Annotated in this window: 94 protein-coding genes, 3 tRNA genes and 3 pseudogenes (1 of these 100 running past the window's edge); 47 read left to right on the top strand and 53 right to left on the bottom strand. The window is 57.3% G+C overall.

The genetic code is table 11. The features are described from left to right. Both CKW31_RS23985 and CKW31_RS23975 read left to right on the top strand, forming a co-directional pair. Window positions 1–485: the final stretch of an efflux RND transporter permease subunit gene (locus tag CKW31_RS23985; protein WP_095100749.1), read on the top strand. Its footprint begins 2,620 nt before the window's first position; only the last 485 of its 3,105 coding nucleotides appear in the window; its start codon lies beyond the left edge, outside the window; the stop codon is at window positions 483–485. 590 nt (window positions 486–1,075) lie between these two features. Beyond that, a complete protein-coding gene (locus CKW31_RS23975) occupies window positions 1,076–2,095 on the top strand; it encodes an SEL1-like repeat protein (protein WP_095100747.1) in 1,020 nt (339 codons plus the stop codon). On the opposite strand, the gene CKW31_RS23970 is transcribed toward CKW31_RS23975, so the two are convergent. Next, complete coding sequence (locus tag CKW31_RS23970; RefSeq protein WP_095100744.1) at window positions 2,076–2,480, bottom strand: hypothetical protein; 405 nt, start codon at window positions 2,478–2,480, stop codon at window positions 2,076–2,078. The genes CKW31_RS23975 and CKW31_RS23970 overlap by 20 nt on opposite strands. 271 nt (window positions 2,481–2,751) lie before the next feature. Here CKW31_RS23970 and CKW31_RS23965 point away from each other — a divergent pair, with 271 nt between their 5' ends. After that, window positions 2,752–3,180, top strand: coding sequence for a DUF2231 domain-containing protein (locus CKW31_RS23965; RefSeq protein ID WP_095100742.1), 429 nt, complete (start codon window positions 2,752–2,754; stop codon window positions 3,178–3,180). After that, the gene (locus tag CKW31_RS23960; protein WP_095100740.1) at window positions 3,177–4,469 is read left to right on the top strand and encodes a sorbosone dehydrogenase family protein; all 1,293 of its coding nucleotides are present in this window, start codon (window positions 3,177–3,179) and stop codon (window positions 4,467–4,469) included. The genes CKW31_RS23965 and CKW31_RS23960 overlap by 4 nt, the downstream gene beginning before the upstream one ends. A 175-nt stretch (window positions 4,470–4,644) precedes the next feature. Here CKW31_RS23960 and CKW31_RS23955 read toward each other — a convergent pair whose 3' ends face one another. The 6 genes from CKW31_RS23955 to CKW31_RS23930 all read right to left on the bottom strand — a co-directional run bounded on the left by CKW31_RS23955 (window position 4,645) and on the right by CKW31_RS23930 (window position 14,104). Continuing rightward, window positions 4,645–7,062, bottom strand: a complete 2,418-nt coding sequence (locus tag CKW31_RS23955; RefSeq protein WP_095100738.1) for a TonB-dependent receptor — start codon at window positions 7,060–7,062, stop codon at window positions 4,645–4,647. A 242-nt stretch (window positions 7,063–7,304) separates the two neighbouring features. Then, window positions 7,305–8,270 carry a FecR family protein gene (locus tag CKW31_RS23950; protein ID WP_095100736.1) on the bottom strand — a complete coding sequence of 322 codons (966 nt, stop codon included), beginning with the start codon at window positions 8,268–8,270 and terminating at the stop codon, window positions 7,305–7,307. A gap of 136 nt (window positions 8,271–8,406) precedes the next feature. Continuing rightward, window positions 8,407–8,904: an RNA polymerase sigma factor gene (locus CKW31_RS23945; protein WP_095100733.1), complete on the bottom strand. Its 498-nt coding sequence runs from the start codon at window positions 8,902–8,904 to the stop codon at window positions 8,407–8,409. Between the two features lie 180 nt (window positions 8,905–9,084). After that, complete coding sequence (locus CKW31_RS23940) at window positions 9,085–11,973, bottom strand: PAS domain-containing protein (RefSeq protein ID WP_095100936.1); 2,889 nt, start codon at window positions 11,971–11,973, stop codon at window positions 9,085–9,087. Window positions 11,974–12,423: 450 nt separating this feature from the next. Continuing rightward, window positions 12,424–12,759, bottom strand: a complete 336-nt coding sequence (locus CKW31_RS23935; RefSeq protein ID WP_095100731.1) for a hypothetical protein — start codon at window positions 12,757–12,759, stop codon at window positions 12,424–12,426. A gap of 166 nt (window positions 12,760–12,925) precedes the next feature. Next, window positions 12,926–14,104 carry a GGDEF domain-containing protein gene (locus tag CKW31_RS23930; RefSeq protein WP_095100729.1) on the bottom strand — a complete coding sequence of 393 codons (1,179 nt, stop codon included), beginning with the start codon at window positions 14,102–14,104 and terminating at the stop codon, window positions 12,926–12,928. A gap of 220 nt (window positions 14,105–14,324) precedes the next feature. On the opposite strand from CKW31_RS23930, the gene CKW31_RS23925 reads away from it, so the two are divergent. Continuing rightward, complete coding sequence (locus CKW31_RS23925) at window positions 14,325–14,534, top strand: DUF2945 domain-containing protein (RefSeq protein ID WP_095100727.1); 210 nt, start codon at window positions 14,325–14,327, stop codon at window positions 14,532–14,534. Window positions 14,535–14,574: 40 nt separating this feature from the next. Here the strand turns inward: CKW31_RS23925 and CKW31_RS23920 are convergent, their stop codons facing one another. Both CKW31_RS23920 and CKW31_RS23915 read right to left on the bottom strand, forming a co-directional pair. Next, window positions 14,575–15,792 (bottom strand): MFS transporter, encoded by a 1,218-nt coding sequence (locus CKW31_RS23920; RefSeq protein WP_343073031.1) that lies wholly within the window; start codon window positions 15,790–15,792, stop codon window positions 14,575–14,577. Window positions 15,793–16,074: 282 nt separating this feature from the next. Further along, window positions 16,075–16,971 (bottom strand): EthD domain-containing protein, encoded by an 897-nt coding sequence (locus CKW31_RS23915; protein WP_095100725.1) that lies wholly within the window; start codon window positions 16,969–16,971, stop codon window positions 16,075–16,077. Window positions 16,972–17,128: 157 nt separating this feature from the next. Here CKW31_RS23915 and CKW31_RS23910 point away from each other — a divergent pair, with 157 nt between their 5' ends. From CKW31_RS23910 to CKW31_RS23900, 3 genes are all read left to right on the top strand, one after another. Then, window positions 17,129–17,665 (top strand): DinB family protein, encoded by a 537-nt coding sequence (locus CKW31_RS23910; protein WP_095100723.1) that lies wholly within the window; start codon window positions 17,129–17,131, stop codon window positions 17,663–17,665. A gap of 124 nt (window positions 17,666–17,789) precedes the next feature. After that, complete coding sequence (locus CKW31_RS23905) at window positions 17,790–18,407, top strand: hypothetical protein (protein WP_095100721.1); 618 nt, start codon at window positions 17,790–17,792, stop codon at window positions 18,405–18,407. A 318-nt stretch (window positions 18,408–18,725) separates the two neighbouring features. Continuing rightward, window positions 18,726–19,772 (top strand): diguanylate cyclase, encoded by a 1,047-nt coding sequence (locus tag CKW31_RS23900; RefSeq protein ID WP_095100719.1) that lies wholly within the window; start codon window positions 18,726–18,728, stop codon window positions 19,770–19,772. A 143-nt stretch (window positions 19,773–19,915) separates the two neighbouring features. Here the strand turns inward: CKW31_RS23900 and acpA are convergent, their stop codons facing one another. Then, window positions 19,916–21,598, bottom strand: coding sequence for an acid phosphatase (gene acpA, locus CKW31_RS23895; protein WP_095100717.1), 1,683 nt, complete (start codon window positions 21,596–21,598; stop codon window positions 19,916–19,918). Between the two features lie 109 nt (window positions 21,599–21,707). Next, window positions 21,708–22,460 (bottom strand): ABC transporter substrate-binding protein, encoded by a 753-nt coding sequence (locus tag CKW31_RS23890; protein WP_095100715.1) that lies wholly within the window; start codon window positions 22,458–22,460, stop codon window positions 21,708–21,710. Window positions 22,461–22,634: 174 nt separating this feature from the next. On the opposite strand from CKW31_RS23890, the gene dnaX reads away from it, so the two are divergent. The 4 genes from dnaX (at window position 22,635) to recR (ending at window position 28,467) form a co-directional block, all read left to right on the top strand. Further along, window positions 22,635–24,791, top strand: a complete 2,157-nt coding sequence (gene dnaX, locus CKW31_RS23885) for a DNA polymerase III subunit gamma/tau (protein ID WP_095100713.1) — start codon at window positions 22,635–22,637, stop codon at window positions 24,789–24,791. Window positions 24,792–24,855: 64 nt separating this feature from the next. Next, window positions 24,856–25,182 carry a YbaB/EbfC family nucleoid-associated protein gene (locus CKW31_RS23880; RefSeq protein WP_027900954.1) on the top strand — a complete coding sequence of 109 codons (327 nt, stop codon included), beginning with the start codon at window positions 24,856–24,858 and terminating at the stop codon, window positions 25,180–25,182. Window positions 25,183–26,755: 1,573 nt separating this feature from the next. Then, window positions 26,756–27,790, top strand: coding sequence for an NADP-dependent oxidoreductase (locus tag CKW31_RS23875; RefSeq protein ID WP_095100711.1), 1,035 nt, complete (start codon window positions 26,756–26,758; stop codon window positions 27,788–27,790). Between the two features lie 74 nt (window positions 27,791–27,864). Beyond that, the gene (gene recR, locus CKW31_RS23870) at window positions 27,865–28,467 is read left to right on the top strand and encodes a recombination mediator RecR (RefSeq protein ID WP_027900956.1); all 603 of its coding nucleotides are present in this window, start codon (window positions 27,865–27,867) and stop codon (window positions 28,465–28,467) included. A 132-nt stretch (window positions 28,468–28,599) separates the two neighbouring features. Here recR and CKW31_RS23865 read toward each other — a convergent pair whose 3' ends face one another. Beyond that, window positions 28,600–29,145 carry an adenine phosphoribosyltransferase gene (locus CKW31_RS23865; RefSeq protein WP_027900957.1) on the bottom strand — a complete coding sequence of 182 codons (546 nt, stop codon included), beginning with the start codon at window positions 29,143–29,145 and terminating at the stop codon, window positions 28,600–28,602. 62 nt (window positions 29,146–29,207) lie between these two features. Continuing rightward, window positions 29,208–29,942, bottom strand: a complete 735-nt coding sequence (gene fnr / locus CKW31_RS23860) for a fumarate/nitrate reduction transcriptional regulator Fnr (protein WP_095100709.1) — start codon at window positions 29,940–29,942, stop codon at window positions 29,208–29,210. A gap of 152 nt (window positions 29,943–30,094) precedes the next feature. Here fnr and CKW31_RS23855 point away from each other — a divergent pair, with 152 nt between their 5' ends. Further along, a complete protein-coding gene (locus CKW31_RS23855; protein ID WP_095100707.1) occupies window positions 30,095–30,571 on the top strand; it encodes a chemotaxis protein in 477 nt (158 codons plus the stop codon). Window positions 30,572–30,703: 132 nt separating this feature from the next. Here CKW31_RS23855 and hemN read toward each other — a convergent pair whose 3' ends face one another. The 14 genes from hemN to ccoN (CKW31_RS23785) all read right to left on the bottom strand — a co-directional run bounded on the left by hemN (window position 30,704) and on the right by ccoN (CKW31_RS23785) (window position 44,886). Beyond that, window positions 30,704–32,086, bottom strand: a complete 1,383-nt coding sequence (gene hemN / locus CKW31_RS23850) for an oxygen-independent coproporphyrinogen III oxidase (protein WP_095100705.1) — start codon at window positions 32,084–32,086, stop codon at window positions 30,704–30,706. Between the two features lie 72 nt (window positions 32,087–32,158). After that, window positions 32,159–32,842 carry a sulfite exporter TauE/SafE family protein gene (locus CKW31_RS23845; RefSeq protein ID WP_095100703.1) on the bottom strand — a complete coding sequence of 228 codons (684 nt, stop codon included), beginning with the start codon at window positions 32,840–32,842 and terminating at the stop codon, window positions 32,159–32,161. A gap of 162 nt (window positions 32,843–33,004) precedes the next feature. Further along, on the bottom strand, window positions 33,005–33,202 hold the full coding sequence (gene ccoS / locus CKW31_RS23840; RefSeq protein ID WP_095100700.1) for a cbb3-type cytochrome oxidase assembly protein CcoS: 198 nt from the start codon (window positions 33,200–33,202) through the stop codon (window positions 33,005–33,007). Further along, the gene (locus CKW31_RS23835) at window positions 33,181–35,646 is read right to left on the bottom strand and encodes a heavy metal translocating P-type ATPase (RefSeq protein ID WP_095100698.1); all 2,466 of its coding nucleotides are present in this window, start codon (window positions 35,644–35,646) and stop codon (window positions 33,181–33,183) included. The genes ccoS and CKW31_RS23835 overlap by 22 nt, the downstream gene beginning before the upstream one ends. A 153-nt stretch (window positions 35,647–35,799) precedes the next feature. Beyond that, window positions 35,800–36,339, bottom strand: coding sequence for a FixH family protein (locus CKW31_RS23830; RefSeq protein ID WP_095100696.1), 540 nt, complete (start codon window positions 36,337–36,339; stop codon window positions 35,800–35,802). Between the two features lie 27 nt (window positions 36,340–36,366). Beyond that, on the bottom strand, window positions 36,367–37,776 hold the full coding sequence (gene ccoG, locus CKW31_RS23825; RefSeq protein ID WP_095100694.1) for a cytochrome c oxidase accessory protein CcoG: 1,410 nt from the start codon (window positions 37,774–37,776) through the stop codon (window positions 36,367–36,369). A gap of 283 nt (window positions 37,777–38,059) precedes the next feature. Next, complete coding sequence (ccoP, locus tag CKW31_RS23820; RefSeq protein ID WP_095100692.1) at window positions 38,060–39,034, bottom strand: cytochrome-c oxidase, cbb3-type subunit III; 975 nt, start codon at window positions 39,032–39,034, stop codon at window positions 38,060–38,062. Further along, window positions 39,031–39,219: a cbb3-type cytochrome c oxidase subunit 3 gene (locus tag CKW31_RS23815; RefSeq protein ID WP_095100690.1), complete on the bottom strand. Its 189-nt coding sequence runs from the start codon at window positions 39,217–39,219 to the stop codon at window positions 39,031–39,033. The genes ccoP (CKW31_RS23820) and CKW31_RS23815 overlap by 4 nt, the downstream gene beginning before the upstream one ends. Before the next feature lie 5 nt (window positions 39,220–39,224). Next, complete coding sequence (gene ccoO / locus CKW31_RS23810) at window positions 39,225–39,833, bottom strand: cytochrome-c oxidase, cbb3-type subunit II (RefSeq protein ID WP_095100688.1); 609 nt, start codon at window positions 39,831–39,833, stop codon at window positions 39,225–39,227. Next, complete coding sequence (ccoN, locus tag CKW31_RS23805; RefSeq protein WP_095100686.1) at window positions 39,830–41,275, bottom strand: cytochrome-c oxidase, cbb3-type subunit I; 1,446 nt, start codon at window positions 41,273–41,275, stop codon at window positions 39,830–39,832. The genes ccoO (CKW31_RS23810) and ccoN (CKW31_RS23805) overlap by 4 nt, the downstream gene beginning before the upstream one ends. A 413-nt stretch (window positions 41,276–41,688) precedes the next feature. Then, window positions 41,689–42,639, bottom strand: coding sequence for a cytochrome-c oxidase, cbb3-type subunit III (gene ccoP / locus CKW31_RS23800; protein WP_095100684.1), 951 nt, complete (start codon window positions 42,637–42,639; stop codon window positions 41,689–41,691). Continuing rightward, a complete protein-coding gene (locus CKW31_RS23795) occupies window positions 42,636–42,839 on the bottom strand; it encodes a cbb3-type cytochrome c oxidase subunit 3 (protein ID WP_095100682.1) in 204 nt (67 codons plus the stop codon). The genes ccoP (CKW31_RS23800) and CKW31_RS23795 overlap by 4 nt, the downstream gene beginning before the upstream one ends. Before the next feature lie 3 nt (window positions 42,840–42,842). Next, window positions 42,843–43,451: a cytochrome-c oxidase, cbb3-type subunit II gene (ccoO, locus tag CKW31_RS23790; RefSeq protein ID WP_095100680.1), complete on the bottom strand. Its 609-nt coding sequence runs from the start codon at window positions 43,449–43,451 to the stop codon at window positions 42,843–42,845. Window positions 43,452–43,461: 10 nt separating this feature from the next. Then, window positions 43,462–44,886 carry a cytochrome-c oxidase, cbb3-type subunit I gene (gene ccoN, locus CKW31_RS23785; RefSeq protein WP_095100678.1) on the bottom strand — a complete coding sequence of 475 codons (1,425 nt, stop codon included), beginning with the start codon at window positions 44,884–44,886 and terminating at the stop codon, window positions 43,462–43,464. Window positions 44,887–44,976: 90 nt separating this feature from the next. On the opposite strand from ccoN (CKW31_RS23785), the gene CKW31_RS23780 reads away from it, so the two are divergent. After that, window positions 44,977–45,666, top strand: a complete 690-nt coding sequence (locus CKW31_RS23780; RefSeq protein ID WP_095100676.1) for an alpha/beta family hydrolase — start codon at window positions 44,977–44,979, stop codon at window positions 45,664–45,666. Here the strand turns inward: CKW31_RS23780 and CKW31_RS23775 are convergent. The 3 genes from CKW31_RS23775 to CKW31_RS23765 form a co-directional block, all read right to left on the bottom strand. Then, window positions 45,663–46,127: a hypothetical protein gene (locus CKW31_RS23775; RefSeq protein ID WP_095100674.1), complete on the bottom strand. Its 465-nt coding sequence runs from the start codon at window positions 46,125–46,127 to the stop codon at window positions 45,663–45,665. The genes CKW31_RS23780 and CKW31_RS23775 overlap by 4 nt on opposite strands. 118 nt (window positions 46,128–46,245) lie before the next feature. After that, window positions 46,246–48,147, bottom strand: a complete 1,902-nt coding sequence (locus CKW31_RS23770) for a hypothetical protein (RefSeq protein ID WP_176469964.1) — start codon at window positions 48,145–48,147, stop codon at window positions 46,246–46,248. 58 nt (window positions 48,148–48,205) lie between these two features. Beyond that, entirely contained in the window at window positions 48,206–50,077 is a 1,872-nt protein-coding gene (locus CKW31_RS23765; protein WP_095100672.1) for a hypothetical protein, read from the bottom strand. A gap of 420 nt (window positions 50,078–50,497) precedes the next feature. Here CKW31_RS23765 and CKW31_RS23760 point away from each other — a divergent pair, with 420 nt between their 5' ends. Beyond that, window positions 50,498–52,699, top strand: a complete 2,202-nt coding sequence (locus CKW31_RS23760; RefSeq protein WP_095100913.1) for an autotransporter outer membrane beta-barrel domain-containing protein — start codon at window positions 50,498–50,500, stop codon at window positions 52,697–52,699. A gap of 106 nt (window positions 52,700–52,805) precedes the next feature. Here the strand turns inward: CKW31_RS23760 and CKW31_RS23755 are convergent, their stop codons facing one another. The 5 genes from CKW31_RS23755 to CKW31_RS23735 form a co-directional block, all read right to left on the bottom strand. Then, window positions 52,806–53,381 carry a hypothetical protein gene (locus tag CKW31_RS23755; RefSeq protein ID WP_256582710.1) on the bottom strand — a complete coding sequence of 192 codons (576 nt, stop codon included), beginning with the start codon at window positions 53,379–53,381 and terminating at the stop codon, window positions 52,806–52,808. 276 nt (window positions 53,382–53,657) lie between these two features. Beyond that, window positions 53,658–54,323, bottom strand: coding sequence for a hypothetical protein (locus tag CKW31_RS23750; RefSeq protein ID WP_218192162.1), 666 nt, complete (start codon window positions 54,321–54,323; stop codon window positions 53,658–53,660). 327 nt (window positions 54,324–54,650) lie between these two features. Beyond that, a complete protein-coding gene (locus CKW31_RS23745; protein WP_095100907.1) occupies window positions 54,651–56,216 on the bottom strand; it encodes a PAS domain-containing methyl-accepting chemotaxis protein in 1,566 nt (521 codons plus the stop codon). A gap of 104 nt (window positions 56,217–56,320) precedes the next feature. Further along, window positions 56,321–57,112: a CPBP family intramembrane glutamic endopeptidase gene (locus CKW31_RS23740; RefSeq protein WP_095100670.1), complete on the bottom strand. Its 792-nt coding sequence runs from the start codon at window positions 57,110–57,112 to the stop codon at window positions 56,321–56,323. A gap of 207 nt (window positions 57,113–57,319) precedes the next feature. Continuing rightward, on the bottom strand, window positions 57,320–58,657 hold the full coding sequence (locus CKW31_RS23735) for an MFS transporter (protein WP_095100668.1): 1,338 nt from the start codon (window positions 58,655–58,657) through the stop codon (window positions 57,320–57,322). A 593-nt stretch (window positions 58,658–59,250) separates the two neighbouring features. Between CKW31_RS23735 and quiC the strand changes: the two genes are divergently transcribed. Together quiC and CKW31_RS23725 are read left to right on the top strand one after the other, a co-directional pair. Then, window positions 59,251–61,158 (top strand): 3-dehydroshikimate dehydratase QuiC, encoded by a 1,908-nt coding sequence (gene quiC / locus CKW31_RS23730; protein ID WP_095100666.1) that lies wholly within the window; start codon window positions 59,251–59,253, stop codon window positions 61,156–61,158. 93 nt (window positions 61,159–61,251) lie between these two features. Continuing rightward, a complete protein-coding gene (locus CKW31_RS23725) occupies window positions 61,252–61,923 on the top strand; it encodes a TetR/AcrR family transcriptional regulator (protein WP_095100664.1) in 672 nt (223 codons plus the stop codon). A 137-nt stretch (window positions 61,924–62,060) separates the two neighbouring features. On the opposite strand, the gene CKW31_RS23720 is transcribed toward CKW31_RS23725, so the two are convergent. Both CKW31_RS23720 and acnA read right to left on the bottom strand, forming a co-directional pair. Beyond that, window positions 62,061–62,921, bottom strand: a complete 861-nt coding sequence (locus tag CKW31_RS23720; protein ID WP_095100662.1) for a shikimate dehydrogenase — start codon at window positions 62,919–62,921, stop codon at window positions 62,061–62,063. Between the two features lie 290 nt (window positions 62,922–63,211). After that, a complete protein-coding gene (acnA, locus tag CKW31_RS23715) occupies window positions 63,212–65,956 on the bottom strand; it encodes an aconitate hydratase AcnA (RefSeq protein ID WP_095100660.1) in 2,745 nt (914 codons plus the stop codon). 211 nt (window positions 65,957–66,167) lie between these two features. Here acnA and rlmM point away from each other — a divergent pair, with 211 nt between their 5' ends. From rlmM to CKW31_RS23685, 6 genes are all read left to right on the top strand, one after another. Beyond that, window positions 66,168–67,235, top strand: a complete 1,068-nt coding sequence (rlmM, locus tag CKW31_RS23710; RefSeq protein WP_095100658.1) for a 23S rRNA (cytidine(2498)-2'-O)-methyltransferase RlmM — start codon at window positions 66,168–66,170, stop codon at window positions 67,233–67,235. Window positions 67,236–67,522: 287 nt separating this feature from the next. Next, window positions 67,523–68,134, top strand: a complete 612-nt coding sequence (locus tag CKW31_RS23705) for a tRNA-(ms[2]io[6]A)-hydroxylase (protein ID WP_027902107.1) — start codon at window positions 67,523–67,525, stop codon at window positions 68,132–68,134. Window positions 68,135–68,569: 435 nt separating this feature from the next. After that, the gene (locus CKW31_RS23700; protein WP_095100656.1) at window positions 68,570–69,058 is read left to right on the top strand and encodes a MarR family winged helix-turn-helix transcriptional regulator; all 489 of its coding nucleotides are present in this window, start codon (window positions 68,570–68,572) and stop codon (window positions 69,056–69,058) included. After that, window positions 69,055–70,542: an efflux transporter outer membrane subunit gene (locus CKW31_RS23695; RefSeq protein ID WP_095100654.1), complete on the top strand. Its 1,488-nt coding sequence runs from the start codon at window positions 69,055–69,057 to the stop codon at window positions 70,540–70,542. The genes CKW31_RS23700 and CKW31_RS23695 overlap by 4 nt, the downstream gene beginning before the upstream one ends. A gap of 5 nt (window positions 70,543–70,547) precedes the next feature. Then, window positions 70,548–71,762 (top strand): HlyD family efflux transporter periplasmic adaptor subunit, encoded by a 1,215-nt coding sequence (locus CKW31_RS23690; RefSeq protein ID WP_095100653.1) that lies wholly within the window; start codon window positions 70,548–70,550, stop codon window positions 71,760–71,762. Window positions 71,763–71,827: 65 nt separating this feature from the next. Continuing rightward, the gene (locus CKW31_RS23685; protein WP_095100650.1) at window positions 71,828–73,366 is read left to right on the top strand and encodes a DHA2 family efflux MFS transporter permease subunit; all 1,539 of its coding nucleotides are present in this window, start codon (window positions 71,828–71,830) and stop codon (window positions 73,364–73,366) included. A 148-nt stretch (window positions 73,367–73,514) separates the two neighbouring features. Here the strand turns inward: CKW31_RS23685 and lpxH are convergent, their stop codons facing one another. Then, the gene (lpxH, locus tag CKW31_RS23680) at window positions 73,515–74,267 is read right to left on the bottom strand and encodes a UDP-2,3-diacylglucosamine diphosphatase (protein ID WP_095100648.1); all 753 of its coding nucleotides are present in this window, start codon (window positions 74,265–74,267) and stop codon (window positions 73,515–73,517) included. Then, complete coding sequence (locus CKW31_RS23675; RefSeq protein WP_027902101.1) at window positions 74,264–74,767, bottom strand: peptidylprolyl isomerase; 504 nt, start codon at window positions 74,765–74,767, stop codon at window positions 74,264–74,266. The genes lpxH and CKW31_RS23675 overlap by 4 nt, the downstream gene beginning before the upstream one ends. A 356-nt stretch (window positions 74,768–75,123) precedes the next feature. Here CKW31_RS23675 and CKW31_RS23670 point away from each other — a divergent pair, with 356 nt between their 5' ends. Together CKW31_RS23670 and cysS are read left to right on the top strand one after the other, a co-directional pair. Further along, window positions 75,124–76,818, top strand: coding sequence for a glutamine--tRNA ligase/YqeY domain fusion protein (locus tag CKW31_RS23670; protein ID WP_095100646.1), 1,695 nt, complete (start codon window positions 75,124–75,126; stop codon window positions 76,816–76,818). A gap of 9 nt (window positions 76,819–76,827) precedes the next feature. Further along, on the top strand, window positions 76,828–78,210 hold the full coding sequence (gene cysS / locus CKW31_RS23665; protein WP_095100644.1) for a cysteine--tRNA ligase: 1,383 nt from the start codon (window positions 76,828–76,830) through the stop codon (window positions 78,208–78,210). Window positions 78,211–78,359: 149 nt separating this feature from the next. On the opposite strand, the gene CKW31_RS23660 is transcribed toward cysS, so the two are convergent. Then, on the bottom strand, window positions 78,360–80,204 hold the full coding sequence (locus tag CKW31_RS23660; protein WP_095100642.1) for a sigma-54-dependent Fis family transcriptional regulator: 1,845 nt from the start codon (window positions 80,202–80,204) through the stop codon (window positions 78,360–78,362). 292 nt (window positions 80,205–80,496) lie between these two features. Between CKW31_RS23660 and CKW31_RS23655 the strand changes: the two genes are divergently transcribed. The 6 genes from CKW31_RS23655 to CKW31_RS23630 all read left to right on the top strand — a co-directional run bounded on the left by CKW31_RS23655 (window position 80,497) and on the right by CKW31_RS23630 (window position 86,501). Then, the gene (locus tag CKW31_RS23655; protein WP_087266302.1) at window positions 80,497–81,591 is read left to right on the top strand and encodes an ABC transporter ATP-binding protein; all 1,095 of its coding nucleotides are present in this window, start codon (window positions 80,497–80,499) and stop codon (window positions 81,589–81,591) included. Continuing rightward, window positions 81,591–82,691, top strand: a complete 1,101-nt coding sequence (locus tag CKW31_RS23650) for an ABC transporter ATP-binding protein (protein WP_095100640.1) — start codon at window positions 81,591–81,593, stop codon at window positions 82,689–82,691. Before CKW31_RS23655 ends, CKW31_RS23650 begins: the two co-directional genes overlap by 1 nt. Next, window positions 82,684–83,550, top strand: coding sequence for a carbohydrate ABC transporter permease (locus tag CKW31_RS23645; protein ID WP_095100638.1), 867 nt, complete (start codon window positions 82,684–82,686; stop codon window positions 83,548–83,550). The genes CKW31_RS23650 and CKW31_RS23645 overlap by 8 nt, the downstream gene beginning before the upstream one ends. A 10-nt stretch (window positions 83,551–83,560) precedes the next feature. After that, window positions 83,561–84,361 (top strand): carbohydrate ABC transporter permease, encoded by an 801-nt coding sequence (locus tag CKW31_RS23640; protein WP_027898462.1) that lies wholly within the window; start codon window positions 83,561–83,563, stop codon window positions 84,359–84,361. An 11-nt stretch (window positions 84,362–84,372) separates the two neighbouring features. Continuing rightward, the gene (locus tag CKW31_RS23635; protein ID WP_095100636.1) at window positions 84,373–84,645 is read left to right on the top strand and encodes a DUF2160 domain-containing protein; all 273 of its coding nucleotides are present in this window, start codon (window positions 84,373–84,375) and stop codon (window positions 84,643–84,645) included. Between the two features lie 83 nt (window positions 84,646–84,728). Beyond that, window positions 84,729–86,501 (top strand): ABC transporter substrate-binding protein, encoded by a 1,773-nt coding sequence (locus tag CKW31_RS23630; RefSeq protein ID WP_095100634.1) that lies wholly within the window; start codon window positions 84,729–84,731, stop codon window positions 86,499–86,501. Between the two features lie 66 nt (window positions 86,502–86,567). Here CKW31_RS23630 and folD read toward each other — a convergent pair whose 3' ends face one another. Continuing rightward, window positions 86,568–87,422: a bifunctional methylenetetrahydrofolate dehydrogenase/methenyltetrahydrofolate cyclohydrolase FolD gene (gene folD, locus CKW31_RS23625; protein WP_095100632.1), complete on the bottom strand. Its 855-nt coding sequence runs from the start codon at window positions 87,420–87,422 to the stop codon at window positions 86,568–86,570. Between the two features lie 326 nt (window positions 87,423–87,748). Here folD and CKW31_RS23620 point away from each other — a divergent pair. The 9 genes from CKW31_RS23620 (at window position 87,749) to CKW31_RS23580 (ending at window position 96,952) form a co-directional block, all read left to right on the top strand. Further along, window positions 87,749–87,825, top strand: a tRNA-Arg gene (locus CKW31_RS23620). A gap of 52 nt (window positions 87,826–87,877) precedes the next feature. Then, window positions 87,878–87,953, top strand: a tRNA-His gene (locus tag CKW31_RS23615). Window positions 87,954–88,008: 55 nt separating this feature from the next. After that, a tRNA-Leu gene (locus CKW31_RS23610) sits at window positions 88,009–88,093 on the top strand. Between the two features lie 376 nt (window positions 88,094–88,469). Continuing rightward, window positions 88,470–89,780 (top strand): trigger factor, encoded by a 1,311-nt coding sequence (tig, locus tag CKW31_RS23605; protein WP_095100630.1) that lies wholly within the window; start codon window positions 88,470–88,472, stop codon window positions 89,778–89,780. Between the two features lie 91 nt (window positions 89,781–89,871). Further along, window positions 89,872–90,507 carry an ATP-dependent Clp endopeptidase proteolytic subunit ClpP gene (gene clpP, locus CKW31_RS23600; protein ID WP_095100628.1) on the top strand — a complete coding sequence of 212 codons (636 nt, stop codon included), beginning with the start codon at window positions 89,872–89,874 and terminating at the stop codon, window positions 90,505–90,507. 110 nt (window positions 90,508–90,617) lie between these two features. After that, window positions 90,618–91,901, top strand: a complete 1,284-nt coding sequence (clpX, locus tag CKW31_RS23595) for an ATP-dependent Clp protease ATP-binding subunit ClpX (RefSeq protein ID WP_027897814.1) — start codon at window positions 90,618–90,620, stop codon at window positions 91,899–91,901. Between the two features lie 146 nt (window positions 91,902–92,047). Beyond that, window positions 92,048–94,444, top strand: coding sequence for an endopeptidase La (gene lon / locus CKW31_RS23590; protein ID WP_095100626.1), 2,397 nt, complete (start codon window positions 92,048–92,050; stop codon window positions 94,442–94,444). 142 nt (window positions 94,445–94,586) lie between these two features. Continuing rightward, window positions 94,587–94,859, top strand: a complete 273-nt coding sequence (locus CKW31_RS23585; RefSeq protein WP_002552737.1) for an HU family DNA-binding protein — start codon at window positions 94,587–94,589, stop codon at window positions 94,857–94,859. A gap of 221 nt (window positions 94,860–95,080) precedes the next feature. Beyond that, a complete protein-coding gene (locus CKW31_RS23580) occupies window positions 95,081–96,952 on the top strand; it encodes a SurA N-terminal domain-containing protein (protein ID WP_095100624.1) in 1,872 nt (623 codons plus the stop codon). Window positions 96,953–97,184: 232 nt separating this feature from the next. Here the strand turns inward: CKW31_RS23580 and CKW31_RS30515 are convergent. Then, window positions 97,185–97,619, bottom strand: a pseudogene (locus CKW31_RS30515) (methyl-accepting chemotaxis protein); the annotation flags it as partial. A gap of 108 nt (window positions 97,620–97,727) precedes the next feature. Continuing rightward, window positions 97,728–98,411, bottom strand: a pseudogene (locus tag CKW31_RS30510) (PAS domain-containing protein); the annotation flags it as partial. A 314-nt stretch (window positions 98,412–98,725) separates the two neighbouring features. Here CKW31_RS30510 and CKW31_RS23570 point away from each other — a divergent pair. From CKW31_RS23570 to CKW31_RS23555, 4 genes and pseudogenes are all read left to right on the top strand, one after another. Beyond that, window positions 98,726–99,745, top strand: coding sequence for a Gfo/Idh/MocA family oxidoreductase (locus CKW31_RS23570; RefSeq protein WP_095100620.1), 1,020 nt, complete (start codon window positions 98,726–98,728; stop codon window positions 99,743–99,745). Between the two features lie 390 nt (window positions 99,746–100,135). Then, window positions 100,136–100,540 carry a TraR/DksA C4-type zinc finger protein gene (locus CKW31_RS23565; protein ID WP_027897818.1) on the top strand — a complete coding sequence of 135 codons (405 nt, stop codon included), beginning with the start codon at window positions 100,136–100,138 and terminating at the stop codon, window positions 100,538–100,540. A gap of 858 nt (window positions 100,541–101,398) precedes the next feature. Beyond that, window positions 101,399–102,418, top strand: a pseudogene (locus CKW31_RS30505) (methyl-accepting chemotaxis protein); the annotation flags it as partial. 240 nt (window positions 102,419–102,658) lie between these two features. Further along, entirely contained in the window at window positions 102,659–104,131 is a 1,473-nt protein-coding gene (locus CKW31_RS23555) for a DUF2235 domain-containing protein (protein ID WP_095100616.1), read from the top strand. 70 nt (window positions 104,132–104,201) lie between these two features. On the opposite strand, the gene CKW31_RS23550 is transcribed toward CKW31_RS23555, so the two are convergent. Further along, a complete protein-coding gene (locus CKW31_RS23550; protein WP_095100614.1) occupies window positions 104,202–104,441 on the bottom strand; it encodes a DUF2789 family protein in 240 nt (79 codons plus the stop codon). Between the two features lie 102 nt (window positions 104,442–104,543). Next, a complete protein-coding gene (locus CKW31_RS23545; RefSeq protein ID WP_095100612.1) occupies window positions 104,544–104,774 on the bottom strand; it encodes a hypothetical protein in 231 nt (76 codons plus the stop codon). Between the two features lie 485 nt (window positions 104,775–105,259). Here CKW31_RS23545 and CKW31_RS23540 point away from each other — a divergent pair, with 485 nt between their 5' ends. Then, entirely contained in the window at window positions 105,260–105,727 is a 468-nt protein-coding gene (locus CKW31_RS23540; RefSeq protein WP_095100905.1) for a hypothetical protein, read from the top strand. Window positions 105,728–105,744: 17 nt separating this feature from the next. Here CKW31_RS23540 and CKW31_RS23535 read toward each other — a convergent pair whose 3' ends face one another. From CKW31_RS23535 to CKW31_RS23505, 7 genes are all read right to left on the bottom strand, one after another. Then, on the bottom strand, window positions 105,745–106,116 hold the full coding sequence (locus tag CKW31_RS23535) for a Na+/H+ antiporter subunit G (protein ID WP_095100610.1): 372 nt from the start codon (window positions 106,114–106,116) through the stop codon (window positions 105,745–105,747). Further along, on the bottom strand, window positions 106,113–106,391 hold the full coding sequence (locus CKW31_RS23530) for a K+/H+ antiporter subunit F (protein ID WP_095100608.1): 279 nt from the start codon (window positions 106,389–106,391) through the stop codon (window positions 106,113–106,115). Before CKW31_RS23530 ends, CKW31_RS23535 begins: the two co-directional genes overlap by 4 nt. Beyond that, a complete protein-coding gene (locus CKW31_RS23525; protein WP_095100606.1) occupies window positions 106,388–106,876 on the bottom strand; it encodes a Na+/H+ antiporter subunit E in 489 nt (162 codons plus the stop codon). Before CKW31_RS23525 ends, CKW31_RS23530 begins: the two co-directional genes overlap by 4 nt. After that, a complete protein-coding gene (locus tag CKW31_RS23520; protein WP_095100604.1) occupies window positions 106,873–108,558 on the bottom strand; it encodes a monovalent cation/H+ antiporter subunit D in 1,686 nt (561 codons plus the stop codon). Before CKW31_RS23520 ends, CKW31_RS23525 begins: the two co-directional genes overlap by 4 nt. Next, window positions 108,555–108,899 carry a Na+/H+ antiporter subunit C gene (locus CKW31_RS23515; RefSeq protein WP_027899368.1) on the bottom strand — a complete coding sequence of 115 codons (345 nt, stop codon included), beginning with the start codon at window positions 108,897–108,899 and terminating at the stop codon, window positions 108,555–108,557. Before CKW31_RS23515 ends, CKW31_RS23520 begins: the two co-directional genes overlap by 4 nt. Then, the gene (locus tag CKW31_RS23510) at window positions 108,899–111,844 is read right to left on the bottom strand and encodes a monovalent cation/H+ antiporter subunit A (RefSeq protein WP_095100602.1); all 2,946 of its coding nucleotides are present in this window, start codon (window positions 111,842–111,844) and stop codon (window positions 108,899–108,901) included. Before CKW31_RS23510 ends, CKW31_RS23515 begins: the two co-directional genes overlap by 1 nt. 139 nt (window positions 111,845–111,983) lie before the next feature. Continuing rightward, window positions 111,984–112,919, bottom strand: a complete 936-nt coding sequence (locus CKW31_RS23505) for a DMT family transporter (protein ID WP_095100600.1) — start codon at window positions 112,917–112,919, stop codon at window positions 111,984–111,986. Window positions 112,920–113,013: 94 nt separating this feature from the next. On the opposite strand from CKW31_RS23505, the gene CKW31_RS23500 reads away from it, so the two are divergent. Continuing rightward, window positions 113,014–113,577 (top strand): helix-turn-helix domain-containing protein, encoded by a 564-nt coding sequence (locus CKW31_RS23500; RefSeq protein ID WP_095100598.1) that lies wholly within the window; start codon window positions 113,014–113,016, stop codon window positions 113,575–113,577. A 175-nt stretch (window positions 113,578–113,752) separates the two neighbouring features. Further along, entirely contained in the window at window positions 113,753–115,171 is a 1,419-nt protein-coding gene (locus tag CKW31_RS23495; RefSeq protein ID WP_095100596.1) for an FAD/NAD(P)-binding protein, read from the top strand. A gap of 40 nt (window positions 115,172–115,211) precedes the next feature. Here the strand turns inward: CKW31_RS23495 and CKW31_RS23490 are convergent. Beyond that, window positions 115,212–115,343, bottom strand: a 132-nt coding sequence (locus tag CKW31_RS23490) for an IS3 family transposase (protein ID WP_141230179.1), incomplete at its 5' end; no start/stop codon positions are given.

The raw sequence follows: 115,343 nt of genomic DNA, 5'->3' as shown, positions 1-115,343 counted from the left end.
CGATGCTGGTGGTGTTTCTGTGTCTGGCCGCGCTCTATGAAAGCTGGGCGATTCCGGCTGCGGTGCTGTTGGTGGTGCCGCTGGGGATCATCGGTGCGGTGCTGGCGGTCACGTTGCGCGGCATGCCCAACGATGTGTTTTTCAAAGTGGGACTGATCACCATCATTGGTCTTTCAGCGAAGAACGCCATCCTGATCATCGAGTTTGCCAAGAGCCTGCATGACCAAGGCATGGGCCGGGTCGAGGCGAGCATTCAGGCTGCGCGCCTGCGGCTACGACCAATCATCATGACCTCGCTGGCCTTCATACTCGGCGTGGTGCCATTGGTCTTCGCTTCGGGTGCCAGTTCGGCCAGTCAGCAGGCCATCGGCACCGGCGTAATCGGCGGCATGCTGACCGCAACCCTGGCAGTGGTTTTTGTCCCGGTGTTCTTTGTGCTGGTGATGGGGCTGGTGGAGAGGGTCAAGCGAGTCAAGCCATCCTGATGAGAAGAGGCGGCGCATCCGTGCGCCGCCATGTATCAGAAGCTGTATTTGACAGCTTGATACGTAAATATTTATCAATAATAGTGGCTGACACATGGCCTGCTTAGGTGGACCTGTGACAAAGCTGGCCAACAATTTGGCGCAGGATGCCTCGACGTCTTCAAGGGCGGAGGCGTATTGAAGAAGCAGGGGCTCACGCCTTGTTTTGTAGCCACTCGGCGCGTGTCATTTCCCAAATCTCCTTAAGCATTGGGCCCGAGACGAAATGCCTTCCTGCGTCTCGACCAGCCGCATCCCCTCGTGCAGGGAAACTTTACGTGACGCCTGATTGCCCACCGCTTTGGGTATGAAGCCTTGCCCCTGCCATTGGGGGCTAGCTAGACGCCACGGTCTGAACACTCTCGCAGAATCGCAGCGCGCCTGTCGAATGTCAGATATAGAATCTCCCAAGTTGATAACCCCGACGCAAGAGAGGGGCACGGGGGCAAGATTCGCCTTTTGAGTCCAGTCAAAACCGCTGTATCGGTACCCGATCGCCATCGGCTACGTGTAGCATCATCGGTCTTTACATCAGGGTTACTGGACGAGTTATGTTTCCAGCTTTCAATCGCGGGCGAGTGTTAGGTGCGGCCTTCAGTGTTCTGTTACTGACCGGTCCGGCGTACGCCGCGTCTGACCTCAGCACCCTTGAGCGAGCTGCGCAGGCTGGCAATGCAGATGCTCAAGTTCTTCTTGGCGCGCGTTATGAGCGCGGCGATGGGGTTGAGCAGGATAAGGCGCAAGCGTTGGCGTGGTTTCTCAAAGCCGCCGGGCAGAACGATGCTGTTGCGCAATTTAACGTTGCTGTTCTCTACGAGCATGGCGAGGGTGTGACTCAGGATTGGCCAAAGGCACTGAGCTACTACCGTAAGTCTGCGGATCGGGGTTTCGTCAACGCTCAATTTCAACTGGGTGCCATCTATCAATATGGCCGGGGCGATACCAAAAACCTCAAGGAGGCTGCTCACTGGTACGCCTTGGCGGCCAAACAAGGCTTTGCTGGCGCTCAGAACAGGCTTGGTTTGCTTTATGAAGAGGGTGAAGCTGTTTCCCAAAGCTACGCAGAAGCCGCAGCGCTGTACCTGAAAGCGGCCGAACAGGGTGATCCGGCTGCGCAGTTCAATCTGGCCAGGCTGTATGCCGATGGTAAAGGTGTGGTCCAGGATCAGAGCAAGGCCGTGCATTGGTACCGAAAAGCTGCCGAGCAAGGTGAATCCTATGCTCAGCACAACATGGGCGTTTTTTACCAGCACGGCGCTGGCGTGGCCCGCGATCCGGCGGAAGCTGCCGTGTGGTATCGAAAAGCTGCTGAGCAGGGTCGGACATCAGCGCAGTTCAACCTCGGTATGTTGTATGTGAGGGGGGAAGGGGTCGCACAGGATTATTCAGCCGCTGCCAAATGGTTTCGTCTGGCTGCCGAGCAAGGGCATGCTGGTGGCCAATCAAGTCTGGGTAACCTCTACTTCATGGGCGAGGGAGTACCCAAGGACCATTCCCAGTCCATTTTTTGGTGGGAAAAGGCAGCAGCGCAGGGGGATTCCGTCGCGCGGGCTAACCTTGAGAGGTTTTGACGCGGGTCATGGCGGTAACCATGTTTGGCACTGCATAGCTTTTGTACCAGTGATTCATCCCCGCAATCGCTTTCTGAGCCGGAGCCGCGCCGGCCGCGCCAATCAATTCCGCGCAGGCCTGGGCCATCGCGACAAGAATGCGTGCGGCCTCCGGGACGTAGCGCAGATCGGCGTCGCGTTCATGACGTTCACGAACGATCTGGTAGCGAATGTTTTCTGGAAGCGTCCAGGCGCTGACTAAAAAATCTTGAACCAAATAATGAACGCCCTGGATTTCAACGGTGGCGCTGCGATGCTCCTCGCAGTATCCAGCCGCTTCGATCTGTTCACAGCTGTCGATGACGGTGTTCATCATCTCCCGGATTTGTTGCCAGTCGGTTTTCATTTGAAGTCCTTTTACGTTGTATTCAAAGGCTGTGGGATTGTTGCTTTCCTGACGCGTGCCCGATAACTCGCATCATTATTACGAACCCTCAGCCTATGGACGAATAAGAGATTTTATTTTTGAGACTCTTTTTCAAAACATTTCGACACGAACTGCACTGAACTAACGCGTCGGCACAACGATCCTTTTCTTTGCGCAGTCAGCGCGGCCCTGTCTGCCAGTGCATTTGCGCTGGTTATTGCTCAGGGTCGCTCAACGATAAGGAGCCGCCGTGACCGTTACTACTCACCCCCTTTACCGGATTACCCCGAGCCCGCTACACGCGATCTTGCTTGCCGGTACCGTTCCGCTGTTTCTCGGCGCTTTGCTGAGTGACATCGCTTACGCCCAGACCTACCAGATTCAGTGGGCCAACTTCGCCTCCTGGCTGATTGCCGGAGGGCTACTGTTCTGTGGTTTGGCGTTGTTGTTTGCACTGGTCAATCTGATCCGTGCGGACCACAAGGCTGGCCGTCCGGTAGCGTATTTCCTGCTCCTGCTGGTCACCTGGGCACTGGGTTTGATCAACGCGTTTGAGCATGCGAAAGACGCTTGGGCGATGATGCCCACAGGGCTGATTCTATCGGTAGTCGTGACGCTATTGTCCGTTGTTGCCGCGTGGACCGGGCTCACCAATCTGCGTTCGGGAGGTGCGGAATGAAGCATTCAGGCGCACTGACGCTTATCAGCGTGGCACTGTTGTTGAGTGCTTGTGGTGGCGATGGCGAAAGCACTCAGGCACGTGGCCCTGATCCGAAACTGCCGGAACCGCAGCGCACGCTGCTACCGAGCATGAAGATTGCTGAACCTGTGGCCTGGGGGGATCAGAAACCCACGGTTCCTGAGGGCTTTAGCATTACGGCGATCGCGACCAATTTGAGGATTCCGCGTCAGACTCTCGTTCTGCCCAACGGCGATATCCTCGTCGCAGAAGGGCGCGGCGGCAGTGCGGCCAAGCTCAAACCCAAGGACGTGATTGCCAGTGTGATCAAGGCCAAGGGCAATACGCAGGTCAAAGGCGGCAATCGTCTGACGTTGCTGCGTGACGCAGACGGCGACGGCAATTACGAGACGAAGACGATTTTCGCTGAAGATCTCAACGCGCCTTATGGCCTGGCGTTTGCTGATGGCAAGCTTTACGTCGCCAATCAGGACGCATTGGTGCGCTTCGATTACCAGGACGGACAGACCACAGCCAGCGGCGCTCCGACCAAAGTCACCGACTTGCCGTCGCAGATCAACCACCACTGGACCAAAGCGCTGACCATAAGCCCGGATGGCCGTTATCTGTATGTCGGTATTGGTTCGAACAGCAACATCACTGAGCGGGGCATGGAAGTCGAGATTGATCGCGCCATGGTGTGGCAGATTGATGCCGAGACTGGGGCGCACAAGCCTTATGCGACTGGCCTGCGTAACCCGACGGCGCTGACCATTCAGCCTGAAACCGGGAAGTTGTGGACGGTGGTCAATGAGCGTGACGAGCTGGGGCCTGATCTGGTGCCGGATTATCTGACGTCAGTGAAGGAGGGTGGTTTCTACGGCTGGCCTTACAGTTATTGGGGCCAGAACGTCGACCCGCGTGCGCAGCCGCAAAACTCTGACAAGGTCGCTTCCGCGATCAAGCCGGATTACAGCCTCGGCTCGCACGTTGCGGCGCTCGGCGTAGACTTTTCCATTCCGGCCATGGGCGACAAGTTCGCCAACGGCGTATTTGTCGGCGAGCACGGCAGCTGGAACCGTCCGAATCCGGTGGGCTACAAGGTGATCTTCGTGCCGTTCAACAACGGTAGCCCTGCGGGTGAACCGGTTGATTTTGCGACCGGTTTCCGCGGTGCTGACGGGAAAACCCGCGGTCGTCCGGTGGGTGTGACCGTTGACCCGAAAGGTGCGCTGATCATTGCTGACGATCTTGCCAACACCGTCTGGAGAGTGACGCGTAATCGTTGAGTCCAGTGTCCCGAGGCGGAAGGTCGCCTCGGGGCATCTATTGCAAACTCCTGTAGGAGCTGCCGAAGGCTGCGATGGCGATACTCCTGACGCACCGCTATCGCAGCCTTCGGCAGCTCCTACAGGTCTGTGTTTGCTTCGCGACAGCCGCGATTCTCAAATAGGCAACATCAACTTAATACTTCCAGGTCACCGACGCCGTCAGGTTGCGCGGTGCGCCGTAGTTGGTCGAACCAGCGGACTGATACAGCGACAGCAGGTACTTCTGATCGGTGACGTTGTTCATGTTCAACGACGTGCTCCAATGGTCATCGAAGTCGTAGCTGGCCATCAGGTCGACCAGTGCATAGGCGTCCTGCCGGACGTTGCTGTTAGTGTCGACTTCGGTCCCGCTTTGCCACTGAAAGCGGGTGCCGACCCTGGCTTGAGGCAGGGCGGGCAGGCGGTAGGTCAGGCTTCCACGCACGGTATGAGTGGGGATGTATTTGCGCGCTTCATCGCCATTGGCGTCTTCGATTCGTACAAAGGTGTAACCGCCTGCCATTTCCAGGCCGGGCAATGCTTCACCGGATGCCTCCAGTTCTACGCCGCGGCTTTTGAGGTCCGCGCCCCGGTACACAAATTGACTGCCCTGTATGCCGGCGGACTCAGCGACATTTAGCTGGTCGGTCTTGAACACGGCAGCCGTTATCGTCAGCCGCTCATCGAGCAGACGACCCTTCACGCCGACTTCGGTGCTTTTGCCTTCAAGTGGCTGAAGCACTCCGCCACCCACACTGCGCACGTACTGCGGTTTGAAGATCTCGGTCCAACTGGTGTAAAGGCTCCATTGTGGCGTGAGGTCATAGACCAGCCCGGTGTAGGGCGTCACCTTGCCATGTACGCGGGTATCGTGGGGCGAGCCATATCCCGCGCCTTCGCCATCAGCGCTGAGCATGCGGGCCCCGGCGATCCAGTGCAGATCATCGGTAAGACTGAACCGCGCACCGGCGAACACACTTTTCTGCCGATCGGTGAAAAGCTGGGTGTTGACGTCGTTGGTGAAATCAAAGGCCGGTTGTACAACTGCACCGGCCAGGGCGTCCTCAAGGCTGGCCATGATGTAGCCGGAGACATCTTTATAGTGGCCGCGCTCCTTATGGTGAGTGCGCCCGTAATTGGCGCCAACGGTCAATTGGTGCTCGCGGCCCAACAGGCTGAAAGGCCCGGACAACTGAGCCTCGCCGATCACTTGATGCTCGGTGCTGGTGGTGCGGTTGACGTAGGCAAAAACGTCCGTCGCTGTTGCCGGAATGGCGTACAGCATCTTGGTGTCTTGATGCTGACTGACCCCGGTCAGGGTGATCTTGCTGGCCCAGCCGTTATCGAAATCGTGGGTCAGCTCGGCAAAGGCGCGTTTGGTGTGGATGTCCCAGTACGTCCAGGGTTGGCCGATGCTGGAGCTGCGGCTGCTGTAGTGAATACGATTGCCTGCGAAGTCGGCAATGGGCAGGGCGCCCCATGTGCTGCCGTTTGAGTAGCTGTCTTGCTGGGAGAACCCCACCGTCAACGTGTCGGCGTCGGACAGATCAAAAGCCAGCAGGCCTGCTGCCACGTTGACTTCATGGCTATAGCGGTCAAGGTAGGAGTTGCCTTTGTCGTGTGCGGTGATGAAGCGGCCACGCACATTGCCGCTATCGGTCAGCGGGCCGGAGACATCCAGGCCCAGTCGACGGTTATCCCAGGACCCGGCGCTGGCGTCGATCTTCGCCTGGAAAGTCTCGGTCGGGCGTTTGCGAACAAAGTTGACGGTGGCCGACGGGTTGCCCGCACCACTCATGAGTCCGTTGGCGCCATGCAGCACGTCGATTTGTTCGAACTCGGTCATGTCCTGATCACCGAGCAGCACGCCGCCAGAAAATGGCATGCCCATGCCGTCGTATTCAAAGTTGTCGATGGTGAAGCCGCGAGAGGTAAAGGCGGTGCGATCCGTTTCGAACTGTTCGACGGTGACCGAGGGCGCGTTGCGCAGGGCTTCTTTCACACTGTTGAGTTGGAAATCGTCCATCTGCTCGCGTGTCACGACAGTTACCGCTTGCGGGGTTTCTCTATCGCTCAGGCCGAGCCGGGTGGTACTGGAGACGGGTTTACCTTGATAGCCGAAACTCTGGATGCTGTCCGGGGTGATGCGATATTGAATCTGCGTGGCGGGCAGATTCACTTCGTTGGCGATGGGGGCCTGAGCAACCGGCACCAGATATACGGTTGCCGCGTCCGTGCGGGCAAAGCTGTAGCCGCTGCCTTGGAGCAACCCGGCCAATGCTTCTTCCGCCGAGTAGGAGCCCATCACAGCTGTGCTGCGCAAACCTGCATCGAGGTTGCCATCCAGCAGCACGTTTTGCCCGGTTTGCTGGCTGAACACTAACAAGGCCTGGCGCAGTTGCTGAGCGGGAATATTGAGTGACAGCTTGTCTACCGAGCTGTCCGCAGCATTACCTTGTGCCGCATGTGCCTGAATGGCCCCAACGAGCAGCGTGCAGGCGAGAATTGCGCCGTGGGCGCCAAGTCGCCAGTGCATGCCGGTTTTACGCCCAGGATTGTGGTGCTTTGCCATTCAGGTTGTTCCCTATGAGATGCGCATGGATATGCGAACAGCTATCAGTCACATCTAAGACGGATGACCTTTGGCAATACCTGACGATGTTTTGAAATATTTGTGGCGGGTGTCTGTTGGAGATGAATGTTGGGGGTTGGAAAGCCTCGTGGGACCGGCTTTAGCCGGGAAGACGGTCTTTGCATCGACACATTTATGGTGACGGGACTGGCCTCTTCCCGGCTAAAGCCGGTCCCACATCATCAAGCGGCGTGAATGACGGTCACTAGGTCGGTGTAGCGGGTAACCCTGACTGACAGGGCTTTGGAAAGCACATCCAGCATCTGGTCAGGTCGATTCAGGTTGAGAATCAAACTGACCCGTCGCGCCGCCAGGTGTGGGTCCGCGATGAATATTTTGCCTTCGCGCCAGCGTTGAAGCTCGCTGACCACTGCGCTCAGCGGTTTGTCGAAGAACACCAGTCGGCCGTTGCGCCAGGCAAGCACCTGATCCAGATCGGCATGCTGGATTGCTTCCGTCCGGTCGGCACTGAAGCGCAGTGAAAGTCCCTCGCCCAAGTCCAACTGCTGGCTTGCGGTGACCACGCGCACCGTGGGCCGACTCACTGTCAGCAGCGTGCTCGCACCCTCGCATGACAGGCAGAACTCGCCGTTGTTGGCCAATACCTGGCCCGCTTCCGTTTTGATCGAAAGCTCGCCGACAGCGGCGGGCACGACGTTGAAAAATACTTCGCCCTGGAGCAATTCCACAGCACGCTGTGTTGGAGAAAAGTCGATATTCAGCGCTGTATTGCCTGCGAGTTCCACCGTTGACCCGTCTGCCAGACGTACCGTCCGCCGTTCACCCACAGCGGTACGCAAGTCCGCGAACGGTGACCCGATGCCCTTGAGCCAGAGCGTCGTTGCACTGGCGGTGACGGCAACAGCGCACGCCGCTACGCCTAATCCGACAAAGCGGCGCCGGGATAACTGAGTGTCGACCGCAGGCGGAGTCGGTTTAGCCACAAGGGCTGAGGCTGCCCACAATTTTTCGAGGCGGGCATACGCCTGCGCATGCAGAGGATCTGCGTCGAGCCATGCTGCCAACGCTTCGTGCTCGGCCGGAGTCGGTGATCCGCCATGCATCAATGCAAACCACGTACTGGCCTGATGACTCACGTCATCGGGCTGCGGAGCGGAGGGGTGGAGAATCGGAGGTTCAGCGCTCATAGGTCAGTCAATTCAGGGTGGGCCGGTGCTGTCGGCGCAGTGTAATCCAGCGCACCTGCATACGTCCGCTGCCCAGACGCCTTGCTGCTCAGGGGGGCGCACGGCGGTTGGCAGCGGAGTAAGCAAATAACGGCGTTCACTCGGGCATACCGAGCTTCAATAAATCCAGGGCCCTGACCATGCGGCTGAAGGCAGTTTTCGAGGAAATCCCCAGGCGCTCACCAATCTCTACGTAAGTCAGCCCTTCGACCCGCACCATCAGAAACACCTCGCGACAAGGTTCAGGCATGCTCTGAATCACTTCACTGAGGGCCGACAGTTGTTGGTTGGCAATGGCCGCTTGCTCAAGCGTCGGGGTTCGCTGCTCGGCTTCGCTCATGTCCTGCAAGTCCAGCGGCTCGGCTTTGCGGTGTTCCTGACGTCGGGTGTGATCGATAAAGAGATTGCGAGCACTGGAGAACAGGTAAGCGCGAAAGTTTTCGATGCGCGTCCGGTTCATCTGCTCGGACAGGCGGATGAAAGTGTCCTGTGTCAGGTCGGCAGCGGTCTCTTTGCAACGCAAGCGACGATCCAGATAAGCCTGAATTTCTCCGCGATGGGCGAGATATAACGCCTTGAGATCTGAGCCGGACATGAGGCCACCTTAACTGGCATGGAAGCAAGCGCGGCAAAATATCACAAACGAGAATCATTTGCGCTAGTGGGGTGCAGTGTCGTGGGACCGGCTTTAGCCGGGAAGAGGTCTGTACATCCGCCCGATGCCTTGGCGGTGGCGCAGCTTTCCCGGCTGAAGCGGGTCCCACATCTCTACCTGCTACGACCGGATCAGCTCAAGCACTCGGGAGGTGAGGGTGTCGATGGCAAAGGGTTTTGTCAGGACCTGCATGCCTGGTCCAAGTTGCTCATCGCCGATGGCGGCATTTTCGGCGTAGCCAGTGATGAACAGGGTTTTCAGCGTGGGCCTGACTTCCCGGCCTGCGTCAGCCATCTGCCGACCGTTCATGCCGCCGGGCAAACCGACGTCGGTGATCAGCAGGTCGATGTGTACGTCGGAACGCAACACTTTGAGGCCGGCGACGCTGTCACCGGCCTCGATCACTCGGTAGTTGAGGTCGCTGAGAACGTCCATCAACAGCATGCGCACCGTCGGTTCGTCATCCACGATCAGGATGGTCTCGCCTGAGTCCACTGGCGCAATCGATTTCTTGTCCGACTCACGTGGGTCTTCAGTGGCTTCACCGTCGTAACGGGGCAGATAGATGCTGATTTTTGTACCTACGCCAACCTGCGAATGGATGCGTACCTGTCCACCCGACTGTTTGGCAAACCCATAGATCATGGACAAGCCAAGGCCCGTGCCCTGGCCAATCGGCTTGGTGGTAAAGAACGGGTCGAAGGCTTTTGCAATGATCTCGGGCGTCATGCCAGTGCCAGTGTCCGTGACACTCAGCGCCAGGTATTCGCCTTCGGGCATTTCATGGGCGCTGGCCGCGTCACGCCCCATCCACAGGTTGGCGGTCTCAATCGTGATACGGCCGCCATCCGGCATGGCATCACGGGCATTGATGCACAGATTCAGCAAGGCATTTTCCAGCTGGCTACTGTCAACCAGCGTTGGCCATACGTCCTCCGTCCCTGAGATATGCACCGCAATGCTGGGGCCCACTGTCCGCTGGATGAGTTCGCCCATGCCCACCGTCAAGGTGTTCACATTGGTCGGTCGCGGATCCAGGGTTTGCCGACGGGAGAAGGCGAGAAGGCGGTGTGTCAACGCGGCTGCACGTTTTGCAGCACCTTGTGCGGTGCTGATGTACTTCTCGGTCTCGGTCCAGCGGCCCTGAGCGATTCTCGTGCTCATCAGCTCAAGGGCACCGGAGATACCGGCCAACAGGTTATTGAAATCATGCGCCAGCCCGCCAGTCAGTTGGCCTACGGCCTCCATTTTCTGCGACTGGCGGAGTTTCTCTTCGGCTTGCATCAGCTCGACGGTTCGCTCGGCGACTCGTTGTTCCAGCGTTTCATTGAGCGCACGCAACGCGGCAGTCGCCCGGTCACGCTCAGCCTCGATGGAGCGTCGGCGTTCAACGTCGATGACCACACCCGGCAAGCTTGACGGGGTGCCGTCATCTGCCAGATCGACCCTTCCGTTGGCTTCGATCCAATAGTATTTGCCGTCGGCACGACGCACACGGCACTGGTGGACATAGGCGCCGCCCTTGGCCAACGCCGTGCTGATCGCTTTCTCATGCCCGCTCAGGTCTTCTGGATGCACCGAAGCAGTCACTTGCGCGATGCTCAGCCCTTCAAGCCCCAGCGCCGGATCAAGGCCAAAGGCGTGTGAGAAGCCTTCATCGATGGTGATGCGGTCGTTGGGTACGTCCCAGTGCCAGGTGCCGATAATCGCGCCAGCTGCCAGTGCCAGTTGCACGCGCTCGACGTTTTGCCGGGCAAGCGCCTCGCTGGCGCGCAAGCGTTCCTGTGCGTTGCGCCTTTCCGTGACGTCGCTGAAGATAATCGCGATCTGTCTATCGGCAAGGTCACCCACGCTGACCGCCCGCACGTCAAACCAGCGCTTGAAGGCTTCGGCGTAGTTTTCGAAAGTGGCTGGTTCTCCGGTCTTGGCCACACGTCCGTAGGTCTCGAACCAGAAACGCTCCAGGTCCGGAGCGAATTCAGTGACCCATTTGCCGCGCAGGTTTACCCCGGCCTGGCGTTCGAAAGCAGGATTGGCTTCGACGAAACGGTAGTCAACCGGCTGGTCATCCGCATCGAACTTGACCTGGACGATGGCGAACGCTGATTCAATGGTTTCAAGAATGGTTCGGAAGCGATCTTCACTTCGACGCAAGGCGTTTTCTGCCGTGCGCATCCGGGAAAGGTCGAGCATCGCGCCGATCATGCGCACGGCCTGGCCTTCGGCGTTGCGTATCACATGTCCGCGATCCAGGATATCGGCGTAGGAACCATCCTGTCGACGGAAGCGGTACTCCCCGGTCCACGCGCTGCCGCTGCCGTCGATCAGAGCATGGATAGAGTCGTGAATGCGTGTCCTGTCATCGTGATGAATCTGGGCAATCCACCAATCACCGGTGGTCTCGATGGTCGCCAGAGGGTGACCATAAGCTTCTTCCAGTGCTTCGTTCCACAGCACCTGATTGGCGAGTAAATCCCAGTCCCAAATGGCATCGTTGGTCGCTTTCGCCGCCAGCCGATAGCGCTCCTGGGTTTCTTCTATTGCCAGGCCTGCGAGGTGCTCGTTAGTGCGGTCGCGCAAAATCTTGACGAAGCCAAGGTGGAGATTGTCATCGTCATAAAGCGGCATCATCTCGCCGGATGCCCAGAACTTTTTATGGCCCTTGCGCAGATGCCACCTTTCATCCAGGGCGCGTCCGTCCTGCAGGGCGTAGCGCATCTCGCGTTCTATCTGGCCACTTTTGCGGTCGGCCGGGGTGAAGAAACGTTCAGCCGTCTGGCCCAGCATTTCCTCGGCAGTCCAGCCTAATACCAGCTCTGCACCAGGGTTCCAGTCGGTGATGATCCCGTCTGGACTGGTCACGATCATCGCAATGTCGATGGCGCTTTCGAAGATAGCCTGCTGGCGCGTTTCGCTGGTGGCAAGCGCCGTCGGGGTGTCCTGCACTGAAGACGTGCAAACTGCGGAGGTGCGACTGAAAGGGTCGGCATCGCTGGCTTCGGTCGGCATTACAGCGGGATGCTCTGGATTGACTCCGGCGTCCTCAAGGGCTTTGCGCAGGCGTACGACTTCAGCCTCAAGCTCTTCGCGAGTCAGGTCTTTCAAAGCATTTCCCACGTTGGCATTGTTGCTCCTTGATGACCGCGTCAGGCAGAACCGTCGGGTTTCGCACGCACTAACTCTTTATAGCGCAGCTGGCTAATCCGCTTTTTTCGAAAAGATGAAGGAGCTGATCAGGTCGTTAACCCGTTTATGACTTGTCCACACTGAAGTCGGTTCCAACGGTTATTTGAATCGCGGGCAGAATCGGGCCAGCGGGGCGTGTGCGCCGGGCGGACTGAGTTCAGGGCACAGAAATAAAAACGCCGCTTTCTCGTTATCGAGACAAGCGGCGTTTTCTTTAGGCGAGCAGTCTTGCTTTATCGCTCGTCTAGTCAGCTGAACATCACAGCGCGCTGTTTACTGCGCGGTTTTCAGCTTGATTACATCACCGGAGATGGTAGTGGTGTAACCACTCAGAACCCAGGCCCAGAACCAGTTTTCCTGAACTTGAGTGTTGATCATCGCGTCACCGCCTTTAGCGTCGATGGCGGACTTCTGAGCACGGACGAAGCGGCTGTTCTGACGGATCGGGATAACGCCGAACAACATCAGGCCAGTGGCGCTTGCTTCACTGTGGCCCAGAACGGTGTATTGATTGCTGTCGTAGTGCGGGGATTTGATCGCGGTGCCGGTGCAGCCTGCCAGGGCAAGACCAAGAACTGCAGACGCTGCAACTTTGCTGATGTACTTCACTGGGGAAAACTCCATAGCGGAAAACCCCGGGATCCAATTTCTCGGGGGCGACACTTTAACCGCACTTCCTACAGATTGGAACGATGCGTCCTACAGCGGTTAACTTCGCGCCAATCACCGCTGCATACGGACAGGAAACGTGATGAAGAATTGTGGAATCCGATGGTTAACGAGTCTGAAGTGCGTCGCTGCCGCTTGACGACTGATCGACCACACGAATGCTGTCGCGCCCCTCACGTTTGGAGGTGTAAAGCGCAGCGTCACTTTGTTCGATCAATGCCGCCAGGCTGGCAGGAGGATGCTCGAACAGGTTGGCGCCGATACTCAGTGTAACGGCCTGAGGCGTGATAAACGTCTGTGAGGTGGTTGTGTGGAACTGGCTGCGCAGCTCATTGCCGAGCGCCAGCACCTTCTCGCGAGATGTGTTACTCAACAGGATGACGAATTCGTCACCGCCCAGTCGTGCCGCCAGTGCGCCTTCTGGCAGAACCGAGCGGATCATCTCGCTCAAGGTGACAAGCAGGCGGTCGCCCGCGGTGTGCCCGAACAGGTCGTTGACCAGTTTGAAGTTGTCGATGTCAATCAGCAGCAGAGCGCAGGGTCGAGCGCTTGTCACCTGATCGAGCAGGCGCGGAGCCCGGACTTCAAGCGCTCTGCGGTTGTACAGCGCCGTCAATGGATCCCGGGCGGCCAGTCGGGCGATTCGCTTTTCTCGCCGGTAGCGTTCGGTTCCCGTCATTGAAAGGGCGATAAGCATGATTGCCATCGCCCCCTCGACCAGTGAAATCTGAATGATCTCGCCACGAAAAGCAGCGAGATCGATCAGCGTGCCCGGGACAACTGCCGGTATCGCCTTGGCAATATAGAAAAGGCCATGTACCAGCAGCACATAACGTAGCTGAACGGCCCCGATACTCAGTGACTTGCCATGGGGACGCAGGAGGGCACTGGCTCGCAACGTCAACAGGGCGACGAGCAGAGAGTTGACTACCAGCATGACTTTGGACCATGACGGATCGCTCGGCAGTAAAAGCAGCACCAGCCACACCCCGGGGATCAGGTACCAGGCTCGTGATAAACGCGTTTCCGTGAAGCGTGCCACTCCTAATAAAAACAACCCGTGGGCCGCGACCAACAGGCCGTTTGCCACCCATATGCCTACCAGCAAAAAGCCGCTCGCGCGTAACAGGGCAAGGGTTGACCCCACGCTGATCGTCGCAAAACCGGCGCTCCAGAACAGGAGTGAAGATTCACGCACCGTACGCCACTCGACTGCCAGATAGAGTGACGCCGCGGCAGCGAGTGCGATGGATAGGACCAGCAGCGTGGGTGGATCGAGCGCCATGAACTGACGGGCCTTTCTGATGGGTGATAAAGGCGGAATTGTATGCGTTTGCGCAGATATTTCAGAGCGTCTGGTACAACATTTCTCTGAGGCAAGACCATCGGAGCGATAAAAGTGAATTTCTCTGTCGGCGCTGGCTCGATAAGGAGCGGCGCTGCCGAAATAATCCGATCATCCCTATTTTTTATGGCTCGTAATCCTTTACGGCCGGGAGTATTCAATGACCACTTCTTTCAAGACAGGCGACGCCGTGCGCTGGAACTCCGAAGCGGGTGAGATCCATGGCAAAGTGACCAAAGTCCACACGAAAGACGTAGAGTTCATGGGCAAACACCGACCAGCCTCGAAAGATGATCCTCAATACGAGGTCAAGAGTGACAAGACCGGGCATCTGGCGATGCATCACGCCGGTGCTTTGCATCGAGTGTGATGAATCAGCGATGTCGTCTTTAGACCGGGCGGCACCCCATTCAAGCGCAGGACCTGACTGAACTGCGCGCTGCCAACGGCCGGGCGAGACTGAGCAGCCCCAGCAACGCCAGTCCTGCGCCGACCCACAGCGGAGCGCGCAGGCCATAGCCTGCATCGATGGCGGCGCCACCGGCCCAGCTGCCCAAGGCGAGCCCTGCGGTTATCACCGAGGTATGCAGGGTATTCACCAGTGCGCCGGGCTCGGCGGCCTTCATTACCCGTGCGACCATTGCCGGGTTCAGTGCCACGCCGGTCAGGCCCAGCAGGATGAAACAGGTCAGGTTCAGCCAGAGGTGATTACCTGCCAGCGCGAAACCCGTCAACGCGAGTACCAGCAAAAGCAGACCCCAGCCGAGTGCCTGGAAGGTGTATTGATCCGCGATGCGGCCGACGATCATATTGCCCAGCAGATTAGCCACGCCATATAAAGCCAGCATCGGGGCGACGTGGCCCGGCGCCAGGCCCACCTCTTGAATCAGGATCGGCGTGCAATAACTGAATGCTGCAAAAGTGGCACCGATGATCAGCCCGCTGGTGAGGTAAGCGCCCCACAGGCTGCGGCTTTTCAAGGTGGCCCACTGTCGGCTTAGCGCCGGTTCGCTGCCTGCTTCGCTGGAGGGCAGACGCGCCGCAGCCAGGGCGCTACAGATCAGCGCCAGGCCTACGACCAGCCACGAGCTGGCACGCCAGCCATAATGGTGCTCGACCCAGGCCGTCAACGGCACTCCCGCTACCGGGGAGAGCATCAGGCCCGCAAGCACCACCGACACGGCACGACCTCGAACTTCGCGTGCGACCAGCCCGGCGCATACCGTCAGGCACAGCCCGATACACGCGGCGCTTGCCACGCCCATCATGATCCTCGCGAAAGCCAGCACCGGATAGCTGGGCGCAATTGCGGCCAGAATCCCGGCAGCTACATAGACCGCCAACAGGCCAACCAGCGCACGCTTGTTGCTGATGCCCCGGCTGAGCAGTAATACCGTGACAGGGGGCCCGCCCAACGCCATGCCCAAGGCATAGAAGGCAATGAGGTTACCCACTTGCGCGAGGCTGACCGAAAACGCATCTGCCAGCGCGGGCATCATCCCGGCAACCATGAATTCGGCGGTTACCAGAGAGAAGATCGTCAATCCCAACAGGTAGACAGTAGAGGGCAGTTTGGAGGGGCGGGTCATGCTGGTCATGTTGGTTGCAGGCGTCTCGGTCTTGAACAAGGCCCGCTACCCTAGGGAGAGTTGATCAAATGGTCAAATAACTGTTGGGTATAGGGCCTTGCCTTAAAGACGGCCAGAAGCGGCCCCGGTGTCCATGAAGCCGCGCTGTGGCTCATCAAACAACATGCAGCAACTGGACTGAAATGCATTTTCTGTAGGAGCTGCCGAAGGCTGCGATGCGTTTCTCCTGATACACCGCGATCGCAGCCTTCGGCAGCTCCTACAGATCCTGTATTTAAAGTGCGACAGCCAAATCAGAGGGCATGCCCTGATATGAGTTGATCAACTAGCGTTTTTGCTTTCAGCAGCACCCAACACGCCTTTCAACAGAAGGTGCTCAACCTCCGGCGTGCGCTGATTCGCTGCACCCAGATACTCGATCAGTTCAGCTGCACGGCTGCCACGCAGGCCTGCCGTGGTGATCTCACCGTCGCGCACATAGGTGTAGAGCCCGGATACCGCAAAGGCTTTGAGCTGGGCGATGTGTTCGGACTGTCCCGCCAGTGTTGCCTGAAACAGCGGGCTCTCGAAGAAACGACGACGGGCCAGTGGGCTCTCGAAGGCTATTTCCATGATCACAAGTTCTGCTCGCGCGGGGTTGGCGTAGTGCGCGACGTTGGGGGCAGGGGGATGCATGCCGTCGTTGTTGAACGGTTGGGTCAGATGCAGGCGCAGCTTCAGGACTTCGTCCGCACCGGCCAGCACATCAGCCAATTCAGTTGCCAGATAATCCTTCAACTGCGCAAGACTGGTGCGCGGGCTGAAATGCACGTGAATGCGGTCAAATCTGTCCTTACCGTTGAAGGTCTCGTCGTTCAAGCGATTGACCACGGTTGCTGAACCTTCTGGCAAATCGTAGGCCAGGGTTTCCTCGAACATGTTTTGCTCGTCCGAGAACAGTATCGGGCAGACGGCCTGAAATTGTTTTTGATCCTGAGCAGAGGCGAATCCTATCTCGACGCCGCCATCCAGCTCGTAATCGGCTATCTCTTTAATGCCATCGGCCAACGGCCACAGATGGGCATCCTGATTGCGGGAAAAATGGTGCTGAATATACAAGCCAAGCCCCGGCAGACGGGAACAGAGCGGGCCATGCACGTCACGCCAATAAGTGGCGAAGACGTCGTGTGGAACGCGCTCGCGTCGTTTGACCGTGGTGTAGCTGTTGATCTCAATCATGACGTTACCTTCAAGTTGGGGAAATTATCGGCATGAAGTTGAGAGTGGGAAGGTGGTGAGTCGTTCGGTTTCTATCGGTGGATCCAGCAGGATGACCCGCACACCCTTCAGAACTGGCACACTTGCAGGCATCCCCAGCTAGCCCGGAGCTCATGCCTTGACCCGCCTCGATCATCTCCAGTTGATGGCCAGATACAGTCTCTGGATGAACGACAAGCTGTATTTCGCTGCTGCGAGCTTGCCGACGGAAGCGTTGAGCGCAGACCGTAATGCTTTCTTCGGTTCGATTCTGGGAACGCTGAACCATCTGCTGGTGGCAGACACCATATGGCTCAAGCGTTTCGCACGGCACCCGGCAGGGTTTCCAGCGCTGGATGGGGTGTGTGGTTTACGTGACCCTCAGGCCTTGAACGAGCAGATGTTCAACAACCTGGCGGAACTGACCGCCCAGCGCAGACGGATGGATCAGGCCATCATCGATTGGGCCGCAGAGCTTGAAGAGGACGATCTGGACGTCGTGCTGCATTACACCAATACCGCCGGTGTGCCGGCTGCGCGAAACTTCTATGGCTTGCTGATCCACTTCTTCAATCATCAGACCCATCATCGGGGGCAGGCGACAACATTGCTGACGCAGGCCGGAGCTGATGTTGGCTCTACGGATTTGCTTGGGCTGATCCCAAGTCTGGACTGACGGCCATAACGGGCAATGGCTGGACGCTATGAAGACCTTGGGCTAACTTTGCGCGGCTGCGGATCGGCTGCAGCTGATGTGCATTAACGTGTGAGAAACACCTTTAAAGGAATGAAACCTGCCAATGAAACTCTCCACTTTGCTGCTTCCCGTCGTCACCTTGTTTGCCACTGGCAATGCTTTAGCCTCCAGTGACCCGCTGAAGGATTACCTGAGCTGCGGCCCTCAGTCGTTTCCGGTCATTGCGCAAGAACCTTTCAAGTCGTTGGTTCCCTCCAAACAGGAAAATGGGCGTATCACCTTGCAAGGGGGGACCAAAAGCGAAACGGGGCAGCGTTGGGTATTCGACAAGCCAGTCGTTGTTAGCGGACTTTCACTGACCGGTTTTTTTGCCGATGACATGGATCTGATGGGCTCCCGTGTTATCAACTGGGGCTTCTACGTTCAGCAAACCCCGGAACAAATTGCCGCTTCATTGAAGAAATCACACTCGGTGGAGTTGCTGTCCGCCAACGGAGTGTTGGCGAGGCCGGAAGTCTGGTCTGAAAAACAATCGAAGTGGCTGTCTGAAACCTCCGGCGACACCGCAGGCAAGCTGGTAACCGATACGTCAGAGCGTGTTTTCATGGTTGAACCGGCCCCTGCTGATCTGTCTGCAGGTAGCAAGGCCATGGTGACGTGTTCCGTTCAGGGCAAGATCAGCGACGCGGCACTGAAGTCGACCCGCCCGGATTTGCGCTAACCCGATAAATGCCAGATCCACGCCTGTCTGGCTGAGGGGCGCTGCGTTAAAGCCGCGCCTCCTCGTACTGCCGTCCACTCAAGGCCGAACCGGTATAGAATTCACGGCCCCGGAACCCGCTCGTTCAGCATGTATCGTTCAGGGCAGGGAACTCAATGTGCCATCATGTGCTCGTAGTACCCGAAGCAACACAGACCCTCTCTGTGACCGACATCAAGGCCACTCGATGTCCGCCGATAACCTGACATAAATACAATGCTGATCCGCTCCACGCCAGACTGCCGCGGCTGCGATGCATCACCCCACTGAGGCTGCTTGATGAACACCCTATCGGCGAGTGACCGTGCGCAGCTGTTGCGTGAAACCACCGCACAGTTCTGGCAGCACATCGTGCCCATCGTGCAGATCGCTTTTTGTATTCATCTCGTTCTGTTTGTCTTGTTCAGTGCGTTGAAAGTGCCGTTGCTGGCAGTGGGCAACGGGTTCAGCATTCTGGCCTATGTGGCCTGTCTAAGAGCCATCCGCGCCGGGCGTTACAGCCTGGCTGGCACGCTGATGAGTGGAGAAATCATCCTCCATGCCTTATTGGCGACCTGGATACTGGGCTGGAACAGTAATTTCTACTTCTACCTTTATTGCGTGATCCCGATCGTCGCATTCAGTTTCCATAGTGCGCGCCGACTACGGCTGTTGCTCAACCTGGCAATTCTTGTGGTATCAGTGGGTGGCTTCGCGCTGCGTGGGCATATGGGAATAAATTCTGGCGTGGCCCCGCAGATACTTGATGTGCTCGGCATCGTTAATGTATTGACCGCCGTTGGCGTTTTGTTACATGGCACGGCCTTGTCGGTGCGCTTCACGCGGTCCATGCAACTGAACCTGTTTCATACCGCCAATCGTGACAGCCTGACCAACCTCTATAACCGGCGCAGGGTGATGCTCGGTGTGCGGCAGTTGGCCAGGTCGGTGCCGTCAGCGATCATTCTGCTGGACATCGACCATTTCAAGCAGATCAACGACCGCCTGGGCCACGAACAGGGTGACCTGATCCTCCAGCGTGTGGCCGAAGCCATCAACAGCAATGTGCGTGGGACAGATGTGGCTTCTCGTTGGGGCGGCGAGGAATTTCTGGTGCTGATGCCCGATGCCTCCGAGCAGGCGGCGCAGGCCGTGGCTGATCGAATCCTGTTGCGTATCCGCGAATGGGTCGGGCAAGTGGATCAGGGACCACTCACCGTCACGGCAACCCTGGCTGTGAGCGAAATCCGTTCGGGGGAAAGCTTTGAAAGCGCGCTCAATCGAGCGGATCAGGCGTTGTATCAAGGTAAGCAGCAGGGGCGTAACAAGGTGATGTTGGCGGGGTAAGCGTGGGACGGGCTTCAGCCGGGAAAGCTGCCTGGCAGACGCTACACGGGCAGCAGCTGTTCCGGCCTCTTCCCGGCTAAAGCCGGTCCCACGTCAGTTTTGCGGGCAAACAGCGAATCTCATTTCAATTCAGGTTCAGCCCATCACGCGGGAAATTGCAGCGCGTTGGTCAGGTCGCCCATGGGCGTTTGTCCGCGAGCGATCATCGCTTGGTCCCGCTCCTTGAGGCCATCGAGCTTTTCCAGGCCATGAACCCGGGTGACCAGGCGCAGGATCGAGGCGGTGTCGTAGACGGTGTGATCAACCGTGCCCTTGCGCGCGAAGGGCGAGACCACCAATGCCGGAATGCGGGTGCCCGGACCCCAGCGATCGCCTTGCGGGGGCGCCACGTGGTCCCACCAGCCGCCGTTTTCGTCGACGGTGATGACAATGACCATGTTTTCCCACTGCGGACTGTTGCGCAGCACCTTGATCACGCGGTCGATGTGCCGATCACCTGCGGCGACATCTGCGTAACCGGCGTGCATGTTCAGGTTGCCTTGAGGCTTGTAGAACGTGACCGCAGGCAGCTTGCCTGCTTCGGCATCGGCGAGGAATTTATTGCTGCTGACTTCATCGCCCAGTCCGCCATCGCGCAGGCGTTTCTTGCGCTCGGTCGGGTTTTGAGGCCCTTGCTGGACGAAGTAGTTGAACGGCTGATGGTGGTACTGAAAGTTGGGGATCTTCGGGATACCGGTAGAATCCTTGAATTCATCCAGCGTGACCTGCCAGGCACCTGCGTACCAGGCCCAGTCGATGTCCTTTTTCGACAGTTTGTCGCCAATGTGTTCGTGAGTCTGTGGCACCAGCACGTTAGGCAGGTCCGGTTTGGAGTAGTCCGGTTTTTCCGGGTCACGCAGCCAGGTTGGCCAGAACGGCGGTGCCAGAGTGTTAACCGCAAAGCCATCGGGCGTCAGTGCGCTGGGGCCGAACTGCGGTGCGCCGGTCATGGCGCTGGCCGGGGATTGGTCCAGTGGCTTGAGGCGCGGATCTTTCGGGTTATCGCTCTGCAATTGGGCGATCTGTGATTTGGCTGCCGAGTTGGCAGCATCCGGGTAAACCGGCGCGGTGGCGGCAATCAGGTACTGGTGGTTGAGGAATGAGCCGCCAAAGGCACCCTGGAAGAAGTTGTCACAAAGCACGAATTCCTTGGCGACGTCCCACAGGCGCAACGAATACTGACTTTGCGCGTAGTAGCCCATGGGCAAACCGCCCGAATCGGCCCAGGCGACGAAACGGTCATTCTTGCCACCGTTGATCTGCATCTGATTCTGATAGAACACATGCCACAGGTCCCGGGTGACGAGGCTGAGCGGCAAGTCTTCGCCATTCATGCCTTTGAGCGGGAAGGGCGCGTTGGGCAGGTTCTCCTGAAACTGGCCGCCAGCGGGGTAACTCACGCCGTCAACAGTTTGAGGTCCCAACTGCAATACGCCGCCCCAGGCCGGTGGCAGGGTCTTCAGCAGTGAGCCATCCCGGTCGCGTTGCTCATAGTCGGCGGGCTTCAATGATGACAGGGGCTTTTCCACGCCGGGAAAGTTGCCGAACAGATTATTGAAGCTGCGGTTTTCGGCGTAGATCACCACGATGGTTTTGACGTTGTCGCGCAGCGCCTTATCAAGCGCCATGCCGGTCAACGGTGCGGCATTGGGCGCTGATGCAGGCGGTTTTTCCTGGGCTGTCGCGTAGCCGCCCAAGGTCACGCCTGCCCCTAATGCAGCCATGCCGCCCAGAAAGCGGCGACGGCTTGGGTCGGTCTGCGAGTTATCGTCTGATTTGTCGCTCATCGTGGATTACCTGCCCGGTATAGTGTTGCCAGATATTTCAGGCGAGGGTATCCACGCTATATGACGGTATTGCGACAATCCCTGCTGCACGCTGTGTCAAGGGACATCTTCAGGTGCGTGGTGCCGTGTAACGATCAACGATCTGCTGGATTTCACCCGAAACCCTCATGCGCACCAGGGTGCGCAGGATATTCTGCGTCGGCAGGCTGGGGTCGTTACGGATAATGCAGCCGGCCGGCTGATCAGCGATCAGGGCGACGGACTTCAGTTGTTCATCAGGGGGTAAGTCACGGTTGAGCCAGTCCAGCACCAGTTGGCTGGCCACTGCGTAGTGATAGCGGCCCGCAACCAGTTTTCGGAGTGTCTGCTCCTGATTGCGGGCGTCCTCGCGAACCAGTTGATGGTTATCGAACAGGTATTGCAGGTCGGGATAGTTGTAGCCCAGCACCGTACCGATGGTTTCATTATCAAACTGCTCGGGGTAAGGGCCTGCGGCGGTTGCGGCGGAGGCGATCAGCAAGTCGCGCTGATAGATGATCGGCAGACTCCAGAAGTAATCACCCGAGAGGTTCGGCACCCAGGCCTGGGCTGCGTAGCAACGAATGTCGATTTCACCGCGCTCCAGCGCCGCCTGAACCCGCAGTCGCGGCATCACATGGTATTCGGCTTCACGGCCTACCTGGCGCGCGAGGCTTTGCATGATGTCGAACAGGATTCCGGATGTCGGTTGATAGTTGTCCAGTTGAACCAGCGGCATCGACCAGCTTTCCGCTACCGAAAACCGCAGTGGCGGTTCCGTCGCATCAACAGGCAGGGCAATCAGCAGCAATAGCGTTATTAGAATGATACGGGTTCGTCGCATAGAAGGTCCCTCAACTACGAGCCATGTATAAAACGCTCTCTAAAGACCCGATTACCGCGTGTCTTCACATCCATTTGCACAGCTTAGTCAGAATAGAGGAGGACACCAGATGCAATTTTGCCCCTGCTCCGCTAGCATTAGCGGTCTTCCGCTTCCCAGTTGCGACGGTTTTCGATGAGTTATCAGGTTCTTGCACGTAAATGGCGTCCGCGCTCGTTCCGCGAAATGGTCGGCCAGACCCATGTGCTGAAGGCTCTGATCAATGCCCTGGACAGTCAGCGCCTGCACCATGCCTATCTGTTCACCGGCACCCGGGGGGTGGGCAAGACCACTATTGCGCGGATTATCGCCAAGTGCCTGAACTGCGAAACGGGCATCACGTCGACACCATGTGGCACCTGTTCGGTGTGTCGCGAGATCGACGAAGGACGCTTTGTCGACCTGATCGAGATCGACGCCGCAAGCCGCACCAAGGTCGAGGACACCCGAGAACTGCTGGATAACGTGCAATACGCCCCGAGCCGCGGGCGCTTCAAGGTCTACCTGATCGACGAAGTGCACATGCTTTCCAGCCACTCGTTCAACGCGCTGCTAAAGACTCTTGAAGAGCCGCCGCCGTACGTCAAATTCATCCTGGCGACCACCGATCCGCAAAAACTGCCGGCGACGATTTTGTCCCGCTGCCTGCAGTTTTCTCTGAAGAACATGACGCCGGAGCGTGTGGTTGAGCATTTGACCCATGTGCTGGGCGTCGAAAATGTGCCGTTCGAAGACGACGCACTGTGGCTGTTGGGGCGTGCTGCCGACGGCTCCATGCGCGATGCAATGAGTCTCACCGATCAAGCGATTGCTTTCGGTGAAGGCAAGGTCATGGCTGCTGATGTACGGGCCATGCTCGGTACGCTGGATCACGGTCAGGTGTTCGATGTGCTGACCGCCTTGATTGACGGCGATGCCCGCAGTTTGCTGGAAGCTGTCCGGCATCTGGCCGAACAGGGCCCGGACTGGAATGGCGTGTTGTCGGAGATTCTCAACGTGCTGCACCGCGTGGCGATTGCCCAGGCGCTGCCCGAGGGTGTCGATAACGGCCATGGCGATCGCGACCGGGTACTTGCCCTGGCTCAGGCATTGCCGGCCGAAGACGTACAGTTCTATTACCAGATGGGTTTGATTGGCCGTCGTGACTTGCCTTTGGCACCTGATCCTCGCGGCGGCTTCGAAATGGTCCTGCTGCGCATGTTGGCATTTCGTCCCGCAGACAGCAGTGATGCCCCGAGGCAGCCGCTAAAGACAGTGGGAATCAACCCGGCCACAGTTGATTCCCCACAACAAGTGGCCGGTGCGACAGCGGTCGCGCCGGTAGCAATTGCTCCCGTACAGGCAGCCGCTCCGGTTGTTGCAGCGCCGGTGGTGGAGCCGATTGTCGAGGCCGAGTCGCAAGCACCTGCGCCGACTCCTGTGGCAGCCACTCGTGAACCTGAGCCGGTCGAGGAAGTTGACCTGCCCTGGAACGAGCCGCAAGCGTTGCCGCCAGTAGCCGAGGAGGAGTCCGAGCCTGAGCCGGTTGCTACGCCTGCACAGGAGCTGGTTGCCGAGCCAGTGCTCGACACAGTAGGCGAGCAGCCTGAACTGACACCGATGCCAAGTCCCGCGCCAGCCAGTCCGGTGCCGGATGCGCCGGAGGTTGAAGCGTCACAGCCTGAGGTCTCTGCCGGGCAGGCCGTTACTCCCGCAATGCTTGAAGCCATCCCCGATGCCTATGTTCCTGCGCCGATGGATCGCGACGATGAGCCACCACCGGATGATGATTACGTCGAACCGGATGTGGACATCGACCCGGCGTCCTATAGTTTCCTCGATGAACTGGCGCACGAAACGGTCACTGAAGCGGTCGAAGCTGAACCGGCTCCGGCGGCAAAACCGGCGACGGGTCTGGCTGCTGAATGGCTGGACATGTTTAACAAGTTGCCGATTTCCGGGATGACCAGCAGCATTGCCTCCAACTGCACGCTGGTCGCGATGGACGGTGATGACTGGTTGTTGCACCTGGATCCTGGCCACAGCGCCTTGTTCAACGCGACTCAGTTGCGCCGTATCAACGATGGCCTGAATCAATTCACCGGGCGTACGATCAACCTCAAGATCGAGTTGATCAAGCCCGAGCAGGAAACCCCGGCCCAGGCGGCTTCGCGGTTGCGTGTGGAGCGTCAGCGGCAGGCGGAAGCGTCGATTCATGCTGATCCGTTCATCCAGCAGATGCTTGAACAGTTTGGCGCCGTGATCCGGGAGGATACGATCAAGCCTGTGGACGCCCCGATCCAGACTCATTAACTGAAGGTGTGATGCCCTATGGCAACCCACCGGATACAATAATCAACTTTCGAGGAGATATCCCATGATGAAAGGTGGCATGGCTGGCCTGATGAAGCAGGCACAGCAAATGCAGGAAAAAATGGCCAAGATGCAGGAAGAACTGGCCAATGCCGAAGTGACCGGCCAATCGGGTGCAGGCCTGGTCAGCGTCGTGATGACCGGTCGCCATGACGTCAAGCGCATCAATCTGGATGACAGCCTGATGCAGGAAGACAAAGAAGTTCTGGAAGACCTGATCGCTGCCGCCGTCAACGACGCGGTACGCAAGATCGAACAGGCCAGCCAGGAAAAGACTTCCAGCATGACCGCAGGCATGCAGTTGCCGCCGGGCATGAAGCTGCCATTCTGATTGCTGGTTGTTGCCAAAAATGCCAGGCCAAGTGCCTGGCATTTTTGTTTGTGCAAAAAGATCCGTATAGCGAAGACCCTGTGGGAGCGGTGCTTGCCCGCGATACAGGCGCTGCGGTGGTGCAGATGAACCCGGTTGCTTTCATCGCGAGCAAGCTCAGCTCCCACACGAATCACTGATGACGTGGGACCGGCTTCAGCCGGGAATACGCCGGGACAAACGCTGAATTTTTATCTGCAGAAATACCGCCTTCCCGGCTAAAGCCGGTCCCACGTCGTCGAATTAGCTTGCGAGCAAACATGGAATCTCCCACACGAATCACTAATGACGTGGGACCGGCTTCAGCCGGGAAGAGGCCGGGACAGACACTGAATCTTCATCGGCAGAAATACCGCCTTCCCGGCTAAAGCCGGTCCCACGTCATCGAATTAGCTTGCGAGCAAACGTGGAATCTCCCACACGAATCACTGATGACGTGGGACCGGCTTCAGCCGGGAATACGCCGGGACAAACGCTGAATTTTTATCTGCAGAAATACCGCCTTCCCGGCTAAAGCCTGTCCCACGTCATCGAATTAGCTTGCGAGCAAACATGGAATCTCCCACACGAATCACTGATGACGTGGGGCCGGCTTCAGCCGGGAAGAGGCCGGGACAGACTCTGAATCTTCATCTGCAGAAATACCGTCTTCCCGGCTAAAGCCGGTCCCACTTCGTCGAATTAGCTTGCGAGCAAACGTGGAATCTCCCACACGAATCACTGATGACGTGGGGCCGGCTTCAGCCGGGAAGAGGCTGGGACAGACACTGAATCTTCATCGGCAGAAATACCGTCTTCCCGGCTAAAGCCGGTCCCACGTCATCGAATTAGCTTGCGAGCAAACGTGGAATCTCCCACACGAATCACTGATGACGTGGGACCGGCTTCAGCCGGGAAGAGGCTGGGACAGACACTGAATCTTCATCGGCAGAAATACCGCCTTCCCGGCTAAAGCCGGTCCCACGTCATCGAATTAGCTTGCGAGCAAACATGGAATCTCCCACACGAATCACTGATGACGTGGGACCGGCTTCAGCCGGGAAGAGGCCGGGACAGACACTGAATCTTCATCGGCAGAAATACCGCCTTCCCGGCTAAAGCCGGTCCCACGTCGTCACATTGGCTTGCGGGCAAACGTGGAATCTCCCACACGAATCACTGATGACGTGGGGCCGGCTTCAGCCGGGAAGAGGCCGGGACAGACTCTGAATCTTCATCTGCAGAAATACCGTCTTCCCGGCTAAAGCCGGTCCCACGTCATCGAATTAGCTTGCGAGCAAACGTGGAATCTCCCACACGAATCACTGATGACGTGGGACCGGCTTCAGCCGGGAATACGCCGGGACAGACACTGAATCTTCATCGGCAGAAATACCGTCTTCCCGGCTAAAGCCGGTCCCACGTCGTCACATTGGCTTGCGGGCAAACACGGAATCTCCCACAAATCCCCCCATTGGTATCCAACCGAACGCCATCGGCTTCAGACGGTCTGTTCTTCATACCCCATAGAATTCATTCCCAAGGAGCCGCTTTGATGACCCAAGAATTGATTCTTAACCAGCGAATTGTCCTGGCCTCTCGTCCGGTGGGCGCACCGACCCCGGAAAACTTCCGGCTGGAGCGCGAAGCGCTGCCGGATCTGCAGGAAGGGCAAGTGCAGTTGCGCACTCTTTATCTGTCGCTGGACCCTTACATGCGCGGACGCATGAGCGATGCACCTTCTTACGCTGATCCGGTTGAAATCGACGCGGTAATGGAAGGCGGCGCCGTCAGCATCGTCGAGCAGTCGCGTAATCCTGCATTCAAGGTGGGTGACCGCGTGGTTGGCCAGACCGGCTGGCAGACTCACAGCATCAATGATGGTGCTGAGTTGAAAGTGATCCCTAAAGACCTGCCCAGCGATTCCATGGCTGTAGGCGTATTGGGCATGCCTGGCATGACCGCTTACATGGGGCTGATGGACATCGGCAAGCCACAGGCAGGCGAGACACTCGTCGTTGCGGCAGCATCTGGCGCTGTGGGATCCGTAGTGGGGCAGGTGGCCAAGTTGCAGGGCCTGCGCGTAGTGGGCGTTGCTGGTGGCGCGGACAAGTGCCGTTATGCGGTTGATGAACTGGGCTTTGATGCCTGTATCGACCACAAGAGCGATAACTTCGCAGAAGAACTGAAGCAGGCTTGCGGTCAAGGCGTCGACATCTATTTCGAACTGGTGGGCGGCAAAGTCTTCGATGCGGTATTGCCGCTGCTCAACCCTCATGCACGGATTCCCGTGTGCGGCGTGATTGCGCAGTACAACGCCCAGGGCGTACCGGAAGGGCCGAACGATCTGCCGCTGCTGCTGCGTACGATGTTGACCAAGCGTGCCCGTATGCAAGGCTTCATCGTGTTCGAAGAGTACGGTGATCGCCACGAAGAGTTCTTCCGCGAAATGACCCCACTGGTCACTCAAGGCAAGATCAAATTCCGTGAAGACGTGGTGCAGGGCCTTGAGCACGCGCCAGAAGCCTTTATTGGTCTGCTGGAAGGGCGCAACTTTGGCAAGTTGGTGGTTCACGTCTCTGACGCATGACGTAACCCTTGATTGACGCTGTAGGCAGGGCGCGGGTATAAACCGCGTCTTGTGTTTTTGTCGGACCTTTCTCCATGAGCTTCAGCCCACTGATTCGCCAACTGATCGATGCCCTGCGTACTTTGCCGGGTGTCGGTCAAAAAACTGCGCAACGCATGGCGCTGCAACTGCTCGAACGTGATCGCAGTGGCGGTTCACGACTGGCGCTGGCGTTGAGCCAGGCGATGGAAGGCGTTGGGCACTGTCGACAGTGTCGCACCCTGACCGAAGACGATCTGTGCCCGCAATGCTCGGACAACCGCCGGGATGACACGCTGCTGTGTGTGGTGGAAGGGCCGATGGATGTCTACGCAGTGGAGCAGACCGGCTATCGCGGTCGTTACTTTGTGCTCAAAGGCCATCTGTCGCCGCTGGACGGGCTGGGTCCTGAGGCCATCGGCATTCCACAGCTGCTGGCACGGATCAACGAGCAGGGGACCTTCAGTGAAGTCATCCTGGCGACCAATCCTACGGTCGAAGGCGAAGCCACCGCACACTACATCGCGCAGTTGTTGACCAACAAAGGCCTGATCACTTCACGTATCGCTCACGGCGTACCGCTGGGTGGCGAGCTGGAACTGGTGGACGGCGGGACATTGGCGCACTCCTTTGCAGGGCGTAAGCCAATTGCTTTGTAAGCATCGACACTAATCTGTAGGAGCTGCCGAAGGCTGCGAAGCATTAATTCTGACACGCCGCCATCGCAGCCTTCGGCAGCTCCTACAGGGCATGTTTGTTCAGGGAAGACACGGTGTCAGCCCCACAGATATCTACTCCGTCAACCCAAAGCTCGTCAGGCAGAACGTCGGAATCTGCAGGTCTTGCAGGCGTTTCGAGCCGCCCAGTTCTGGAAGGTCAATAATCGCAGCGGCTTCGTGGATCTTCGCGCCCATGCGGCGGATCAGGTTGGCAGCCGCGATGAGCGTTCCGCCAGTGGCGATCAGGTCGTCAAACATCACCACCGAGTCGCCATCGCACAGGCTGTCAGCGTGCACTTCCAGAAACGCTTCACCGTATTCAGTCTGATACCCCTCTGACAGCACGTCGGCAGGCAATTTGCCCTGCTTGCGAAACAGGATCAGCGGCTTGTTCAGTTCATAAGCCACAATCGAACCGATCAGAAAGCCCCGGGCGTCCATCACGCCGATGTGGCTGAAGTCCGCCTCGATGTAACGCTGTACGAAGCTGTCCATCACCAGGCGCGTGGCTTTGGGAGACTGGAACAGCGGGGTGATGTCGCGAAAGATGACACCCGGCTTGGGGAAGTCCACTACCGGGCGAATGAGGGATTTGAAGCTGGCTTCGTCGAAAATCATCAGGTAATCCAGGGCAGGTCGTCTAAACGCTAGTCTAAAGCCGCTCGCCCTGAATCGCACCCTCAGCTTTCGATAGCCCCGCCTGCCAGTGCGCAGAGCTGGATCGGATCAAGGATTCTGATCTCTTTGCCCTCGGCGGCAATCAGTTCGTTTTGCTGAAAACGGGTGAAGACGCGTGAAACGGTTTCCACCGCCAGCCCCAAGTGGTTGCCAATTTCGTTGCGCGACATGCTCAGGCGGAACTGGTTGGCCGAGAAACCCCGGGCACGGAAGCGTGCGGACAGATTGACCAGAAAAGTCGCGATGCGCTCGTCGGCGGTCTTTTTCGACAGCAGCAACATCATTTGTTGATCGTCGCGGATTTCCCGACTCATGACCCGCATCAACTGACGACGCAGTTGCGGCAGTTGCACCGACAATTCGTCCAGGCGCTCGAACGGAATTTCGCAGACCGAGGTGGTTTCCAGCGCTTGAGCGGACACTGGATAAGCATCCGCGTCCATGCCCGACATGCCCACCAGTTCGCTTGGCAGATGGAAACCGGTCAGTTGTTCTTCGCCACCGTCACTGATATTGAAGGTCTTCAGCGCGCCGGAACGTACTGCGTACACCGAGCCGAACGTGTCACCCTGACGGAACAGGAACTCGCCTTTTTTCAGCGGTCGGCCGCGTTTGACGATCTGGTCCAGGGCGTCCATGTCCTCGAGGTTCAAGGAAAGTGGCAAGCACAGCGAAGCCAGACTGCAATCCTTGCAATGGGCCTGGGTATGAGCGCGTACTTTGACTGGCTCGGGCATCACTTTATTCCTTGTGGTAATCACACATAAGTCATAAGGGTAACTCACCGGGGACTGTTCAGGCCAGCGACGAGCCGTCGAGTGGCTATCAAGCTTTGCGCGCTTTGGTCGATAGTTCTGGCTAATCCGCCTTATCAAACAGGTCGCCGCTCATGTGGTCATCCGCGCTTACCGCCATCAGTCGGGCTTTTCTGGCATCCAATGCCGCTGCGCAGAAAAGCGCTGCCGAAAAGGCCGCGCCACAGAGCACGTCCACCGCGCAGGCCTCGCAGAGCGTGGAGGTCAACCTTTCCCCGGCTGGTCTGGCGCGTGCGGCGTTAACGGGCTCGACCAATGCTGATATCAAGCAAAGTGGTTTGCCGGACTCGGTGCAGAAGGTCCTCATCTCGTTGCGTGACACCCAGAAAAGGCTGGAGCAATCGAATACCGAGTTGCAAAAGACGATAAACGACAAGTCCCTCAGCCCTGACATGCGCCAAGCCAAGGCGGCTGCCCTGCAGACCGTTTCGGCGATTTATCAGCGCCAGATCAGTACCTCCGCCAGCGATCTATCCAATGTCATGAACGCGTTGCAGCTGAAGTCAGCCGATAAGGCCAAAGCCAGCATGCTGATGCTGGCCAAAATGTAAGCGAGCGGCCCATCCTGTAGGAACTCACCGAGGTTACGAGGCCAGCGATGGCGGTGTGTCAGACATATCGCTATCGCGGCCTCGCGGTGCTCGTGCGCTCCTACAGATTGGGTAGCAACGGGTACAAGCCGCTCATATCACCCGTGAAAAACGCTGGCGATTCTGCTGGGTCAGGTAAGCATCGAACACCATACACACTGATCGCACCAGCAACCGGCCCGCGGGCAGTACCTCGATGCCTGTAGATTTCAGGCTGATCAGCCCGTCGTTAACCATGCTGGCGAGTTGCGGCCACAACGCGCTGAAACAAGTTCGAAAGTCGATATCGAACCGGGTTTCGATATCGGCGAAATCCAGACTGAAATGGCAGATCAATTGCTGAATCACCGCTCTGCGCAGGCGATCGTCCTGATTGCAGACGAGGCCGCGCTTGGTCGCCAGTTGGTCGCTCGCCAGCTGGTTTTGATAGTCAGCCAGGTCGTTGCTGTTCTGGCTGTACAGATCACCAATCTGACTGATCGCTGAAACCCCCAGGCCAATCAGGTCGCAGTGGCCGTGGGTGGTGTAGCCCTGGAAGTTGCGTTGCAGGGTCAATTCTTCTTGCGCAATGGCCAGTTCATCATCGGGCAGGGCGAAGTGATCCATGCCGATATAGCGGTATCCGGCTTTGGTCAGTTGCTCGATGGTGTGTTCCAGCATCTGCAGCTTGGCTTCCGGCGTTGGCAGATCGCTGCTGTCGATTCGCCGTTGCGGCATGAAGCGCTCGGGCAGGTGCGCGTAATTGAACACTGACAACCGGTCGGGTTGCAGGGTAATGATTTCGTCCACGGTGTCGGCAAAGCCCTGCGGCGTCTGTTTGGGCAGGCCGTAGATCAGGTCGATGTTGATCGACCGAAACTGCAAGGTCCGTGCGGCATCAATAATCGCCTGGGTTTCTTCCAGACTTTGCAGGCGATTGACCGCCCGCTGTACCTGCGGGTCCAGATCCTGCACCCCAAGGCTGACCCGGTTGAAGCCCAGTTCGCGCAGCAACCCCATGGTCGACCAGTCAGCCTCACGCGGGTCAATTTCAATCCCGTAGTCGCCCGAGTCGTCATCCAGCATATTGAAGTGCTGGCGCAGATGGCCCATCAATTGGCGCAGTTCGTCATGGCTGAGAAAGGTTGGTGTACCACCGCCAAAATGCAGTTGTTCGACCACCTGACCAGGATCAAGGTGGCTGGCGATCATCTGGATTTCATGCTCAAGCCTTTGCAGATAAACCTGAGCGCGACCGCGATCCTTGGTGATGACTTTGTTGCAGGCGCAGTAGTAACAAATGTTGGCGCAGAACGGGATATGCACATAGAGCGACAGCGGGCGGATTGCCTTGCGGCTGTCGCGAAGTGCATGCAGGAAGTCGAAAGCGCCGACCTGTGTGTGAAATTGCACCGCTGTGGGGTAGGAGGTGTAGCGCGGTCCCGCCAGATCGTAGCGGCGAATCAGATCAGAATCCCAACGGATAGCGTCGAGCATGTGGGCGTTCCCTGGGTAGGCTGGCAGTGTCGGTCAGTCTAGAGAAACGCGCTCTCGATCCTTTGATATGGGTCAATGGCCCATCAACCAGTGCTGATGCGGGCCGGGCAGGGTCCAGAGTCCGAAGACAATTACCAGCAGGCCACCCGCCATGCGTATACCACGCTGACGCAGCAACGCGGTGATGCGCTCCGCCGCAAGTCCTGTGGCCAACAGCACCGGGCAGGTGCCAATGCCGAAAGCCAGCATCAATAAAGCACTGTCGATGGCATTACCCTGGCTCGCCGACCAGAGCAGCGTGCTGTAAACCAGCCCGCACGGCAGCCAGCCCCACAGCGCGCCCAGCAATAAGGCCCTTGGCAGACTCGACACTGGCAGCAAACGACTTGCCAGTGGCTGGATGTAGCGCCACAGCCCGCGGCCCAGGCTTTCGATACGAGTCAGGCCGCTCCACCATCCGGCCAGATACAGGCCCATGGTGATCAGTAGCAGTGCCGCGATGACTCGCAGGGCCATTGCCCCAGGGCTATTGGCTACGGCCCAGCCTGCGAGGCCGATCAGCAGACCGGCGCAGGTGTAACTCAAGATCCGCCCGATGTTGTAAGCCAGCAGCAGCCGGAAACGTCGGCTGCGTTGCTCCTTGGGAATCGCCAGCGTCAGCGCCCCCATCAACCCGCCGCACATGCCCAGGCAGTGGCCGCCACCTAACAGGCCGAGGATCAGGGCTGAGATCAGGAGGGGGGCGAGGTCAGTCATGAGCAGCCTCGCTCTAACAGACATACCGCCAGCCCATGTGGGAGCGGTGCTTGCCCGCGATAAGGCTGGACGCGGTTCACTTTGGATCGCGTCGCTCCTATCGTCGGAATGCCGCCCAGACCAAGCACCGCCTCCCACAAAAGCACCGCCCTATAAACTCGCTCAAACGTCATCTTTTTTCCTGCCCGCAACCTCATCCACCGCCGCCTGATGTTTTGGATCCTGGTCATCAAAAAGAATGCTGTGAGCGGGGCCTTCCATGTCGTCGTACTGGCCGCTGTCCACGGCCCAGAAGAAAATGTAGATCGCCACGCCAACCAGCAGCAACGCCGCCGGGATCATGATGTAGAGCGCTGGCATGAAGCCTCCGGAGCTGGCTGCCGATGAGGGGCATTGGTAGACGGCGTGCGGGTCAGGCGCAGGGCGTTGAGGACCACGGTCAACGAACTGATGGACATGCCCACGGCAGCCCATATTGGAGTGATCCAGCCCAGCGCCGCGAACGGCAGCATGAGGCCATTGTACAGCCCGGCCCAGAGCAGGTTTTCGATGATTACCCGGCGAGTCCGACGCGCCAGGGCAAAGGCCTGAACCAGCGCCCGCAAGTTATTGGACAGCAACACCGCGTCCGCACTGGTCTTCGCCAGATCAGTGGCCGAGCCCATGGCGACACTGATATCGGCAGCCGCCAGTACCGGCACGTCATTCACGCCGTCGCCAAGCATCAGCACCTTGCGACCCTGGCGATGTAATGCTTGCAGCACCGCGAGCTTGTCGTCAGGGCGCAGACCGCCACGGGCCTCGTCTATGCCCAGTTCGGCGGCAACCTGAGCAACCATCGGCGAGCTGTCACCGGACAGCAGCAGGGTTTTCCAGCCACGCGCCTTGCAGGCTTGCAGCAGCTCGTGGGCGTCTTCACGCAGGCGATCATCAAGGATGAACCAGGCCAGCGGCCCGTGGCGGTCGCCCAGTAACAGATGCTGCCCGGTGTGTTCCGGCACGGGGGGAAGGTCACAGCCACTCAAGGCGCAGACAAAGGCCGGTTGTCCGATCCGTAACGCATGACCGTTGACGATCCCCTCAAGGCCTAGCCCGGTTTGGTTGAAGACGTCCTCGGCAGCGATTGGCGCACGGCCGAACGCTTTTGCGATCGGATGCTCCGAGCGGTTTTCCAGCGCGGCGGCGAGGCTCAGGCAAGCGTCGGCGTCCAGTTCGCCCAGCGGTTTGATGCTGCGCAGGGCGAGTCGTCCTTCGGTCAGGGTGCCGGTCTTGTCGAAAATCACCGTGTCGATCTGGTTAAGCCCCTCCAGCACATGGCCGCGGGTCAATAACAAACCGAGTGTGTGCAGCGTGCCGGTGGCCGCGGTAAGCGCTGTCGGGGTCGCGAGGGAGAGGGCGCACGGGCAGGTAGCGACCAGCATCGCAAGGACGATCCAGAAGGCTCGAGACGAATCGATCTGCCACCAGACAACGCCGATAACCACCGCCGCCAGCAGTGAAAGCAACAGGAACCACTGCGCTGCCCGATCAGCGATTTCCGCCAGTCGGGGTTTTTCTGTCTGTGCCCTGTCGAGCAGACGAACAATGGCTGACAGGCGGGTTTCATGGCCCAGCGCCAGGACTTCCACCGTGAGCACACTTTCAATGTTCAAAGTGCCCGCTGTGACTGAATCGCCGGGATTTCGCGGCTGGGGCAGGTATTCACCGGTCAGGAGCGACTCATCGATGCTTGACCGGCCTTCGATGACTTTGCCATCGGCGGGCAGCACGGTGCCGGGCTGCACCAGAACCTGATCGCCCAGTCGCAGTTCGCTGAGCAGAATCCGTTCAGTCTGACCCTGTTCATCGAGACGCAGGCAGGACGCAGGCAGCAGATTGACCAGTTGTGCAGTGGCCGCAGCAGTGCGTTCCCGGGCACGGCGTTCCAGGTAGCGTCCAGCGAGCAGGAACAGGGCGAACATGCCCACGGCGTCGAAATACAGTTCGCCGTTGCCGGTGATGGCGGTCCAGATGCCCGCGATGTAAGCGCCACCAATCGCCAGCGATACGGAAACGTCCATCGTCAAGTGGCGGGTGCGCAGGTCGCGCAGAGCCCCACGAAAGAATGGCGCGCAACTGTAAAAGACGATGGGGGTCGTCAGAAACATCGCGACCCAGCGCAGGATGGTGTGCATGTCCGGGCTGAGATCAATGTTGAATTCCGGCCAGGTGGCCATGGTCGCCATCATCGCCTGAAACCAAAGCAACCCCGCCACGCCAAGCTGGCGCAGCGCCAGACGATTTTCATCGGCGAGTTGTGCCGCAGCCCGGTCAGCCTGATAAGGATGGGCAACGTAGCCGATGCGGCGCAATTGGCCGAGCAGCTCACTCAAGGGCATCTGGCTGTCGGACCAACTGACATGCAATCGATGGTTAGACAGGTTCAAGCGTGCTTCAGCCACCGCAGGCAACGCCCGCAAGTGACGCTCGATGAGCCAGCCACATGCCGCGCAACTGATGCCTTCCATTAACAATATCGTGTCTGCCAGCTCGCCCTGATGGCGAACAAACGGATGTTGCACATCGGCACGGTCGTACAGCGCCAGTTCATCCGGCAGTTGCATGGGCAGGGTTTCAGGGTTGGCCGACGCCTGGCCGCGATGGCTGTAATAACTTTCCAGCCCGCCAGCGACGATAGACTCAGCCACGGCCTGACACCCCGGACAGCACATCGCCCGGGTTTCCCCGAGCACGACGGCGGTAAAGCGACTGCCCGACGGGACGGGCAGGGCGCAATGGTAGCAGGGGGTGGGTGTGGTGGTCATTGGGTCTTCAGCACGCAGGGTGGGAACACGGTACTTGTGGGAGCGGTGCTTGCCCGCGATAAGGCTGGACGCTATTTCGTCTTGAAATCGCGTCGACCTTATCGCGGGCAAGCACCGCTCCCACAGAATCTGCGTCATCCAGTGGGACCGTGTTCAATTCCTCAAGTCTTCCGCACCCTGAATCGCTTCATCTCCCAGTGCAAGGTCTTTGTCGTGGCTGATCTGTTCTTCCTCGAACAACCGCCAGGTCTGGCCGTTTTCAACGCCCAGCAACTCGACAAACCGACGCCCTTCGACTTTATCAGTCAGTTGCCCGATGTAGCGATCAGGCTCCGGGTTGCTCTGGGTCAGAATGATCTTGCGATCCTTCTGCGGTTGGGTCGGGGAGATCAGGTTCAGTTCCAGGGTCCGCGGCCTGCTGTTGCCCGTCAGGCGCAGCGCGGCTTCACCCGTCAGTTCATCCAGATGCAGGCTGGCACGCAGCCTCAGGGTCTGTGCCAGCAGTTCGCGGTCCAGTGAGCGGTTAATGCCTTTGCCCGCTTCGTAATAATTGTCGTTGACCAGATTGTCAGGGTTATTCACCGCGATGGTCACCATGGTCAGCGAGAGCGTCACCGAGCAGGTGAGAATGCCAATGAGGATCCATGGCCAGAGGTGCTTGTACCATGGGCTTTGGGCGGTCGCGACGGGCATCGGCATTTCTCTTTACGAAGTGTGTGGCTAACGGACTTGCGGGCCGATGAACCGGCTTTTGGTCTCGGCATGGGCATCGCCGTCGGCATCCTTGAGGATGAAAATTACCTCGTTGGTGCTTGATGGCAGTTTTTCGGGCGCGATGGACAGCTCCACCGGCATGCTGAAAATATCCCCGGCCGCCACTTTGAATTCACGCCTTCCCTGTAACTTCAGGTCCGGCAAGCCCGTAGCGTCCAGCACATAGGTGTGATCCACCTGGTCCTTGTTCATGACCTTAAGGCTGTAGACGTTCTCGATCCGGCCTTCGGCGTTTTCCCTGTACAGCACGCGGTCCTTGCTGACGTCGAAACCGACCAGCGAGCGCATGAAGAACGCCGAGACCAGCAGGCCGATCATCACCAGCAGCACTGCCGCGTAGCCAATCAATCGAGGTCGCAACGTGTGGGTAATCTGGCCGGATAAGTTGTGTTCGGTGGTGTAGCTGATCAACCCGCGCGGGTAGTTCATCTTGTCCATGATGCTGTCACAGGCGTCGATGCAGGCGGCGCACCCTATGCACTCCACTTGCAGACCGTCACGGATGTCGATGCCGGTAGGGCAGACCTGCACGCACATCGTGCAATCGATGCAATCGCCCAGACCTTGCGCCGTGTAGTCCTGATCTTTTTTACGCGGGCCACGCTTCTCGCCACGGCGTGGGTCGTAGGAAACGATCAGGGTGTCCTTGTCGAACATCACGCTCTGAAATCGTGCGTAGGGGCACATGTAAATGCACACCTGCTCACGGAGCCAGCCCGCATTGCCGTAAGTCGCAAGGGTGAATAAGCCAACCCAGAAATATGCCCAGCTGTCGGCCTGACCAGTGAACAATTCTGTAATCAGGTCGCGAATGGGCGAGAAGTAGCCGACAAACGTCAGCCCGGTGAGGAAGCCAATTAACAGCCACAGGCTGTGTTTGGCAAATTTACGCCCGAATTTGTTCGCGCTCATGGGCGCTTTATCGAGCTTGATGCGCTGGTTGCGGTCGCCTTCGGTGACCTTTTCGCACCACATGAAAATCCATGTCCAGACACTTTGCGGGCAGGTGTAGCCGCACCACACCCGACCGGCGTAGACCGTGATGAAAAACAGGCCGAACGCGCTGACGATGAGGATGCCCGAGAGCAGGATGAAATCCTGCGGCCAGAAGGTCGCGCCAAAAATGTAAAACTTGCGCTCCGGCAGGTTCCACCACACCGCCTGATGTCCACCCCAGTTCAGCCAGACCGTACCGAAGTAAATCAGGAACAGCAGGGCGCCGCCGAGCATGCGCAGGTTGCGGAACAGGCCGGTGAACGCGCGGGTGTAGATCTTTTCCCGCGAGGCGTAGAGGTCGACCGTCTTACCGCTTTCGGGCGGCGGTGTGACGTTGACGACCGGAATGTTATTGCTCATCGGTGTGTCCCACGGCAGTGGAAAAATGCCTCTGTGGTCAGGAGCGTGGCGTTATGAAGGCAATGATACGCCTGCAGTCTTCGTGAGTGGGGCGCGGCGAATCTTGGTGCAAACAGGTGTAAAGAGTGCTGATTCGGATCAATTGATTTGCAGTTTTTTTGCGGTATGTGATTTCCCTGTGGGAGCCGAGCTTGCTCGCGATAAGGCTGGACGCGATTCACTTTAGATCGCGTCCAGCCTTATCGCGGGCAAGCACCGCTCCCACAATCAGAGTTTCTTCAGCTTACTCAGCATCTGCCGCCTTATCCCGCGACAAGCTATACACATACGCCGCCAGAATATGCACCCGGTCATTGCCCTGAATCGCTTGCTGTGCAGGCATCTGGCCCTGACGACCGTAGCGAATGGTTTGTTGCAGTTGCGCGTAACTGGATCCGTAGATGTACCCCCCAGGATGAGTCAGGTCTGGTGCTCCCAACACTTGCATGCCTTTGCCTTCCGGGCCGTGGCAGGCGACGCAGGTGGTGGCGAATATCTTCTGCCCGGCCACCGGATCAGCCTTGGCGTCTTCCGGTAATTTGCGACCGCTGAGCGCGGTCAGCACGTACGCCGAGACGTCGCGCACGCCTTGATCCTGGAGTGCGTCCCCCCACGCGGGCATCACAGCGTGGCGGCCGCCCATGATCGTGGCCTTGATGGTTTCCGGCTCGCCGCCCCAACGCCAGTCGGCATCGGTCAGGTTCGGAAAGCCATAAGCGCCTTTGGCGTCGGAGCCGTGACACACCGAGCAGTTGGACGCGAACAGGCGGCCACCCATCTTCAGGGCCTGGGGATCCTTGGCGACTTCTTCGATGGGCATCGACGCAAATTTGGCGTAGACCGGCCCGAAACGCGCCTCGGAGCGCGCCATTTCCTTCTCCCACTCATGCACGGCCGTCCAGCCTGTCTGGCCGTCGGAGAACTCGATTTGCTTCTCGGTGTTCATGTAACCGTAGCCCGGCCAGAGACCTTTCCAGTTACCCAGGCCGGGATACAGCACCAGGTAACCCAGAGCAAAAATAATCGTGCCGATAAACAGCATGAACCACCACTTGGGCAGCGGATTGTCGTACTCCTCAATGCCGTCGAAGGCGTGGCCGACGGTTTCTTCGGTGGTGTCATCGCGCTGGCCCTTGCGAGTCGAGAGCAGTAGCCAGGTGAGGGCGAATATCGTGCCCAACGTCAGGACGGTGACGTACAGACTCCAGAATGTGCTCATGACTTGCTCCTGGACGCTTTTTCCTGCTCGACCTTTTTGATCGCTTCGGGATCGTCCGCGAAGGGCAACAGGGTTGCATCGTCAAACTCTGACTTGCGCCGGGGGCTGAACACCCAGAGCGCCAGACCGATGAAGGCCACCATCACCACCAGGGTGCCAAGACCCCGAATCATCCCGATATCCATCCAGATCACCGCTTGCTTTTAATGACGGTGCCGAGGCCTTGCAGATAGGCCACCAGTGCATCCATTTCGGTTTTGCCTTTCACTGCGGCCTGAGCGCCGGCGATGTCTTCGTCGGTATAAGGTGTCCCCAGGGTGCGCAGGACTTCCATTTTCTTCGCGGTGTCCTTGCCATCCAGATGCTTCTCGACCAGCCACGGATAGGCAGGCATTTTCGACTCCGGCACGACGTTGCGCGGGTTGTAGAGGTGCGCCCGATGCCAGTCGTCCGAGTAGCGACCGCCGACTCGCGCCAGGTCCGGCCCGGTGCGTTTGGAACCCCACAGGAACGGGTGATCCCAGACGCTTTCGCCCGCTACCGAGTAGTGACCATAGCGTTCGGTTTCGGCGCGGAACGGGCGAATCATCTGCGAATGACAACCGACACAGCCGTTGGCGATGTACACGTCACGGCCTTCGACTTCCAATGCGGTGCGCGGCTTCATGCCCTCCACCGGTTTGTTGGTCACGTCCTGAAAAAACAGCGGGACGATTTGCGTCAGGCCACCGATGCTGACGGCGATGACCATGCAGAGGGCTAGGAGGCCAATGTTTTTTTCGAGGAGTTCGTGCTTCATCGGTGAGCTCCCACGACGGCGATTTGGGCCGCGGCTTCAGCTTCATCCGGGGTCGAAGCACGCACAGTGCGCCAGACGTTGTACGCCATGAACAGCATGCCACTGGCGAAAGTCGCACCGCCGACCATTCGCACGATATAACCCGGATGGCTTGCCTGCAGGGCCTCGACGAAGGAATAAGTCAGCGTGCCGTCGTCGTTGATCGCCCGCCACATCAGGCCCTGGGTAATACCGTTGACCCACATGGACGCGATGTACAGCACGGTGCCAATGGTTGCCAGCCAGAAGTGCGCGTTGATCAGGCCGATGCTGTGCATCTGTGGCCGACCAAACACTTTGGGGATCATGTGATACGTCGCGCCGATGGTGATCATCGCCACCCAGCCGAGTGCGCCTGCATGCACGTGGCCGATGGTCCAGTCGGTGTAGTGGGAAAGGGCGTTGACCGTCTTGATGGCCATCATCGGGCCTTCAAAGGTTGACATGCCATAGAACGCCAGGGACACCACCAGAAACCGCAGGATCGGGTCGGTACGCAATTTATGCCAGGCGCCGGAGAGGGTCATCATGCCGTTGATCATTCCGCCCCAACTCGGCGCGAGGAGAATGATCGACATCACCATGCCCAGCGATTGCGCCCAGTCGGGCAGGGCGGTGTAGTGCAAATGGTGCGGACCGGCCCAGATGTACAGGGTGATCAGCGCCCAGAAATGCACGATGGACAGACGATATGAATAGATCGGCCGCTCAGCCTGCTTGGGCACGAAGTAATACATCATGCCGAGGAAGCCGGTCGTCAGGAAAAAACCCACTGCGTTATGGCCGTACCACCATTGAATCATCGCGTCGGTGGCGCCCGCGTAGGCTGAGTAGGATTTGAACAGGCTGACCGGCAACGAGATGTGGTTAACGATGTGCAGCATGGCGGTGACGACAATAAATGCACCGTAGAACCAGTTGGCGACATAGATGTGTCGGGTCTTTCGCTTGACGATAGTGCCGAAGAACACCGCGCCATACGCCACCCAGACGATGGTCAGCAGAATTGCTATGGGCCATTCCAGTTCGGCGTATTCCTTGGAGGTGGTGTAACCCATCGGCAAGGTGATGATGGCGCTGACGATGACCGCTTGCCAGCCCCAGAATGAGAACGCCGCCATGCCATCGGAAATCAGCCGGGTCTGGCAAGTGCGTTGCACCACATAATAAGACGTACCGAAGAGCGCGCAGCCGCCGAACGCAAAGATCACAAGATTGGTGTGCAAAGGGCGAAGGCGTCCGAAACTGGTCCATTCCAGACCCAGGTTCAGTTCCGGCCAGACCAGCTGTGCGGCGATGAAAACGCCAAGCCCCATGCCCAGGATGCCCCAGACCACCGTCATGATGGCGAACTGGCGGACCACTTTATAGTTATAAGCAGTCGGACTGTTTGCTGTGCTCATTATCAGGTTCCACGGTTCGACTATTTATCAGAGTGTGAGCGTTATTAACCCATGAAACCCGGCGCAGGCATGCTCAGCGGCCGTTTCAGGCATATTCCGACGCGGAGCGTAAAGGAAAAACCTGTCCCGGTGGACAGAAATTTTCTGGAGGGTGCAAGGCGGGTGACTTGATGCGTGATTAACGGACAATATTAATTCCGAAAGGCGGGAGAGGATAGGCGCAATCCTGTAGGACCGGCTTTAGCCGGGAGGACGGTATTTCTGGCGAAGAAGGTTTGGTGAATGTGCCGACGGCCTCCCGGCTGAAGCCGGTCCTACGGAACTGCGGGATGAAGGAAATGGCGGGGGAAAGGGACCACCGCACCCTGTTGCAGGGTGCGGCGTTGAAGGGGTCCACAGTGTTGCTCTTTTTGCTACCGCGCCGCTTTACCCTTGTCGATGAGTTGATCAGGACCCTTCGACAGGCTGTAAACATAAGCGGCCAGCAGCTGTACTTTGTCATTGCCCAATAAATCGGCCTGAGCAGGCATATGACCTTGGCGACCAAGACGAATGGTCTGCTGCAACTGCGCCAGGCTGGTGCCGTAGATGAAACCGCCCGGCTGTGTGAGGTTTGGGGCGCCCATGACTTCGATGCCTTTACCCGTTGCGCCATGACAGGCTACACACGTGGAGCTGAACACTTGCTGTCCGGCAGCCAGATCGGCCCTGTCATCAGCGGGCAGTGGCAGTCCCGCCAGGGAGTGGCGCACATAAGCTGCAACGTTTTTCACACCGTCTTCGCCGATGATCGTGCCCCAGGCCGGCATGGCCGCCACGCGGCCTGCCATGATGGTGGTTTTGATCGTGTCAGCGGAGCCGCCCCAGCGCCAGTCGTTGTCGGTCAGGTTCGGGAAGCCGTAAGCCCCTTTGGCGTCCGAGCCGTGGCAGACCGAGCAATTCGAGGCAAACAGGCGGCTACCCATTTTCAGCGCTTGCGGATCCTGAGCAACTTCTTCCACCGGCATGGTAGCGAATCTGGCAAAGACCGGTCCGAAGCGGGCGTCTGCCTTGTCCATTTCCTTCTGCCATTCGTTGACCCCGGTCCAGCCGTTTTCGTAGCCGGGGGCGATGCCTTTCCAGTTGCCCAGCCCCGGATACACGATCAGGTAGCCAATCGCGAAGACCAGCGTCCCGGCAAACAACATGAACCACCACTTGGGCAGTGGATTGTCATACTCCTCGATGCCATCGAAGCTGTGCCCCATGGTCTGGTCTGTGCTGCCTTTGGTTTCGCCCTTGCGGGTACCGATCAACAGCCAGGTCAGGCCGATCAGGCTGCCAAGGGTCAGCACGCAAATGTAGGTGCTCCAGAAGGTGGTCATGGCTGGTTACTCCGCACAGCAGACTGCTCTTTTGAAAGTTGCTCGATTACCGGGGATGGCAACGGCTCGTCGGCAAACGGTGCCAGGCGAGCTTCGGCGAACTCAGCGTTGCGTCGGCTGCTGAACACCCAGAGCGACATACCGATGAATGCGATGGCCACGATCAGCGTGCCAACGCCGCGTAGATCCTGAATATCCATGGCTCACCTCTTGCTCTTGATGGCAGTGCCGAGCACTTGCAGGTAGGCAATCAGCGCGTCCATCTCGGTCTTGCCTTTGAGGGAGGCAACCGCACCACTGATATCGTCATCGGTGTAGGGCACGCCCAGAGTGCGCATAGCCTTGACCTTGGCTTCGGTGTAGCGGCTGTCCAACGGCTGGGTCACCAGCCAGGGATAGGCAGGCATTTTCGACTCGGGCACGACGTTGCGTGGGTTGTACAAATGCGCCCGGTGCCAGTCATCCGAGTAACGGGCGCCAACACGGGCCAGGTCTGGGCCGGTACGTTTGGAGCCCCACAGGAATGGGTGATCCCAGACACTTTCACCGGCTACCGAATAATGGCCGTAACGCTCGGTCTCGGCGCGGAACGGACGGATCATCTGCGAGTGGCAGCCCACACAGCCTTCGCGAATATAGATATCGCGGCCTTCCAGTTGCAGCGCGGTGTAAGGCTTCATGCCCTCAACCGGTTTGTTGGTCACGTCCTGAAAGAACAGCGGGACGATTTGAGTCAGGCCGCCGATGCTGACGGCGAGCACCATCAGGATCATCAGCAGGCCGACGTTTTTCTCGATCGTTTCATGTCTCATAGCGAGCTCCTCAGGCCATCTGCGCAGCGGCGGCGGCTTCAACGTGACTGGACGACCGGACGGTGCGCCAGGTGTTGTAGGCCATCAGCAACATGCCCAGCAGGAAGATCGCGCCCCCAGCCAGACGCACGATGAAGCCGGGATGGCTGGCCACCAGTGTTTCGACGAAGGAGTAGGTCAAGGTGCCGTCTTCATTGATTGCACGCCACATCAGGCCTTGAGTGATGCCGTTGACCCACATCGATGCGATGTAGAGCACGGTGCCAATCGTGGCGAGCCAGAAGTGCGCGTTGATCAGGCCGATGCTGTGCATCTGCGGGCGGCCGAAGACTTTCGGGATCATGTGGTACAGCGCACCGATGGAGATCATCGCGACCCAACCCAGCGCACCGGCGTGAACGTGGCCGATGGTCCAGTCGGTGTAGTGGGAGAGAGCGTTGACGGTCTTGATCGCCATCATCGGACCTTCAAAGGTCGACATGCCGTAGAACGCCAGGGACACCACGAGGAACCGCAATATCGGGTCGCTACGCAACTTATGCCAAGCGCCTGAGAGGGTCATCATGCCGTTGATCATCCCGCCCCAGCTCGGCGCCAGCAGGACCAGCGACATCACCATACCCAGCGACTGCGCCCAGTCGGGCAGGGCGGTGTAGTGCAAGTGGTGCGGCCCGGCCCAGATGTACAGGGTGATCAACGCCCAGAAATGCACGATGGACAGCCGGTAGGAATACACCGGACGTTCGGCCTGCTTGGGCACGAAGTAGTACATCATCCCCAGGAAGCCTGCGGTCAGAAAAAAGCCCACGGCGTTATGCCCGTACCACCACTGGACCATGGCATCGGTGGCACCGGAGTACAGCGAGTAGGATTTGGTCAGGCTGACCGGCAGTTCCAGGTTATTGACAATGTGCAGCACGGCAACCGTGAGGATGAACGCACCGAAGAACCAGTTGCCGACATAAATATGTTTGGTCCTGCGCGTGGCCAAGGTGCCAAAAAACACGATGGCATACGCCACCCATACAACAGTGATCAGGATATCGATGGGCCATTCCAGCTCGGCATATTCCTTGGAACTGGTGTAGCCCAGCGGCAGGCTGATGGCTGCCAGCAGGATCACCAGTTGCCAGCCCCAGAACGTGAACGCTGCCAGTTTCGGCAGGAACAGTGTTGTCTGGCAGGTGCGCTGCACCGAGTAATAAGAGCTGGCAAACAGTGCGCAGCCGCCGAAGGCAAAAATCACCGCGTTGGTGTGCAACGGACGCAAACGACCGAAGCTTGTCCAGGGAAGATCGAAGTTGAGTTCAGGCCAGACCAGTTGGGCCGCGAGGAACACGCCTAGACCCATCCCGACAATCCCCCAGATCACCGTCATAATGACGAACTGGCGGACCACCTGATAGTTGTAGGCGGTACTGTTAGTTGTGTTCATTTAGTTATATTTCCCATCCAGGCCAGATCGGGGCGCTACGCACAGGTTTAGCTCCGGGTTATTGGCAGACTCATCAAAAGCGAGGCAAGCATGAGCATTGGGCAAAGTGCCGGTATTGACGAAGATCAATGTGCGCACCTGGCAAAAGACCGGGGCTGGTTATGGAATCAGGCGTTCACAGACCCACGAAGCAAGCCCGTGGCGACGCTTGTTCTGGCCCATGGCGCGGGTGCGCCGATGGACAGCGACTTCATGAACGACATGGCTGCGCGCCTTGCCGCGCATGGCGTCAACGTGTTGCGTTTCGAGTTTCCCTACATGGCGCAACGCCGGGTCGACGGACGCCGTCGGCCGCCGAATCCCCAGGCGCAATTACTGGACTGCTGGCGTGAGGTGTATGCCAGTGTGCGACCCCATGTCACTGGGTGTCTGGCCATTGGCGGCAAGTCCATGGGCGGGCGTATGGCCAGCCTGATCGCAGATGAGCTGCAAGTGGATGCGCTGGTGTGTCTGGGTTATCCGTTCTACGCGGCAGGCAAACCGGAAAAACCTCGGGTCGCGCACCTCGCAGATCTGCAAGCGCCGACCTTGATCGTGCAGGGTGAGCGGGATGCGCTGGGTAACAAGGAAAGCGTCGCTGGCTACACGCTGTCCCCTGCGATTGACGTGTTGTGGATTCCCGCCGCCAATCATGACCTCAAGCCCTTGAAGTCGGCAGGCATCAGCTACGAAGACTGCCTGGCCAACACCGCGAAACGTATCGTCGACCTGCTCGGTTAAGTCGGCAGGCAGTGCAGATCGAACTCACCCCCGGTCACTGCGAAGTCCACGGCGGAAATGCTGAAGCCGAACTCACCCCTCAGATGTTGCGCGGACAGGTCGGCCTCAAGCAGCGTCAGTTGCCCGGCCTGAATATGCCCCGAGTGATAGATGATGTTCTGGCTGTTGGGTGTCTGGTGATAGACGACTCTGATGTACTCACTGGCCACCAGGTCGTGAGTGCCCAGGGGCAGATCCCGATCGAAGAACAGGCCGATACTGGCACGTTTACGGCCGATCCTGCCTTCGGCGATGACCTTCCAGATCCACTGCCGAGTCGTCGGTGACAGCTCCGGTCGTAACGTCAGACTTGCCGAAAGCGAAAATACGATCAAAGGGTGTTGATTGACCACAGCCTGGAAGCTGCCCTTGCAGGTCGGCGGGCTAAGCCGCGATTTACGAGGCATTGCGGACGCGCTCATGAACGTGCTCCTTGCTGAGCAGGTATGTGGTTTGGAGGATGGAGAGAAGGGCGGCGCACTGGATAGGCAGTGCGCCGCCCGGACATCCGGTCTCAGTCTGAACCCGCAGCATCACCGGTCAGCGAATACCTACGCCTAGGCTGATGCTGTGCTCCAGCACTTTGAAGTTCGCGCCGGTCACGAGGTTTTTGATGAGGTACCACTTCATCCCCACCAGGTTCTGCGCTGCCACCGTGGACGACCAGTACAGCCCATCACCCATTGGCCAGCGATTGCCGTAAGCATTGAAGATCTGATTCAGCTCATCAATCGAGGGGATACGCGCACCCTGACCTGCAGCGGTAGCAGTCATCTGCGCATATTTGCCAGAGCCCAGCCCGATGCATTGAATGACGCCACTGACCGTGACCGTATAGCTCTTCGTTTCACCGAGTGCATCCGTCACCGAAATTCTCGCCGTCCCGTTACCCCGAACCGAAGTCAGGCCACTCTCATCCACATGGGCGATGCGAGCGTCACTGGATACATAGGCATAAGGCGCTTGCCCGCCACTGGCAATGCGCCGCACCGTTGTACCTGCCGGAAAGTCTGGCAGGACATCCGGCCGACCGGGAATCAGATAAACCTTCCCGCCCAGGCGCACAGGCGACGTGTCGAAGTTCATGCCCTGTTGAACCCGCAACCACAGCGGCGCAGAAACCACCGCCGTGCCCGCCCGCGTCACGGTATACGTCACACTCGCAGAGCTACCGATGTTCTGGTTAATGAGGGCTTTGGGGATATTGAACTGCAACTGCGCATCGCCGCCGATCACCTGCGCTGGCGTGCTGTAGCGGGTTGTACCTTCCCAGGTAACGACCACACTGTCGCCACTGCTCATATCCGCATACCCCACCCGCACTGTTGCACCGGAATCGGGGATATGTGAAGGGGTGAGCAGGCCGTCGGCGCCGACGGTGTCCATGGTTGGGGCGGGGAGGCGGGTCACGCCAGCCTGAATTTTCAGCAGCAACGTTCCGGACGTTTGCACACTACCATTGGCGCGCAGGACGTCATAAGTGATCGAGACCGTCTGACCCTTATTCGCCTCCACCAGGGTTGCCGAGAACAGCATCTCAAGATCCCTGCCTGCATCGGCATCGGTAATCGTCTTTTCCTTGCTGTCACTTGCATCAGGTCCGCGCCACTGCACCTCTACGCGATCCCCGCGGGCCAGCTGCGCGAAGGCACCCACCACCACCGTTGCACCCTGTGTCGCGTTGACCGGATCGAGCGTATCGCCATTGGCTTCCTTCACCACCGGCAACGGTAGCTCAGGCAATACCCGAAGCTGCAATTTGACCTGTACTGCCTGGGCATTCGCCGAAAGATTGCCCGCCAGATCAGTCACGGTATAGAAGACCGGTGCCTCGATATCACCAATGTACTCCAGAAACTCCCGCGAGAAATCCACCATGACTCGATGCAGGCCCATGTCATCACTGCCAACGATTGCCACAGGTCCTTCCACAGTGCCCCAGTAAGTGCGGATCACATCGCCTTCTTTCATATCGCTATAGCTTGCGATCTTGCCGGGCAATTTGTTTCCCAGAGCGTCCAGCTCGGCTGAAGTCAGGCCGTTCTGGATGGCGACCGGGAAGATGATTGGGGCGAGGAGTGGATTGCCGGGGGCGGTGCGGTCGATTTCGATTCGAGTGGTGAATGAATCGTCAGTGAGTTCGCTAAACGGATTTTTGGTTCTATAGCCGACGTAATGCAGGCCTTCATTCATGAGTGCAACAGGGATTTCAAGCGTCAGGCGCTCTCCTGGCTGCTCATCATCGATTGTTTTTTCCGGGCCTATGAGCATGTCATCAAACAGAAGTTGATAAGTAAATTGAGGGCGCGCCGCGCTCCACACATCGAACTCTACCATTAGCGGTTTATTTAAATACTCGATAGGGATAATTCCATTATCAAGTGCGCTTGGCACGGAGGGTGCGTCAAGTTCTGGCGAGGGAATATCTTTTTGATTAAGCATGATTTTTCCTAGTTATATCTGCAGGATGCAGCGGGCCCTTGGCCCGCTGTATCTATGTTTATCGAAATGTACAAGTCAACTCGGCTGAGTCCAGCATATGAACAGGTGCGCGCGTCACAGTAGAGTTTACGGCACTTTGGTTACTGCTTGGTGGTGGTTCAACTTTGATACTCACCTCTGCGAATCCGGTACAGATCATTCTTAAGTTTCGATATGGCACGGTGAATGTGTAGCCATCAATGATGTCAAACTCATCCAGCTCCCGTGCAGCCGTATAATTCGACGCTTCAATGGGGGTGTTGTCATCATCAAAGCCTTTGAAGCTCAATGTTACTTTCTGATCTTTGGCAATGTTGATATAAGGTACTATCAGCAAGTCGGCGCCATTTGGGTTCAGTACAGGAGCGATGTAGCCTCCGGAGTTCAGTTTGAATTGCGGCCCCTCCAATCCGTCTGGACCACCAGGCAACTCTTCTCTGGATCGAACAACTACTGACTGTATCGGAGCTTTCGCAGGGTTGGGGTTACCGTTTCGCACCAGAGTGAAATACACCGGAATTTCAGCGCCCGTGCCTTGAAGTTTCAGAATTCCGTTGTCAATCGGGATCATCAGATCCTTCTCCGCACTGACATCGGTAGCTTTAATCTGATACCACTGAAGTTTTTGTTGATCACCCCAATAAAGATTCAGATCATCGCTAACCTGGAAGTCCTGGTTCCAGGCCACGATGCCACGACCGTTAAGCTCGTAATCATCCTCGTCAATAAAGTTTTCGGTGGTATTTGGGTTCTCAATACTGGTTCCTTGTACCGTCAGGGCTGTCAGAGGACTCGTCACAGGAAGCGTCAGGAACACATCGACAGTGCTGATGAGCGAGGTGCCGACGACTTCATTTTGTCGGGATACCTCATAAGAGACCTTGACCTCTCCGGGAGGTAGCGCATTGATGGTTTCAAAGGGCACGCGCAGAGAAAGAACAATATCTTCGTCTTCATTGCCCGGCGGTAAGGACACGGGGAGCATAGGGTTGCTCTCTCCCCAGAAAAGTCGAATCTGATCCAGTGCGCTGGCATTGTCGTAGTGAGGAATATCGACCGTTACACCAACCAGAGCCTCGGCATGGTCAATCAGATTACCCAGATCCGGGTCAATGATTGGGGCAGGATAGTCCGATGGGATTTCCTGGAGCCTCAAGATTACGGGTACCGGATTCGACTCAATTGAAAGGTTCCCAGCCCGGTCAGTCACCCGGTACGTGACCGGTTGCTCCTGTTCACCCAGACTCTCCAGAAAGCTCTTGGTGAATGTCACCGAAACCTGATTAAGCCCCATGTCATCTTCATCGACGTCTGTGCTCGGTCCTGGGGTGTTACCCCACAATGTCTGAATAAGGTCGTGTTTAGCCATGCCGGTATAGCCGGCAATATGCGCTTCCAGTCTGCCCCCCAGTTGTGCGAGTTCGGCAGCCGTGAGGCCGTTCTGCACTTCAGGAGGAAATTGAATCTGGCTCAACTCCGGGGAGCCTGGTGGTGTTTTATCAATAACCACCATGTAAGGGAACGAGCGATTTGCTATCTGACTCAACGGGTTGTAAGTTCGGTATTGCAGCATGTGGACACCTTCATCCAACAGGCTGACCGGGATTTGTAGCGTGAGAGGGTCGCCCGGTTGCTCATCTTCGCTAATGAACTCTGCGTCGCCGTAAGGCACGTTGTCCCAGACTAGTTGATAGGTATATCCGGGGCGTGCACCCGGCCAGACTTTTAGTGTGACGGTTACGGGACGTTCCAGTGCAGAGATCGGTAGCAGGCCTGGTGTGTCGTCGTCATGGAAGGCGACCGGTACATCTGGCTTCTCGTGAACAACTGTTTCCTGTTTTGCTTTTCGATACTGCGGGACAATGAGAGGTTTTCTCTGTGTAGCTTCCATTGTTTAATTCCTTTTTTGATATTATTTACGATTCGTATAGAGGTCCGCTTATAGCGTGAACCTCTGAAGTAATAACCTGGAAAATTCACAGCGACGTTTGTGTCATTGCTTGATTTCAAGTTAGGGCGGAAGTAATCGTTTTTTTCTCAGGACGTCAACCGAAGGTGGTAGATAAATCTTACCTTTCTGAAATTTTCAGAAGTTTCCTACAAAATTCCTGTGTATGTAGGAAATAAGCTCATTGTTCTAGGAGTTTTCCTACTATTCTCTGCTGGCGTTAGGTAGTAGTCCCGTGATTAAGTCGAGAAGAATGCGTCTTCTGTTAAATAGGGAGACGAATTTGTGTCGTACGAAATACGTTATTTGCAATCTGGTGTGGGGCGTATCGCAGTCGCTTTTTTTATTGGGGCGGCTCCTGGTATGGATGCTTGGGCGAGTCACTCGAATTTGCCTCAAGAGCAACATATAACGGTTAATAAAGGGGGGGTTTTTATCGGGGGTCAATTGACACAGGTGGTTCCGGTAGAGGGTGTTGTAAAGACGGTTGACGCTTCTACCCCGGTCGATTCGTATCATGTTACTAAGGGGGGGGTTCTCAATATAATTAATGGCGGCGTAGTCAATTCGGTATTGGTTATGGAGTCGGCTATCAATGTAAGTGATGGCGTAGTGAATGGAGGGATCAGGGTTGATATCGGTGAGGCGACTATTGAACGGTCGGTCATTCGTAATGAGACAGGATATGCATTGCGCTTTGGTGGTAGTGGCTCCGAGGGAATCGTGCGCTCCAGTGATTTATCAGGGTTAGGCAAGGCGATAAATTTAGGCGCAAACCGTTCTTTAACGATTGCTGACAGCCGTGTCTACGGTGCTGAGTCGGCAGAGAACAGAGGCCTTGGTATCGATGTTGTGGGGGCAACCTTGTCGGTGTCCGAAAACAGTCATGTACGCGGTCAGTACAACGGAATAAATATGGCGCTTGCCTTGGATTCCTCAGCCATTCCAGTTCAACCTCTGAGTACGATAGTCATCGACAGCTCCGTTGTGGAGGGCGTCGAAGGCCCGGCCATCAGTGTTGCTCCGAAGGAGGCAGGCAGCGATGGCGCGATTGCCGATATCACCATTCAAAATAGATCCACGTTGCTGTCAGGTAATGGCAACTTGCTGGAAGCCGATAATCTGAGCACTGTAAATTTAATCGTCGACAACAGCACTCTCAACGGCAACCTCGTTGCCGACACCACCAGCACCCTGAACGTTACCCTGCAACGCAACGCCCAACTCACCGGCAATATCATCAATAGTGATAAGTTGGCGATCAACTCCGGTGCAAGCTGGACACTGGCGGATAGTAGTCAGGTGAACTCGCTGGCGATGCGGGGCGGGCGGGTGAGTTTCGGCGAGGGAGCGCACAAGACGCTTACCCTAGGCGAACTTTCCGGTCGCGGGACTTTTGATATGCGGGTCAATCTGGACGAACGCCAAGGCGATTTATTGCGGGTCGAGGGCCAGGCCACTGGTAATCATGGCTTGTATGTGAAAAACACTGGCGCTCAAGCGGTCGACCCCGACATGCAGCGGTTGCTGCTCGTGGACACCGACGGGGGCGATGCGCAGTTCAGTCTTTTGGGCGGGCGTGCGGATCTGGGCGTCTATTCCTACGAGCTGGAGCAGCAGGGCGATGACTGGTTCATCGTCGGTTCCGGCAGGGGCATCACCCCGTCTACTCAAAGTGTGCTGGCGCTGTTCAACGCGGCTCCGAACATCTGGAACAGCGAACTGAGCACGTTACGCAGCCGCATGGGCGAGGTGCGCGGCCATGAACAGAGTGGCGGCTGGATGCGTGCTTATGGCAGCCGGTTCAATGCCAGCACAGGTGATGGGGTTGATTATCGAAACAATCAGAGCGGCCTTTCGTTGGGCGCGGATGCACCACTTCCGGTAAGTGTCGGGCAGTTGTCATTGGGCTTGATGGCCGGTTACAGCAAAAACGATCTGGCGATTGGGCAAGGCACCAGCGGCAAGATCGGCAGTTATTACGTGGGTGGGTACGGTACCTGGTTGCTGGACGACGGTTATTACCTGGACGCGATTCTCAAACTCAACCGGTTTCGCAATGAATCCAAAGTCGCCATGAGCGACGGTGCGAAAGCCAAGGGGAATTATGAGAGCATCGGTCTTGGTGGATCGCTTGAGTTTGGCAGAAACATCCGTTTTGACGATGGCTATTTCCTCGAACCCTATGCGCAATTTTCCAGCGTGTGGGTTAAAGGTGACAGCTATGCGTTGGATAACGGGATGCAGGCTCGCAACAAACAGACCCAATCGGTATTGGCCAAGGTCGGGGCATCGGCAGGGCGGAGCATCAGCCTCAAGGATGGCGGTGTGGTGCGGCCTTACCTGCGATTGGCAGCGGCTCAGGAGTTCTCCCGTAATAATGAGGTCAAGGTCAACTCCACGCGGTTTGACAATGATTTGTTCGGCTCTCGAGCCGAAGTGGGGGCCGGGATTTCGGTGTCCTTGTCCGAGCGTCTACAACTGCATGCCGATTTCGATTACATGAAAGGCAAGCAGGTCGAGCAGCCTTGGGGCGCAAACGTGGGATTGAAATTCGCGTTTTAGTCGGATTGCGCCCCTGTCTTCAGATGACCTGAGTCTGCAAAGGGCATCACAACAGTGAATAACCCCCGTCGAGCAATCGTCGGGGGTTATCGCTTTTCATGGACCGTCAGGCATTCGCTGTCGAGCTACCGGGGCCATTACTCCGTTTTGGTCTTTGCCTCGCAGGCGCTGGATCGCGATTGACCGTGACACGTACTGCAGGAGAAGTGCCGATCAGATACTGGTCGCGATGCACCTCGTAATAAACGTCCACCAGACCATACTGCACCTGGGCGATGAGATCGTAGCTGACGCACAGGACTCGTACCGTGCTGTCCTTGCTGATAGAGCGTAAACGAATCAGGGTCGAGGATTTGTTCTGGCCCCAATAAAACACCAGCGTATCGCCGAGGCGCATTTTCTCAGAGCCGGGAATATTGATGTGGACACCGGCGTTGGCCTGTTCGTAGCTGACGGTATTAGGTTTGACGTTCGCCAGCCTGGGTGCCTTCAAATAACGGGAGATATTCAAGTCAGGGTGCTGTATTGACACAGTTGAGTCCGCGCCTTCTGGATGTGAGTTGGTAGAGACAAGCGTTAATTCAGGGGCATTTTCCTGCTTGAGCGGTGTGTGCTGTTCGCTGGCTTTCTCGACGGTGGAATTTTTATTGGGTGGTGCGCCGGGTGTGAACTCTTCGTTCATCTTTTCGTCCTGAATGACAGATAGATTTTAATGTGTTGTTTAACTTGTCGCGTTGCGTCCATGGCATGTGTTGGGCGTATTAGAAGATGTCGTGTATGCGAGGTCAAGTCAGACGCTTCCGATAAATGACTCATACGATTCGGTGTAGCGGAGCATGGTTTTATTTTGTGAAGTGCAAACGCGTACGCGGATTTGTCTCGCGTGAATATAATAAAAATCCTGCACGCAAACGCGCACAGGATCTTTGTTTTGCTATTCAAATGGATGTTCGTGGTATTAGCGCTGGAGGGTCAGCTCAACTGACTGAGCAAGAATAGAGCGATTACCGCCCCGGTCGGTTACGTGGTAAGTAATACTTACCCGGTCGCTGAACAGGCCTTCAAGAAACTCCTGAGTGAAGGAAATTTCGACGGGGCTGGTTGTGAGGTTTTCTGGTTGAACGCGATAGGTTGGACCTTGAATCCCGTTACAGACTGTCTGGATCATGTCGCCGGTCTCCATGCCTGCGTAGCTTGGGATCTTCGCATTCAGAAAGTCCCCAAAGCTGACGCTTGCGAGCATGGCCGGTGCTAGCAGAGCCGCGCCTGGGGAGGTTCGATCGACGATCAGCGATATAGTCGCAGAGTCACTACTCACGCCATTTTCGTTGTTGGTGGCCCTAAGGCCCAGGCTGTAAGTACCGTCATTCAGCAAATGTTCGGGATCGAGAACCATTGAAATAATATCCCCTGAGGTGTCGCTATCGGTCATCGTCCAGATCGCGCCGACCAACTCACCATTTAGCATCAGCTGTACGTAATAACCTGGGTACATAAATTCCCAGAGGCGGAACTCTACATCAATAGGGTTGTTTAAGGTGCTCACCCGTAGCAACCCGTCAATCGGGTCGGCTGCGGGTACGAACGGGATTGGAAGTCCGCTTTTGTTAATGTGTTTGCTCATTTTTTTGATTCTCCAGATCACGCCTCTAATTCAGCGCGACCATCAGTTAATTAAAATATTCAGAGCCCACCCTTAAAAAATATCCACCTAGGCAGTAGTTATCTATGCGAGGTGAACTCTGAAAATCAACTAATCGGAACCCGTTCATTCTGTCAACGCTTCGCACAGTAAAAGTGAGCCCAATGCACCCTATCTATTTACTTTCAGAAGTTACCTACAAACTACTTCATTAACTATGTAGTCCTGCGTCTTGGCTATACACGGCAACAGCCAATAAAAAACCCCGGCAGAACATGTCTGCCAGGGTTTTTCGATAACGCTGGATAATCAGCGATTAAAGCGTTCCACCAGTGAGTACTGGGAGTTGGCGGTGTCGGTCAGTTCGCCGCTCAGGACGGCCGAGCGTTGCGCTTCGTCGGAGGTCTGGTCGGCGAGGTCTGCGATGGTGGCGATGTTGCGGCTGATCTCTTCGGCGACCGAGCTTTGCTCCTCGGTGGCAGCGGCGATCTGGGTGGTCATGTCGGTGATGTTGGCGACCGCTTCGCTGATGCCGACGAGCGCTTCATCGGCTTCAAGCACTTTGGCGACGCCTTCTTCCGCCTGACGATGGCCGGTGTTCATGGTCTGCACGGCGGCGTTGGCAGTGCTTTGCAGCTTGGCGATCAGGCCGTGGATCTGCCCGGTAGACTCGGCGGTGCGCTGCGCCAGTTGGCGTACCTCGTCAGCGACGACGGCGAAGCCGCGACCCATTTCCCCGGCGCGGGCCGCTTCGATGGCCGCGTTCAGCGCCAGCAGGTTGGTCTGGTCAGCGATGCCTTTGATCACGTCGACCACGCCGCCGATTTCGTTGCTGTCTTGAGCCAGTTGGGTCACCGTCAGGCCGGTTTCGCCAACCGCCCGGGACAGGCGTTGAATGGCTTCGCGGGTTTCCCCGGCAATGTCGCGGCCACGACGGGTCAATTGGTTGGCTTGTTGAGTGGCGTCAGCGGTGCGCTGCACGTGGCTGGCTACTTCCTGGGTCGTGGCGGCCATCTGGTTGATGGCGGTGGCGACTTGTTCGGTTTCGACGCGCTGGCGTTCCAGACCACTGGAGCTGGAATTGGCCAGGCTGTTGGATAGGCGTGCCTGACCGGTCAGTTGCTCGGCCGTGTCCTGCAGACGCGTCAGACAGGTCTTCAAGCGTGCTTCCTGACTGAGGATCGACATTTCCAGACGGGCCTGCGGGCCACGGCTGTCGGTGTACATCTGCGCAATCAGCGGATCAGAAGTGGTCTGCTCGGCCAGACGCAGCAGGCGCTTGATGCCACGTTGCTGCCAGGACAGGCCCAGCAGGCCCAATGGCACGGACAAACCGGCAGCCAAAGCGAAGCCCCAACTGGTGTTGAGCCACACGCCGATCAGGAAACTGAGCTGGCTGACCATAATGAATGGTAGCCAGTCCTGTAATACCGGCAGCCATTTATCACGGCCTGGAACGGCTGATTTACCCTTGTTCAGGCGGCTGTAAAGCGCCTCGGCACGCTTGATCTGTTCGGCAGTCGGTTTAACCCGCACTGATTCGAAGCCCACGACCTTCTGGTTTTCGAACATCGGCGTGACGTAGGCGTTGACCCAGTAATGATCGCCATTCTTGCTGCGGTTTTTGACGATGCCCATCCACGGCAGGCCCTGCTTGAGCGTGCTCCACATATGTTCGAAAACTGCTGGCGGCACGTCGGGGTGGCGAACGGTATTGTGGGGTGCGTTGAGCAGTTCTTCCCGAGAGAAGCCACTGATTTCGACGAAGGCGTCGTTACAATAGGTGATCACGCCACGGGCATCTGTGGTTGAAATCAAACGCTGTTGTGCAGGGAATGTCCGTTCGCGCTGAGTGATGGGCTGGTTATTACGCATGAGCTGTCCGATCCGCTGGGGCTTTGTGACGTTATCGACAAAAATACTCATTTATTGAGCATTTTTGCCAAATGACCCACAAGTCACCGACGATGATGACTGGCTCAGCGATCAAAAACCGGATACGTGAACAGGCTGAAATGCAACAGATTGAGCCCGAAATGTGTGACCACCGCTGCCTGTAATCCGCCGAAGCGGTAGGCAAGGCCATAGCCTGTTCCAGCGATTCCGGCCAGGAGTGCCCATTGCCATCCGCTGCCCAAATGAGCCAGGCCGAACAGGAAGGAGGCCGCACAAAGCGCCAGTGCTGGCCCATAAGGCACGCGTTGCAGCAGACGCTGCAAGCCCCCCTGCAGATAGGCGCGAAAGAACAGCTCTTCGGTGAGGGTGACCAGCAACAAGTTGTTCAACAGCCACAGCGTGCCTTGCGCTGGCCATTTGGGCGACCAGCCGGTGACGCCCAGCATGACCGCTAGGGCCATGCAGACTGCACTTGTCCCGAGCAAGGTCAATACAGCGGTTTTCAATGCCTGCCTTGCAGGTATTGCCGGTAACAGCCACGGACAGGCCAGCACAATCCAGATGCCGATTAGTGGTTTGTCCAGATAGAGGTACATCGAGAATGGCGCGGCTTCGGGGGAGAAGCGTTGAGCCGCGATGACACGCTCGCTGAAGAAGCCGGGCAGCCAGTGAATCGCCAAAGCGAAAGCCAGGGTGATGAATAACCCGTGACCGAAGCACACCACCGCTCGCTGGCTGAATTGCGTTACGCAGATGCCTGCCATCACCAGCAGACCAAATGTCACTGCCGCTGGCAGGCTGAGGTCGCCAAAGCTCAGGGCAATACAGTAGCCGAGGATGAGTAGCGTCAGGCTGGTCCAGCGTATCGCCGGCATGGGGTGCTCCCTGGAATCCGTTCGCGCGTGTTGCTTCAGGCCGTTGTGAAGTGCTGGTGTTTAAGCGGGCGCCAAGCTTCACTGATCCGGCAGGGTAATTTCCAGTTCTTTTGTCAGTTTTATCTGAGGGAAAGTTTTGTGGGATGTTTCTGCAAGGCAAAAAAAGGCCGCTTGCGAGGAAGCGGCCGGGTCGATGCGTAGCTAGATTCAGTCCTTGAGCGTTTCGACCTTGCGCGGTGCCATGAAGTACATCCAGGTCAGCGCAATGAAGTACATCGCCGGGATCATGGTAAACAACACGCTGTAATTGTTGTTGGTCGCCGTCAGAACGGCACCGACGATCTGGGTCATGAACATCCCGCCGATGGCCGCGCACATGCCGCCGAAGCCGAACACAGTGCTCATCAGATGTTTAGGCGTGTAGTCCATCACCAGACTCCAGATATTCGCAGTCCAGGCCTGATGCGCACCCACGGCGAGGGAGATCGCCAATACTGCGACCCAGAGTCCGCTGGCGTTGGCGGCAAATATCACGCTGCAGATAGTGATCGCAAATATCAGCATCGACAGCAATCGGGCCGTGGTGGCGCGCATGCCTCGGCCAATCAGCCAGGACGATAAGATGCCGCCACCGATGCTGCCGAAGTCAGCGGTCAGCCAGATCAGGATCAACGGAATGCCCATCTGGGTCACGCTGATACCCAGGTTGTATTGCTGATTGAGAAACGGCGGCAGCCAGTACAGGTAGAACCAGAACACAGGGGCCGTCAGCGAGTAAGCAATGGCGAACGCCCAGGTGCCGCGCATTTTCAGAATGTGCGAGAAGGGCACTTTGACCGGCTCGGGTTCAGGGTTCTGATTGATGTAATCCAGTTCGGTCTGGCTGACGCTCGGGTGGTCTTCGGGGTTGTAGTACTTGAGGCGCCAGGTCACGACCCAGAACAGGCCGAGCAAACCCATGCTGACGAACGCGGCTTGCCAGCCCCAGATAGTCAGAATGAACGGCAGCAACGCAGGGGTAAGCATCGCACCGACGTTGGTCCCGGCGTTGAAGATGCCGGTGGCAATGGCGCGTTCGCCTGCGGGGAACCACAACCGCGTAGTCTTGACGCACGCCGGGTAGTTGGCGGCTTCGGTCAGGCCCAGTATGAATCGGCAGATCATGAAGCCAGTGGCCGAGGTTGCCAGACCATGGGCACCGGTGGCGACACTCCACAACAGTACGGCCAGGAAGAAGGCGCGTTTCACGCCGACCCTATCGATGAAGCGGCCTTGCAGCAGGAAGCCTGCGGCGTAACCCACCTGGAACCAGAAGTTGATGTTGGCGTAATCCATCGCCGTCCAGCCCATTTCCTTGGCCAGGATGGGCTGCATGACACCCAGGGCGGCACGATCGATGTAGTTCAGGGTAGTCGCAAAAAATACCAGCGCGAGCATGCCCCAGCGAACCTTGCCGACGGCCAGGGCTCCGCGGATTTTCTCGCCCATGCTGGCGTGCGGATGAGCGACGTTAGCCGTCTTGGCGGCAGAGTGTGTATGAATCATGGTTAAGCCGTCCGTTCCAGGATTCAGGCAAGTGGCCCTGAATCAGGCTATAAAAGCCAAACTGTGAAAGCGTCTCGAATCGTGGCCGATGAGGGCCGCAGTGCTCTACAACGACGGTTACGCCGCAGGAGCTGATTTCGTGGGCGCTGGATTTTAATCAGGCTGAAGCCGATCCGATACGCGTTTCTACCAATAGTGTTGATAGAGCGGTATTCATCGACGTACGAGCCAGGGCTGAGTAGCCAACAGGACCGGGACGGAAGCGGGGAGAATCAGTGTATGAAGGCATGTGCGTGACCCTGTTTTTGAAATTGTTATGGTGTGCTTGCAAAGGCGTTATCAACTTCGGGCGGTTGGCCTTGTTCGACAATGTGCTGCTGATGTTGAGCACGCCCGACAAAAGCGTCAATCAGACAAATCTGCTTTGGGGCGATTATCGAACATTAAACTAACTGTCTGGTACATTATGAATTGCGATGGCCGTTGGCCGGGAGAATAATTCAGTTACCCCCAATCCGTGCTTTTGCCGTACGGTCATTTGATGGGCACTAGACATGCGATCTGCAGAAGTCGCGATCTCACAGGAGTCAAACATGCAACGTTCGATTGCCACCGTTTCCTTGAGCGGAACCCTGCCGGAAAAACTCGAAGCCATCGCCGCTGCCGGCTTTGACGGTGTCGAGATTTTCGAAAATGACCTCCTTTACTACGATGGCAGTCCCCGCCATGTTCGGCAGATCTGCGCCGATCTGGGCATTGCCATTACCTTGTTTCAGCCTTTCCGAGACTTCGAAGGCTGCCGCCGCGACCGCTTGCCACGCAACCTTGATCGCGCCGAGCGCAAGTTTGACTTGATGCAGGAACTGGGCACCGATCTGGTACTGGTCTGCAGCAACAGCGCCGCCGACTCTCTGGGTGACGAAAATATCCTTCGCGATGACCTGGCGATGCTGGCCGAGCGCGCCGGTGCCCGTCAGTTGCGGGTGGGCTACGAAGCGCTGGCGTGGGGCCGTCACGTCAACACCTGGCAACAAGTCTGGAATCTGGTGAAACAGGTCGATCATCCCGCCCTGGGCGTGTTGCTCGACAGTTTTCACACCTTGTCCCTGAAGGGCGATCCGAGCGCGATTGCGCAAATCCCCGGCGACAAAATCTTCTTTGTACAAATGGCTGACGCGCCGATTCTGGCCATGGATGTCATGGAGTGGAGCCGCCACTTCCGTTGCTTCCCCGGTCAGGGCGAATTCGATCTGCCGGGCTTCCTCGCGCCAATTCTGAAAACGGGCTACACCGGGCCGCTGTCACTGGAAATCTTCAATGACGGCTTCCGCGCGGCACCCCCACGATCCAATGCTGCCGATGGCTTGCGCTCGTTGCTTTATCTGGAAGAGAAAACCCGCCTGTTGCTGGAGCAGCAGAATGAGCCCGTCGCCAAGGATCTGTTGTTCAGCCCGCCGCCCGCCAGCACTTACAACGGCGTCGAGTTTCTCGAGTTTGCCGTGGACGACGCTCAGGGTGCGCGCCTTGCTGGCTGGCTGGCTAATCTCGGTTTCGCCAAGCTCGGCCAGCACCGCTCCAAGGCCGTCAGCCTGATGGGGCAGGGTGATATCAAGATCGTGTTGAACGCCGAACCTTATTCGTTCGCTCACAGTTTTTTTGAGGCACACGGTCCATCACTCTGTGCCACAGCGTTACGAGTCGAGAGCGGCTCGGTAGCGCTGGAACGTGCCCAGGCCTTTAAAGGCCAGCCGTACCGTGGATTGGTTGGGCCTAACGAACGGGAAGTCCCGTCGGTACGTGCACCGGATGGCAGCCTGATCTATCTGGTCGAACCTGCCGTGCCGGGTGAATCGATTTACGACATCGACTTCGTGGTGAACCCGAACGCCCAAGCGGGTGGCGGACTGCAGCGTATCGACCACATGGCCATGGCGCTGCCTGCGGACAGTCTGGACAGTTGGGTGTTGTTCTATAAAAGCCTGCTGGATTTCGAAGCCGACGACGAAGTGGTCCTGCCCGACCCTTATGGTCTGGTGAAAAGCCGGGCGTTGCGCAGCCGTTGCAGCACAGTGCGTTTGCCGCTGAATATCTCGGAAAACCGCAACACGGCGATTTCTCACGCGCTGTCCAGTTACCGGGGTTCAGGCGTTCACCACATTGCTTTTGCCTGCGAAGATATCTTCGCTGAAGTCAGCCGTGCCAAAGAGGCTGGTTTGAAGCTGCTGGACATCCCGCTCAATTACTACGACGATCTGGCCGCGCGCTTCGATTTCGATGACGAATTCCTCAGCGAACTGGCTTATTACAACGTGCTTTACGACCGCGATGCCCAAGGCGGCGAGCTGTTTCACGTGTACACCGAGCCGTTCGACGATCGCTTTTTCTTCGAGATCCTGCAGCGCAAGAATGGCTATGTGGGTTACGGCGCCGCCAACGTCGCCGTGCGCCTGGCAGCCATGGCCAAGACACGCAGCGGAGCTGCTCGCCAGGCCCGGCTCTGATCCATGTAGCGCAGTCATTTTGAGCCTCGAGGGCGGCCCCAGGACTATGAAAAACATAGCACCGCCCCGATCTGACCGTGGTATGCCGCTGAAATGACAACTATTGATGAAAGTGCCGTGATCGCCCCGGTTAGAACAACGGCGACAGGGCGCAAAAATAATCCGGAAAAAACCCGGGATGACATCCTGCAGGCAGCCATTGCCGAATTCGTCGCCCAGGGCTTGTCCGGTGCGCGGGTGGACGCTATCGCCGAGCGCACAAAAACCTCCAAGCGGATGATCTATTACTACTTCAACAGCAAGGAGCAGTTGTACGCCGAGGTGCTGGAGAAGCTCTATGGCGACATTCGCCGCACCGAAAGCGGGCTCAATCTGGATGCGCTGGAGCCCATGCAGGCCATTGAGCGGCTGGTGGAATTCACCTTCGATCACCACGACCGCAACGTCGACTTCGTACGGATCGTCTGCATCGAGAACATCCACAACGGCGAGAACGTCAAACAGTCACCGACCATTCGCGAGCTCAGCCAGAATATCGTCAGCATCCTCGACAAGATTCTCCGACGCGGGGAAGCGCTGGGAGTGTTTCGCCAGGGCGTGAACGCCATCGACCTGCATTTGATGATCAGCTCGTTTTGCTTCTACCGGATCTCGAACCGCCACACCTTTTCCGAGATCTTCCAGATTGAATTGGTCAACGACGAGATCAAACAGCGGCACAAGGCGATGCTGTGTGATTCGGTGAGTCGATACCTGCGGCCGTAAGCTTTTAATGTCCACTGACCACTTTACTGTAGGAGCTCACGAGCACCGCGAGGCAGCGATGGCGGTGTGTCAGGCAAACCGCCATCGCTGCCTCGCGGTGCTCGTGAGCTCCTACAGGTAATTATTGACCTCTGTACTCAATCACCCATGCTCGCAAAGTGATCCTGCATGCGCCCGGCATCCGCAGTCTGGCCGCTGAACAGTTCGAACGCTTTGACCGCCTGAAACACCGCCATGGTGCCGCCATCCAGCGTGCGGCAGCCCAGGGCGCGGGCGTGTTTGAGCAGTTCGGTTTCCAGCGGAAAATAGATGATTTCCGCGACCCACAGGGCTTTATGCAAAAGCTCCGGAGGCAGCGGTGTACCAGGCAGTTTGGTCATGCCGACCGGGGTGGTGTTTACGAGGCCATCGGCAGCGGCCATGGCTTCACGCAAATCACGACCCACCACCGCCCGATTTTCTCCGAAGTGGGTATTGAGGTTGTCCACCAGACCCTGCGCCCGGGCCGGGTCCACTTCAAAGATGCTCAGCTGCTGAACGCCTTCGGCCAGCAACGCATGGGCCACCGCAGCGCCCGCGCCACCGGCACCCATCTGCACAACGCGCTGGCGTGGCACGTCATTGAGGCCGCGACGGAACCCTTCGGCGAAACCCAGGCAATCGGTGTTGTGGCCAATCCGCTGCCCGTCCTTGAACAGCACCGTGTTCACCGCGCCAATGCCTCTGGCCTCAGGCGACAGATCATCCAGTAGCGGAATAACCGCTTGCTTGCAGGGGAAGGTAATGTTCAGACCGGTATAGCCCATGCGCTGGGCGCTGGTGAGCAAGTCGGGCAGGGCGGTGATGTCGAGTTTGAGCGCATCAAGGTCGAGCAATCTGTACAAATAGCGGATGCCTTGGGCATCGCCTTCGTGCTCATGCAGCGCCGGGGTGCGCGAAGCCTGGATACCCGAGCCAATGAGGCCGGCGAGAATGGACGGTTTACGAATGACAGTCATGGCGATCGGCTCTTATTAGATGCCGCATCCAGGGATCGAAGAATGCGGTTTCAGCAAAATGTACCAGATGGTTAATTCTGCGGAAGAGCCAGGATGAAGACAAGGCGATAAATCTGTTCGTTTATCGCCCTTATTGCTGAGCCTGCAGTGGAATTGGAATGAGATCCTGTGGGAGCGGTGCTTGCCCGCCATAAACGGTAACGCGGTATGTCTTCTAGCTGCGTCTCGTGCAACGCGGGCAAGCACCGCTCCCACATAGGTTGGGTCCTGTCACCAGGTCCCTGAGCTACTCAAGATGCAATCAACTGTCGCAACACATAATGCAGAATCCCGCCCGCCTTGAAGTACTCCACCTCATTCAGCGTATCGATGCGGCACAGCACATCGACGATTTCCTGCGTGCCGTCTTCGCGGGTGATTGTCAGCTTGAGGCTCATGCCGGGACGAAGGTCGGCATGGGTCAGACCGCTGATATCCAGCGTCTCCTTGCCGGTAAGGCTCAGTGTCTTGCGACTCTGGCCGTTATTGAATTGCAGCGGCAGTACGCCCATGCCCACCAGGTTAGAACGGTGAATACGTTCGAAGCTTTCGGCAATCACCGCCTTGACGCCCAACAGGTTTGTGCCTTTTGCGGCCCAGTCACGGCTTGAACCGGTGCCGTATTCCTGACCTGCAATGATCACCAGTGGCGTGTTTTCGGCCTGATAACGCATGGCCGCATCGTATATCGGCATCTTCTCGTCAGTGGGGGCGTGCAGGGTAAAGCCACCTTCTTCGCCGCCGAGCATCTCGTTGCGAATACGGATATTGGCGAACGTCCCGCGCATCATCACTTCGTGGTTACCGCGGCGAGAACCGTAAGAGTTGAAGTCTCGCGGCTCGACGCCCTGTTGACGCAGATAGCGGCCTGCCGGGCTATCTGCCTTGATGTTACCGGCCGGGGAAATGTGGTCGGTGGTTACCGAGTCGCCCAGCAAGGCCAGCACGCGGGCGCCGTGGATGTCTTCGATAACCGGCAGCGGACCTGCGATGTCGTCGAAGAAGGGCGGGTGCTGGATATAGGTTGAATCGTCCTGCCACACGTAAGTTGCGGCTTGCGGCACTTCGATGGCTTGCCACTGTTCGTCACCGGCAAATACTTCGGCGTATTCCTTGTGGAACATACCGGTATTGACCTGCTCAACCGCTTCGGCGATCTCCTTCTGGCTTGGCCAGATGTCGCGCAGATAAACCGGCTTACCATCTGCGCCTTCCCCCAGCGATTCACTGCTGATATCGATGCGCACGCTACCGGCCAGCGCATAGGCGACAACCAGCGGCGGGGAGGCCAGCCAGTTGGTTTTGACCAACGGATGCACGCGGCCTTCGAAGTTGCGGTTGCCGGACAGCACTGAAGCCACCGTCAGATCCGACTGCTGAATGGCTTTCTCGATAGGCTCAGGCAGCGGCCCGGAGTTGCCGATGCACGTGGTGCAGCCGTAGCCCACCAGATCGAAGCCCAGCGCGTCGAGGTACTGCGTCAGCCCGGCGGCTTTGTAATAATCAGTCACCACCTTGGAGCCCGGAGCCAGAGAGGTCTTCACCCAAGGCTTGGTTTTCAGGCCTTTTTCTACAGCTTTTTTCGCGACCAGGCCGGCGGCCATCATCACGCTGGGATTGGAGGTATTGGTGCATGAGGTAATTGCCGCGATCACCACCGCGCCGTTTTTCAGGCGATAGGTGCGACCTTCATGTTCGTATTCGGCCTCGCCGGTCACTTGATCCGCATTGCCCACCGCGACACCGCCGCCGCCCTCACTTTCCAGACGGCCTTCATCTTTCTGGGCGGGTTTGAATTGCAGGCCCAGGAAGTCAGTAAAGGCCTGGGAAACATCAGGCAGCGCGACACGATCCTGAGGGCGCTTTGGACCGGCCAGGCTGGCTACGACCGTGTTCATATCCAGTTCAAGGCTGTCGGTAAACACCGGATCCTGGCCGGGCAGACGCCACAGGCCTTGGGCCTTGCAATAGGCCTCGACCAGTTTCACGGTCTCGTCAGGACGACCGGACAGGCGTAGATACTCCAGCGTCACCTCGTCCACCGGGAAGAAACCGCACGTCGCGCCGTATTCAGGCGCCATGTTGGCGATGGTGGCGCGGTCGGCCAATGGCAGTTCCGCCAGACCGTCTCCGTAGAATTCGACAAATTTGCCGACCACGCCTTTTTTGCGCAGCATTTGCGTGACGGTCAGCACCAGGTCGGTAGCTGTGATGCCTTCCCTGAGCTTGCCGTTGAGTTTGAAACCGATCACTTCCGGGATCAGCATCGACACCGGCTGACCCAGCATCGCTGCTTCCGCTTCGATACCGCCAACACCCCAACCCAGTACACCGAGGCCGTTGATCATGGTGGTGTGAGAATCGGTGCCGACAAGCGTGTCAGGGAATGCGTAGGTACGGCCTTCCTCGTCTTTGGTCCAGACCGTGCGGCCCAGGTACTCCAGATTGACCTGATGACAGATCCCGGTCCCAGGCGGCACCACGCTGAAGTTGTCGAAAGCGCTCTGACCCCAGCGCAGGAAGGCGTAACGCTCGCCGTTACGTTCCATTTCGATGTCGACGTTTTGCGCAAAGGAGTCTGCATCGCCGAACTTGTCGACCATCACCGAGTGGTCGATGACCAGATCCACGGGGGACAACGGGTTGATCCGCTGCGGATCGCCGCCAGCCTTGGCAACGGCGGCGCGCATGGCAGCCAGATCGACCACGGCGGGTACGCCGGTAAAGTCTTGCATCAGCACACGGGCGGGGCGGTATTGAATTTCCCGGTCCGAGCGCCGCTCCCCCAGCCAGGCGGCCAGCGATTTGAGATCGGTCCCGGTGACGGTTTTGTTGTCTTCCCAGCGCAGCAGGTTTTCCAGCAGGACCTTGAGGGACATTGGCAGCTTGCTCAGGTCGCCCAATGTCTTGGCGGCTTCCGGCAGGCTGAAGTAGTGGTAGGTCTTGTTATCGACTTCGAGGGTTTTCAGGCTGTTCAGGCTATCGAGGGAGGGCATGAAATAACTCCTTTGATGCGTCCGCACGGCACGGACTGGACGATTGAAATCCTTGGAAAGCTGACGCGATAGCGCCGCTTGTGATTTATGACTTATGCAGTACTTGACCCGTTGGTCACTCCAGTGGTTCCTGATTCAGCTATCATGCTCGCCTTTTGCGTCGCTGAGATTAATCTTTCTCGTATAGGTCGACGTGTTCAGGAGCACCCCCATGAACACCCTGTTTATGCACTGCCGCCCGGGCTTTGAAGGCGAAGTGTGTTCTGAAATCGCCGAACATGCGGCGCGCCTTAATGTTTCTGGATATGCCAAAGCCAAGCCGAATACGGCCTGCGCCGAGTTTGTCTGCACTGAGGACGACGGTGCCGAGCGGCTTATGAATGGCCAGCGCTTCTCGAAACTGATCTTCCCTCGCCAATGGGCGCGGGGTGTGTTTCTGGAACTGCCGGAAACCGACCGCATCAGTGTGATCCTGGCGCACATGGCCAACTTCGCTACCTGCGGCAGCCTGTGGCTCGAGGTAGTGGACACCAACGACGGCAAGGAGCTTTCGACGTTCTGCCGCAAGTTCGAAGCCCCGCTGCGCAAGGCGCTGACTCAGGCTGGCAAACTTGTAGACGACCCGCGTAAACCTCGCCTGTTGCTGACGTTCAAGAGTGGTCGCGAAGTGTTTCTCGGTCTGGCGGATGCCGACAATTCGGCGATGTGGCCCATGGGCATCCCTCGTTTGAAATTTCCCCGTGAAGCGCCGAGCCGTTCAACGCTGAAGCTGGAAGAAGCCTGGCATCACTTTATCCCGCGTGATCAGTGGGATGAGCGTCTTTCGGGTGACATGACCGGTGTCGATCTCGGCGCTGCGCCGGGTGGCTGGACTTACCAACTGGTACGTCGAGGCATGCTGGTGACGGCTATCGACAATGGCCCCATGGCCGAAAGCCTGATGGACACCGGGCTGGTTCAACATTTGATGGCTGACGGTTTTACATACAAACCGCGTCAGCCGGTGGACTGGATGGTCTGTGACATCGTGGAAAAGCCTGCGCGTAACGCTGCTTTGCTGGAAACCTGGCTGGGCGAAGGCTTGTGTCGCGAAGCCGTGGTTAACCTCAAGCTGCCGATGAAGCAGCGTTATGCCGAAGTCAGTCGCCTGTTGCAGCGCATTGAGGAGGGCTTCGAAGCGCGAGGTATTAGGGTCGAGATCGGCTGCAAGCAGCTGTACCACGACCGCGAAGAAGTGACCTGCCATTTGCGTCGGCTGGATGGGAAGCGCAAGGGCTGAGAGTCGTTTGACTACTCTCACCTGAGCATGAATTGAAATGTGATCCTGCGGGAGATTCTATATTTACCTGCAAACTGAAGTGGGACCGGCTTTAGCCGGGAAGGCGGCATTTCCGACGAAGAAAATGTTGTGAATGTACCGGCCTCTTCCCGGCTAAAGCCGGTCCCACGTCGTCACATCAGCTTGCGCACACACATTGAGTCTCCCCGGAAAATCGCATTTCTATCGCCGAACACCCATCCCACTCGTATAATGCCCGGCCTTGTCGTCCGGCCTTTTGTGAGCCTATGTACCCGATTCCTGAAATTGAAGCCTTCCTGCTTTGCCGCACCCCCGACAGTTGGGTTCAGGCTGCATTACGCAACCTCGACATCCTGCTGATCGACCACGCGAACAACGAAAAGAAGGCGGCTGGAGCGGCGTTTCAGTTCATGTTCCAGTACAACGACAAGTTCGACCTGTTGAGCAAGATGTCGCGCCTGGCCCGGGAAGAACTGCGCCACTTCGAGCAGGTGCTGAGCATTATCCGCAAGCGCGAAATTCCCATGGCCAACGTCAGCTCTGCGCGATACGCCGGGGCCCTGCGCAAGCTGGTGCGTAATCACAATCCTTATCGCCTGACCGATGCGTTAATTGTGGGGGCTATTGTTGAGGCCCGTTCCTGCGAGCGTTTTGCCTGTCTGGTGCCACATCTGGATGAAGAGCTGGGCAAGTTCTACGCCGGGCTGCTGAAGTCCGAGGCGCGGCATTTCCAGGACTATCTGAAGCTGGCCTACACCTACGGCGACAAGGCTGATGTTGACGCCAAGATCGAAGAAGTCCGCCTCGCCGAACGCGAACTGATCGAAAGCCCGGATGAAGAGTTCCGGTTCCACAGCGGTGTGCCCGCGTTCGGTTGAGCCCGATCTCTCAACCTGCTTTCTGACCTATGGCGACATGCCTACCGCGCTAAACCGGTAGGAGCGAACTTGTTCGCGAAGCGGTGTATCGGCCACTGATATTTTTTCAGCCATACCACCTCGCGAACAAGTTCGCTCCTACCGACTTCGCAACCTGTCTTCTCACTTCGCCAAAATCGACGATATCCACCTTGTCGAAGGCTGACATTCCGCAATCTGCACTAAACCGGTAGGAGCGAACTTGTTCGCGAGAGAGTGTGTCAGGCCCTGATATTTTTCAGCCATACCACCTCGCGAACAAGTTCGCTCCTACCGATTTTCGCAAGACTCCCAATTCAGAGAAAATAGTAAGCAAGCTAATAAAAGCTTTGCCATTTGCTGCCTAGGCAGTAATATCGCCATATTCTCTGCCTAGGCAGCTAATTTGGTGGATTCATGAAACATTTCAGTCCTGACAATCAGCAGTCGACGATCATGGGCATGCTGATCGGCCGTACCAATTCGCTGAAGGATCGCATCCTCGACAAGCAATTAGTGCCCTATGGCATCACGTTCTCGCAGTTCAAGGTCCTGATCATCGTGGCCCAGTTCCGCGCGGACACCCCCGCTGAATTGTGTCGGCACCTGTCTCTGGACAGCGGTTCCATGACCCGCATGCTGGATCGCCTTGAGCAGAAGCAACTGATCGAACGCACCCGTTCGGCCACGGATCGGCGTCAGGTTCAGTTGGTTCTGACCGAGCAGGGGCGGGTCATCACCGACCAATTGCCGCAGATTGGCGCTGAAGCCATGAATGAACTGCTTGGCGTGCTGGATGCGGAGGAGGTGGCAAGTCTGGAGCGAATTCTCAGCAAGGTGCTGGTCGATGCCAACGATCACATCGCCATTACCCGTCTGAGTTTCAAAGACAGAGGTGCAGAATGAGCCTTTCTGTATCGCGGGCTGTGCCGCGGGCGCGCTATAGCCTGTTGCTGATCGCCCTGAGTATCGCCGGTTGCGCCAACTACAGCGGCCTGACCACCCAAGGCAAAAGCCTTGACGCAAACAAGCTTCAAGCTGAAAACAGCCTGCAAGGCATCAACCTTTCACCTGCAGCCTGGCCGAAACGTGACTGGTGGAAAAACCTCGGCGATCCGCAGCTCGATGCTCTGATCAACGAAGCCCTGCGTGACAGCCCGGACATGCAAGTCGCCAATGCGCGCACTCATCAAGCCATGGCGTCGGCTTACGCTGCCGATGCAGCACGCATGCCGACGGTTGATGCCGATGCCAGTGTCAGTCGCTCGCGCCTGGCACGGGATCAGGACCCAAGCGGCATGGGCGGGCGTTACAGCACGTTGCGCAGCCTCGCACTGAACTTCAATTACAACTTCGATTTATGGGGCGGCCAGCGTGCAGCCTGGGAAGCCGCTTTGGGCCAGGCTCGCGCCGCTGAGGTTGACGAGCAAGCCGCACGCCTGACGCTGGCCGCCGATGTGGCACGGGCCTACAGCGATGTAGGTCAGGCTTACATCGTTCATGATCTGGCGACCGAGGATCTCAAGCGCACGCAGCAGTTGCTCAACCTGGGGAACCAGCGCCTGCAGTCCGGGATCGACAGCCAGTACCAATATCAGCAGACCGAAAGCCTGGAGGCCAACTCCCAGGAGGCGCTGATCGCTGCCGAGAAAAACCTGCGCAGCGCAAAGATCGCCTTGGCAGTGTTGCTCGGTAAAGGCCCGGACCGCGGTCAGGAAATCGCCAGACCCAACGTGCTCAAGCCTGCGGTCGTCGCGCTGCCGTCTTCATTGCCTGCCGAATTGCTGGGACGTCGGCCGGACATCGTCGCGGCCCGCTGGCGTGTAGAGGCTGCGAGCAAGAACATCGTGGCGGGCAAGACTAATTTCTATCCGAACCTGAACCTCAGCGCCGCTGCCGGGGCCGAGTCGTTGCTGGGTGACGCCATGTTTGGCTCGGCCAGTCGCTTCTTCAATGTCGCCCCGACCATTTCCCTTCCTCTGTTCGATGGCGGTCGCTTGCGCGCTGATCTGGACGCGCGCGATGCCGATTACGACCTCGCCGTGGCGCAATACAACAAGAGCCTGGTGCGGGCCTTGGGCGACGTCAGCGACAACATCGGTCAACTGCGTGCCATTGATGGCCAGATTCAGGCTCGTCAGCACGCTACGGATGTGGTCCAGCAATCATTCAATACCGTGACCCAGCGTTATGGCTCGGGGATCGGCAACTACCTGGACGTGCTGACCACCGAGCAGCAATTGCTCCAGTCACAACGCCAACTGGCTGATCTCAACGCCGAACGAATCGATTTATCGATCCAGTTGATGCAAGCCCTGGGCGGTGGTTTCGAGGGCGAAAGCCCCTCCGACGCCACTTCATCAACTGCTTCGCTGACTAACTCAAGGTAATCGTCATGGCCACTGCCGCTAGCGAAAACACTTCTGGCAACGCTCCGGAAAACAGTAAAAAAGACACCAACCCACGCAAGCGCAAACTGCTCCTGTTCGGGCTGGCACTGATCGTCATTCTCGGCGGGTTGGGCGTCTGGGCCTGGCATGAGCTGTATGGTCGCTGGAATGAAAACACCGACGACGCTTATGTGAACGGCAACGTGGTGGAAATCACGCCGTTGGTCACCGGCACCGTGACCAGTATTGGCGCGGATGATGGTGATCTGGTGCGCGCTGGTCAGGTGTTGCTGCAATTTGACCCTGCGGATGCCGAAGTCGGTCTGCAAAGTGCCGAAGCCAGTCTGGCCAAGACCGTGCGCCAGGTTCGCGGTCTGTACAGCAATGTCGACGGCATGAAAGCTCAATTGGCAGCCCAGCGCGCTGAAGTGAAGAAGGCTCAGGACAACTACACCCGACGCAAGAGTCTGGCCGCTGGCGGGGCGATTTCTCAGGAAGAACTCTCCCACGCTCATGACGATTTAATCAGTGCGCAGAGCGCCTTGAGCAATGTTCAGCAGCAACTGGCCAGCAGTGTCGCGTTGGTGGATGACACTGAAGTGTCGTCGCACCCGGACGTGAAGGCCGCAGCGGCGCAGTTGCGTCAAGCTTACCTGGCCAATGCGCGCAGCACGCTGATCGCGCCCGTCACCGGTTACGTCGCCAAGCGCACCGTGCAACTGGGCCAGCGCGTTCAGCCGGGCACCGCGTTGATGGCAGTCATCCCGTTGGATCAGTTGTGGATCGATGCCAACTTCAAGGAAACCCAACTGGGCAAAATGCGCATTGGTCAGCCCGTGGAAATCGAGTCGGACCTTTATGGCAGTGATGTGAAATACAGCGGCACCATCGACAGCCTGGGCGCCGGTACTGGCAGCGCATTTGCTTTGCTGCCAGCGCAGAACGCCACCGGTAACTGGATCAAGATCGTCCAGCGCGTTCCTGTTCGCGTCCACATCAACGCAGAAGAACTGGCGAAGCATCCACTGCGTATCGGCCTGTCCACGACAGTAAACGTTGATCTGCACGATCAGAGCGGACCGGTATTGGCGCAACAGCCGCCGAAGCAGGCTTCGTTCAGTACCAATGTCTATGAACAGCAACTGGCCGAGGCCGACGCCTTGATCAATCGTCTGATTCATGAAAACAGCGCACTGACCGGCAAGACTGCTCAGCGCTGATCCGCCAATCCGCGTGCCCCGGTCCTTGAAAAGCCGGGGCAGCGTCAAGTTTTCAGGGATTCGCGATGAGTGCCAACGCCCCCGCATCATTTACGCCGCCCAGCCTGCTGCTGTGTACCATCGGCCTGTCGCTGGCGACCTTCATGCAGGTCCTCGACACGACGATTGCCAACGTGGCCTTGCCGACCATTTCCGGCAACCTTGGCGTCAGCTCTGAGCAGGGCACCTGGGTTATTACCTCGTTCGCCGTGAGTAACGCGATTGCGCTGCCGCTGACCGGTTGGCTGAGTCGCCGTTTTGGCGAGGTGAAGTTGTTCCTGTGGGCGACGATTCTGTTTGTTCTGGCTTCGTTCCTGTGCGGGATTTCCCAGTCGATGCCGGAGCTGGTGGGCTTTCGCGTGCTGCAAGGCGTAGTAGCGGGGCCGTTGTACCCGATGACGCAAACCCTGTTGATTGCGGTGTACCCCCCGGCGAAAAGGGGGATGGCACTGGCATTGCTGGCGATGGTCACGGTGGTCGCACCGATTGCCGGGCCGATTCTCGGCGGCTGGATCACAGACAGTTACAGCTGGCCGTGGATCTTCTTCATCAATATCCCGATCGGTCTGTTCGCGGTGCTGGTCGTACGCATGCAAATGGCCAAGCGGCCGGTGGTGACCAGTTACCAGCCCATGGACTATATCGGGCTGATCACCCTGATTATCGGTGTTGGTGCCTTGCAGATCGTGCTCGATAAGGGCAATGACCTGGATTGGTTCGAGTCGAATTTCATTGTTATCGGCGCGCTGATTTCGGCCGTGGCGTTGTCGGTTTTCGTGATCTGGGAAATGACCGACAAACATCCCATCGTCAATCTGCGACTGTTTGCCTTCCGTAACTTCCGAATCGGCACCATGGTGCTGGTCGGTGGCTATGCGGGGTTCTTCGGTATCAACCTGTTGCTGCCTCAGTGGCTGCAAACCCAGATGGGCTACACGGCAACGTATGCGGGGCTGGCTGTGGCGCCAATTGGTATCTTGCCGGTATTGATGTCGCCTTTTGTCGGCAAATACGCGCACAAGTTCGACCTGCGCTTGTTGGCTGGGCTGGCGTTCCTGGCGATTGGCACCAGTTGCTTCATGCGGGCGGGCTTCACAAACGAAGTGGACTTTGAACACATCGCGTTGGTGCAGTTGTTCATGGGGGCGGGCGTGGCGTTGTTCTTCATGCCTACGTTGAGCATCCTGTTGTCGGACTTGCCGCCCAACCAGATTGCCGATGGTTCAGGCCTGGCGACGTTCCTGCGCACGCTGGGCGGTAGCTTCGCTGCATCGCTGACCACCTGGATCTGGATCCGCCGTGCCGATCAGCATCATGCTTATCTCAGTGAAAACATCAGCACTTACGAGCCCGCGACCCGGGATGCGCTGAACACACTGGGTGGTGCAAGCCCTTCGGCTTATGCGCAACTTGAGCAAACCCTCAATAGCCAGGCGTACATGATGTCCACGGTGGATTATTTCTACCTGCTGGGCTGGATATTCATGGGCTTGATTCTGCTGGTCTGGCTGGCCAAACCACCGTTTACCGCCAAGGCCGGGCCTGCGGCTGGGGGCGGGCATTGATGCGGTTTTGAGGCTTCGCCTATGACCTGTGGGAGCGGTGCTTGCCCGCGATAAACGATAACGCGGTGCGTCTTATGGCCGTGTCTCATGTATCGCGGGCAAGCACCGCTCCCACAGGAAACTCGCACCAGCTCATATCTCGGCGTGTCTAGCTATTCGGCAGCGCCAGCTGCGGCTCCGGCACAAAATCAAACGCCCCCAGCTGAAACCCTTGTTCATCCACCTGCACGGCCCAGCCTTGCTTGTCCCAGTCACCCAGCACGATGCGCCGCGCTGCCTGGTCGCCGATCTGCAGCTTATGGATGGCGGGGCGGTGGGTGTGGCCGTGGATCAGGGTGCGTACGCCGAATTGCTGCATCACTTCGGGCACTTCTTCGGGTGTCACGTCGACGATGTCATTGGCTTTCATGCGGGTTTGCGAACGGCTTTCATTGCGCAGTTTGCGCGCCAGCTTGTGCCGGGTGCTTTTAGGCAGATTGCGCAGCACGAAAAGGGTCAGCGGGTTGCGCAGGTAACGGCGCATGCGTATGTAGCCTTCGTCCCGCGTACACAAGCTGTCGCCGTGCATCAGTAGAACAGGCTCGCCGTTCAATTGAACAACGCTCGGGTCGGGCAGCAGTGTGCAGCCAGCCGCTTTACAGAAGGCACGGCCAATCATGAAATCACGATTGCCGTGCATCAGAAATATTTGGGTACCGCTATCGCTCAGCTCTCGCAACGCTTGGCTGATCGAGCGCTGGAAGGGCGACATCGCATCATCGCCAATCCAGACCTCGAAAAAATCACCGAGGATATACAGGGCCTGAGCATCGCGGGCACGGCCCGCGATCAGATCCAGAAACGCCCGGGTAATGTCCGGGCGTTCTTCCTGCAAATGCAGATCGGAGATCAGCAATATCACTCAACGATCTCGGCTTTCTCGATGATCACGTCTTCAGTCGGTACGTCCTGGTGGCCGGATTTGCTGCCGGTGGACACGCCTTTGATCTTGTCGACAACGTCAGTGCCTTCGATCACTTCGGCAAACACCGCGTAACCCCAACCCTGAGTGGTCTTGGCGCTGTGATTGAGGAAGCTGTTGTCAGCCACGTTGATGAAGAACTGTGCGGAGGCCGAATGCGGCTCCATGGTACGGGCCATGGCAACGCTGTACTTCTTGTTCGGCAGACCGTTGTCAGCTTCGTTCTGGATGCTTGGGCGCTTGTCTTTCTTTTCTTTCATGCCTGGCTCGAAACCGCCGCCCTGGATCATGAAGTTGCCGATGACACGGTGGAACACGGTGTTTTCGTAGTGGCCGGCGTTGACGTATTCGATGAAGTTGGCAACGGTCAGCGGCGCTTTTTCAGCGTTCAGTTCCAGGACGATGTCGCCGTGGTTGGTGGTCAATTTTACTTTGGACATATCAAAAGTCGCTCTTTTAGCATTCGTGAATGGACGCGTTATAACCCAGACGCGCAGTTTACAGAGGTCGTTACATAATTCTTTCGAGTTTTTAACTCGATGGTTTCATTCGACTCAGGCAGGGCGAAAACGTCACGAGTGACGGCAACAACGTAAAACAGGTGAGAACCGCCCGGGGGGCGCGATCGACTTTAGGCACCTAAGTGAGCAGTCCGAGCCTGTTTTTAACGCAGTATTGCCGAGCGCAGTAGTTTTCGCTTGCCGAAGCTGTCAGCTGCCAGACAGCTTCGGCTATGATAAGCGCTTTGATTTAGTCGGCCTACCCTGGCCGCGCACTTGTATTGTCCAAGGATCCTATGAGCAAGCCCACTCAAGACCCCGCTGCGAATTCCAAGGCAGGCCCTGCAATTCCTACCAATTTCCTGCGCCCGATTGTCCAGGCTGACCTCGATTCGGGTAAGCACACGAAGATCGTGACCCGTTTTCCGCCGGAGCCTAACGGCTATCTGCACATCGGTCACGCCAAGTCGATCTGTGTGAATTTCGGTCTGGCTCAGGAATTCGGTGGCGTTACGCACCTGCGTTTCGACGACACCAACCCGGCCAAGGAAGACCAGGAATACATCGACGCCATCGAAAGCGACGTGAAGTGGCTGGGCTTCGAATGGGATGGCGAAGTGCGCTACGCCTCGCAGTATTTCGATCAATTGCACGACTGGGCTGTCGAGCTGATCAAGGCTGGCAAGGCTTATGTGGACGATCTGACCCCGGAACAGGCGCGTGAATATCGCGGCACCCTGACCGAACCGGGCAAGAACAGCCCATTCCGTGAGCGCAGCGTCGAGGAAAACCTCGACCTGTTCGCCCGCATGAAAGCCGGTGAGTTCGAAGACGGTGCTCGCGTTCTGCGCGCCAAAATCGATATGGCTTCGCCGAACATGAACCTGCGCGATCCGATCCTGTACCGCATTCGCCATGCTCATCACCACCAGACCGGTGACAAGTGGTGCATCTACCCGATCTACGACTTTACCCACGGTCAGTCGGACGCCATCGAAGGCATCACCCACTCGATCTGCACCCTGGAGTTCGAAAGCCATCGTCCGCTGTATGACTGGTTCCTCGACAACCTGCCGGTGCCAAGCAAGCCACGTCAGTACGAGTTTTCGCGCCTGAACCTGAACTACACCATCACCAGCAAGCGCAAGCTCAAGCAACTGGTCGATGAAAAGCACGTTCACGGTTGGGATGACCCGCGCATGTCGACCCTGTCGGGCTTCCGTCGCCGTGGATACACGCCGAAGTCGATTCGTAACTTCTGCGAAATGATCGGCACCAACCGTTCCGACGGCGTAGTGGATTTCGGCATGCTGGAGTTCAGCATCCGTGACGACCTGGACCACAGCGCGCCGCGTGCCATGTGCGTGCTGCGTCCGCTGAAAGTAGTGATCACTAATTATCCGGAAGGTCAGGTCGAGAAGCTTGAGCTGCCGCGTCACCCGAAAGAAGACCTCGGCGTACGCGAGCTGCCGTTCTCCCGCGAGATCTACATCGACCGCGATGACTACATGGAAGAGCCGCCAAAGGGCTACAAGCGTCTTGAGCCGAATGGCGAAGTGCGTCTGCGCGGCAGCTATGTGATCCGTGCCGACGAAGCGATCAAGGATGCCGACGGCAACATCGTCGAGCTGCGCTGCTCTTACGACCCGGACACCCTGGGCAAGAACCCTGAAGGCCGCAAGGTCAAAGGCGTTGTGCACTGGGTCCCGGCGGCTGAAAGCGTTGAATGCGAAGTACGTCTGTACGATCGTCTGTTCCGTTCGCCAAATCCTGAAAAGGCTGAAGACGGTGCGACCTTCCTGGACAACATCAATCCGGATTCCCTGCAAGTGCTGACCGGTTGTCGTGCTGAACCTTCATTGGGACAAGCGCAACCGGAAGACCGTTTCCAGTTCGAACGCGAAGGTTATTTCTGCGCGGACATCAAGGACTCGAAACCAGGTCAGCCGGTATTCAACCGGACTGTAACGCTACGAGATTCGTGGTCTTAAGGAGCCTCAGTGCTTTCTATCTACAACACGCTCACCAAGAGCAAAGAAGTCTTCAAGCCGCTGGATGGCAACAAGGTGCGCATGTACGTCTGCGGGATGACCGTTTACGACTACTGCCACCTCGGCCACGGCCGCAGCATGGTGGCGTTCGACCTCGTGACCCGCTGGCTGCGCTTCAGCGGTTACGACCTGACGTACGTGCGCAACATCACTGACATTGACGACAAGATCATCAACCGTGCCCGTGAAAACGGCGAGTCGTTTGACGCCTTGACGGCGCGCATGATTGACGCGATGCACGAGGACGAAGCACGGCTGAATATCCTCAAACCGGATATGGAACCGCGTGCTACCGACTACATCGACGGCATGCACGCCATGATTCAGACCCTGATCGACAAGGGCTATGCCTACGCGCCAGGTAATGGCGACGTGTACTACCGCGTCGGCAAGTTCCTCGGTTACGGCAAGCTGTCGCGCAAGAAGATCGAAGACCTGCGCATTGGCGCACGTATCGAAGTGGACGAGTCCAAGGACGATCCGCTGGACTTCGTGCTCTGGAAAGGCGTCAAACCGGGCGAGCCCAGCTGGGAATCGCCATGGGGCGCCGGGCGTCCGGGCTGGCACATCGAGTGCTCGGTGATGTCCACCTGCTGCCTTGGCGAGACGTTCGATATTCATGGTGGTGGTAGCGACCTTGAATTCCCGCACCACGAGAACGAAATCGCCCAGAGCGAAGCGGCCACTGGCAAGACCTACGCCAATGCCTGGCTGCACTGCGGCATGATTCGCATCAATGGCGAGAAGATGTCCAAGTCCTTGAACAACTTCTTCACCATCCGTGACGTGCTGGAAAAGTACTCGCCGGAAGTGGTGCGGTATCTGCTGGTTTCCAGCCACTACCGCAGCGCGATCAACTATTCGGAGGACAGTCTCAGGGAATCCAAGAGCGCGCTTGAACGTTTCTATCATGCGCTTCGTGGTTTGCCGGTTTCCGAGCCGGTGGGTGGCGAGGCGTTTGTGGAGCGTTTCTCGGCTGCCATGAACGACGACTTCGGCACGCCTGAGGCCTGTGCGGTGTTGTTCGAGATGGTTCGTGAAATCAATCGTCTGCGCGAAACCGATCTGGTGGCTGCAGCCGGTTTGGCGGCACGCTTGAAGCAACTGGCCAGTGTGTTGGGTGTGCTGCAGCTTGAAGCCGATGATTTCTTGCGCGCAGGTGCAGAAGGTCGGGTTGATGCGGCAGAAGTCGAAGCGCTGATCGAAGCTCGTCTGGCTGCCCGTGCCGCCAAGGACTGGGCCGAGTCCGACCGCATCCGCGACCAGATCACCGCCATGGGCGTGGTGCTGGAAGATGGGAAGGGCGGGACGACCTGGCGGTTGGCGGATTGATCGCTAACGGCTGACGGTGATTCCATGTTGGAGCGGTGCTTGCCCGCGATACAGGCGCCTCGGTGTTTGAGCTGAAACCGAGGCACCTGTATCGCGGGCAAACACCACTCCCAAAGGGATTGCATTCCAGTTCAACTGTCGGTCGTGGCTCAACCCTGCCTTTCCCGCAACCGCTTGTAAAGCGTATTGCGGCTCACCCCCAGGCGCTTGGCCAACTGGGAAATATTCCCGCCAGCATCCCGCAATAGCTCATCCAGGTCTTCCGTCTTGTGCAGCTGTACTTTGTCGCTGAATACTGGCGGCGCATCCTGCAAACTCATCTCCAGATCCGCAAAGAAATCATCCGGAAGATGCTCGGTGCCGATCACGTCATCATCCGCCAAGGCCAATGCCACCTGAATCACGTTGCTGAGCTGACGCAGGTTCCCTGGCCACGGGTGACGATCAAACAACGCCAGCACTTTCGGCTCGAAGCCTCGAGTCTGCTGCACTTCGCGATGCTGCTCCCAGATTCGCTGAACCAGTGCAGCCTTGTCGGTGCGTTCACGCAGCGGAGGGAGTTCGAGATTCAGCCCGCTGATCCGGTAATACAAATCCTGACGAAAGCGCCCGGCCAATACTTCGTCGCGAAGATTACGGTTGGTCGCGGATATCAATCGCACGTCCACTGGATGCAATTCGCTGCTGCCCAACGGCTGTACGCAACGTTCCTGAAGCACCCGTAACAGACGCGCCTGGACCGTCAGCGGCATGTCGCCGATTTCGTCGAGGAACAGCGTGCCCTTGTCGGCCTTGCGGATCAGGCCAATGCTGCCTTTATGGTGCGCGCCGGTGAACGCGCCTTTTTCATAGCCAAATAACTCCGACTCCACCAGCTCGGCCGGAATCGCTGCGCAGTTGACCGCTATGAGTGGCTTGGCGGATCGGGAACTGGCGTTGTGCAAGGCTTTGACGAACACCTCTTTACCCACCCCGGTTTCGCCATGGATCAGCAGAGCGATGTTCTTCTCAAGCAGCCGCTCAGCCTGACGCACGGCTTTATCGACCTTGGCGTCTCCCAGACTGACGGCAGACAGGGGCACAGTTTCCTGCACCGTCGGTTTCAGCGCGGGCTGGAAAACATGCAGGTTCAGCGGATTGCGTTTGGGGCGTTTCAATACGCCATGAAAGCGGTTGTTGCCCGAGGCCAGCAGGGAGAAGGGCAGGCCCTCAGGCTGATTGAGCAGAAAAGCCGTCGGGTTATTGAACAGTGCCTCGATGCTCGTCCGCTTCAGGCTCACTCCCAGCAGATTATCGGCGCGTCGGTTGGCGCTGATGATCCGCCCGCTTTCATCAAATATCAGCAAACCTGCCCACTGACTGTCGAGGTTGTTCAGTCCGGTGTTGAAGGTCAGCTGGAAGTGGCTGTCCTGAAATTGATCGAGGATCAGCCGGTTTTCTACCGACTGGCTCATCATTTTCACCATGCCCAGCGTGTGAGAAGGCGGCAGGAAGCTGTCGCTGGAGACATCCAGTACCGCAATCAATCGCCGCGCTGCGTCGTAAACAGGCGCCGCCGAGCCGGTCATGAAGCGGTTGGCTTTGAGAAAGTGTTCGTTGTGCTCGATGTGCACCGCCTGTTCGCAGACCAGCGCGGTGCCAATGGCATTGGTGCCCGTAGCGCTTTCGACCCAGCTGGCGCCTGCCATGAAGCCATGAGCGTGAGAGGGTTCGACAAAGCGCTGGTTGCCCCACGATTTGAGCAACTGGCCTTGATCGTCGGCCAGCATGATCAGGCAGTTGGAGTTACTCAGGATGTTTTCGTAAAAAGGCAGGATTTCCTGGTGGGTGGTGTGCACCAGCGCCTGATGGCGCTCCAGTAACTGCGATACCTGATCCTTCGGCAATTGGCCGAAAGAGGGGCTGGACTGATGACTCAGACCAAAGTCCCGACAGCGGGACCATGAGTCTCGGATGATGGCGTCATGAGCAACGGATGCACGGTGTATGGCCATGGTGGATCCTGCATGTATTTTTATTTTTTTATGGATCAGGCACGGGCGTCCAATCCCGTGCGTGCATCCAGTGTCGCTCAGGATTGTTCAAAGTCAATGTTCAGTTTGTTCAGGTGTTCAGTTTTTACTGTTCACTTTTGTTCAGCACCGAACGCCCATTAGCCTGGTGATATCGCGCCGAGGCTCTATCTCGGGCCTGTGTGTAGCAATGCCCGGTTTGGCACGATTGTCGCTATCTCCTGAGAAGAATTCGCGCACACCCTGAATAAGAACTGACAAAAAAGGGCAAGCCATGTCTTTAACGCTGGAGCACGTCAGCCGTGTGGTCGACGGCCAAACCTGGATCGATGACGCTTCGTTGAGTTTCGAACCCGGTTCTTTCAATGTCTTGCTGGGCCGTACGCTGTCTGGCAAGACCAGTCTGATGCGGCTGATGGCCGGGCTGGACAAGCCTGATCGCGGTCGCATCCTGATGAACGGCAAGGACGTCACCCAGACGGCCGTTCGCCATCGCAATGTGTCGATGGTGTATCAGCAGTTCATCAATTACCCGAGCATGACCGTCTTTGAGAACATCGCGTCGCCATTGCGGCAGGCCGGTGTGGCCGCTGACGTGATCCAGAGCAAAGTGCTGGAAACCGCGAAAATGCTGCGCATCGAGAAGTTCCTGACCCGTTATCCATTGGAATTGTCCGGCGGTCAGCAGCAACGCACCGCCATGGCCCGGGCGCTGGTCAAGGATGCCGACCTGATTCTGTTCGATGAACCGCTGGTCAACCTCGATTACAAGCTGCGCGAAGAGCTCCGTCAGGAAATGCGCGAGCTGTTCGAAGCCCGTCACACCATCGCCATTTATGCCACCACCGAGCCTAACGAGGCGCTGGCACTCGGCGGCACGACCACGGTGCTGCATGAAGGACGGGTGATTCAGAGTGGTCGCACACCTGAGGTCTATCACCAGCCGCAAACCGTGCTGGCGGCCGAGTTGTTCTCCGAGCCGCCCATCAATTTGATGCCCGGGCGCATTCAGGGCAGCGAAGTCAGCTTTGCCAATTTCGTGCATTTCCCCCTCAACGTTGACCTGCGCAAGATCGGCGATGGCAATTACCGCTTTGGGGTGCGCCCCAGCCACTTGAGTCTGGTGCCGTCAAACGACGATGACCTTGAGCTGGCGGTGACCGTGGAGCTGGCGGAAATCAGCGGCTCGGAAACCTTTCTGCATGTGCGTAACGAACATTTCCCGCTGGTTCTGCACTTGCCGGGGGTACATGCCTACGACGTTGATGCGTCTATTCGGGTGTACATCCCGACCCATAAATTGTTTGTGTTCGATGAGCAGGGCCGCCTGATTCAGGCACCCGGCTTGCGTATGGCGAGGGTTGCCTGATGGCCGAGATCCGACTGCAAAACCTCGCTCACAGCTATAGCAAACATCCGAACGGGCCAGAGGACTACGCTATTCGCGAGATGAGTCATATCTGGGAGCAGGGCGGGGCGTATGCACTGCTGGGGCCTTCCGGGTGTGGAAAGTCGACTTTGCTGAACGTCATTTCCGGGTTGCTCAGCCCTTCGGAAGGTCAGGTGATGTTCGACTCCAAGGTGGTCAACGACCTGTCGCCGGAGCAGCGCAACATTGCTCAGGTTTTTCAGTTTCCGGTGGTCTACGACACCATGACGGTGTACGACAATCTCGCTTTTCCCTTGCGCAACCAGGGCATGGACGAAAAGCGGGTGCACACCAAAGTCCATGAAATTGCCGACGTGCTGGACCTACAGCCCTTACTGAAGAAAAAGGCTCGCAACCTCACCGCTGATGAAAAGCAGAAAGTCTCCATGGGCCGTGGGCTGGTGCGCGATGACGTGTCAGCGATTCTGTTCGACGAACCGCTGACGGTGATCGACCCGCATTTGAAGTGGAAGCTGCGGCGCAAGCTCAAACAGATTCACGAGCAATTCAACATCACCATGGTTTACGTCACCCACGATCAACTGGAAGCTTCGACCTTCGCCGACAAGATCGCCGTGATGTACGGCGGCGCGATTGTCCAGTTCGGTACGCCACGAGAGTTGTTCGAAAAACCACGCCACACGTTCGTTGGTTATTTCATCGGTAGCCCCGGAATGAACCTCATTGATGTGACTCCGCAAGCGGGTGGTGTGGGCTTCGGCGATGTTCATTTACCGCTGTCCGAATCAATGCAGCAGCTCATTGCCGAGAAGCAATGGAGCACCTTGAAGATCGGCATTCGTCCGGAGTTCGTGCACGTCTGGGACGGTCCTGTGGATGACGCGCTGTGCGCCGAAGTCAGCCACGTTGAAGACCTTGGCACTTACAAGATTCTAACCCTGCGCCTGGCCGGGCAAGCCTTGAAGGTGCGGCTGCAGGAGGACAAAACGGTGCCCGTGGGTCAGGCCTGGATCAGCTTCCCGAGCCAGTGGCTGATGGTCTATGCCGACGATTACTTGCTGGAGTCAGGCCATGAATAAGGTTCAGAACAACAAGGCGTGGTGGTTGGTATTACCGGTTTTCCTGTTGGTGGCCTTCAGCGCCATCATCCCGATGATGACCGTGGTCAACTATTCGGTGCAGGACATCTTCGACCAGTCCAGCCGCTACTTCGTCGGCACCGACTGGTTCAGGCAGGTCTTGCAGGACCCTCGTCTGCATGACTCGTTACTGCGCCAGTTCATCTATTCCGCGTGTGTGCTGCTGATCGAAATTCCATTGGGGATCGCTATCGCGTTATGCATGCCGAGCAAGGGGCGCTGGTCCACGGTCTGTCTGATCGTCATGACCATCCCGCTGCTGATTCCATTTAACGTCGTCGGCACCATCTGGCAGATCTTTGGGCGTGGCGATATTGGTTTGCTGGGCTATACGCTGAACAACGTTCTCGGCATCAATTACAACTACGCGGCCAACGCATCGGACGCCTGGGTAACGGTGCTGATCATTGACGTCTGGCACTGGACGTCGCTGGTTGCGTTGCTCTGCTACTCCGGCTTGCGGGCGATCCCGGACGTTTATTACCAGGCGGCACGTATTGATCGGGCCTCCAGTTGGGCGGTGTTCCGGCATATCCAGCTGCCGAAGATGAAGAGTGTGTTGCTGATCGCCGTGATGCTGCGCTTCATGGACAGTTTCATGATCTACACCGAACCGTTCGTGCTGACCGGCGGCGGCCCGGGCAACTCCACCACTTTCCTTAGTCAGACCCTGACCACCATGGCGCTGGGCCAATTCGACCTGGGCCCTGCGGCGGCGTTCTCGCTGGTGTATTTCCTGATCATCCTGCTGGTGTCGTGGGTGTTCTACACCGCCATGACCCATAGCGAAAAGAACTGAGGAGGCGGACATGAACCTGCGCAAAATCATACCGCTGTGGATTTACCTGCTGTTTCTGCTGGTGCCGATCTATTGGTTGGTGAACATGTCGTTCAAGACCAACACTGAAATCCTCGGCGGCCTGACCTTGTGGCCGCAGGATTTCACCCTGGCCAATTACAAGGTGATTTTCACCGACGAAAGCTGGTACAGCGGCTACATTAATTCTCTGTACTACGTTTGCCTCAATACCGTGATCTCGCTAAGCGTCGCATTGCCCGCCGCTTATGCGTTTTCCCGCTATCGTTTTCTGGGCGACAAGCACCTGTTCTTCTGGTTGCTGACCAATCGCATGGCACCGCCTGCGGTTTTCCTGCTGCCATTCTTCCAGCTGTATTCGTCCATCGGCCTGTTCGATACCCATATTGCTGTAGCGCTGGCTCATTGCCTGTTCAACGTGCCATTGGCGGTGTGGATTCTGGAGGGCTTCATGTCCGGTGTGCCCAAGGAGATCGATGAAACCGCCTATATCGACGGTTATAGCTTTCCCAAGTTTTTCGCAAAGATATTTGTGCCGCTGATTGGCTCGGGCATCGGTGTGACGGCGTTCTTCTGCTTCATGTTTTCCTGGGTTGAGCTGTTGCTGGCTCGCACCCTGACGTCGGTCAACGCCAAGCCGATCGCGGCGGTGATGACGCGCACAGTCTCGGCGTCGGGCATTGATTGGGGCGTCCTGGCGGCGGCGGGGGTGTTGACCATCCTGCCCGGCATGCTGGTGATCTGGTTCGTTCGTAACCACGTGGTCAAGGGCTTTGCTCTTGGCCGGGTCTGAGGAGTCGAAAAATGGAGTGGATGTCATGGACACTGCCCACCGCGATCTTCTTCGGCAGCATTGCATTGCTGTTGGCTGGGATGACGGTGTGGGAATTGCGCTCGGCCAGTATTGAGCGTCGTGGTTTTCTGCCGATTGCCACCACCCGTGGCGACCGACTGTTCATCGGGCTGTTGGGTAGCGCTTATCTGCATCTGCTGGTGATTGGCGCGACTGACTGGAGTATCTGGGTTGCTTCAGGGATTTCTCTGGTGTGGCTCCTGGTAGTGATGCGGTGGGGTTAGAGAACGGATGAGCGCAATGCCAGGCTGATCCTGTAAGCGATATTCGAAGCGGGACTACATAAGAAACAACACTGGAGGTGTCTATGTTCAATAAGAAAAACAAGCTGCGACATAGCGTGACGCTCGCGACAATGGTGATGCTCAGCGGATTGAGCGTTTCGGCATGGTCCGATCAATATGAAGATGCGGCCAAGAAGTGGGCGGCCAGCGAGTTCAAGCCGAGCACGCTTTCCGATGCCGAACAATTGAAAGAACTGGAGTGGTTCATCAAGGCCGCCGAACCGTTTCGCGGCATGGACATCAAGGTGGTTTCCGAAACCTTGACCACCCACGAATATGAATCGAAAACCCTGGCCAAGGCCTTCACCGAAATCACGGGCATCAAAGTCACCCATGACCTGCTGCAGGAAGGTGACGTCATTGAAAAACTGCAGACCGCCATGCAGTCGGACAAAAGCATTTATGACGGCTGGGTGAATGACTCGGACTTGATTGGTACCCACTTCCGCTATGGCAAGGCGATGTCCCTGACCGACTTGATGGCAAGTCCTGAAGGCAGCAAGGTCACTTCGCCGACGCTGGATCTGAAAGACTTCATTGGCACCTCGTTCACCACGGCGCCGGACGGCAAGCTGTATCAGCTGCCCGATCAGCAATTCGCCAACCTTTACTGGTTCCGCGCTGACTGGTTTGATCGCGCAGACCTGAAAGAGAAGTTCAAGGCCAAGTACGGCTATGAACTGGGCGTGCCGGTCAACTGGTCGGCGTATGAAGACATTGCCAAGTTCTTCAGCGAAGACGTGAAGGAAATCGACGGTAAGAAAGTTTACGGTCACATGGACTACGGCAAGAAAGACCCATCGCTGGGCTGGCGCTTCACCGATGCCTGGTTCTCCATGGCGGGCAGTGGCGACAAAGGGCTGCCTAATGGTTTGCCGGTGGACGAGTGGGGTATTCGGGTAGAAGACTGCCGCCCGGTGGGTTCCAGCATTACCCGCGGCGGCGACACCAACGGGCCAGCGGCAGTGTTTGCAACCCAGAAATACATCGACTGGCTGAAAGCCTATGCGCCGCCTGAGGCCGCGGGCATGACGTTCTCCGAATCCGGGCCGGTGCCTTCGCAAGGTAACGTGGCTCAGCAGATTTTCTGGTACACCGCGTTTACAGCTGACATGACCAAAGCGGGTCTGCCCGTGATGAACGCCGATGGCACCCCGAAATGGCGTATGGCGCCGTCGCCAAAAGGCCCGTATTGGAAAGAAGGCATGAAGCTGGGTTATCAGGACGTGGGTTCCTGGACCTTCCTGAAATCTTCCGACGAGAAAAAACGTCTTGCTGCCTGGCTCTACGCTCAGTTCGTGACGTCGAAAAGCGTTTCCCTGAAGAAAACCATCGTGGGCCTGACGCCGATTCGTGAATCGGACATCAACTCCAAGGAGATGACCGCGCTGGCGCCCAAACTCGGTGGTCTCGTAGAGTTCTACCGCAGCCCGGCCCGGGTCCAATGGTCGCCTACCGGGACCAACGTGCCGGATTATCCGAAACTCGCGCAGCTGTGGTGGAGTCACGTCGCCGAGGCCGTAACCGGTGAGAAAACCGCACAGCAGGCACTGGACGGTCTGGCCAAGGATCAGGATGCGATCATGACGCGTATCGAGCGCTCCAAGGTTCAGGACGCCAGTAAGTGCGCGCCTAAAATGAACCCGGAAACCTCGGCGGAAGAGTGGTACACCAAAGCTGAGCAGAGTGGCGGCAAGTTCCTGGCCCCACAACGCAAGCTGGCGAATGAGAAGCCGAAGGGCGAAACCATCGCTTACTCTGATTTGCTGAAGAGCTGGGAAGCGGCCAAGAAGTAAGGCCTCTGCGCGATGAAAAACGGCACCCCTCGGGGTGCCGTTTTCATTTACCCCGTGACACGACGATCAGCCGTGCAGGGTCTCTGCTGCGTACAGGGTGTTTTCGAGCAGGCAGGCGCGAGTCATCGGGCCTACGCCACCCGGCACCGGCGTGATCCAGCCAGCGCGGGGCAGGGCGGTTTCGTACACCACATCGCCGACCAGCTTGCCATCGTCCTGACGGTTGATGCCAACGTCGATCACGATAGCGCCTTCCTTGATCCACTCGCCTTTGACCAGACCCGGTTTGCCAGCCGCTACCACCACCAGATCAGCACGGCCAACGTGGCCCGCCAGATCTTTGGTGAAGCGGTGGGTTACGGTCACTGTACAACCGGCCAGCAACAACTCCATGGCCATAGGGCGACCGACAATGTTGGAAGCGCCCACCACGACCGCGTCCAGACCATAGAGATCGACACCGGTGCTTTCCAGCAGGGTCATGATGCCTTTAGGTGTGCAGGGGCGCAGCAGCGGAATGCGCTGGGCCAGGCGACCGACGTTATAGGGATGGAAGCCATCCACGTCTTTGTCCGGGCGAATGCGTTCCAGCAACAGGGAGGCATCCAGATGTTCGGGCAGTGGCAATTGCAGCAGCACGCCGTCGATGTTCGCATCATCATTGAGACGATCGATCAGATCGGTCAGTTCTGCTTGTGACGTCTGGGCGGGCAGGTCGTAGGCCTGAGAGACAAAGCCGACTTCTTCACAGTCTTTACGCTTGTGGGAGACATAGACCTGGGAAGCAGGGTCGCTGCCCACCAGAATCACGGCGAGGCCGGGTGTTCGCAGGCCTTGCTCGCGACGTTCGGCGACCCGTTTGGCGATCTGCTGACGCAGGCTGGCTGCGATCGCTTTGCCGTCGATTAGTTTTGCAGTCATTACGCGTGATTAACCATCGAGAGGGATCGGAAAAGAGCGCGCATTCTCGCATGTCATCGCGCGTGGGCAAAGGCGCTTGGTCTGCATATTCTCCTAACTCCTTTATCTAACTGAATTTTTTTCTAAAAAAGAGTTGACGACCTTTAGGGTCGTCTATAAGATTCGTCGCACTTGCCGGGTACAACCCAGCACTGGTTAAGCTGGCACTGATAATCAAGTCGATGTTTAGATGAGGTTCGGTGTTGAATCAGGCGGAGCGGTTACTTAGCTCGGTGTGATTAAAAAGCCTTTTAATTTGTAATCGTTAAAGAGTACAGATTATATAAGTGCCCGTAGCTCAGCTGGATAGAGCATCCGCCTTCTAAGCGGATGGTCGCAGGTTCGAGTCCTGCCGGGTGCGCCATTAAGGCAGCTTTGGCAAGTGCAAGTAAGATGTCACGGTTACATGCAATATGGTGGGCGTAGCTCAGTTGGTAGAGCACGGGATTGTGACTCCCGTTGTCGAGGGTTCGATCCCCTTCGTCCACCCCATATTTAGAAAGGCGCCAGACTTATAATCTGGCGCCTTTGCTTTAAAAGCTTGTACGCGGATGTGGTGGAATTGGTAGACACACTGGATTTAGGTTCCAGCGCCGCAAGGTGTGAGAGTTCGAGTCTCTCCGTCCGCACCAAGATTAAAAACGCGTCACAGCTGCTATGCGGTCATGACGTTTGAGAAAAGCCGCCTAGTGCGGCTTTTTTTGTTTCAGGATTATTGTTTTTCGTCTCGCTGACCGGCCAGCCTGGCTGCCGTCGGTCGTGCGAGGTGTGCTTCGCGGAATGGAGTCGACGCTGAGGCCGGGTGCGTGATGCCTTGTGCAAGGCCGTGCCAGACGCGTTTCGGTCAGTCGAGAGTAGCTGCGGTTGCCAGTCGCTGATCGTCTGATTCCTTCCTTTATATGCGCCCTTTTTCAGTAGGGTGACTTCTTGAGTTTGACCCACTAGAATGCATGCCCTTGATTCTGGGGTCGGAAACGCCGGCTAACGTCTGTGCAACGAGGAATATCCATGCAAGTTTCTGTTGAAAATACTTCCGCTCTTGAGCGCCGCATGACCATTGGCGTGCCTGCCGAACGCATCGAGACTGAAGTCAACAAGCGTCTGCAGCAGACCGCACGTAAAGCCAAGATCCCTGGCTTCCGTCCAGGCAAAGTGCCTATGAGCGTGATTCGTCAGCGTTATGAAGACGGCGCGCGTCAGGAAGCACTGGGTGATTTGATCCAGGCTACTTTCTACGAAGCTGTGGTTGAGCAAAAGCTGAACCCGGCTGGCGCACCTGCTGTAGAGCCAAAGACCTTTGAAAAAGGCAAAGACCTGGAATACATCGCTACTTTCGAAGTGTTCCCGGAATTCACCGTTGCCGGTTTCGAGTCCATCGCCGTTGAGCGTCTGTCTGCAGACGTGGCTGATGCCGACCTGGACAACATGCTGGAAATCCTGCGCAAGCAGAACGTCCGTTTCGAAGTGGCTGATCGTGCCGCCCAGAACGAAGACCAGCTGAACATCGATTTTGTTGGCAAGGTTGACGGCGAAGCATTCGCTGGCGGCTCCGCCACTGGCACCCAGCTGGTATTGGGTTCCGGCCGCATGATCCCTGGCTTTGAAGACGGTCTGGTTGGCGCAAAAGCTGGCGAAGAGCGTGTTCTGAACCTGACTTTCCCGGAAGACTATCAGAACCTCGAACTGGCGGGTAAAGCTGCCGAGTTCACCGTTACCGTCAACACTGTTTCCGAGCCCAAGCTGCCTGAGCTGAACGAAGAGTTCTTCAAGCAATTCGGTATCAAGGAAACCGGTATCGAAGGCTTCCGCGCCGAAGTTCGCAAGAACATGGAGCGCGAGCTGCGTCAGGCCATCAAGTCCAAGGTCAAGAATCAGGTAATGGACGGCTTGCTGGCCGCCAACCCGATCGAAGTGCCAAAAGCCTTGCTGGAAAACGAAGTGAACCGTCTGCGCGTCCAGGCTGTTCAGCAGTTTGGTGGCAACATCAAGCCTGATCAACTGCCGGCCGAGCTGTTCGAAGAGCAAGCCAAGCGTCGCGTTGAGCTGGGTCTGATCGTTGCTGAAGTGGTCAAGCAGTTCGACCTCAAGCCTGATGACACCCGCGTTCGCGAGATGATTCAGGAAATGGCTTCTGCTTACCAGGAACCTGAGCAGGTTGTGGCCTGGTACTACAAGAACGAGCAGCAAATGAACGAAGTACGTTCGGTTGTGCTCGAAGAGCAAGTTGTGGATACTGTTTTGCAGAAAGCTAGCGTGACCGAGAAGTCGGTCTCCTACGAAGAAGCAGTCAAGCCGGTGGAAGCCCCACAAGCTGACTGATTTGTTTTTTCGTTAGAAAACACCTACAAGCCAGCCTTCGCGCTGGCTTGTGCGTATTCAAGAAATGACTATTTGGGAGTGAATGCGAGACATGTCCCGCAATTCTTATATTCAGCAGCACTCTGACATCCAGGCCGCCGGCGGCCTGGTCCCGATGGTTATCGAGCAGTCCGCCCGTGGCGAACGCGCCTATGACATCTATTCGCGCCTTCTCAAGGAGCGAGTGATCTTTCTGGTAGGTCCGGTAGAAGACTACATGGCCAACCTGATCTGCGCGCAACTGCTGTTCCTTGAAGCGGAAAACCCGGACAAGGATATCCATCTTTACATCAACTCACCGGGCGGTTCGGTGACGGCTGGCATGTCGATCTACGACACCATGCAGTTCATCAAGCCGAACGTATCGACTACGTGCATCGGTCAGGCGTGCAGCATGGGCGCGTTCCTGTTGACCGCGGGCGCTGCGGGCAAACGTTTCTGCCTGCCGAATTCCCGTGTGATGATTCACCAGCCATTGGGCGGTTTCCAGGGCCAGGCTTCGGATATCGAAATCCATGCCAAGGAAATCCTGTTCATTCGTGAGCGTCTCAACACGCTGATGGCCAAGCACAGCGGGCACACTCTGGAAGAGATCGAGCGTGACACCAACCGCGATAACTTCATGAGTGCAGAAGCCGCTCGTGAGTACGGCTTGATCGACGAAGTCATCAGTCAGCGTCCCGCTTAATTAAGCACCTCAAATAAGGCTGGTCGGTTGCTCTGATCACTTGCGGGCTTGAAAAAGCCCGCAATAGCCTTCATCTTGTGTTGCAAGCCTATCGGATTTGGATCGAACGAATGACTGACACCCGCAACGGCGAGGACAACGGCAAGCTGCTCTATTGCTCCTTCTGTGGCAAAAGCCAGCATGAAGTACGTAAGTTGATTGCCGGCCCCTCGGTCTTTATCTGCGACGAGTGCGTCGACCTGTGCAATGACATCATCCGCGAGGAGGTGCAGGAAGCACAGGCCGAGAGCAGCGCGCATAAATTGCCTTCGCCTAAAGAAATCAGCGGCATCCTTGATCAGTACGTCATTGGTCAAGAGCGTGCAAAAAAGGTTCTGGCCGTAGCGGTGTACAACCACTACAAGCGTCTGAATCAGCGTGACAAAAAGAACGACGACGTCGAGCTCGGCAAAAGCAACATCCTGCTGATCGGCCCGACGGGCTCGGGCAAGACGCTGCTTGCCGAAACACTGGCCCGCTTGCTGAACGTTCCATTCACCATCGCCGACGCAACCACCCTCACTGAGGCGGGTTATGTGGGTGAGGATGTGGAGAACATCATTCAGAAGCTGTTGCAGAAGTGCGACTACGATGTAGAAAAAGCCCAGATGGGCATCGTCTACATCGATGAGATCGACAAGATCTCACGCAAGTCTGATAACCCGTCGATCACCCGGGACGTTTCCGGTGAAGGCGTGCAACAGGCTCTGCTCAAGCTGATTGAAGGCACGGTCGCTTCCGTTCCGCCTCAAGGTGGTCGCAAGCATCCTCAGCAGGAATTCCTTCAGGTTGATACCCGTAACATCCTGTTCATCTGCGGTGGTGCGTTCTCTGGTCTGGAAAAGGTTATTCAAAACCGTTCCACCAAAGGCGGCATCGGCTTCAACGCAGAAGTGCGCAGCAAGGAAGAAGGCAAGAAGGTTGGCGAATCCCTGCGTGAAGTCGAGCCTGACGATCTGGTCAAGTTCGGTCTGATCCCTGAGTTCGTGGGTCGTCTGCCGGTTCTGGCAACGCTGGACGAGCTGGACGAAGCTGCGTTGATGCAGATTCTGACCGAGCCGAAAAACGCGCTGACCAAGCAGTACGCCAAGCTGTTCGAAATGGAAGGTGTGGATCTCGAGTTCCGTACCGACGCTCTGAAGTCCGTTGCTCGTCGTGCGCTTGAGCGCAAGACCGGTGCACGTGGCCTGCGTTCCATCCTCGAAGGCGTTCTGCTCGACACCATGTACGAGATTCCATCACAGACTGATGTGAGCAAGGTGGTGATCGACGAAAGCGTGATTGAAGGCACGTCCAAGCCGCTGTTGATCTACGAAAACAGCGAGCCACCTGCCAAGGTTGCGCCCGACGCGTGAGTGATACTGCTGCATGAGTAAAGAAGGGGCCTTCGGGCCCCTTTTGCATTTCCTGCTTAAAGGCTTGTTTTTTCAGGTGTCTACCCCCATCTTGGACTCAAGCTCATTCCAGTCCACGGCCACATGGCCGCCGTAGAGGCGAAATCATGAAAACGACCATCGAATTGCCTCTCTTGCCATTGCGCGATGTTGTGGTGTATCCGCACATGGTTATCCCGCTGTTCGTGGGGCGCGAGAAGTCTATCGAAGCCCTTGAGGCGGCGATGACGGGCGACAAGCAGATCCTGCTGCTCGCACAAAGAAATCCTGCTGACGATGATCCTGGTGAAGACGCTCTTTATAACGTCGGCACCATTGCAACCGTATTGCAATTGCTCAAGCTGCCTGACGGTACTGTCAAAGTGCTGGTCGAAGGCGAGCAGCGCGGATCCGTCGATCGCTTTATAGAAGTTGATGGTCATTGTCGGGCCGAAGTTACTCTGATCGATGAGGTCGATGCGCCTGATCGTGAATCTGAAGTGTTCGTTCGCAGCCTTCTGGCGCAGTTCGAACAATATGTTCAGTTGGGCAAGAAAGTCCCGGCTGAAGTCCTGTCTTCACTCAACAGCATCGATGAGCCTGGTCGTCTGGTCGACACCATGGCGGCGCACATGGCGCTGAAAATCGAGCAGAAGCAGGAAATCCTCGAAATCATTGATCTGCCGGCGCGCGTTGAGCATGTGCTCGCGTTGCTGGACGCAGAAATCGACCTGTTGCAGGTTGAGAAGCGCATTCGTGGTCGCGTCAAAAAGCAGATGGAGCGCAGTCAGCGCGAGTACTACCTGAATGAGCAGATGAAGGCCATTCAGAAAGAGCTCGGCGACAGTGAGGAAGGCCACAACGAAATCGAAGAGCTGAAGAAGCGCATCGATGCTGCTGGTCTGCCCAAGGACGCTCTGACCAAGGCCACTGCCGAGCTGAACAAGCTGAAGCAGATGTCGCCGATGTCTGCAGAGGCCACGGTGGTTCGTTCCTACATCGACTGGCTGGTTCAGGTGCCTTGGAAGGCGCAGAGCAAGGTTCGTCTGGATCTGGCTCGCGCTGAAGACATCCTTGATGCCGACCATTACGGTCTGGAGGAAGTCAAAGAACGCATCCTCGAATACCTCGCGGTGCAAAAGCGCGTGAAGAAAATTCGCGGTCCGGTTCTCTGCCTTGTAGGGCCGCCAGGTGTGGGTAAAACCTCTCTCGCCGAGTCCATTGCCAGCGCGACCAACCGTAAATTTGTCCGCATGGCCCTGGGCGGGGTGCGTGATGAAGCTGAAATTCGTGGTCATCGCCGGACTTATATCGGTTCGATGCCAGGAAGATTGATTCAAAAGATGACAAAAGTGGGTGTCCGCAACCCGCTGTTCCTGCTCGACGAAATCGACAAGATGGGCAGCGATATGCGTGGCGATCCGGCTTCTGCATTGCTTGAAGTGCTGGACCCGGAGCAGAACCACAATTTCAACGACCATTATCTGGAAGTCGATTACGACCTTTCAGACGTGATGTTCCTGTGCACCGCGAACTCGATGAACATCCCGGCGGCGTTGCTGGACCGGATGGAAGTCATCCGTTTGCCGGGCTACACCGAAGACGAAAAGATCAATATCGCCGTCAAGTACCTCTCGCCGAAACAGCTGCAGGCCAACGGCTTGAAGAAAGGCGAAGTGGAGTTCGACGAGGAAGCGATTCGCGACATCGTGCGTTATTACACCCGTGAAGCGGGCGTGCGTAGCCTCGAACGTCAGATTGCCAAGGTCTGCCGCAAGGCGGTCAAAGAGCACGCGCTGGAAAAACGCTTCGCAGTTCGCGTAACCGCCGAGATGCTCGAGCACTTCCTTGGTGTGCGTAAATTCCGCTACGGTCTCGCCGAGCAGCAGGATCAGATCGGGCAGGTGACCGGTCTGGCGTGGACGCAGGTAGGTGGCGAATTGCTGACCATCGAAGCCGCAGTAGTGCCAGGTAAAGGTCAGTTGATCAAAACCGGTTCTCTGGGTGATGTGATGGTCGAATCGATCACTGCTGCGCTGACGGTTGTGCGTAGCCGCGCCAAGAGCCTGGGAATCCCTCTGGACTTCCATGAGAAGCGCGACACTCACATCCACATGCCGGAAGGGGCCACCCCTAAAGATGGCCCTAGCGCAGGCGTAGGCATGTGCACGGCCCTGGTTTCTGCATTGACACAGATTCCTGTGCGCGCTGACGTGGCAATGACGGGTGAAATTACCCTTCGCGGGCAGGTTCTGGCGATCGGCGGCCTCAAGGAAAAACTCTTGGCTGCACACCGTGGCGGTATCAAAACGGTGATCATTCCAGAGGAAAACGTGCGCGATCTGAAAGAGATTCCGGACAACATCAAGCAGGACTTGCAGATCAAGCCGGTTAAATGGATTGACGAAGTCCTGCAAATTGCGCTGCAATACGCGCCGGAGCCCTTGCCGGATGTCGCTCCCGAGATGGTTGCGAAGGATGAAAAGCGCGAGTCTGACTCTAAGGAAAGAATTAGCACGCATTAGTCTGGACGGCCTTTCTTGACAGCTTTTTGGAGCCCTTGTTATAAAGCGGCTCTTCTAAGCGCCTGTAGGCCATTCAGCGCTCGTTTTTGCTACACCAAAAAAACTTAGAAACATACTCAAAATAGAGATAAGGGGACTTAGAGTGAACAAGTCGGAACTGATTGATGCTATCGCCGCATCCGCTGATATCCCGAAAGCTGCTGCTGGCCGTGCGCTGGACGCAGTAATCGAATCCGTCACTGGCGCTCTCAAGGCTGGCGACTCCGTTGTACTGGTTGGTTTCGGTACCTTCTCCGTTACTGATCGTCCAGCACGCATCGGTCGCAACCCTCAGACGGGTAAGACGCTGGAAATCGCTGCTGCCAAAAAACCAGGTTTCAAAGCCGGTAAAGCACTGAAAGAAGCTGTCAACTAAGTTCTCAAAGCCTTTGCCCAACCGATCAGATTCACTCTGTATCGGCAGCGAAGCGGTAGTGCGGCTGGTCTGAATCCAGCCTGACACACCCGGGTCGTGGGTTTCAGCCCCGTCCGCTTCGCCAGTTACGAGAAGGCGCATCCTCGGATGCGCCTTTCTTCTATCCGCTTTCTACCCACGCTCCGCGGTTGGTTAGTCAGTACAACCGTTTTGGGGGACGCATGCTGCAGAACATCAGGGACAATTCACAAGGCTGGATTGCCAAGACCATTATCGGAATCATCATCGCATTGATGGCGTTGACTGGATTCGATGCGATTTTTACCGCAACCAGTACCGCTCAGGATGCTGCCAAGGTCAACGGTGACGAAATCACCAAGACCGAGCTGAGCCAGGCGATCGATATGCAACGGCGTCAGCTGGTGCAGCAGTTGGGCAAGGATTTCGATCCTGCTCTGCTGGATGAAAAAATGCTTCATGACTCGGCGCTGAAGGGGCTGGTTGATCGCAAGCTGTTGCTTCAGGGTGCGGACAACGCGAAGTTCTCCTTCTCGGAAGCTGCGCTGGATCAGCAGATTTTGCAGACACCTGAATTTCAGGTAGACGGCAAGTTCAGCGCTGATCGTTTCGACCAGGTGATCCGCCAGTTGGGCTTCACCCGGATGCAGTTCCGCCAGATGCTGGCTCAGGAAATGCTGATCGGTCAGGTTCGTGCCGGTGTCGCCGGTAGCGCGTTTGTCACCGACGCTCAGGTTGATGCTTTTGCCCGTCTGGAAAAACAGACGCGCGATTTCGCTTCGCTGACCCTGAAGGCCGATGCTTCGGCTGTCAAAGTGACCGACGACGAAGTCAAGGCTCACTACGACGAACACGCCAAAGAGTTCATGAGCCCCGAGCAAGTGGTGCTTGATTACGTCGAGCTGAAGAAGTCTGACTTCTTCGACAAGGTGAAGGTCAAGGACGAAGATTTGCAGGCGGCCTATCAGAAAGAAATTGCCAATCTCGCCGAGCAGCGTCGTGGCGCGCACATCCTCATCGATGTGAACGACAAGATGACTGACGAGCAGGCCAAGGCGAAGATTGAAGAAATTCAACAGCGTCTGGCCAAGGGCGAAGATTTTGCAGCGCTGGCCAAAGAGTTCTCTCAGGATCCGGGTTCGGCATCCAAGGGGGGGGATCTGGGCTATGCAGGCAAGGGTGTTTACGATCCAGCCTTTGAAGAGGCGCTGTATGCGCTGAACAAGGATCAGGTGTCGGCACCGGTGCGCAGTGATTTCGGTTGGCACCTGATCAAGCTGTTGGGCGTTGAAGCGCCTTCAGTGCCGAGCTTTGCCAGCCTGAAGGAAAAACTGACCAACGATCTGAAGTCGCAGCAAGTCGAGCAACGTTTCGTCGAGGCTGCCAAGCAACTCGAAGATTCGGCGTTCGAAGCATCCGATCTGGCTCAGCCAGCTCAGGAGCTGGGTCTGAAAGTGCAAACGACTGCACCATTCGGTCGTGAAGGTGGTGAAGGCCTGACGGCCAACCGTGCGGTCATTCAGGCAGCTTTCAGCCCCGAAGTGCTGGAAGAGGGCTCCAACAGCAACGCACTGGAACTGGATCCTGAAACCATTCTGGTGGTCCGCTCCAAGGAACATCGCATGCCTGAACAGCTGCCTCTGGAAGCTGTAGCCACTGCGATTCGTGCCAAGCTGGTCAAGGATCACGCTGCCGGAGCAGTCAAGTCCAAAGGCGAAGCGCTTTTGGCGGGTCTGCGCGACGGCAAGACTCCGCTGGCTGCCAAGCAGGATGGTCAGAGCTGGAAGGTGATGGAAGCGGTTACTCGCGGTCAGGAAGGTGTCGATCCTGCCGTGCTGCAAGCGTTGTTCCGCATGCCCAAGCCTGAAGGCAAGGACAAACCGGAATTCACCAGCCTTTCGCTGGCCGATGGCAGTTTCGTGATCGTGCGCCTCAATGGCGTCAACGAGGCTACGCCAGCAACAGATGAAGAGAAGTCCCAGTACCGTCGCTTCCTGGCGTCGCGTGCCGGCCAGCAGGATTTCGCTGCTTACCGTGCACAGCTGGAAAGCAAGGCCAAGATCGAACGCTTCTGATGGTTTGATCGTGCGCCAATAAAGAAGGCCGCTCATTGAGCGGCCTTTTTTTATTCGTCTTTCGGTGGAAGTTTTCCTGTTGGGGCCGCCGTGATGACCATGGCACCGCGCGGTCTTGCAGCAAACGATTGGCTGTAGGAACTGCCGAAGGCTGCCATGTACTCACTTGCATATAACGCTATCGCAGCCTGCGGCAGCTCCTACAGATCTCCGGCGAATGCGAGAGTCGAGATCAACGCCTCGCATCTTGCGCAAACGCTCTCACCGCATCCACAGCATTACTGGTGCCTTCACTGATCCGGACAATGACCGAGCCGGCCTGATCTGCCAGGTCTACGCCTTTGATAGCGTTGGTCCGGGTGTGACTCATGCTGGTAATCGCCTGCTGGGTTTCGGTTTGAATCATGCCGATCATTTCGGATATCTCGGCGGTGGAGCGGCTGGTACGTCCGGCCAGTTGCCTGACTTCGTCTGCCACGACCGCGAAGCCGCGCCCCTGATCGCCTGCCCGTGCAGCCTCAATGGCAGCATTGAGAGCCAGAAGGTTGGTTTGCTCGGCGATACTGCGAATGGTGTTGACGATGGTTGTAATCTGCTCCGAGCGCTCTCCCAGTTGGGAAATGATGCGCGAGGAGGCCTCGATGCTCGACGATATCTGGCGCATTTCATCGGCAGCCTGATGAATCACCAAAGTGCCTTGTTCGGCGACTGTCTGTGTTTCGACCGAGATGTGATACGCCTGTGCGGCGCTGCTGGCGTCACGTTCGTGCTGTTCAACGCGTGAGGTGATGTCTGCAGCAAATTTGACTACTTTGAACAATTTGCCATTGGCGTCATATACGGGGTTATAGCTGGCCTCCAGCCATAAAGCGTTGCCGTTGCGACCGATCCTTTTGAACTGCCCGCTGAAAAATTCGCCCCGATTCAATTGCTGCCAGAAGTCACGGTATTCGTCACTGCTGGTCAGTTCTGGCGGGCACAGAATGCGGTGATTTTTACCGATCAGATCGGCTTCCCGATAACCAAGCAGTCGCGTCAGGTTGTCGTTGGCACGCAGAATCTGGCCATTGAGGTCGAATTCGATTACGCCCATGGCTCGGTCCAGGGCCGCCAGTTTACTTCTTGCTTCACTGTCCGCCTCGACCTTCGCGGTGACATCCATTGCGTACTTGACGATTTTGATCACATTGCCCGATTCGTCCTTGATCGGGTTGTAGCTGGCCTCCAGCCAGACCTGTTGCTCGTCACCGGTCATCCGCAGGAACGTGCCCGAGACGAACTCACCGGCGCGCAGGCGCGACCACAGCTGGTGGTATTCAGCGCTGCGGGCGTAGGCGGGTGTACAAAACCGTTTGTGTTCTTTGCCGATGATATCTTCGGCTCGACAGCGCATTGTCTTCACAAAGTTGTCATTGGCGCTCAGCACCACGCCACGGGTATCGAATTCAATGACGGCCATTGAGCGGTCGATGGCCTTGAGCAGGCTCGCCTGGTGGTCAATGATTTGCTGGAGAACTGACAATTCTTTTTTTGCAGAGTTGAATAGCATGATCGGCAGGCTCGCTAAGGACAAATCGCATGATCCTGTTCCCTGGTCGAGAGGGTTGCGGCCGCCCTCATGCACATCCGTTGGCATCGATACCATCATAGATGGCAATGAGCCTCTTTGTACAAATAATTGTACGCGTGACGATTTTTGTATAGGTATTTTCCTGGGTTGACCATGGTGCTTATTCGTTTAAGGTGGTTTTTCTGTATCAGAAGGAGAATTTCATGCGTATTGGCTTAGTCGGCTATGGCAAGGGTGGACGCTATTTTCACGCGCCGTTGATCGTCAGTCTGCGAGAGGCGACCTTTGTTGGCGTCGTTACTCGATCTGCAGAACGTCGAGCCGAGCTCGCTCAGGATCATCCTGAAGCCCAGGCGTTTGATAGCCTGGCCGACCTGGTCGCTGCTGGTGTGGATGCGGTTGCGATCTCTACACCCATGGCTTCCAGACCCGACTTGATCCGTGAGGCGATTGAGTCAGGAATTGCGGTGGTCAGCGACAAGCCCTTTGCCGCCGATGCGGCGCAGGCTCAGGCGTTGGTGGAATTGGCTGAACATAAAGGGGTGATGCTCAGCGTTTACCAGAACCGGCGCTGGGATTCAGACTTTCTGACGGTGCGCAAATTGATCGACGAGGGGAGGCTGGGTGAAATCACCCGCTTTGAATCCCGGGTTGAGCGCTATTCGCCTAAATCGGTAGGCAAGGCCGCAGGTGGTGGCATGTTGCGCGATCTGGGCAGTCATCTGGTGGATCAAGCGCTGGTGCTGTTCGGGCCGGTGGCGAGGGTTTATGCAGAGCTGGATTTCTCGGCTCCTGATCAGCCTTTCGATCATCAGTTTTTTGTCTCCCTGACCCATCCGAGCGGCGTGGTCTCGCATTTGTGGGGCAGTTGTCTGCAAAACGCGCCCGGCCCGCGATTCCGGGTCAGCGGAAACGGAGGCTGTTACACCGTCGAGGGCCTGGACTGTCAGGAAGAAGCTGCTCTGGCGGGGCTGACGCCAAAGTCGGAAGGCGCGCGCTGGGGTGTTGAAGATCAGCAGCGATGGGGCTGGTTTGTGCAAGGTGAGCTGCGTGAGCGTGTGCCCACTGAGCAGGGCTGCTGGCTGGCGTTTTATCAACAGCTACAGGCTGCGCTGGCAGGTGAGGGACTTAATCCGGTCAACCCGCATGACGCGGTCGCGTCAGCAAAGGTGCTCGATGCAGCGCGATTGAGTGCACTGGAAGGGCGAGTCGTCGCTTTATAGGCCTCAGGCATACCCCTACCTAATGGCGAATGGCTTTACCTTGATGGCCATTGGCGCTTATATTCGGGGGAATCATCAAGGAAGTGGGCGTCATTTAGCACAACTCTGTTCGCACGAGCTGGCCAAGACGCTGTCGAATCGCTGCTAAAGGGCCAATCCGGGCCCTTTTTGCTGTGCCGGATTTAATGATGCGCGGCGATGGCTGACGTTTATTTGTCGGCTAATTGGCGCTTGTTTAGCAAATGAGTTGCCGACTGCCCAAGGCGGCCTTAGACTGCCGCCCCTCGTAAATTGAGTGCCAGGTGGCGCTTGGAGACTATGGCGCTTTTACGGCAACGCAGAGCCGCTCCTTAATTCGCCTTAATGCACGTTTTTTTTATAGAGAAATCAATGACAAAGGAAAAGTTGCTGGCCATGCCGGCCGATGACTACATGAATGCCGAACAGCATGCTTTCTTCGTCGAGCTGTTGCAGGGTATGAAGGTTGAAATCCACGAGCGCATCGAGCAGAGCCGCATTGCTATCGAGAGCCTGGATACACCTGCTGATCCTGCCGATGCTGCTTCAGTTGAAGAAGAGCGTCACTGGCTGGTCAATGTGATCGATCGCGATCAGCGCATGCTTCCACAATTGGAAATGGCGTTGTCACGCATTGCCGATGACAGCTTTGGCTGGTGTGACGACAGCGGCGAGCCGATTGGGCTCAAGCGCCTGTTGATCAGTCCGACCACCAAATATTGCATCGAGGCGCAAGAGCGTCACGAGCAGATCGACAAGCATCAGCGTCAAGCCTGATCACGCAGGGCGGTGGGGCCTTATGGTCCCGCCGCCTGTTTGTTCGGCGACGTGAGTTGCCCATCTCGGTTTCATTCCCTCCTGTGATATCCCTCGTTCTTCTGATCGCCCACGCGCAATCACCCTTTTTTCAGTAACTGCTCTTCAACGCAACGTTGTCGCTTATCCGTTAGGCCGCAGAATGCCTTATTGATTCATGGCGAAAAGCCTTTATCTGGCGTCTAATGCAGACACAATAAAGATAAGCATGATGGGGTAACGCAAATGGTCGCAAACGGAACTGTGGTCAATTCAACGCCTGAGCAACCGCCCGGGAACGCATCTGGCAACACGCTGCGTGCGTGGTTGATACCTGCATTACAAAGTCTCGCCCTGGGGTGCCTGTTCATCGCCATGGGGCTTGTAGAGGTGTCGACCTATCTTGCGTTGCCACTGGCGCTTTTGCTTATCTGGTTGCCGCGCTTGTTTTCCGACAGGTCCCAGCCTGCGAAAGCGCAGGACGGACGCGCCGAAATCAATCGTCTGACCCGCGACTTGTCGCGTTCTACCAGCCGTAACGCTTTATCAGCTGCGGGTGTGGCATTTTCCGTGAAACAACTGGCCAGCAGGCTGCAGTCGCAGCTCAGTGCTGCGGAGAAGATTGTCTCCAGCGCCGATGTCATGATCGCGACCGAGCAACAGACCGCTCAGCTCAGTCAGCTGGCGCTCGACGCTTCCATAGAGATGCGGCAGAGCAGCGACGCTGGGCGAGGTGTGCTGGGCGAGTCCATCACCCGTATGCACTCACTCAGCGAGCGTGCAGTCAGCAGTCGCCAGTTGATCGAAGCGCTAAGCCAGCGCAGCGAGGAAATCCAGCGCGTGACGCTGGTGATTCAATCCATCGCCAGTCAAACCAATTTATTGGCCCTGAACGCAGCCATCGAGGCGGCGAGGGCGGGTGAGCATGGCCGCGGTTTCGCCGTGGTCGCCGATGAGGTCCGCGGCCTGGCAGGACGTACCGCCAGTGCAACGGGAGAGGTCGGGCAGATGGTCGCCGATATTCAGCAGCGCACTGTGCAAGTGGTTGAGCAGATTCGTCAGTTGTCGTCCGATCTGGACAGTGGAGTCGACCAGGTCGAGCTTACCGGCCAGCACCTTGAGACCATTGCCCGGCTGGCGGCCGGGGTTGAATCTCAAATAGGCGAAATTGCTCAGGGTGCCGAGACCAATCAGGAGCAACTTTCCAGCTTGTTTGTTGCGGTACAGCAGATGCGCAGCGATCTGGCGATCAGCGACGAACAGACGCGCAAACTGGCTGACGCTGCGGTACAGATGGAAGGCCAGGCTGAAACGATCAGTGAGCGCCTGGCGGAGGTCGGACTGGACGACTACCACCAGCGTGTCTATGACCTGGCCCGTGAGGGCGCGAGTCAGATTGCGGCAAAATTCGAAGCGGATGTCGACGCAAACCGAATCACGATGAATGACTTGTTCGACCGTAGCTATCAGCCAGTCGCCAATACCCGGCCCGCCAAGTTTCAGACCCGTTTTGACCGTTACACCGATGACGTCCTGCCTGCGATCCAGGAGCCTATTCTGTCGCGTCATGATGGCCTGGTCTTCGTCATTGCCTGCACGCCCCAGGGTTATGTGCCCACCCATAACAAAGCGTTCAGTCAACCGCTGACGGGAGATGTGGCTGTGGATACAGTGAAAAGTCGCAGCAAGCGCAAGTTTGATGATCGCACGGGTATCCGCTGTGGCAGTCACCAGCAAGCGGTATTGTTACAGACCTATACCCGCGACACGGGTGAACTGATGCATGACTTGTCAGTGCCCATCATGGTCAAAGGGCGCCATTGGGGCGGTCTGCGCCTGGGCTATAAGCCGCAAAGCTGATTTGCAGCGTTTTTCAAATAGACGATTGGAAATCACGCTTTTAACAAAAGGGTCTTAGGTCCGAAATCGTTATTATTGTAAGACTTTGTTGTTTTCTATCTTTCAGGGCTGTAGGAGTTTTCTGAAAGTGTTGTGCCTGAGTTGACGAAAGCCTATTACTGAGCAAGCTGCTTATATCAAGGTTATTTAATTGATTTAAACGCAGCTTGATTATCAGCTGCGCTAATAGGCGGATATGTGATGAAAAATACAAGGATTGTATTGACTGCACAGGGCGCGTCAGGTGCTGCAACATTGGGAGTAACTGTACGCGTTGGGGTGTTTTTCGACGGCACAGGCAATAATCGAAGCAATAGTCAGGTTGGAGCTGATTGCCGAGCAATGGCAGAGGTCAGCGGGAATAAACATATTGCTGAATGTGGTGGACGGCATGGCGATCCGAACAGCAGCTACAGCAATGATTTCAGTAATATCGCCAAGCTGGCAGGTCTCTATTGCAATCGACCCGTGGCCACTAATCAGGGGGATGGCCTCAAAGTCTGTTGGCCGATTTATGTCAGCGGGATAGGCACCATATCGGGTGGCCGTGACTCGGTCTGGCCTGGACAAAGCTTTGGCCGTGGTCGAACCGGTGTCATTGCCAAAGTCTCAAGGGCTGTCGACAAGCTCGGCGCGCTCTTGACGGCGTTTTCTCAGCACAACCCTGGTTGCTTTATCAACACTCTGGAACTGGATGTCTTTGGTTTCAGTCGTGGTGCTGCCGCAGCCAGGCATTTTGTCAATGAGGTGCTCAAGCAAGATAAAGGGATGCTGGAACCGATGCTCAATCGACGTCGTGTACCACTGAGTCCTGGCTTTTCCTGGCATAACAACAGCGTCAAAGTGAAAGTGATCGGTCTGTTTGATACTGTTGCGGCAGTCGGCAGTATTCGGGACATGGGCAGTCTTGGGGATTCCCATAACGACAAAGTGAATCTCTACTTGCCCCCCGGGTGCGCCGATAAAGTGTTGCATCTTGTCGCCCGCGATGAAGAGCGCCGCAACTTTGCGCTTAACAGTGTCCTGCCACATTGGCCAATGGAGATTGTGCTGCCTGGCGCGCATTCGGATATTGGCGGTGGTTACCATCCGCAAATGACCGAGAAAGTGCTGTTGACCCGCCCGATCTGGAGTTTTGTGGAAAGCGACACGCCGAAGGAGTCGACCCAGGCCTGGCAACAGTCCCTCGCGGAAATGAAGGGCATGGATCGAGCTGCACTGATTGATCCACGCGATCCTGAGGCTTCACTGTCGATCACCTGCAAGGAGCGCCCGACCAAGAGCCCCTACAACAAAGGAGGCGGTAAAGCGGTGATGGCAGCAGTTTGCTTGCAGCGTCAGGTGTTCGGGCACCTGTCCAGAGTCTACCTGCGGGTCATGCATGCGCTTGCGTGTGATGAAGGCGTACCCTTCAATCCCATCCCTGGTTCACAGGAATTTCTGATCCTGCCTGAACTGCAAGGTATCGCGCGCAAGCTTATTGCCCACGCGCGAGGCGCGGCTTACTCACTTGATGCGGAGGAGGAACAAATGCTGCGTCATCGTTACATACATCGATCTGCGCACTGGGATGCATTGATCCACAGCCGTCACAAATTCAACGATGCGCTGTTCGTGCATGCACCGCAAAGTGGGGGGCGGGTTCGTTGGCCGAATCAGGAGGGACGAGATTAGTCCCTGTGCAGGTCGTATAGCATCAAAAACAATGGCTCCGGTAAAGCGGAGCCATCGTTCAGGCAAGAGCTTATTTGGCTGCGTGGAGCAGCGCATTCAACTCGTCAACTACCGGAGCCCAGTCGTCGTCAAGCAGCAATGTCTCTTTGAGGTATTTGCCTTGCTGAGGTGTCCAGAACTCCGCCTCGGATACCTTGACGTCATCAGGCAGCGGGCCATGTTCATCGACAAATGCGTCGATGCTCTCTTGATCTGAATCCAGTCCCAGTTGTTCAAACAAGGTGGCCAGGGTCGGTGTTTCCAAATCCATATCATCTCCTCGGCGGGCTTGACCCGATCTGTCGGTTGCACGCTTGAAGCTGCGTAAAGTATCTGAGCACATCCATGACCCAAGAGTTCGAAGCAAATAGCGTCAGGCGTTCAGTGCTCCTGCATCGACTGCCTCTTTCAGCTCCCTGGCTGACTGCTGGGCCGCAGTGGCTGCCAGCTCCGCGGTTTTGAACCAGCGGTCTTTTTCCACCTGGTGATAGGAAATGGTGTTCACGGATTGCTTGGCGCGCATGACGATGACAGCCTGAAACTCACCTTCTACTTCTCTGGATTCACCCCAGATAAAAAATTCGCCAATATCAAATTCAGTCACTGATTACCTTCCCCTGGATGACGAGTTGCTTTCGACCTGAGCTTGCGTGCGCAGGACAGCATTCTTGATGTAGGCGAGTATGGCAGTTGTTGATGGTCGCTGGCCGCCTTTAGTCGCGACAATGAAGAATGCTCTGTCGTCCCGCATGAAGATTAGAGTAGGAATGTGCCCTGAAGGGCTGTGCACGATGCTGTTCTTGTTGTCTGAATTGACTGCATCTGTCGATATGCACAAAACGGATATAGGCGGCAGGCGTCTTCACCCGGTAGAATCACCCGAATGCCAGCGCTCATTGCGCTTTCGGTATCGTCGATGTTCTCTGCACAAGCACCCCGAGCCTGGGTTGGCGGCGCCATGTGTCTGCAATTGCTCAAGAGAGCGCAAGGGAACTGCCCGTCTGATGCGCTACAACAAGGTAGCGGTAGCTTTTTCTGACCGCCCGATTGTCTTCGGGCGGGATCATTTTCAAGTTGGGGGTTTTAACTTTGGCAGTAAGTAATCTGGAGACACACGCGCTGTTCGTGCTTGGTGATCTGCGGGCGAAGTTGGTAAAACAGTTCCAGTCCCGTTTTGTTTATGTCTGCGAGCAGTCAGCTGAAGGCATTTACATTGCTGAAATCGATACTGAAACGGCACTGGTAGTCGACGACAAGCCGCGGCTTGAGCTGAAGGTCGGCGATCATTTCCGTGCAGCCGTATTGCCCAGCCGTGAAGGCGGGAAGTTTGAAATCAAATTTCGTGAAATCAAACTGACGGTCTATGGTCTGGGCGAATATGCCTATGTAGATATTCCTGAAGGTCACGGCATCGTGTTCAAGGAAGGTCAGAGCATCTTGATGGTCTTTGCAGCCCATGAACAGTTGCAGGGCGGGCTGACCAAAACCCTTAAGACTGCGACCACCAAAGCCGCAAAGTGGCGCAAAGGCGAGCTGACCTTCAAGGCCAGCGAGTAAGCCCGGCCGGCAGCCACTCAGCTGCCGCTGGAGTCACCTTGCTGACTGCTGACCTCTGGCGGCACATCGTCGCCGGCCATGCGCTTGCGAAACAGCCCGGTGCGGGCCAGCAGCAGGGTAGTCACCGGGACGGTGATAGCCAGCAGCACCGGAATCAGCCATGCGTGGATGACCGGTTCTGACTTGAGCGCCGAGAAGTACACAATCGAAGCCAGCGCAACGCACCAGGCACCCAGTGTCGAGGCCAGCGCAGGCGGATGCATGCGTTGAAAAAAGTCCTTCAGTCTCAGCAAGCCCAGAGCGCCGGTCAGGGCGAACAGACTGCTGGCGACCAGCAGAACGGCGGTGAGGATTTCGACCCAGAAGGGCAGGACCACTGTCGAATTCATTCGATCACCTCTCCACGCAGCAGGAATTTGGCCAGGGCAAAAGAGCCGACAAAGCCAAACAGCGCAATCAACAACGCCGCCTCGAAATAAGTATCGCTGGCATAACGAATGCCCAGTACCAGCATCATCAGCATGGCGATGATGTACAGGTAGTCCAGAGCCAGTACCCGATCCTGAGCCGAAGGGCCCTTGAACAGGCGAATCAGGGTGAGGACCATGGCCAGCGCGAAGATGAACAAGCTGACCAGAATGGCATTGCCGAGCAAGGCACTCATTGGAAAATCTCCATCAGCGGGCGCTCATAGGTGGTTTTGAAGTGCTCGATAAACTGCGCCTCATCTTCCAGGTCGAAAACATGCATGAGCAGCACGCTGCGATCCAGTGCAAGTTCGGACCAGACTGTTCCCGGAACGACCGTGGTAATCATGGCCAGGGCTGCCAGACCATTGGCGTTGTGCAGGTCCAGCGGGACTTTTACAAACGCCGAGCGCGGCGGGCGTCGCTTTGCATTCCAGACTCTCCAGCCGACTTCCAGGTTGGAAGTAATGACATCGCGACCCACCAGAAAAAACAGTTTGAAGATAACGCCCGGGCGCTTGATGCTCACAGGCAACGGGCGCAGTGGAGACATCAGCAGGGGAGCCAGGAAGCCCAGCACAGCAGCGAGAATCAGGTTGCCGGGACTGACCGACAGATTCAACACCAGCCACAGCACGGCCAGTGCCAGAGAGAACCACGGAGCAGGGAAATAACGCTTCATGGTTGCACCGCCGATACTGCTGTGTCACTGACCGGCCCAGGCAGTGGCCGGGTGGCCATTACCGATTGGATGTACTGTTTAGGCTCGTGCAGCGCCGCAGCCGTGTCACGGGTGTAGCGCTGCAGCGGTTCAGCCTGGAACGTCAGCGTGATGCACAAGCCCAGCAGGATCACGATTGGCACGCATTCATAGCGACGCAGCAGTGGCGAAGGGCGCTCCTGTGGGGTCCAGAAGCGCTGGATGCCGACCCGCGAGAAGGCCAGCAGCGAAGCGAGGCCAGAGAAAATCAGCAAACCCACCAACAACCAGCCCTGGGTCGAAATCGTTTCGTCCTGCGCCACATCCAGTCCCAGTGGATTAAGCAGCGCACTGAGCAGCGTCAGTTTGCCGATGAATCCCGACAGCGGCGGCATGCCAATGATCAGCAAGGCGCATGCGATGAAACTCAAACCGATGAATGCCACGGTCATGGGAATTACCTGACCGACCACGGCTTTCTGCTGGTCATCAAGGTTGGTGCCTGGCGGAGGGTTCAAGGACTCCACTGTCCGCGGTAACTGGTCGGCATCGTCTTCCAGGGGTAACTCATTGGCTGAGCGCGAGCGTTCGATGAGTTCTGCGATCAGAAACATCGCGCTGAGTGCCAGGGTCGAGCTGACCATATAAAACAGCGCGCCCGCCGTCAGGCTTGGCTGGGCGAAACCGATAGCGGACAACAGGATGCCTGCCGAAACGAGAATGCTCAGTGCTGCCATCCGCTCCAGGCGTTGTGCCGCGATGATCGCCACCGCTGCGGTAAGGATCGTCGCCATACCGCCGTAGATCAGCCAGTCGCCGCCGAAAAATGCCGACGGACCAGCCTGCACTGAAAACAACAAGGTCCAGAGCCGCAACAGAGTGTAAATACCTACCTTGGTCATGATCGCGAAAATGGCTGCCACCGGCGCGCTGGCGGCAGAATAGGCGGGCACCAACCAGAAATTCAGCGGCCACATGCCAGCCTTGGTCAGGAACGCCACCGCAAGAATCGCAGCGCCGGCGTGCAGCAGACCCAGATCGGCCTCAGGCACTTGCGGAATCTTGATGGCCAGGTCAGCCATGTTCAGTGTGCCGGTCACGCCATAGATCAAGGCTGCGCCAATCAGGAACAGCGAAGAAGCCAGCAGATTGATCGCGATGTAATGCAAGCCCGCCGAAACACGAGCGCGGCCAGAGCCATGCAGCATCAAGCCGTAGGACGCAGCGAGCATCACTTCAAAAAACACGAACAGGTTGAACAGATCAGCGGTCAGGAATGCCCCATACAGGCCCATCAGTTGAATCTGAAACAGGGCGTGGAAGCTCGAACCTGCGCGGTCCCAGCGAGCCAGGGCGAAAAGCAGAGCGCACACCCCGACGATGCCGGTCAGCACCAGCATCATTGCCGACAGGTGATCAACCACCAGCACAATACCAAACGGCACTTCCCAGTTGCCGGGCAGGTACACGCCGATCGAGCCCGTGGTGCCGGTTTTCTGTACCCACATGAACAAGGTTACAGATATGGCCAGGCCGAGGATGCTCGAAAACAGATTGATCCGCGCTTTGAGCGGGCGATGTTTCTCGCCGAGCCAGAGCATGATCGCGGCAGTCAGCAATGGCAGCAGGATCGGTGCAACAATCAGTTGATTCATCAACGTCATTCTTTGGGCTCCCGGCCGTCAACGTGGTCAGTGCCGGTCAACCCTCTGGACGCCAGCAATAGCACGAGAAACAGCGCGGTCATGGCAAAGCTGATCACGATGGCGGTCAGCACCAGTGCTTGCGGCAGCGGGTCCGTGTAATTCAGCAGGTCTTGAGGAACGCCGTCCTTGATGATCGGCTCACGGCCGATAAACAGGCTGCCCATGCTGAAGATAAACAGGTTGACGCCGTAGGACAGCAGGCAAAGGCCCATGACCACCTGGAAAGTCCGCGGACGCAGGATCAACCAGACGCCCGAGGCCGCCAGTACGCCAATGGCGATCGCGATAACTTCTTCCATCAGGAGGCTCCTTGTTGTGCGGCGACGATGTCGGCGATGGGGTTCGGTACCGGTTTAGGCAGCGAAGTAGGGCGGTGGCTACGCACCGATTGGTGTGCCAGCGCCGTGAGAATCAGCAGTGTCGATCCCACAACAACTGCATAGACCCCTACATCAAAAAACAGCGCGCTCGCGACGTGGATATCGCCCAGTAACGGCAAATCCAGATGCGCGGTGTGAGTGGTCATGAATGGATAGCCCAGGAACATCGAACCCAGACCTGTGCCAATCGCAAACAACAAGCCCGTGCCCATCCAGCGCAATGGCCGCAGGCTCATCTGAGCCTCGACCCACTGCGTGCCAGCGACCATGTATTGCAGAATGAAGGCCACGGACATCACCAGTCCGGCGACAAAACCACCCCCCGGCTGGTTGTGCCCACGCATGAACAGGTACATCGAAATCACTACAGCAATCGGCAGCAACAGGCGCACCAGTACCGCCGGAACCATCATGAAGCCCAGCGCGGTATCACTGGCGCTGCGCGGGTTGACCAGGTCTGTTACCACATCCGGAGCCAGCAAACGTTGCTGGGCGGGTAACGGAATACTTTCCTTGGGGGGACGGAAACGGCGCAGCAGGGCAAACACAGTCAAGGCCACAGCCGCCAGCACGGTGATTTCGCCAAAGGTGTCGAAACCGCGGAAATCCACCAGCATCACGTTCACCACGTTGCTGCCACCGCCTTCGGGAATGGCACGGCTGAGGTAGAACGAGGAGATTGTGTTAGGCGTCGCACGTGTCAGCATCGCGTAGGACAGCAACGCCATGCCAGCGCCGACCAGGGCCGACAGAATGAAGTCGCGAACCCGACGGTTTCGTGCGCGCACCCGGCTGCTGACCGAAGGCGCCACGTTTTCGTTGCGTCGCGGCAGCCAGCGCAGTCCCAGCAGGATCAATACCGAGGTGACCACTTCCACCACCAGTTGAGTCAGGGCCAGATCAGGTGCCGAGAACCAGACGAACGTCACGCAGGTCATCAACCCGCAGACACTGACCATAATCACAGCGGCCAGACGGTGGTACTTGCCTTGCCAGGCCGCGCCCAGTGCGCAGGCGATTGCGATCAGCCACAACGTGACGAAGACGCCCGAACCCGGAATCTTCGGACGGTCGCCCCAGGTCAAGCCACTGAAGTACATCGGGATGAAACCGCCGATCAGTGCAGCCAGCACCACCAGAAATAGCTGAGGTTGCAGGCGACGGGTGCTGGTGCGGCTTTCGAAGCGGCGTGCCCATCGGGTCATGATCACCAGCGAGCGTTCGAAGAAACGCTTGCCGTTCATGCGCTGTACCAGCGGCGGGCCGGTGAAACGGTTCTGTTTGAACGAATTGCGCAGCAACAGATAGAGCAGCACGCCGCCAGCCATGGCAATCAGGCTCATGATCATCGGGGCGTTCCAGCCATGCCAGATAGCCAGGCTGTACTCAGGGAGTGTGCCGCCTACGACCGGTTGTGCTGCAGCAGCCAGCAACGGCGCCACGGATTGCGAGGGGAAGATCCCGACGATCACACAGGCGATTACCAGAAATTCTACCGGCGCACGCATCCAGCGTGGAGGTTCGTGGGGTGTGTGTGGCAGATTGGTCGCTTTCGGACCGAAGAACACATCGACGGTGAAGCGCAATGAATAAGCAACACTGAATGCCCCGGCGATGGTGGCAATCACCGGCAAAGCCATCTCCACCCATGCGGAGGAACTGACGAATACCGTTTCTGCGAAAAACATTTCCTTGGACAGGAAGCCGTTCAACAGGGGCACGCCTGCCATTGACGCGCTGGCAACCATGGCCAGCGTCGCGGTGTAGGGAATCAGGGTGACCAGTCCGCTCAGTTTGCGGATGTCCCGCGTGCCGCTTTCGTGGTCGATAATTCCCGCGGCCATAAACAGCGAGGCCTTGAAGGTCGCGTGGTTAAGAATGTGGAAGACCGCTGCGACCGCTGCCAGTGGACTGTTCAGGCCCAGCAGCAGGGTAATCAAACCCAGATGGCTGATGGTCGAATAGGCCAGCAGGCCCTTGAGGTCGTTCTGGAAAATCGCTGCGTAGGCGCCGATGAGCAGGGTGCAGGCACCTGCACCGCTGACGATCCAGAACCATTGTTCGCTGCCGGAAAGGGCAGGCCAGAAACGCGCCAGTAAAAACACGCCAGCCTTGACCATGGTCGCCGAGTGAAGATAAGCCGATACCGGCGTCGGCGCGGCCATTGCGTGGGGCAGCCAGAAGTGGAATGGGAACTGCGCACTTTTGCTCAATGCGCCGATCAGGATCAAGGTCAACAAGACCGGGTACAACCCATGGGCGCGGATCGCCTCGCCGGAAGCCAGTACGCGATCCAGATCATAGCTGCCTACGACATGACCGAGCAGCATGACGCCGACCAATAGCGCGAGACCGCCTGCACCGGTGACCATCAACGCCATATAAGCACCGCGTCGAGCGTCTGCCCGATGGTGCCAGTAGCCAATCAACAGAAACGAGAAAAGGCTGGTCAGCTCCCAGAAGAACACGATTTGAATCAGGTTGCCGGAAATCACCAGACCCAGCATGGCACCCATGAACGCCAGGAAGAACGCGAAAAAGCGCGGCACTGGATCATCCGGGGACATGTAATAGCGGGCGTATAACGAAACCAGCGTGCCGATGCCTAGCACCAGCATCGAGAACATCCAGGCGAAGCCGTCCATACGCAGGACGAAATTCAACCCCAGACTGGGTAACCAGAAATATTCCTCGCGGATCACGCCGCCGTCGACGATTTGCGGGTACCACAAGGCAACCTGAATCGCGCCGGTAACGGCCACAAGGCCGGCGAGAATGGATTCAGCGTTACGCGCGTTGTGCGGCAAAAATGCCGCCAGACAGCTGCCAATGAAAGGCAGAAGCAGTAGAACTATCAGAGACATAGGCTTCTAATCTGCAGGGAAATGTCAAGGATCATACGTGCTGGACTGTGTAACACCAAACGCCAAGGTGTCGCAGAATCCTACAGACCTTGTAGGCAGAAGCTGAGTTCTGTTTATTTATAGCGGGATTTTTCGCGTGTTAATCAGTTTCTTTAAACACCGGGTCGGTTCCGGTTTGTTCTTCAGTGGATGCCGTAGTGGATGCAGTGCGGCGTTTCATTTCACTGACGATCACTGCCGCCACGATGAGCACTGCGCCAAGCAAGGCAACGCCAGGCAGGCGCTCACCGGCAAGACGACCGAAAATGCCGGCCCATACCGGCTCACCGGCATAGATCACCGTGGCTCGGGTTGGGGAGACGGTTTTCTGTGCCCAGTTCATGGCCACTTGAATCACCGCGCTCATGGCCCCGAGACCGACCGCGCTGATGACCAGCATCCAGGAAAAATCCGGCAGGGCTTCGCCTGTCGGGACGATCATCAGGAATGACAACAACGAGGCGGTGCCCAGTTGCACCACTGTGACCCGGCGCACATCCACCTTGCCGCCGTAAGCACTGATCATGATGATTTCAGCAGCCACTGCAATCGCGCAGATGATGGTGGCGATTTCCCCCGCGCTGAATTGCAGACTTGCTCCCGAGGGCCCCGACAGCAGAATCAGTCCGGTGAAGGCCAGGCAGATGCCCACGCTGGGCATCAACCCCGGCCGACGCCCCAGGACCAGCCATTGCAGCAGCGGTACGAAAGGAACATAAAGCGCAGTAATAAAAGCTGACTGGCTGCTGGGAATAGTCTGCAAACCGATGGTCTGTAATCCGTAGCCAAGCATGATGGCCGCCCCGATCGCGATCCCGGCTTTTATTTCAATCAAGGTGATGCCGCGCAACACGCTTAATGAACACAAGGCGACGATGATGGCGGCCGCTGCAAAGCGCAGGCCTACGAAAAACATCGGCCCGCTGACGGTCATGGCGTGTTGTACGATCAGGAATGTGCCGCCCCACAGCAGGGTGATCAGGATCAGTACGATTTCAGCTTTGCTGATACGGGGCGTGATAGAGGTAGACTTCATGCTTCTCACTGGCGTTGACAGGCTTGCGTAACACATCGACCTGAGTTTGAAAGCTGGGCAGTATACTGCGCAATTATTTCGAGAGAATAAAATATTGAGCAACGATAATTCGCAACGCGCCCCGGTCTTGCAGCACGTCAGTCAAAACGTGCGACGGCTGCGCAACGGGCAGGACATGAGCCAGACCGCGCTGGCAGAAAAATCCGGGGTCAGTCGGCGCATGCTGGTGGCCATTGAGGCGGGGGAGAAAAACGTCAGCCTTGCGACGCTTGATCGTGTGGCCGAAGCACTGGATGTAGCGTTCAGCGATCTGATTCAGGCTCCTGAACATCGTGACCCGAGCCGCATTAACGAAGTGGCCTGGGCCGGATCGATACCGGGCAGTCGCGCTGTCCTTTTGGCCAAAGCCACGGCCAGGCGTGAAGTCGAACTGTGGGAGTTCTGTCTGGAGCCAGGTGAGGCGTATCAGTCCGAAGCCGATCCTGATGGCTGGAGTGATCAGGTTTACGTGGTCGAAGGGCAACTGACAGTCATTCTGGTGGAGCGCACACAGGCAGTCGGTCCGGGGGAGTTTTTCATGTTTGCCAGCAACCAGGCCCACAGTTATCGCAACGACGGGCAGGTCCGGGTCCGATTCGTCCGTAACGTCGTGTTGTGAGCTGTTGCGTGGCAAACAGTGAATCAACAGTTGTGTTGGACCAGCAGCTTATTCAATAACGGCGCGCGGCTGATCGCTCGTGAATAGCGGGACAGGGCCGTGGGCACGGGCTGTGCATCGTACGTGCTGTTGATATCGACCCCGGGTTGAGATTTTAGAAGAGCGAACCTGATCTATGAGTTCCAGCGACAAACACCCGGCTGACGTTTTGATCATTGGCGGCGGCCTGAGCGGCAGTATGCTGGCGGTGCAATTGCTGCGCTTGCCGGGCAAGCGACGCGTCTCGATCATTGAAACGCGCAGTGAGCTGGGCCGGGGCGAGGCCTACAGCGCCACGGAGTTGGGCCATACCCTCAATGGCAACGCGGCACGCATGAGCGTTGACCCGGACAATGCTGACGACTTGACCCAATGGCTGACGCAATTCATCGCCGACGGTGGCTGGCCCGAGTCCTTTGAGCAGGATGTGCCGGTGGCCGAGCTGTTTCCGCCACGGGGTATTTTTGGTTTGTACGTGCAGCAGCGTCTGGCCGATGCTCGATCAGTTGGCTCGGTTTACGGCTCAAGTGTCGAGCATGTGCGGGGCGAAGTGGTCGACCTTGAGACCCATGCACATGGGGTGACGCTGAGTCTGGCTGACGATCAGTCTTTGCACGGGCGATTTGCGGTTTTAGCCACGGGCATGTACGCCGCGTCGCGTACCCCGCAACGGCAGTCCAATGGACTCAATGCTGCGGCGGTAGATCCGTGGGACGTCAGCGCGATGCGGCAACTCGATCCGCAGGCGCGGGTGCTGATTATTGGTTCCGGGCTGACCATGGTCGATGCGGTGGTGTCGTTGCAACAGTCAGGGCATTGCGGGCCTATCGATATATTTTCCCGGCATGGGTTGCTGCCTCATGTGCGTCGGCAGCCGCCCGCCTGGGGGAACTTTCTTGACGAAGATCACACCCTCCGCAGTCCTCGGCAGTTGTTGCGTAAAGTGCGTGAGCAATGCGCGCAAGCGATTGAAAGCGGAGTCGACTGGCAAGCCCCCTTGGATACCGTGCGGGCCAACATCGGCCGGTTATGGAGTCAGGCCACGGATGTGCAGCGCCGCCAGTTCGTGCGGCATGTGCGGCCATGGTGGGAGAGTCATCACCATCGCTCTCCACCGTTGAGTGCTGCACTGCTTGAGCAACTGATCGATGAAGGAAGGGCGACAATTCACGCAGCGTCGTTGCAAGGGTTTGAGGTCTTGCCGACAGGCCAGTTGCAGATCCGTATTCGACGCCGTGGTCAGGTGGAGTCTTCAACGGTTGTGGGGGACGCGCTGATCAATTCCACGGGCATCGAATACGACTGGCGACGCGTAGATCGGCCATTGCCTCGACAACTGCTGGCACGGGGACTGATTCAACCCGGCCCGCTGGCGTTAGGCATCGCCGCCGACCAAGGCGGAGCGGTGCTGGATGCGCAAGGGCGGGTGTCTGACCGGCTGTTCGCCATGGGCCCACCATTGCGGGGGCTGTGGTGGGAGAGTACGGCCGTGACAGATGTGGCGCTGCAGGCCAAGGCTTTGGCGGGGCGATTGGTGGAGATTGATTTGCCTTAGAGCAGGCGATGAACTGACCCCCAAAAGTTAGACGGTCTTGTTAAACAGCTCGCGACTGGGTCCTGTACGCCACAGGGCTCAGTCCGCCTAGCCTCATTTTGATGCGGTCGTGGTTGTAGTAACTGATGTAATCATCCATCTCGGCCTGCAACTCTTCAACGCTGCTGAAGCT

This window comes from Pseudomonas sp. Irchel 3A5, assembly GCF_900187575.1.
Classification (GTDB): Bacteria; Pseudomonadota; Gammaproteobacteria; order Pseudomonadales; family Pseudomonadaceae; genus Aquipseudomonas; species Aquipseudomonas folii.
Note: the sequence above shows the minus strand (reverse complement) of the source record. Positions and strands in the feature narration are given on the sequence as shown.

Bases quoted from the DNA above. Each gene is read 5' to 3' on its own strand.
- CKW31_RS23705 (WP_027902107.1), top strand. From the start codon at position 67,523: ATGTACCCGATTCCTGAAATTGAAGCCTTCCTGCTTTGCCGCACCCCC.
- CKW31_RS23735 (WP_095100668.1), bottom strand. From the start codon at position 58,657: ATGATTCATACACACTCTGCCGCCAAGACGGCTAACGTCGCTCATCCG.
- CKW31_RS23975 (WP_095100747.1), top strand. From the start codon at position 1,076: ATGTTTCCAGCTTTCAATCGCGGGCGAGTGTTAGGTGCGGCCTTCAGT.
- quiC (WP_095100666.1), top strand. From the start codon at position 59,251: ATGCAACGTTCGATTGCCACCGTTTCCTTGAGCGGAACCCTGCCGGAA.
- CKW31_RS23550 (WP_095100614.1), bottom strand. From the start codon at position 104,441: ATGGATTTGGAAACACCGACCCTGGCCACCTTGTTTGAACAACTGGGA.
- CKW31_RS23795 (WP_095100682.1), bottom strand. From the start codon at position 42,839: ATGGATATTCAGGATCTACGCGGCGTTGGCACGCTGATCGTGGCCATC.
- folD (WP_095100632.1), bottom strand. From the start codon at position 87,422: ATGACTGCAAAACTAATCGACGGCAAAGCGATCGCAGCCAGCCTGCGT.
- CKW31_RS23580 (WP_095100624.1), top strand. From the start codon at position 95,081: ATGCTGCAGAACATCAGGGACAATTCACAAGGCTGGATTGCCAAGACC.
- CKW31_RS23530 (WP_095100608.1), bottom strand. From the start codon at position 106,391: ATGAGTGCCTTGCTCGGCAATGCCATTCTGGTCAGCTTGTTCATCTTC.
- hemN (WP_095100705.1), bottom strand. From the start codon at position 32,086: ATGCTCGACGCTATCCGTTGGGATTCTGATCTGATTCGCCGCTACGAT.
- CKW31_RS23830 (WP_095100696.1), bottom strand. From the start codon at position 36,339: ATGCCCGTCGCGACCGCCCAAAGCCCATGGTACAAGCACCTCTGGCCA.
- CKW31_RS23565 (WP_027897818.1), top strand. From the start codon at position 100,136: ATGACAAAGGAAAAGTTGCTGGCCATGCCGGCCGATGACTACATGAAT.
- CKW31_RS23750 (WP_218192162.1), bottom strand. From the start codon at position 54,323: ATGAGCAAACACATTAACAAAAGCGGACTTCCAATCCCGTTCGTACCC.
- CKW31_RS23970 (WP_095100744.1), bottom strand. From the start codon at position 2,480: ATGAAAACCGACTGGCAACAAATCCGGGAGATGATGAACACCGTCATC.
- CKW31_RS23510 (WP_095100602.1), bottom strand. From the start codon at position 111,844: ATGTCTCTGATAGTTCTACTGCTTCTGCCTTTCATTGGCAGCTGTCTG.
- CKW31_RS23630 (WP_095100634.1), top strand. From the start codon at position 84,729: ATGTTCAATAAGAAAAACAAGCTGCGACATAGCGTGACGCTCGCGACA.
- CKW31_RS23525 (WP_095100606.1), bottom strand. From the start codon at position 106,876: ATGAAGCGTTATTTCCCTGCTCCGTGGTTCTCTCTGGCACTGGCCGTG.
- CKW31_RS23535 (WP_095100610.1), bottom strand. From the start codon at position 106,116: ATGAATTCGACAGTGGTCCTGCCCTTCTGGGTCGAAATCCTCACCGCC.
- acpA (WP_095100717.1), bottom strand. From the start codon at position 21,598: ATGAGCGACAAATCAGACGATAACTCGCAGACCGACCCAAGCCGTCGC.
- CKW31_RS23695 (WP_095100654.1), top strand. From the start codon at position 69,055: ATGAGCCTTTCTGTATCGCGGGCTGTGCCGCGGGCGCGCTATAGCCTG.
- fnr (WP_095100709.1), bottom strand. From the start codon at position 29,942: ATGCCCGAGCCAGTCAAAGTACGCGCTCATACCCAGGCCCATTGCAAG.
- clpP (WP_095100628.1), top strand. From the start codon at position 89,872: ATGTCCCGCAATTCTTATATTCAGCAGCACTCTGACATCCAGGCCGCC.
- CKW31_RS23880 (WP_027900954.1), top strand. From the start codon at position 24,856: ATGATGAAAGGTGGCATGGCTGGCCTGATGAAGCAGGCACAGCAAATG.
- recR (WP_027900956.1), top strand. From the start codon at position 27,865: ATGAGCTTCAGCCCACTGATTCGCCAACTGATCGATGCCCTGCGTACT.
- CKW31_RS23520 (WP_095100604.1), bottom strand. From the start codon at position 108,558: ATGACGTTGATGAATCAACTGATTGTTGCACCGATCCTGCTGCCATTG.
- CKW31_RS23755 (WP_256582710.1), bottom strand. From the start codon at position 53,381: ATGAACGAAGAGTTCACACCCGGCGCACCACCCAATAAAAATTCCACC.
- CKW31_RS23905 (WP_095100721.1), top strand. From the start codon at position 17,790: ATGAAACTCTCCACTTTGCTGCTTCCCGTCGTCACCTTGTTTGCCACT.
- CKW31_RS23915 (WP_095100725.1), bottom strand. From the start codon at position 16,971: ATGATTGAGATCAACAGCTACACCACGGTCAAACGACGCGAGCGCGTT.
- CKW31_RS23875 (WP_095100711.1), top strand. From the start codon at position 26,756: ATGACCCAAGAATTGATTCTTAACCAGCGAATTGTCCTGGCCTCTCGT.
- CKW31_RS23555 (WP_095100616.1), top strand. From the start codon at position 102,659: ATGAAAAATACAAGGATTGTATTGACTGCACAGGGCGCGTCAGGTGCT.
- CKW31_RS23815 (WP_095100690.1), bottom strand. From the start codon at position 39,219: ATGGATATCGGGATGATTCGGGGTCTTGGCACCCTGGTGGTGATGGTG.
- CKW31_RS23720 (WP_095100662.1), bottom strand. From the start codon at position 62,921: ATGACTGTCATTCGTAAACCGTCCATTCTCGCCGGCCTCATTGGCTCG.
- CKW31_RS23505 (WP_095100600.1), bottom strand. From the start codon at position 112,919: ATGAAGTCTACCTCTATCACGCCCCGTATCAGCAAAGCTGAAATCGTA.
- CKW31_RS23925 (WP_095100727.1), top strand. From the start codon at position 14,325: ATGACCACTTCTTTCAAGACAGGCGACGCCGTGCGCTGGAACTCCGAA.
- CKW31_RS23865 (WP_027900957.1), bottom strand. From the start codon at position 29,145: ATGATTTTCGACGAAGCCAGCTTCAAATCCCTCATTCGCCCGGTAGTG.
- ccoN (WP_095100678.1), bottom strand. From the start codon at position 44,886: ATGAACACAACTAACAGTACCGCCTACAACTATCAGGTGGTCCGCCAG.
- ccoP (WP_095100692.1), bottom strand. From the start codon at position 39,034: ATGAGCACATTCTGGAGTCTGTACGTCACCGTCCTGACGTTGGGCACG.
- acnA (WP_095100660.1), bottom strand. From the start codon at position 65,956: ATGCCCTCCCTCGATAGCCTGAACAGCCTGAAAACCCTCGAAGTCGAT.
- CKW31_RS23960 (WP_095100740.1), top strand. From the start codon at position 3,177: ATGAAGCATTCAGGCGCACTGACGCTTATCAGCGTGGCACTGTTGTTG.
- CKW31_RS23495 (WP_095100596.1), top strand. From the start codon at position 113,753: ATGAGTTCCAGCGACAAACACCCGGCTGACGTTTTGATCATTGGCGGC.
- CKW31_RS23950 (WP_095100736.1), bottom strand. From the start codon at position 8,270: ATGAGCGCTGAACCTCCGATTCTCCACCCCTCCGCTCCGCAGCCCGAT.
- CKW31_RS23945 (WP_095100733.1), bottom strand. From the start codon at position 8,904: ATGTCCGGCTCAGATCTCAAGGCGTTATATCTCGCCCATCGCGGAGAA.
- CKW31_RS23930 (WP_095100729.1), bottom strand. From the start codon at position 14,104: ATGGCGCTCGATCCACCCACGCTGCTGGTCCTATCCATCGCACTCGCT.
- CKW31_RS23635 (WP_095100636.1), top strand. From the start codon at position 84,373: ATGGAGTGGATGTCATGGACACTGCCCACCGCGATCTTCTTCGGCAGC.
- CKW31_RS23655 (WP_087266302.1), top strand. From the start codon at position 80,497: ATGTCTTTAACGCTGGAGCACGTCAGCCGTGTGGTCGACGGCCAAACC.
- dnaX (WP_095100713.1), top strand. From the start codon at position 22,635: ATGAGTTATCAGGTTCTTGCACGTAAATGGCGTCCGCGCTCGTTCCGC.
- clpX (WP_027897814.1), top strand. From the start codon at position 90,618: ATGACTGACACCCGCAACGGCGAGGACAACGGCAAGCTGCTCTATTGC.
- CKW31_RS23745 (WP_095100907.1), bottom strand. From the start codon at position 56,216: ATGCGTAATAACCAGCCCATCACTCAGCGCGAACGGACATTCCCTGCA.
- CKW31_RS23675 (WP_027902101.1), bottom strand. From the start codon at position 74,767: ATGTCCAAAGTAAAATTGACCACCAACCACGGCGACATCGTCCTGGAA.
- CKW31_RS23955 (WP_095100738.1), bottom strand. From the start codon at position 7,062: ATGGCAAAGCACCACAATCCTGGGCGTAAAACCGGCATGCACTGGCGA.
- CKW31_RS23780 (WP_095100676.1), top strand. From the start codon at position 44,977: ATGAGCATTGGGCAAAGTGCCGGTATTGACGAAGATCAATGTGCGCAC.
- tig (WP_095100630.1), top strand. From the start codon at position 88,470: ATGCAAGTTTCTGTTGAAAATACTTCCGCTCTTGAGCGCCGCATGACC.
- CKW31_RS23835 (WP_095100698.1), bottom strand. From the start codon at position 35,646: ATGACCACCACACCCACCCCCTGCTACCATTGCGCCCTGCCCGTCCCG.
- CKW31_RS23725 (WP_095100664.1), top strand. From the start codon at position 61,252: ATGACAACTATTGATGAAAGTGCCGTGATCGCCCCGGTTAGAACAACG.
- CKW31_RS23645 (WP_095100638.1), top strand. From the start codon at position 82,684: ATGAATAAGGTTCAGAACAACAAGGCGTGGTGGTTGGTATTACCGGTT.
- CKW31_RS23660 (WP_095100642.1), bottom strand. From the start codon at position 80,204: ATGGCCATACACCGTGCATCCGTTGCTCATGACGCCATCATCCGAGAC.
- CKW31_RS23765 (WP_095100672.1), bottom strand. From the start codon at position 50,077: ATGGAAGCTACACAGAGAAAACCTCTCATTGTCCCGCAGTATCGAAAA.
- CKW31_RS23740 (WP_095100670.1), bottom strand. From the start codon at position 57,112: ATGCCGGCGATACGCTGGACCAGCCTGACGCTACTCATCCTCGGCTAC.
- ccoO (WP_095100688.1), bottom strand. From the start codon at position 39,833: ATGAAGCACGAACTCCTCGAAAAAAACATTGGCCTCCTAGCCCTCTGC.
- CKW31_RS23685 (WP_095100650.1), top strand. From the start codon at position 71,828: ATGAGTGCCAACGCCCCCGCATCATTTACGCCGCCCAGCCTGCTGCTG.
- CKW31_RS23570 (WP_095100620.1), top strand. From the start codon at position 98,726: ATGCGTATTGGCTTAGTCGGCTATGGCAAGGGTGGACGCTATTTTCAC.
- CKW31_RS23845 (WP_095100703.1), bottom strand. From the start codon at position 32,842: ATGACTGACCTCGCCCCCCTCCTGATCTCAGCCCTGATCCTCGGCCTG.
- CKW31_RS23890 (WP_095100715.1), bottom strand. From the start codon at position 22,460: ATGCGACGAACCCGTATCATTCTAATAACGCTATTGCTGCTGATTGCC.
- ccoO (WP_095100680.1), bottom strand. From the start codon at position 43,451: ATGAGACATGAAACGATCGAGAAAAACGTCGGCCTGCTGATGATCCTG.
- lon (WP_095100626.1), top strand. From the start codon at position 92,048: ATGAAAACGACCATCGAATTGCCTCTCTTGCCATTGCGCGATGTTGTG.
- CKW31_RS23760 (WP_095100913.1), top strand. From the start codon at position 50,498: ATGGATGCTTGGGCGAGTCACTCGAATTTGCCTCAAGAGCAACATATA.
- ccoG (WP_095100694.1), bottom strand. From the start codon at position 37,776: ATGAGCAATAACATTCCGGTCGTCAACGTCACACCGCCGCCCGAAAGC.
- CKW31_RS23855 (WP_095100707.1), top strand. From the start codon at position 30,095: ATGTGGTCATCCGCGCTTACCGCCATCAGTCGGGCTTTTCTGGCATCC.
- CKW31_RS23650 (WP_095100640.1), top strand. From the start codon at position 81,591: ATGGCCGAGATCCGACTGCAAAACCTCGCTCACAGCTATAGCAAACAT.
- CKW31_RS23900 (WP_095100719.1), top strand. From the start codon at position 18,726: ATGAACACCCTATCGGCGAGTGACCGTGCGCAGCTGTTGCGTGAAACC.
- ccoS (WP_095100700.1), bottom strand. From the start codon at position 33,202: ATGCCAGCGCTCTACATCATGATCCCGGCGGCGTTGCTGCTGGTTGGC.
- CKW31_RS23515 (WP_027899368.1), bottom strand. From the start codon at position 108,899: ATGGAAGAAGTTATCGCGATCGCCATTGGCGTACTGGCGGCCTCGGGC.
- CKW31_RS23700 (WP_095100656.1), top strand. From the start codon at position 68,570: ATGAAACATTTCAGTCCTGACAATCAGCAGTCGACGATCATGGGCATG.
- CKW31_RS23940 (WP_095100936.1), bottom strand. From the start codon at position 11,973: ATGCCGACCGAAGCCAGCGATGCCGACCCTTTCAGTCGCACCTCCGCA.
- CKW31_RS23690 (WP_095100653.1), top strand. From the start codon at position 70,548: ATGGCCACTGCCGCTAGCGAAAACACTTCTGGCAACGCTCCGGAAAAC.
- CKW31_RS23775 (WP_095100674.1), bottom strand. From the start codon at position 46,127: ATGAGCGCGTCCGCAATGCCTCGTAAATCGCGGCTTAGCCCGCCGACC.
- rlmM (WP_095100658.1), top strand. From the start codon at position 66,168: ATGAACACCCTGTTTATGCACTGCCGCCCGGGCTTTGAAGGCGAAGTG.
- CKW31_RS23770 (WP_176469964.1), bottom strand. From the start codon at position 48,147: ATGCTTAATCAAAAAGATATTCCCTCGCCAGAACTTGACGCACCCTCC.
- ccoP (WP_095100684.1), bottom strand. From the start codon at position 42,639: ATGACCACCTTCTGGAGCACCTACATTTGCGTGCTGACCCTTGGCAGC.
- ccoN (WP_095100686.1), bottom strand. From the start codon at position 41,275: ATGAGCACAGCAAACAGTCCGACTGCTTATAACTATAAAGTGGTCCGC.
- CKW31_RS23640 (WP_027898462.1), top strand. From the start codon at position 83,561: ATGAACCTGCGCAAAATCATACCGCTGTGGATTTACCTGCTGTTTCTG.
- CKW31_RS23670 (WP_095100646.1), top strand. From the start codon at position 75,124: ATGAGCAAGCCCACTCAAGACCCCGCTGCGAATTCCAAGGCAGGCCCT.